The sequence below is a fragment of the Pantoea sp. MBD-2R genome, from assembly GCF_039134845.1.
In the GTDB taxonomy this organism is placed as follows: domain Bacteria; phylum Pseudomonadota; class Gammaproteobacteria; order Enterobacterales; family Enterobacteriaceae; genus Erwinia.
In genome coordinates, this window is the sequence record NZ_CP152417.1 from 2,869,239 (window position 1) to 2,984,581 (window position 115,343).

The 115,343-nt window shown below is 53.9% G+C and carries 105 protein-coding genes, 3 tRNA genes and 1 pseudogene (2 of these 109 cut by a window edge); 44 read left to right on the forward strand and 65 right to left on the reverse strand.

Annotated elements, in window-relative coordinates; all coding sequences use genetic code 11:
- The 5 genes from AAGQ96_RS13335 to AAGQ96_RS13355 all read right to left on the reverse strand — a co-directional run.
- A protein-coding gene (locus AAGQ96_RS13335; RefSeq protein ID WP_342753802.1) for an ABC transporter substrate-binding protein crosses the window boundary here: on the reverse strand, positions 1 to 898 show its 5' portion. Its footprint begins 707 nt before the window's first position; only the first 898 of its 1,605 coding nucleotides appear in the window; the start codon lies at positions 896 to 898; its stop codon lies beyond the left edge, outside the window.
- A 28-nt stretch (positions 899 to 926) separates the two neighbouring features.
- Positions 927 to 2,204 (reverse strand): FAD-binding oxidoreductase, encoded by a 1,278-nt coding sequence (locus AAGQ96_RS13340; protein WP_342753803.1) that lies wholly within the window; start codon positions 2,202 to 2,204, stop codon positions 927 to 929.
- 22 nt (positions 2,205 to 2,226) lie between these two features.
- Positions 2,227 to 2,895, reverse strand: coding sequence for a haloacid dehalogenase type II (locus tag AAGQ96_RS13345; RefSeq protein WP_147198688.1), 669 nt, complete (start codon positions 2,893 to 2,895; stop codon positions 2,227 to 2,229).
- A gap of 24 nt (positions 2,896 to 2,919) precedes the next feature.
- The gene (locus tag AAGQ96_RS13350) at positions 2,920 to 4,389 is read right to left on the reverse strand and encodes an aldehyde dehydrogenase family protein (protein ID WP_147198689.1); all 1,470 of its coding nucleotides are present in this window, start codon (positions 4,387 to 4,389) and stop codon (positions 2,920 to 2,922) included.
- A 370-nt stretch (positions 4,390 to 4,759) separates the two neighbouring features.
- On the reverse strand, positions 4,760 to 6,217 hold the full coding sequence (locus AAGQ96_RS13355) for an NAD-dependent succinate-semialdehyde dehydrogenase (protein WP_147198690.1): 1,458 nt from the start codon (positions 6,215 to 6,217) through the stop codon (positions 4,760 to 4,762).
- A gap of 291 nt (positions 6,218 to 6,508) precedes the next feature.
- Here AAGQ96_RS13355 and AAGQ96_RS13360 point away from each other — a divergent pair, with 291 nt between their 5' ends.
- Together AAGQ96_RS13360 and AAGQ96_RS13365 are read left to right on the forward strand one after the other, a co-directional pair.
- A complete protein-coding gene (locus AAGQ96_RS13360) occupies positions 6,509 to 6,781 on the forward strand; it encodes a type II toxin-antitoxin system prevent-host-death family antitoxin (protein ID WP_254446249.1) in 273 nt (90 codons plus the stop codon).
- Complete coding sequence (locus AAGQ96_RS13365) at positions 6,781 to 7,182, forward strand: type II toxin-antitoxin system VapC family toxin (RefSeq protein ID WP_147198691.1); 402 nt, start codon at positions 6,781 to 6,783, stop codon at positions 7,180 to 7,182. Before AAGQ96_RS13360 ends, AAGQ96_RS13365 begins: the two co-directional genes overlap by 1 nt.
- Before the next feature lie 73 nt (positions 7,183 to 7,255).
- Here AAGQ96_RS13365 and cbl read toward each other — a convergent pair whose 3' ends face one another.
- From cbl to AAGQ96_RS13390, 5 genes are all read right to left on the reverse strand, one after another.
- Complete coding sequence (gene cbl, locus AAGQ96_RS13370) at positions 7,256 to 8,215, reverse strand: HTH-type transcriptional regulator Cbl (RefSeq protein ID WP_147198692.1); 960 nt, start codon at positions 8,213 to 8,215, stop codon at positions 7,256 to 7,258.
- A gap of 136 nt (positions 8,216 to 8,351) precedes the next feature.
- A complete protein-coding gene (gene nac, locus AAGQ96_RS13375) occupies positions 8,352 to 9,269 on the reverse strand; it encodes a nitrogen assimilation transcriptional regulator NAC (protein WP_147198693.1) in 918 nt (305 codons plus the stop codon).
- A gap of 378 nt (positions 9,270 to 9,647) precedes the next feature.
- Positions 9,648 to 10,676, reverse strand: coding sequence for an ABC transporter permease (locus AAGQ96_RS13380; RefSeq protein WP_147198694.1), 1,029 nt, complete (start codon positions 10,674 to 10,676; stop codon positions 9,648 to 9,650).
- 16 nt (positions 10,677 to 10,692) lie between these two features.
- Positions 10,693 to 12,177, reverse strand: a complete 1,485-nt coding sequence (locus AAGQ96_RS13385; RefSeq protein ID WP_147198695.1) for a sugar ABC transporter ATP-binding protein — start codon at positions 12,175 to 12,177, stop codon at positions 10,693 to 10,695.
- 13 nt (positions 12,178 to 12,190) lie between these two features.
- Positions 12,191 to 13,114 carry a sugar ABC transporter substrate-binding protein gene (locus tag AAGQ96_RS13390; protein ID WP_342753805.1) on the reverse strand — a complete coding sequence of 308 codons (924 nt, stop codon included), beginning with the start codon at positions 13,112 to 13,114 and terminating at the stop codon, positions 12,191 to 12,193.
- A 504-nt stretch (positions 13,115 to 13,618) separates the two neighbouring features.
- On the opposite strand from AAGQ96_RS13390, the gene AAGQ96_RS13395 reads away from it, so the two are divergent.
- The 10 genes from AAGQ96_RS13395 to AAGQ96_RS13440 all read left to right on the forward strand — a co-directional run bounded on the left by AAGQ96_RS13395 (position 13,619) and on the right by AAGQ96_RS13440 (position 24,119).
- Positions 13,619 to 13,694, forward strand: a tRNA-Asn gene (locus tag AAGQ96_RS13395).
- 529 nt (positions 13,695 to 14,223) lie between these two features.
- Complete coding sequence (locus AAGQ96_RS13400) at positions 14,224 to 15,357, forward strand: LLM class flavin-dependent oxidoreductase (protein ID WP_147198697.1); 1,134 nt, start codon at positions 14,224 to 14,226, stop codon at positions 15,355 to 15,357.
- On the forward strand, positions 15,354 to 16,208 hold the full coding sequence (locus AAGQ96_RS13405) for an ABC transporter substrate-binding protein (protein WP_342753806.1): 855 nt from the start codon (positions 15,354 to 15,356) through the stop codon (positions 16,206 to 16,208). The genes AAGQ96_RS13400 and AAGQ96_RS13405 overlap by 4 nt, the downstream gene beginning before the upstream one ends.
- Positions 16,205 to 17,155: an aliphatic sulfonate ABC transporter substrate-binding protein gene (locus AAGQ96_RS13410; RefSeq protein ID WP_342753807.1), complete on the forward strand. Its 951-nt coding sequence runs from the start codon at positions 16,205 to 16,207 to the stop codon at positions 17,153 to 17,155. Before AAGQ96_RS13405 ends, AAGQ96_RS13410 begins: the two co-directional genes overlap by 4 nt.
- Before the next feature lie 23 nt (positions 17,156 to 17,178).
- Complete coding sequence (locus tag AAGQ96_RS13415) at positions 17,179 to 18,228, forward strand: LLM class flavin-dependent oxidoreductase (protein WP_147198700.1); 1,050 nt, start codon at positions 17,179 to 17,181, stop codon at positions 18,226 to 18,228.
- A 315-nt stretch (positions 18,229 to 18,543) separates the two neighbouring features.
- Positions 18,544 to 20,205, forward strand: coding sequence for an ABC transporter substrate-binding protein (locus AAGQ96_RS13420; protein WP_342753808.1), 1,662 nt, complete (start codon positions 18,544 to 18,546; stop codon positions 20,203 to 20,205).
- Between the two features lie 53 nt (positions 20,206 to 20,258).
- A complete protein-coding gene (locus AAGQ96_RS13425) occupies positions 20,259 to 21,218 on the forward strand; it encodes an ABC transporter permease (protein WP_033783607.1) in 960 nt (319 codons plus the stop codon).
- Positions 21,218 to 22,165 carry an oligopeptide ABC transporter permease gene (gene opp4C / locus AAGQ96_RS13430; RefSeq protein ID WP_168199679.1) on the forward strand — a complete coding sequence of 316 codons (948 nt, stop codon included), beginning with the start codon at positions 21,218 to 21,220 and terminating at the stop codon, positions 22,163 to 22,165. The genes AAGQ96_RS13425 and opp4C overlap by 1 nt, the downstream gene beginning before the upstream one ends.
- Positions 22,162 to 23,142 carry an ABC transporter ATP-binding protein gene (locus AAGQ96_RS13435; RefSeq protein WP_147198703.1) on the forward strand — a complete coding sequence of 327 codons (981 nt, stop codon included), beginning with the start codon at positions 22,162 to 22,164 and terminating at the stop codon, positions 23,140 to 23,142. Before opp4C ends, AAGQ96_RS13435 begins: the two co-directional genes overlap by 4 nt.
- Positions 23,139 to 24,119, forward strand: coding sequence for an oligopeptide/dipeptide ABC transporter ATP-binding protein (locus tag AAGQ96_RS13440; protein ID WP_147198704.1), 981 nt, complete (start codon positions 23,139 to 23,141; stop codon positions 24,117 to 24,119). The genes AAGQ96_RS13435 and AAGQ96_RS13440 overlap by 4 nt, the downstream gene beginning before the upstream one ends.
- Before the next feature lie 341 nt (positions 24,120 to 24,460).
- On the opposite strand, the gene AAGQ96_RS13445 is transcribed toward AAGQ96_RS13440, so the two are convergent.
- The 4 genes from AAGQ96_RS13445 to AAGQ96_RS13460 form a co-directional block, all read right to left on the reverse strand.
- A complete protein-coding gene (locus tag AAGQ96_RS13445) occupies positions 24,461 to 25,225 on the reverse strand; it encodes an ABC transporter permease (RefSeq protein WP_342753809.1) in 765 nt (254 codons plus the stop codon).
- A complete protein-coding gene (locus tag AAGQ96_RS13450; protein ID WP_217363412.1) occupies positions 25,218 to 25,868 on the reverse strand; it encodes an ABC transporter ATP-binding protein in 651 nt (216 codons plus the stop codon). Before AAGQ96_RS13450 ends, AAGQ96_RS13445 begins: the two co-directional genes overlap by 8 nt.
- Before the next feature lie 104 nt (positions 25,869 to 25,972).
- Positions 25,973 to 27,271, reverse strand: a complete 1,299-nt coding sequence (locus AAGQ96_RS13455; RefSeq protein ID WP_342753810.1) for an acyl-CoA thioester hydrolase/BAAT C-terminal domain-containing protein — start codon at positions 27,269 to 27,271, stop codon at positions 25,973 to 25,975.
- A complete protein-coding gene (locus tag AAGQ96_RS13460; protein ID WP_342753811.1) occupies positions 27,268 to 28,332 on the reverse strand; it encodes an ABC transporter substrate-binding protein in 1,065 nt (354 codons plus the stop codon). Before AAGQ96_RS13460 ends, AAGQ96_RS13455 begins: the two co-directional genes overlap by 4 nt.
- A gap of 305 nt (positions 28,333 to 28,637) precedes the next feature.
- Between AAGQ96_RS13460 and AAGQ96_RS13465 the strand changes: the two genes are divergently transcribed.
- Genes AAGQ96_RS13465 through ggt form a run of 9 tightly spaced genes read left to right on the forward strand, consistent with a single transcriptional unit; the run spans position 28,638 to position 37,183 of the window.
- Positions 28,638 to 29,336, forward strand: a complete 699-nt coding sequence (locus AAGQ96_RS13465; protein ID WP_342753813.1) for a GntR family transcriptional regulator — start codon at positions 28,638 to 28,640, stop codon at positions 29,334 to 29,336.
- Complete coding sequence (locus AAGQ96_RS13470; RefSeq protein WP_147198710.1) at positions 29,333 to 30,067, forward strand: ABC transporter ATP-binding protein; 735 nt, start codon at positions 29,333 to 29,335, stop codon at positions 30,065 to 30,067. Before AAGQ96_RS13465 ends, AAGQ96_RS13470 begins: the two co-directional genes overlap by 4 nt.
- 1 nt (position 30,068) lies before the next feature.
- Entirely contained in the window at positions 30,069 to 30,836 is a 768-nt protein-coding gene (locus tag AAGQ96_RS13475) for an ABC transporter permease (protein ID WP_342753814.1), read from the forward strand.
- Between the two features lie 26 nt (positions 30,837 to 30,862).
- Positions 30,863 to 31,840 carry an ABC transporter substrate-binding protein gene (locus AAGQ96_RS13480; protein WP_097096893.1) on the forward strand — a complete coding sequence of 326 codons (978 nt, stop codon included), beginning with the start codon at positions 30,863 to 30,865 and terminating at the stop codon, positions 31,838 to 31,840.
- Between the two features lie 15 nt (positions 31,841 to 31,855).
- Positions 31,856 to 32,878 carry a zinc-binding dehydrogenase gene (locus tag AAGQ96_RS13485; protein WP_147198713.1) on the forward strand — a complete coding sequence of 341 codons (1,023 nt, stop codon included), beginning with the start codon at positions 31,856 to 31,858 and terminating at the stop codon, positions 32,876 to 32,878.
- Complete coding sequence (locus tag AAGQ96_RS13490; RefSeq protein WP_097096891.1) at positions 32,875 to 33,285, forward strand: PaaI family thioesterase; 411 nt, start codon at positions 32,875 to 32,877, stop codon at positions 33,283 to 33,285. The genes AAGQ96_RS13485 and AAGQ96_RS13490 overlap by 4 nt, the downstream gene beginning before the upstream one ends.
- Positions 33,282 to 34,052, forward strand: coding sequence for a VOC family protein (locus tag AAGQ96_RS13495; RefSeq protein ID WP_342753815.1), 771 nt, complete (start codon positions 33,282 to 33,284; stop codon positions 34,050 to 34,052). Before AAGQ96_RS13490 ends, AAGQ96_RS13495 begins: the two co-directional genes overlap by 4 nt.
- Positions 34,045 to 35,571 carry a class I adenylate-forming enzyme family protein gene (locus AAGQ96_RS13500; protein WP_342753816.1) on the forward strand — a complete coding sequence of 509 codons (1,527 nt, stop codon included), beginning with the start codon at positions 34,045 to 34,047 and terminating at the stop codon, positions 35,569 to 35,571. Before AAGQ96_RS13495 ends, AAGQ96_RS13500 begins: the two co-directional genes overlap by 8 nt.
- Entirely contained in the window at positions 35,561 to 37,183 is a 1,623-nt protein-coding gene (ggt, locus tag AAGQ96_RS13505) for a gamma-glutamyltransferase (RefSeq protein ID WP_342753817.1), read from the forward strand. Before AAGQ96_RS13500 ends, ggt begins: the two co-directional genes overlap by 11 nt.
- A gap of 50 nt (positions 37,184 to 37,233) precedes the next feature.
- Here ggt and AAGQ96_RS13510 read toward each other — a convergent pair whose 3' ends face one another.
- The 11 genes from AAGQ96_RS13510 to AAGQ96_RS13560 form a co-directional block, all read right to left on the reverse strand.
- Complete coding sequence (locus AAGQ96_RS13510; RefSeq protein WP_342753818.1) at positions 37,234 to 38,532, reverse strand: NtaA/DmoA family FMN-dependent monooxygenase; 1,299 nt, start codon at positions 38,530 to 38,532, stop codon at positions 37,234 to 37,236.
- A gap of 2 nt (positions 38,533 to 38,534) precedes the next feature.
- On the reverse strand, positions 38,535 to 39,326 hold the full coding sequence (locus AAGQ96_RS13515) for an amino acid ABC transporter substrate-binding protein (RefSeq protein WP_342753819.1): 792 nt from the start codon (positions 39,324 to 39,326) through the stop codon (positions 38,535 to 38,537).
- A gap of 13 nt (positions 39,327 to 39,339) precedes the next feature.
- On the reverse strand, positions 39,340 to 40,008 hold the full coding sequence (locus tag AAGQ96_RS13520; protein ID WP_097096885.1) for an amino acid ABC transporter permease: 669 nt from the start codon (positions 40,006 to 40,008) through the stop codon (positions 39,340 to 39,342).
- Between the two features lie 16 nt (positions 40,009 to 40,024).
- Positions 40,025 to 40,777 carry an amino acid ABC transporter ATP-binding protein gene (locus tag AAGQ96_RS13525; RefSeq protein WP_342753820.1) on the reverse strand — a complete coding sequence of 251 codons (753 nt, stop codon included), beginning with the start codon at positions 40,775 to 40,777 and terminating at the stop codon, positions 40,025 to 40,027.
- Between the two features lie 105 nt (positions 40,778 to 40,882).
- Entirely contained in the window at positions 40,883 to 42,121 is a 1,239-nt protein-coding gene (locus AAGQ96_RS13530; RefSeq protein WP_342753821.1) for a Zn-dependent hydrolase, read from the reverse strand.
- Entirely contained in the window at positions 42,118 to 42,597 is a 480-nt protein-coding gene (locus AAGQ96_RS13535) for an L-2-amino-thiazoline-4-carboxylic acid hydrolase (RefSeq protein ID WP_147198719.1), read from the reverse strand. The genes AAGQ96_RS13530 and AAGQ96_RS13535 overlap by 4 nt, the downstream gene beginning before the upstream one ends.
- Positions 42,598 to 42,609: 12 nt before the next feature.
- The gene (locus AAGQ96_RS13540; RefSeq protein ID WP_342753822.1) at positions 42,610 to 43,761 is read right to left on the reverse strand and encodes a branched-chain amino acid ABC transporter substrate-binding protein; all 1,152 of its coding nucleotides are present in this window, start codon (positions 43,759 to 43,761) and stop codon (positions 42,610 to 42,612) included.
- Between the two features lie 23 nt (positions 43,762 to 43,784).
- A complete protein-coding gene (locus AAGQ96_RS13545; RefSeq protein WP_147198721.1) occupies positions 43,785 to 44,507 on the reverse strand; it encodes an ABC transporter ATP-binding protein in 723 nt (240 codons plus the stop codon).
- Positions 44,500 to 45,267, reverse strand: coding sequence for an ABC transporter ATP-binding protein (locus tag AAGQ96_RS13550; RefSeq protein ID WP_147198722.1), 768 nt, complete (start codon positions 45,265 to 45,267; stop codon positions 44,500 to 44,502). Before AAGQ96_RS13550 ends, AAGQ96_RS13545 begins: the two co-directional genes overlap by 8 nt.
- Positions 45,264 to 46,367 (reverse strand): ABC transporter ATP-binding protein, encoded by a 1,104-nt coding sequence (locus AAGQ96_RS13555; protein WP_147198723.1) that lies wholly within the window; start codon positions 46,365 to 46,367, stop codon positions 45,264 to 45,266. The genes AAGQ96_RS13550 and AAGQ96_RS13555 overlap by 4 nt, the downstream gene beginning before the upstream one ends.
- A gap of 10 nt (positions 46,368 to 46,377) precedes the next feature.
- Positions 46,378 to 47,328 (reverse strand): branched-chain amino acid ABC transporter permease, encoded by a 951-nt coding sequence (locus tag AAGQ96_RS13560; protein WP_147198724.1) that lies wholly within the window; start codon positions 47,326 to 47,328, stop codon positions 46,378 to 46,380.
- A gap of 169 nt (positions 47,329 to 47,497) precedes the next feature.
- On the opposite strand from AAGQ96_RS13560, the gene AAGQ96_RS13565 reads away from it, so the two are divergent.
- The 3 genes and pseudogenes from AAGQ96_RS13565 to AAGQ96_RS13575 all read left to right on the forward strand — a co-directional run bounded on the left by AAGQ96_RS13565 (position 47,498) and on the right by AAGQ96_RS13575 (position 49,589).
- Entirely contained in the window at positions 47,498 to 48,457 is a 960-nt protein-coding gene (locus tag AAGQ96_RS13565; protein ID WP_147198725.1) for a LysR substrate-binding domain-containing protein, read from the forward strand.
- A gap of 248 nt (positions 48,458 to 48,705) precedes the next feature.
- Positions 48,706 to 49,014, forward strand: a pseudogene (locus tag AAGQ96_RS13570) (IS3 family transposase); the annotation flags it as partial.
- Between the two features lie 92 nt (positions 49,015 to 49,106).
- Positions 49,107 to 49,589, forward strand: a complete 483-nt coding sequence (locus AAGQ96_RS13575) for a transposase (protein ID WP_342753823.1) — start codon at positions 49,107 to 49,109, stop codon at positions 49,587 to 49,589.
- 696 nt (positions 49,590 to 50,285) lie between these two features.
- On the opposite strand, the gene AAGQ96_RS13580 is transcribed toward AAGQ96_RS13575, so the two are convergent.
- Positions 50,286 to 50,768 (reverse strand): cold shock domain-containing protein, encoded by a 483-nt coding sequence (locus AAGQ96_RS13580; protein WP_147198727.1) that lies wholly within the window; start codon positions 50,766 to 50,768, stop codon positions 50,286 to 50,288.
- Positions 50,769 to 50,962: 194 nt separating this feature from the next.
- Here AAGQ96_RS13580 and AAGQ96_RS13585 point away from each other — a divergent pair, with 194 nt between their 5' ends.
- A complete protein-coding gene (locus AAGQ96_RS13585) occupies positions 50,963 to 51,661 on the forward strand; it encodes an RluA family pseudouridine synthase (RefSeq protein ID WP_147198728.1) in 699 nt (232 codons plus the stop codon).
- On the opposite strand, the gene AAGQ96_RS13590 is transcribed toward AAGQ96_RS13585, so the two are convergent.
- The 3 genes from AAGQ96_RS13590 to AAGQ96_RS13600 form a co-directional block, all read right to left on the reverse strand.
- A complete protein-coding gene (locus AAGQ96_RS13590; RefSeq protein WP_342753824.1) occupies positions 51,662 to 52,201 on the reverse strand; it encodes a DUF2058 domain-containing protein in 540 nt (179 codons plus the stop codon).
- Between the two features lie 60 nt (positions 52,202 to 52,261).
- The gene (locus AAGQ96_RS13595) at positions 52,262 to 52,834 is read right to left on the reverse strand and encodes an NlpC/P60 family protein (RefSeq protein ID WP_342753825.1); all 573 of its coding nucleotides are present in this window, start codon (positions 52,832 to 52,834) and stop codon (positions 52,262 to 52,264) included.
- A 112-nt stretch (positions 52,835 to 52,946) separates the two neighbouring features.
- Positions 52,947 to 54,746: a DNA/RNA non-specific endonuclease gene (locus tag AAGQ96_RS13600; protein WP_342753826.1), complete on the reverse strand. Its 1,800-nt coding sequence runs from the start codon at positions 54,744 to 54,746 to the stop codon at positions 52,947 to 52,949.
- Positions 54,747 to 55,217: 471 nt separating this feature from the next.
- Here AAGQ96_RS13600 and AAGQ96_RS13605 point away from each other — a divergent pair, with 471 nt between their 5' ends.
- The 3 genes from AAGQ96_RS13605 (at position 55,218) to AAGQ96_RS13615 (ending at position 58,207) form a co-directional block, all read left to right on the forward strand.
- Positions 55,218 to 56,195 carry a DUF1852 domain-containing protein gene (locus AAGQ96_RS13605; protein ID WP_147198734.1) on the forward strand — a complete coding sequence of 326 codons (978 nt, stop codon included), beginning with the start codon at positions 55,218 to 55,220 and terminating at the stop codon, positions 56,193 to 56,195.
- A gap of 30 nt (positions 56,196 to 56,225) precedes the next feature.
- Positions 56,226 to 57,257, forward strand: coding sequence for a methionine synthase (locus tag AAGQ96_RS13610; RefSeq protein WP_147198735.1), 1,032 nt, complete (start codon positions 56,226 to 56,228; stop codon positions 57,255 to 57,257).
- A 269-nt stretch (positions 57,258 to 57,526) separates the two neighbouring features.
- Positions 57,527 to 58,207 carry an SOS response-associated peptidase family protein gene (locus AAGQ96_RS13615; protein ID WP_342755566.1) on the forward strand — a complete coding sequence of 227 codons (681 nt, stop codon included), beginning with the start codon at positions 57,527 to 57,529 and terminating at the stop codon, positions 58,205 to 58,207.
- Between the two features lie 434 nt (positions 58,208 to 58,641).
- Here AAGQ96_RS13615 and AAGQ96_RS13620 read toward each other — a convergent pair whose 3' ends face one another.
- Positions 58,642 to 58,956: a hypothetical protein gene (locus tag AAGQ96_RS13620; protein ID WP_147198736.1), complete on the reverse strand. Its 315-nt coding sequence runs from the start codon at positions 58,954 to 58,956 to the stop codon at positions 58,642 to 58,644.
- A 575-nt stretch (positions 58,957 to 59,531) separates the two neighbouring features.
- The gene (locus AAGQ96_RS13625; RefSeq protein ID WP_342753827.1) at positions 59,532 to 60,425 is read right to left on the reverse strand and encodes an SDR family oxidoreductase; all 894 of its coding nucleotides are present in this window, start codon (positions 60,423 to 60,425) and stop codon (positions 59,532 to 59,534) included.
- 125 nt (positions 60,426 to 60,550) lie between these two features.
- Here AAGQ96_RS13625 and AAGQ96_RS13630 point away from each other — a divergent pair, with 125 nt between their 5' ends.
- Entirely contained in the window at positions 60,551 to 61,501 is a 951-nt protein-coding gene (locus AAGQ96_RS13630; RefSeq protein WP_342753828.1) for an AraC family transcriptional regulator, read from the forward strand.
- Here the strand turns inward: AAGQ96_RS13630 and AAGQ96_RS13635 are convergent.
- From AAGQ96_RS13635 to AAGQ96_RS13675, 9 genes are all read right to left on the reverse strand, one after another.
- The gene (locus tag AAGQ96_RS13635) at positions 61,452 to 62,537 is read right to left on the reverse strand and encodes an iron-containing alcohol dehydrogenase family protein (RefSeq protein ID WP_342753829.1); all 1,086 of its coding nucleotides are present in this window, start codon (positions 62,535 to 62,537) and stop codon (positions 61,452 to 61,454) included. The two genes, AAGQ96_RS13630 and AAGQ96_RS13635, sit on opposite strands and share 50 nt — an antisense overlap.
- A 17-nt stretch (positions 62,538 to 62,554) precedes the next feature.
- Entirely contained in the window at positions 62,555 to 63,223 is a 669-nt protein-coding gene (locus AAGQ96_RS13640; RefSeq protein ID WP_342753831.1) for a methionine ABC transporter permease, read from the reverse strand.
- On the reverse strand, positions 63,211 to 63,999 hold the full coding sequence (locus AAGQ96_RS13645) for an ATP-binding cassette domain-containing protein (RefSeq protein ID WP_342753832.1): 789 nt from the start codon (positions 63,997 to 63,999) through the stop codon (positions 63,211 to 63,213). Before AAGQ96_RS13645 ends, AAGQ96_RS13640 begins: the two co-directional genes overlap by 13 nt.
- Positions 63,992 to 64,798, reverse strand: a complete 807-nt coding sequence (locus tag AAGQ96_RS13650) for a MetQ/NlpA family ABC transporter substrate-binding protein (protein ID WP_147198742.1) — start codon at positions 64,796 to 64,798, stop codon at positions 63,992 to 63,994. Before AAGQ96_RS13650 ends, AAGQ96_RS13645 begins: the two co-directional genes overlap by 8 nt.
- A gap of 2 nt (positions 64,799 to 64,800) precedes the next feature.
- On the reverse strand, positions 64,801 to 65,826 hold the full coding sequence (locus tag AAGQ96_RS13655) for an isopenicillin N synthase family oxygenase (RefSeq protein WP_342753833.1): 1,026 nt from the start codon (positions 65,824 to 65,826) through the stop codon (positions 64,801 to 64,803).
- A 159-nt stretch (positions 65,827 to 65,985) separates the two neighbouring features.
- The gene (locus tag AAGQ96_RS13660) at positions 65,986 to 68,337 is read right to left on the reverse strand and encodes a molybdopterin-dependent oxidoreductase (RefSeq protein ID WP_342753834.1); all 2,352 of its coding nucleotides are present in this window, start codon (positions 68,335 to 68,337) and stop codon (positions 65,986 to 65,988) included.
- An 18-nt stretch (positions 68,338 to 68,355) separates the two neighbouring features.
- On the reverse strand, positions 68,356 to 69,024 hold the full coding sequence (locus tag AAGQ96_RS13665) for a methionine ABC transporter permease (RefSeq protein ID WP_147198745.1): 669 nt from the start codon (positions 69,022 to 69,024) through the stop codon (positions 68,356 to 68,358).
- On the reverse strand, positions 69,017 to 70,042 hold the full coding sequence (locus AAGQ96_RS13670) for an ATP-binding cassette domain-containing protein (RefSeq protein ID WP_147198746.1): 1,026 nt from the start codon (positions 70,040 to 70,042) through the stop codon (positions 69,017 to 69,019). Before AAGQ96_RS13670 ends, AAGQ96_RS13665 begins: the two co-directional genes overlap by 8 nt.
- The gene (locus tag AAGQ96_RS13675) at positions 70,039 to 70,851 is read right to left on the reverse strand and encodes a MetQ/NlpA family ABC transporter substrate-binding protein (RefSeq protein ID WP_254446252.1); all 813 of its coding nucleotides are present in this window, start codon (positions 70,849 to 70,851) and stop codon (positions 70,039 to 70,041) included. The genes AAGQ96_RS13670 and AAGQ96_RS13675 overlap by 4 nt, the downstream gene beginning before the upstream one ends.
- Before the next feature lie 234 nt (positions 70,852 to 71,085).
- Here AAGQ96_RS13675 and AAGQ96_RS13680 point away from each other — a divergent pair, with 234 nt between their 5' ends.
- On the forward strand, positions 71,086 to 72,264 hold the full coding sequence (locus AAGQ96_RS13680; RefSeq protein WP_342753835.1) for an aminotransferase class I/II-fold pyridoxal phosphate-dependent enzyme: 1,179 nt from the start codon (positions 71,086 to 71,088) through the stop codon (positions 72,262 to 72,264).
- Between the two features lie 361 nt (positions 72,265 to 72,625).
- Positions 72,626 to 72,701, forward strand: a tRNA-Asn gene (locus tag AAGQ96_RS13685).
- Between the two features lie 458 nt (positions 72,702 to 73,159).
- On the opposite strand, the gene AAGQ96_RS13690 is transcribed toward AAGQ96_RS13685, so the two are convergent.
- The 5 genes from AAGQ96_RS13690 to AAGQ96_RS13710 all read right to left on the reverse strand — a co-directional run bounded on the left by AAGQ96_RS13690 (position 73,160) and on the right by AAGQ96_RS13710 (position 76,168).
- Entirely contained in the window at positions 73,160 to 73,627 is a 468-nt protein-coding gene (locus tag AAGQ96_RS13690) for a hypothetical protein (protein WP_342753836.1), read from the reverse strand.
- The gene (locus AAGQ96_RS13695) at positions 73,624 to 73,986 is read right to left on the reverse strand and encodes a tlde1 domain-containing protein (RefSeq protein WP_342753837.1); all 363 of its coding nucleotides are present in this window, start codon (positions 73,984 to 73,986) and stop codon (positions 73,624 to 73,626) included. Before AAGQ96_RS13695 ends, AAGQ96_RS13690 begins: the two co-directional genes overlap by 4 nt.
- A gap of 12 nt (positions 73,987 to 73,998) precedes the next feature.
- Positions 73,999 to 74,490 carry a type VI secretion system tube protein TssD gene (gene tssD, locus AAGQ96_RS13700; RefSeq protein ID WP_342753838.1) on the reverse strand — a complete coding sequence of 164 codons (492 nt, stop codon included), beginning with the start codon at positions 74,488 to 74,490 and terminating at the stop codon, positions 73,999 to 74,001.
- Positions 74,491 to 74,624: 134 nt separating this feature from the next.
- Positions 74,625 to 74,843, reverse strand: coding sequence for a hypothetical protein (locus AAGQ96_RS13705; RefSeq protein ID WP_147198751.1), 219 nt, complete (start codon positions 74,841 to 74,843; stop codon positions 74,625 to 74,627).
- Between the two features lie 104 nt (positions 74,844 to 74,947).
- Positions 74,948 to 76,168 carry an MFS transporter gene (locus AAGQ96_RS13710; RefSeq protein WP_342753839.1) on the reverse strand — a complete coding sequence of 407 codons (1,221 nt, stop codon included), beginning with the start codon at positions 76,166 to 76,168 and terminating at the stop codon, positions 74,948 to 74,950.
- A 302-nt stretch (positions 76,169 to 76,470) separates the two neighbouring features.
- Between AAGQ96_RS13710 and AAGQ96_RS13715 the strand changes: the two genes are divergently transcribed.
- From AAGQ96_RS13715 to AAGQ96_RS13750, 8 genes are all read left to right on the forward strand, one after another.
- Positions 76,471 to 77,445 (forward strand): ABC transporter substrate-binding protein, encoded by a 975-nt coding sequence (locus tag AAGQ96_RS13715; protein WP_342755567.1) that lies wholly within the window; start codon positions 76,471 to 76,473, stop codon positions 77,443 to 77,445.
- A 3-nt stretch (positions 77,446 to 77,448) separates the two neighbouring features.
- Positions 77,449 to 78,303, forward strand: coding sequence for an ABC transporter ATP-binding protein (locus tag AAGQ96_RS13720; RefSeq protein ID WP_147198754.1), 855 nt, complete (start codon positions 77,449 to 77,451; stop codon positions 78,301 to 78,303).
- A complete protein-coding gene (locus AAGQ96_RS13725) occupies positions 78,300 to 79,181 on the forward strand; it encodes an ABC transporter permease subunit (RefSeq protein ID WP_147198755.1) in 882 nt (293 codons plus the stop codon). Before AAGQ96_RS13720 ends, AAGQ96_RS13725 begins: the two co-directional genes overlap by 4 nt.
- Before the next feature lie 43 nt (positions 79,182 to 79,224).
- Entirely contained in the window at positions 79,225 to 80,118 is an 894-nt protein-coding gene (locus AAGQ96_RS13730) for an alpha/beta hydrolase (protein WP_147198756.1), read from the forward strand.
- A gap of 168 nt (positions 80,119 to 80,286) precedes the next feature.
- Complete coding sequence (locus tag AAGQ96_RS13735) at positions 80,287 to 80,736, forward strand: type II toxin-antitoxin system RatA family toxin (protein WP_147198757.1); 450 nt, start codon at positions 80,287 to 80,289, stop codon at positions 80,734 to 80,736.
- Between the two features lie 285 nt (positions 80,737 to 81,021).
- Complete coding sequence (locus tag AAGQ96_RS13740) at positions 81,022 to 81,507, forward strand: (2Fe-2S)-binding protein (protein WP_147198758.1); 486 nt, start codon at positions 81,022 to 81,024, stop codon at positions 81,505 to 81,507.
- Complete coding sequence (locus tag AAGQ96_RS13745) at positions 81,504 to 82,502, forward strand: xanthine dehydrogenase family protein subunit M (protein ID WP_147198759.1); 999 nt, start codon at positions 81,504 to 81,506, stop codon at positions 82,500 to 82,502. The genes AAGQ96_RS13740 and AAGQ96_RS13745 overlap by 4 nt, the downstream gene beginning before the upstream one ends.
- Entirely contained in the window at positions 82,499 to 84,793 is a 2,295-nt protein-coding gene (locus AAGQ96_RS13750) for a xanthine dehydrogenase family protein molybdopterin-binding subunit (RefSeq protein ID WP_342753840.1), read from the forward strand. Before AAGQ96_RS13745 ends, AAGQ96_RS13750 begins: the two co-directional genes overlap by 4 nt.
- A gap of 62 nt (positions 84,794 to 84,855) precedes the next feature.
- Here AAGQ96_RS13750 and AAGQ96_RS13755 read toward each other — a convergent pair whose 3' ends face one another.
- Positions 84,856 to 85,518 (reverse strand): nucleotidyltransferase family protein, encoded by a 663-nt coding sequence (locus tag AAGQ96_RS13755; RefSeq protein WP_342753841.1) that lies wholly within the window; start codon positions 85,516 to 85,518, stop codon positions 84,856 to 84,858.
- Between the two features lie 91 nt (positions 85,519 to 85,609).
- Between AAGQ96_RS13755 and AAGQ96_RS13760 the strand changes: the two genes are divergently transcribed.
- Positions 85,610 to 87,058 (forward strand): AMP nucleosidase, encoded by a 1,449-nt coding sequence (locus AAGQ96_RS13760; protein ID WP_342753842.1) that lies wholly within the window; start codon positions 85,610 to 85,612, stop codon positions 87,056 to 87,058.
- Positions 87,059 to 87,232: 174 nt separating this feature from the next.
- On the opposite strand, the gene AAGQ96_RS13765 is transcribed toward AAGQ96_RS13760, so the two are convergent.
- The gene (locus tag AAGQ96_RS13765) at positions 87,233 to 88,354 is read right to left on the reverse strand and encodes a Gfo/Idh/MocA family oxidoreductase (protein WP_342753843.1); all 1,122 of its coding nucleotides are present in this window, start codon (positions 88,352 to 88,354) and stop codon (positions 87,233 to 87,235) included.
- A gap of 191 nt (positions 88,355 to 88,545) precedes the next feature.
- Positions 88,546 to 89,274 carry a LuxR family transcriptional regulator gene (locus AAGQ96_RS13770; protein ID WP_342753844.1) on the reverse strand — a complete coding sequence of 243 codons (729 nt, stop codon included), beginning with the start codon at positions 89,272 to 89,274 and terminating at the stop codon, positions 88,546 to 88,548.
- A gap of 230 nt (positions 89,275 to 89,504) precedes the next feature.
- On the opposite strand from AAGQ96_RS13770, the gene AAGQ96_RS13775 reads away from it, so the two are divergent.
- Complete coding sequence (locus AAGQ96_RS13775) at positions 89,505 to 89,696, forward strand: helix-turn-helix domain-containing protein (RefSeq protein ID WP_342753845.1); 192 nt, start codon at positions 89,505 to 89,507, stop codon at positions 89,694 to 89,696.
- A gap of 113 nt (positions 89,697 to 89,809) precedes the next feature.
- A tRNA-Asn gene (locus AAGQ96_RS13780) sits at positions 89,810 to 89,885 on the forward strand.
- 180 nt (positions 89,886 to 90,065) lie between these two features.
- On the opposite strand, the gene AAGQ96_RS13785 is transcribed toward AAGQ96_RS13780, so the two are convergent.
- The 14 genes from AAGQ96_RS13785 to AAGQ96_RS13850 form a co-directional block, all read right to left on the reverse strand.
- A complete protein-coding gene (locus tag AAGQ96_RS13785) occupies positions 90,066 to 91,382 on the reverse strand; it encodes a bifunctional diguanylate cyclase/phosphodiesterase (RefSeq protein ID WP_254446253.1) in 1,317 nt (438 codons plus the stop codon).
- Positions 91,383 to 92,088: 706 nt separating this feature from the next.
- Complete coding sequence (locus AAGQ96_RS13790) at positions 92,089 to 93,525, reverse strand: glycoside hydrolase family 1 protein (RefSeq protein WP_147198766.1); 1,437 nt, start codon at positions 93,523 to 93,525, stop codon at positions 92,089 to 92,091.
- Positions 93,526 to 93,731: 206 nt separating this feature from the next.
- Positions 93,732 to 94,781, reverse strand: coding sequence for a YncE family protein (locus tag AAGQ96_RS13795; RefSeq protein ID WP_342753846.1), 1,050 nt, complete (start codon positions 94,779 to 94,781; stop codon positions 93,732 to 93,734).
- A gap of 79 nt (positions 94,782 to 94,860) precedes the next feature.
- A complete protein-coding gene (locus tag AAGQ96_RS13800; RefSeq protein WP_147200642.1) occupies positions 94,861 to 95,286 on the reverse strand; it encodes a hotdog fold thioesterase in 426 nt (141 codons plus the stop codon).
- Between the two features lies 1 nt (position 95,287).
- The gene (dhbA, locus tag AAGQ96_RS13805; protein ID WP_342753847.1) at positions 95,288 to 96,043 is read right to left on the reverse strand and encodes a 2,3-dihydro-2,3-dihydroxybenzoate dehydrogenase; all 756 of its coding nucleotides are present in this window, start codon (positions 96,041 to 96,043) and stop codon (positions 95,288 to 95,290) included.
- Positions 96,040 to 96,894: an isochorismatase gene (locus AAGQ96_RS13810; RefSeq protein ID WP_147198769.1), complete on the reverse strand. Its 855-nt coding sequence runs from the start codon at positions 96,892 to 96,894 to the stop codon at positions 96,040 to 96,042. Before AAGQ96_RS13810 ends, dhbA begins: the two co-directional genes overlap by 4 nt.
- Before the next feature lie 14 nt (positions 96,895 to 96,908).
- Positions 96,909 to 98,525: a (2,3-dihydroxybenzoyl)adenylate synthase gene (locus tag AAGQ96_RS13815; protein WP_147198770.1), complete on the reverse strand. Its 1,617-nt coding sequence runs from the start codon at positions 98,523 to 98,525 to the stop codon at positions 96,909 to 96,911.
- 10 nt (positions 98,526 to 98,535) lie between these two features.
- Positions 98,536 to 99,717, reverse strand: coding sequence for an isochorismate synthase (locus tag AAGQ96_RS13820; RefSeq protein WP_342753848.1), 1,182 nt, complete (start codon positions 99,715 to 99,717; stop codon positions 98,536 to 98,538).
- A 199-nt stretch (positions 99,718 to 99,916) separates the two neighbouring features.
- Complete coding sequence (gene entS, locus AAGQ96_RS13825) at positions 99,917 to 101,176, reverse strand: enterobactin transporter EntS (protein ID WP_342753849.1); 1,260 nt, start codon at positions 101,174 to 101,176, stop codon at positions 99,917 to 99,919.
- Positions 101,176 to 105,099: an enterobactin synthase subunit F gene (locus AAGQ96_RS13830; RefSeq protein WP_342753850.1), complete on the reverse strand. Its 3,924-nt coding sequence runs from the start codon at positions 105,097 to 105,099 to the stop codon at positions 101,176 to 101,178. The genes entS and AAGQ96_RS13830 overlap by 1 nt, the downstream gene beginning before the upstream one ends.
- A 1-nt stretch (position 105,100) precedes the next feature.
- Positions 105,101 to 105,334: an MbtH family NRPS accessory protein gene (locus tag AAGQ96_RS13835; protein WP_147198774.1), complete on the reverse strand. Its 234-nt coding sequence runs from the start codon at positions 105,332 to 105,334 to the stop codon at positions 105,101 to 105,103.
- 24 nt (positions 105,335 to 105,358) lie between these two features.
- Entirely contained in the window at positions 105,359 to 106,582 is a 1,224-nt protein-coding gene (gene fes / locus AAGQ96_RS13840) for an enterochelin esterase (RefSeq protein WP_342753852.1), read from the reverse strand.
- 299 nt (positions 106,583 to 106,881) lie between these two features.
- Entirely contained in the window at positions 106,882 to 108,138 is a 1,257-nt protein-coding gene (locus AAGQ96_RS13845) for an MFS transporter (RefSeq protein WP_342753854.1), read from the reverse strand.
- A gap of 2 nt (positions 108,139 to 108,140) precedes the next feature.
- Complete coding sequence (locus AAGQ96_RS13850; RefSeq protein WP_147198777.1) at positions 108,141 to 109,628, reverse strand: EmmdR/YeeO family multidrug/toxin efflux MATE transporter; 1,488 nt, start codon at positions 109,626 to 109,628, stop codon at positions 108,141 to 108,143.
- A gap of 211 nt (positions 109,629 to 109,839) precedes the next feature.
- Between AAGQ96_RS13850 and AAGQ96_RS13855 the strand changes: the two genes are divergently transcribed.
- Positions 109,840 to 110,907, forward strand: a complete 1,068-nt coding sequence (locus AAGQ96_RS13855) for a LacI family DNA-binding transcriptional regulator (RefSeq protein WP_147198778.1) — start codon at positions 109,840 to 109,842, stop codon at positions 110,905 to 110,907.
- A 218-nt stretch (positions 110,908 to 111,125) separates the two neighbouring features.
- Here the strand turns inward: AAGQ96_RS13855 and AAGQ96_RS13860 are convergent, their stop codons facing one another.
- The 3 genes from AAGQ96_RS13860 to dacD all read right to left on the reverse strand — a co-directional run bounded on the left by AAGQ96_RS13860 (position 111,126) and on the right by dacD (position 114,024).
- The gene (locus AAGQ96_RS13860) at positions 111,126 to 111,446 is read right to left on the reverse strand and encodes a DUF496 family protein (protein ID WP_147198779.1); all 321 of its coding nucleotides are present in this window, start codon (positions 111,444 to 111,446) and stop codon (positions 111,126 to 111,128) included.
- Between the two features lie 150 nt (positions 111,447 to 111,596).
- Complete coding sequence (locus AAGQ96_RS13865; protein WP_147198780.1) at positions 111,597 to 112,655, reverse strand: FUSC family protein; 1,059 nt, start codon at positions 112,653 to 112,655, stop codon at positions 111,597 to 111,599.
- Positions 112,656 to 112,854: 199 nt separating this feature from the next.
- The gene (gene dacD, locus AAGQ96_RS13870) at positions 112,855 to 114,024 is read right to left on the reverse strand and encodes a serine-type D-Ala-D-Ala carboxypeptidase DacD (protein ID WP_342753855.1); all 1,170 of its coding nucleotides are present in this window, start codon (positions 114,022 to 114,024) and stop codon (positions 112,855 to 112,857) included.
- Between the two features lie 207 nt (positions 114,025 to 114,231).
- Here dacD and sbcB point away from each other — a divergent pair, with 207 nt between their 5' ends.
- A protein-coding gene (gene sbcB / locus AAGQ96_RS13875; protein WP_342753856.1) for an exodeoxyribonuclease I crosses the window boundary here: on the forward strand, positions 114,232 to 115,343 show its 5' portion. Its footprint extends 316 nt past the window's final position; only the first 1,112 of its 1,428 coding nucleotides appear in the window; it begins with the start codon at positions 114,232 to 114,234; its stop codon lies off the right edge, out of view.

A 115,343-nucleotide genomic window follows, 5' to 3' on the forward strand; every position in this document is an offset into this window, starting at 1 on the left:
CGATCAGGTTGGTGTACATGCCGGATTTGCTTTCCAGTACGCCAAACTGACCGGAGGCCCTGAGGCGTTTGACGTCATTGGAACTGAGCGTTGCCACCATGTGCAGATCGCCCGACATCAGGGCATTGATGCGGGCAGCCTGGTCGGTAACCCCCATCAGTTCCACCTCGTCCAGATGCGGCAGGCCCGGTTTCCAGTAGTGTGGATTTTTCACCCCAACCGTACTGACGCCTGGCGCAAAGCTCTTCAGCACAAACGGGCCGGTGCCGACGGCTTTGCTGAAGTCTTTCGTGTTTTCCCGCAGGATTAAAAACGGACTGGTGGCCAGCACCGTTGGCATATCAAAGTTCGACTGCGTGAGAACCAGCCTGATTTCTGAGGGACTGACGGCGGTGATGCTGGCGAACTGCTTCGCCTGGGTGATGGCCGTGGAGGCCACCGCCGGATCTTTATGACGATTCAACGACCAGATCACATCCTGCGCGGTCAGCGCTTTGCCATCGTGGAAGACGACGCCGGGACGCAGCTTGATCTGCCAGGTAATGCCGTCGCTGCTTTCAATCGATTCCGCCAGCGCGGGCGTAGCCGTCAGGTTTTTATCCAGCTCGGTCAGGCCGCTGTAGAACATAAACTGACGACAGTAATCCCCGCTGTTGCTGCCCTTAGCCGGGTCGAGCGTATCCGTCGCTGAGGCGTTGGCCACCGCGGCGCGTAATTTGCCGCCTTTCACCGGGGTTTCCGCAGCAAAGCTCATTTCCGGGAAGCCAACCAGTCCGGTGCTCATGATCGCGCCCGCTGACAGCAGCTTCATCATGCCTCGTCGCGTAAGAGACACCTCGGTAATGGCCTGGGTTAAAGATGGGTTTACCGGCTTAAATTCTTGACGAAATTTACTCATCTGCACACCCTCAATTCAAATTAATGGCTCAGGAGATCCGGTCCAGCGTTTTGTACCAGAGGCCGGCAACGGGTAAAAACCAGGGTTTGCCAAAGTAGCCAGGTACGGCAGGCCAGCTTTCGCGCTGCCAGGGATTTTCAGCGCTTTTTTCCGCTAGCAGATCGGCCATCACCCGGCCCATCCAGACCGACATCTGCGTGCCGTGGCCGCTGTAGCCCAGGGAGTAGAACACCCCTTCATGCTCGCCGGCGTGCGGCAGGCGATCCGCCGTCATATCCACCAGCCCGCCCCAGCAATAATCGATACGCGATTCAGCAAGGGTTGGGAAAATTTTGCTCATGCCTGCCTGCAAAATTTTGCCGCTGCGGGCATCGGAAGTGGGGCTGCTGATGGCGAATCGCGCCCGGCCGCCAAAGACCAGACGATGATCGGCAGTGGTGCGGAAATAGTTGCCGATATTCATCGAGGTGACGCAGGTGCGGTTATGGGGGATTAGCGCTTGTAGCTGCGCTGGCGGCAGCGGCTGCGTGACCACAATAAAACTGCCTACCGGAATAATGCGGCGCTGGAACCAGTCGAACGGCCCTGTGTTGGAGCAACCCGTCGCCATCAGCACTTTTTCAGCGAGGATCTCGCCTTTATCGGTGCCGACACGATGCTGGTAGCCGTTTACCCGCGTCAGGCGGGTGACTGGCGTGTGTTCATAGATTCCGGCACCGCTGCGCGCGGCGGCCTGCGCCAGCCCGATACCAAATTTGCCCATATGCATTTGACCGCCGCGCTTCTGGATCAGCCCACCGTGAAAAGCAGCAGAGTCGACTTCACTACGAACCTCATCCGCACCGACCAGCTCCACCTCGCGGTCCACATGGGTGCGTAAAGCCTCATACGTCGCCTTCAGTCCGGCAAAATGCGAGGCTTTACTGGCAAGCTTGATTTTGCCGCAGCGAATAAAATCGCAGTCAATCTGCTCATCGCTCACCAGACTTTGCACATAATCGACCGCGCTGGCGAAAGCGCGATAGTAGCGGCTGGCCAGCTCCACGCCCTGGCTTGCCACCAGCGCGGCAAAGTTCTGCGACACGCCGGTATTACAGTGGCCGCCGTTGCGTGCCGAAGCCTGGCTCATTACCGCTTCGGCTTCCAGCACCACCACTTTCAGCCCACTGCGCGCCAGATTCAGGGCCGCCGAGATACCGGTGAAGCCGCCGCCAATCACCACCACATCGGCGTGAGTAGGCAGATCGCCTGTTGCCGCACCGGTAAACGTGGGTGCCGTCGCCTGCCAGAAAGATTCGAGTTTCATCGCCCTGCTCCTGTGTGCCGGGTTACAAACCTACGACTGCCGCAAGGCCGCCAATGTCGTTGATTTCGGTGTAGCCGTAATACGGATTACCCGAATCGTGTCCACGGTTGACGAAGACCTTGTGCGTAATGCCCAGATCGTGTGCGGTCATCAGGTCGTAGCGCAGGCTGCTGGAAACATGGAGGATCTCTTCCGGCCCGCAGTTGAGCTTGCTGAGCATATATTCAAAGCCTTTCATCTGTGGCTTGTAGGCACCCACTTCTTCGGCAGTGATGGTCATGTGGATGGGCGCGCCAAGACGCGGCACATGGTTTTTGATCAGCTCGTCAGTGGAGTTGGTCAGCAGCACCAGCGGAAATTCCTTCGCCACTTTTGCCAGACCGGCAGGTACGTCAGGATGCGGCCCCCAGGTTGCGCAGGCGCTCATGATCGCCTCACAGTCTGCGGCAGTGCATTCCACGCCCCACTTATTGCAGGTGCGGTACAGCGCGTCGCCCACTACCTGAGGATAAAGTTTGAACGCGCCCAGCACTTCATCCATGCGATAGCGGGCAAAATCGGTGACAAACGCCGCCATTTTTTCCGGGCTGACCCGCCCGGCGAAGCGGCTGGCGGCCGCTCCGGCCATGTCGAAGTTGATCAAGGTGCCGTAACAGTCGAAGGTAATAAATTTCGGTTTAAACACAGCCATGACGCATCCTCTTCAGGTTGGTATTTAGAAGTCGATAAGTACGCTCTTATAACGCTGACAGGCTTCAAAAGCCTGACGGCCTAAGTCTTTGCCGATACCGGAACCCTGAAAGCCGCCGGTAGGAATGATGAAATCGCCCGAGCGGCCGTAACGGTTGATCCAGACGGTACCCGCTGCAATGCCGCGCATGGCACGTAAAGCGCGATCGATATTTTTGGTATGAACACCGGCGCACAGGCCGTAAGTAGGATGAGAAGCCAGCGCCAGCCCTTCTGCTTCGTCATCGAAGATTTGCACGGTCAGCACCGGTCCAAAAATTTCTTCCTGCACCGCAGGGCTGTCCGGCGAGACGTTCGCCAGCAGCGTAGGCTGCCAGAAGTGGCCGTCACCGGTATCGGCAAAGCGCTTGCCGCCCACCAGGATCTCGCCGCCCTGGCGAACGGCCGCAGCAATAACCTGCTCGACTTTGCTGGCCTGACGGCGGTCAATCAGCGGCGCATAGCGGCTGTTTTCATCCCAGGTCAGACCGGGACGAAAGCCCTGACAGCCGGCAATCAGCTCGCTGATTAACGCATCGGCGATGCCGCGCTGTACCACCAGTCTGGTGCCTGCCACGCACGCCTGACCGCCGTTGGCGGTGAAGCCCCGCAGGATACGCGCGGCAACATCAGCCGCATCGCCGGCATCATCAAATACCAGCTGCGGACTTTTACCGCCCAGCTCAAGCGTCACCGGCTTCATGCCGTTATGGGCCGCGTCGCTCATAATTCGGGCGCCGGTCTGTGTCGATCCGGTAAAAGAGACTTTGCGCACTAAAGGATGGGCAACGAGGGCGCTACCGGTCACCGCGCCGCTACCCTGCACGATGTTCAGCACGCCCGCCGGCAGTCCGGCCTGTACCGCCAGTTCAGCCAGACGCACGGTGGAATAAGGCGTCAGCTCCGAGGGTTTGAGCACCACGGCATTTCCTGCTGCCAGCGCCGGGCCACATTTCCATGAGGCCATCGACAGCGGGAAATTCCACGGCGTTATCGCGCCAATCACGCCGTAAGGTTCAGCCACCAGCATCCCTAAGCTGGCGTCACGAGTTGGTAACACATCGCCGCTATATTTATCTGCACATTCGGCATAAAAACGGATCGCTTCGGCAGTAAACGGGATTTCATGGGCAGTTACGTCATGAATCGGACGCGTGGATCCCAACGCTTCAAGCAGCGGAAGCTGGCTGTCGGTTGCAATAAGATCGGCCCAGCGTTTCAGGATTGCGCCACGCTGCCGTGGCGGGCAGCTGCTCCAGCCGCTCTCTCTGGCTGCCCGATCGGCTGTAGTTACCGCTTCGTCGACCAGCGCGGCACTGGCTTCCGCCAGCTCGCCCGCATGGCTGCCATCTGAAGGCCGCTTTACGCTAAACAGCGCGCCCGAATCGGTACGCAGTTCACCCAAAATGTAGTGACCAGCAGGTAAAGCAACTTTATCAGGATCGAAACTTAACATGGCTGAATCCTTATTTTTCGGCGAGACGAGGAAATAATTCACTGACGCCTTCAATGCAACATTTCTGCGGTACTTATTCACTTAATGCAGAAAGTATGCCAGCCAGTAAAAAAATTAAAATGCGTAAAAACGAGTGGAAAAAAATTTTATGCCGTAATCACCACTGAAAATCGCATGACGCCAGCCTCGATTTAAATTAATGATTTACAAGTTATTTACCGTCGCACCATTGCAGAGCGAAAAGAAAATAAATTGCACCAATAATGAGAAGCAGCATTGAAAATAAAAATGCTGGCGGATTATGTCAGCACAAAAAAAAGCCCACCTCAGATTAAGAGCGTGGGCTTTTTTAAATTTTAGCTTTCAGCGATTACAGACTGCCGAAGTGGAACGCTTTAATTTCCAGATATTCTTCAATACCGTGATGGGATCCTTCACGACCGATACCGGACATTTTAATCCCACCGAAGGGTGCAACCTCCAGCGAAATGGCGCCCGTATTATAGCCGACCATGCCAAACTCCAGCGCTTCACCCACACGCCACGCCCGGCGCATATCTTCCGTGAAGAAGTAGGCGCCGAGGCCATAAGGCGTTTCGTTTGCCATCGCAATGGCTTCTTCTTCGTGGTCGAAGACAAACAGCGGCGCGACCGGGCCAAAGGTTTCCTCATGGGCAATACGCATTTCAGCGGTCACGTCGCCCAGCACCGTCGGCGCAACAAACGTGCCCTCTGCGCGACTGATGCCGCCGGTCAGCACGCTTGCGCCAAGGCTGACAGCATCTTCGATATGCGCATTCACTTTACTGACTGCCGCCGCGTTGATTAATGGGCCCAGCGTGCTTCCTTCGCTAAAGCCGTCACCCACTCTCAGCTTCGCGACTTCCGCTAATAACCGTTCGACAAAGCGAGGATAGATGCCGCGCTGCACAAGAATGCGGTTGGCACAGACGCACGTTTGCCCGGCGTTGCGGAATTTACTGACCATGACACCGGCAATGGCGATATCCAGATCGGCGTCATCAAAGACGATCAGCGGCGCGTTACCGCCCAGCTCCAGACTGAGGCGTTTAATACTCCCGGCACTCTGCTGCATCAGCAGTTGGCCGACGCGGGTCGAACCGGTGAAGGAAATTTTACGCACTTTACGGCTGTCGGTTAGCGTAGCGCCAATTTCCTGCGGCAGCCCGGTGAGAACTTGCAGCACGCCAGCCGGGAAGCCCGCTTTTTCCGCCAGTGCCATCAGCGCCAGCGCCGACAGCGGCGTCAGTTCTGAAGGCTTGACGATGATGGGGCAGCCTGCCGCCAGCGCTGGCGCAACTTTTCGGGTGATCATCGCAATCGGAAAATTCCACGGCGTGATGGCTGCGGCAATCCCTACCGGCTGCTTGATGACCAGAATGCGGCGGTCGCTGGCGGGTGCCGGGATCGTTTCACCGTAAATGCGCCGGGCTTCTTCGGCAAACCATTTAACAAAGCTGGCACCGTACAGCACTTCCCCTTTTGCTTCGGCCAGCGGCTTGCCCTGTTCCGCAGTCATTATCGCGGCCAGATCGTCGCTGTTATCGAGGATCAGCTGATGCCATTTTTCCAGCAGCTGCGCGCGCGCGGCATTGGGCGTTTTTGCCCAGCCGTGTCGTACTGAATCAGCAAATTCAATGGCTCGCGCCGTTTCCTGTGCGCCCAGGGCCGGAATGGTTGCCAGGACTTCGCCGCTGGCAGGATTGATTACCGGCAGCGTTTCGCCGTTATCTGCCCCGAGCCAGCTGCCCGTAAAGCAGGCCTGCTGTTTCAGCAACTGCGGATCGTTCAAGCGTTGAGTCAACATATCATCCCCTCTGAGTAATCACTTTACTCTACCGGCATCGCTTCAGCGGATGCTGCGTTATGCGCAGAAGCCATGCCGCAGTCAGCAAGATTTGCGAGGCGAAACGAAATTTTATGCTGCAAGCATGTAAGACCAGATATTCAGCTGCGAGAAAGTTCACTAAAGATAAACGCAGCCGGAAAAAGGGTTTGTCGTTTCCCGGCACAATAAGGAAAACTCTCTCACGTCCATTATTTGTAAAGTTAGTCTAACCAACTTGACCAAACCATAAGTGAGGATTAAGGTGAAAAAATGTTCAATTCGCAGTGCGAGAGTATTATGGAAAAAATTAACATCTATGACGCCAAAACCCACCTCTCCAGGCTTGTGCAGGAGGTTGCCCGCACAGGTGAACCTGTCGTCATTGCAAAAAATGGCCAGGCGTTAGTAAAAATCGTTGCCTACAGGGAAGAGAAGCCTAAACGCCAGCTGGGTTTTCTTAAGGGCAAAGGCAGCATTCCGGACAATTTTGATGAGATGGATTGCCCAGAGATTCAGGATGCATTTGAGGGAAAATATTCGTAATGGAACTACTACTGGATACTAACATCTTGTTGTTTATGGCTTTTGCGCCTGAAAGGCTCAATGCGGATGTCACTGATTATCTGGAAGATACTGAAAACACTCTCTGTTTCAGCGCGGCCAGTATCTGGGAGATAGTGATTAAGCGTGCGCTAAACAAGCCCGATTTTTCAGTGAATCCTGCCGAGCTAAGAAACGGATTGTTTGCGGCTGGGCTGATAGAGATAGCGGTAAAAAGCGAACATGCCTTACTGGTCGCCGATCTGCCAGAAAAGCTGCATAAAGATCCCTTTGACCGATTGCTGGTCGCGACGGCAAAGCACGGCCGAATGCCGCTGGTCACTAACGACAGCAAACTTATTGCGTCCGCAGACGACTACATCACCCTTGTTTCAAACCGCTGAAGCATCCTTGCCGACAGGCTGCCGCACTGACGGACAGCCTTGTCGCTGTTGCTTTCAGGTGGAAATTTTCCGGTCAGATCTGGAAGTCGATAACCGGTTCAGGCACATCGTTTACTGACAGCGCCTGGCGTTTAATCTCTTCCAGCGAAAGATTAGCGTTACAGAGTTCAAGGAATTGCCAAACGTAGTTGCGTTGCAGCTGCCCGCGCTTCAGTCCCAGCCAGACGGTGTTGGATTCAAACAGGTGTTTGGCTTCCAGTCTGGTCAGGGAAGAGTGCTCATCCAGCTGGCAGGCCTGATCGGCCAGTACGCCCACGCCCAGCCCAAGCTCGACGTACGTTTTTACCACGTCAGAATCCTGAGCGCTCAGCACGATATCTGGCGTCAGTCCCGCCGCATGAAATGCCCGGTCAACACGCGAACGGCCGGTAATGCCCTGGCGGTAGGTAATCAACGGATAGCGGCTCAGTGCAGCCAGTGAAACAGGCTGTTCCTGCTCCAGTTCGTGTCCCTTTGGCACCAGCAGCGCATGATGCCAGCTGAACCAGGGGAAAGCAGCAAGAGAAGGGTTATTAACTACCTGCTCGCTGGCAATCCCGATATCGGCTTCCCCGGCCACCAGCATGGAGACGATTTCCTGCGGCGAACCCTGATTTAATTCAAGGCGAACGTTGGGATAGAGCGCGCGAAAAGCCTTGATCACTTTCGGCAGGCTGTAGCGTGCCTGAGTGTGCGTGGTGGCGATAGTCAGCACCCCACTGGATTCATTGGTGAACACGTCGGCCAGGCGACGGACCTTCCCTGCTTCATCGAGAATGCGTTCGGCAATATTCAACAGCGCTTTACCGGGTTCGGTCATACCGAGCAGACGCTTACCGCGGCGGATAAAGATCTCCACGCCCAGTTCATCTTCCAGATCGCGTATATGGCGACTGACCCCTGATTGGGAGGTGAACAGCGCATTCGCCACTTCGGTAAGATTAAACTCGCAGCGTGCCGCTTCCCTGATGATCTTAAGTTGCTGAAAATTCACGTGCGCTCCTCCCTCTGTTATCTGTTGGTTTAGGTCATGTTAATGACGCTTATTGATAGCAACAAATAATAAAAAGAGGTTTTATATGCTTTTTAGCGATAAAGAAGTGAGGCGCGCGGTGGCGCGCCCAACGAGATTAGCTCACTAACATCAGTTCGCGATCTTCAACCATCGGCTTGTTCAGCAGCGACAGCAGAATATTTTTTACGGCCTGGGCCGATGGAGAAAGAGGCAGGCGGGCGGAGACGTTTAGCGACAGCGGCAGATTCAGCGTCGGACTGTTAATGCGCGCCATCCAGGCGTTGGTAGAACTGACCAGCGCGCGGGCGGCTGACTCAGGCAGAACGGTCACGCCCATTCCGCTGGAGACGGCGGCGGTTAGCGTTGCGATAGACTCAATTTCACCGATGATTCGGGCGCTAAGGCGGCGCAAGGAAAATGCTTCGTCGACGCGCTTACGCACTGCGCTGTAGTCACGCGGCAGGAACAGGTTCATGGCAGCCACATCGGCCAGATCAACATTTTGTCCCGGGCAGTCGCTGGCACCAACCAGATAAAGTTCTTCTTTCATCAGCGGCGTGCTGGTGATCCCTGCCGTTGGCGCCCGGTCGTAAAGCACAGCCATATCAAGCTGGCCATTCATCACTTTTTCGTTTAGTGATGTGCCGCTGTTTTCGTGTAGATAAACCAGGATATCTGGAAACTGTTCACGTACGGTGTGCAGCAACGGCATGGTAAGCGATGAGGCTGCCGTGCCGGGAGCCAGCCCGATAGAGACCTGTCCATTCAGCGCCTGGCCTGCATTAATGACTGCCGTTTGTGCCTGTTCACACTGCCGTAAAATGGTACGGGCATGAGCATAAAGAATTTTGCCGGCTTCCGTTGGAGTCACGCCACGCTTGGTGCGGATCAGCAGCTGCTGGTCCAGTTCATTCTCCAGCGTCGCGACCTGCTGACTGAGTGCAGGCTGTGCAATATGCAGCACTTCTGCTGCCTGAGTCAGGCTGCCGATATCGACGATTTTTACAAAATACTTCAGTCGTCTTAAGTTCATTTTGCCTCCGTCACGGATCCCGAATGCCATTGCTATGGCGGTAAGAAATAAGTTTTCTCTCTGGTACGGGAATGTTATTGCAAGCGTCATGCCAGAAGTTGCCAAATAAGCACCCGGCAATGCGTAAGGTCGCTAACAGGCGGTTTAATAAGAGAATCTGATTATCACCGGGGGAGTAATCAATTTTATTCATAGTGTGGAGGAAAAGGCGCAACATGGGTCTGCACTGCGATGGTGCGAAAAATGCTATCAGGGTGTGCATGTTAACGTTTACACCTGCGCGTTTGTGTAACCTCTCTGCCCGGAAACCGACCTTTTGGCGTTGAAAAGCTCATGAAAGCCGGAGCACGCGCGTCTCCGGCAGACTTTCAGACAGGATCAGCGTTTTTTACGGTTGCGGTACATATCGATTGAAACGGCGCTGACAATGATGATGCCTTTGATAATGTCCTGCACGTAAGCGTCTACACCCACAAAGGTGAACCCGCTTTTGATCAGCCCTAAAATCGCTGCGCCGATCAGCGTTCCGGTAATCCGCCCTACGCCCCCCATTAAACTGCTGCCGCCGATCACCGTTGCGGCAATGGCATCCAGTTCGTACGACATACCCATGCTGGACTGTCCGCTACTGACGCGCGCTGCCAGCACCACACCGGCCAGCCCGGACAGGCCGCCTGCAATGGTATAGACGATCACCAGGTATTTATTGACGTTAATACCGGAGACTTTCGCCGAGGTCATGTTGCCGCCAATGGCGTAAACATATTTACCGTAGCGGGTATGTTTGAGCGCGATATGAAAGATCACCGCAACCACCAGGAAGATGATAACCGGCATCGCCCCCTGACCAATGGCCGTAAAGCTGTCGGAGAGAAAGCTGATGGGATTGCCCTGCGTATAGTACTGCGCCAGGCCGCGTGCCGAGACCATCATGCCCAGCGTAGCAATAAAGGGGGGAATACCGGTTTTAGTAATTAATACGCCGTTCACTACACCACAAAGGAAGCCAACCCCAATGCCCGCGACTATCGGTACAACGGCAGGCATATTGACCAGCGAGGGAAACATCGGCGACAGACTGTCGGAGGTCTGCGCCAGGCTGGCGGCCACTACCGCCGCTAAAGCAATCACCGAGCCTGAAGAAAGGTCGATGCCGGTGGTGATAATGACCTGCGTCACTCCAACGGCAATAATGCCGATAATGGCCACCTGTAAGATAATCAGTACCAGCCGATTAGGATTCATCAGGAACGACTGGTCGCGAACGTACCAGCCAAATCCTTCAAAAATCAGCGCGATGCCGATCATCACCAGAAAAATGCCGGTATCTTTTGGCAATTTACCTTTCAGACTGCTGATAAAAGAAGCCGAGGGCTGCCGCTCAGTATTCATTTTTACATCACTCATAACTTAACCTCACACCTTATTCGGATGCCAACGACAGTATGGTTTCCTGATCGGCTTCTTCTTTATTGAGGATGCCGGTGATGCGACCGCCGTGCATCACCATCACCCGGTCACTCATGCCCAGAATTTCAGGCAGCTCTGAAGAGACCATAATGATGGCGACACCGCGGTTCGCCAGTTCGCTAATCAGTCGGTAAATTTCCGCTTTGGCACCCACATCGATACCGCGCGTTGGCTCATCCAGAATCAGGACTTTTGGCTGAGCCAGCAGCCAGCGGGCAATCAACACTTTTTGCTGGTTGCCGCCGCTGAGGTTATTGATAATTTGATCCATCGTGGGCGTTTTAATATTCAGCCGGCGGATCTGCTCCATGCAATCTTTCGCCATCTGCATATGGCTGACGAAGCCCGCTTTGCTGCTGTATTCCGGCATGTTGACGATGCTCATGTTTTCCATTACCGACAGCACCAGAAACAGCCCGGACTTCTTGCGATCTTCGGTGAGAAACGCCAGCCCCTTTTCAATTGCCGTTGAAGGAGAATCGATGTTAACCGGCACGCCATCAATCAGGATTTCGCCGCCGTCCAGGCTGGTCATGCCAAACAGGCTTTCCATCACTTCACTGCGTCCCGCGCCAACCAGGCCGGCAACGCCGAGGATTTCGCCGCGCCGAACGCTGAAGTTGATGTCATGAAAAACATCTTTGCGATGCAGGTTGCGTACGGTCAGGACATCTTCACCGATATCATTATTGAATTTTGGGAACAGCTGGGTCAGCTCGCGTCCCACCATTTGGGTGATTAACGACTGGCGGGTATAGCTTTCGGTGGTATTGCTGGCCACCCATGCACCATCGCGAAAAACGCTTACTTCGTCGGTGATAGTAAAAATCTCATCCATTTTGTGGCTGATATAGATGATGGCTTTGCCCTGCTCACGTAAATCGCGAATGATGGCGAACAGATGCGAGACTTCTGTTTCGGTCAGCGCTGAAGTCGGTTCATCCATAATCACCACATCCGCATTCCACGAGACCGCTTTGGCGATTTCGACCATCTGCTGTGCCGCAATACTTAAATCCCCCACCTGCTGTTCGGGCTTCAGGCGGATATTCAGCTTGCTCAGCAAATCACGCGTTAGCTTGTTCAGCTTTCCGTGGTCGACGAAACCGTATTTCATCGGCTCGCGGCCCAGCCAGATATTTTCGGCCACGGTCATATAAGGCACCAGGTTGAGTTCCTGATGGATCATTGAGATCCCGGAACGTAGCGCATCCAGCGTGTCCTGAAACTGCACCGCCTCACCTTTAACCCGGATCTTGCCCTCATCGGGTCGATAAATCCCAATAAGGCATTTCATCAGCGTCGATTTACCCGCCCCATTCTCACCCATCAATGCGTGGACTGTGCCCGCCTTAACGCGCAGAGAGACATTATTTAAGGCTTTTACGCCCGGGAAAAACTTGCTGATCCCTTCGGCTTCCAGCGCATATGCGACCATATATCACCTCGGGTTATTTCTGATTCATGGTGGTGAACTTCGCCATATTTTCTTTGGTAATCAGCTGGAACGGGATATCGACAAGCTTCTGAGCATTTTCACCTTTCGCCAGTTTGACCGCCGTCTGCACCGCGCCTTCGCCCTGCCCTTTGGCATCCTGGAAAACGGTAGCGACCATTTTGCCGTTTTTGATCATCTGCAAGGCGTCAGGCGTACCATCCACACCGGCAACCAGGATGTGAGACGCATTTTTCCCCAATGCCTGAAGGGCACCGATGGCCATTTCATCATTGTTAGCCGCGATAGCCTGGATATCGTCACCGGCGGTCAGCCAGTTACTGACCACATCGACGGCATCGTTACGGGTGAATTTAGCGGTTTGCTGCTGGGTGATTTTCAGGCCGGGATAGTTAGCGATTACGGCTTTAACGCCTTTCGTACGCTCACGAGTAGATTCGTTCGCCAGATCGCCTAACAGAATGGCGACGTTGCCTTTGTAATTGAGGTTTTTCGCCAGCGCTTCCATTTGCAGACGACCGGCCAGCTCGGAATCCGAACCGACGTAGGCCATTTTGCCAGTCAGTTCTGCCGCGGGGCGACGGTTAACAAAGATGAGCGGAACCCCTGCCTTACTGGCCTGATCCATAATCGGCTTAACCGCGTTGGTATCGACCGGGTTAACGATAATGGCATCAACGCCCTGCCCGATAAAATTCTGTACCTGCTGTAACTGCTGAGCGACATCCCCTTTGGCATCTTCGATTTGGCCTTTAACCTGCTCTTTCTGCATCTCCTTTTGCATTGAGGTGCGAACTATCGTCAGAAAGTTGTCATCGAACAAGGCCATCGATACGCCAATCTGGAGATCTTTCGCCAGGCAGGCAACCGGTAACAGACACACTAACAGCGATGCTAAAATCTTGTGTTTCACGTTCATGGCAGGGCCCTTTTATCGTTAGCATGCGCGGCTGGCTGGACCTCGAATGAAAGATATCTTTTACATTCACTCAACTTCACCGGCGACTTTATGAGAATCCACAGGTTTTAAAACGTCTTGCAAGCGTCGCTACAGAGCGAGTGATCTTACATTTAATCTTTTTTAATCAATGAATTAAATTCAAAATGGCGTTTCACTTTTTGAGGCTTTTCTGAAGCTCACGGCAAGCCAGTTTGTTTGTTTCATAATTAACATGTTTGAAACATTTACTATGAAAGCACCGAAATGGCTGTTTTAAAAATGACAAATAACGAAAATTTGACAGACCTCTAACATCAGTGCGGCATTCGCATCAAAGTGGGATCTGGCGCATGAGATTGGATTTTGTTCATTCGGGCGGCAAAAACGGCAGATTGCTGGTTTTACAGGCGTTCAGACGGGAAAGTTGCAATCGCCCTTTGACATCCTGCGGGGCCATCGCTAATATTCGCCCCACTAACCGATTCCTCTGTAGTTCAGTCGGTAGAACGGCGGACTGTTAATCCGTATGTCACTGGTTCGAGTCCAGTCAGAGGAGCCAAATTCGAGAAGCCTGCTCAGGAAACTGAGCGGGCTTTTTTCTTTTCTGACATCTGTTCAAATGTTACACAACAAATGTTCAATGACAGTCAACACCACAGAGAATAACTCACAGGGAAAGCAAGCCGCGATGCGTCATCATTCTTTTATCAGGCGAAGCCTGTTCTCTCTTTAATAAACTCTGATTGTGATGATGCCAGCCTGAAATGGGCAAGCGGGTAACTGATACCCACCCCGGACAACATTGCCTGACAAAAAAGCGCAATCAGTATCTCCTGCCAATGATATCGACCTGCTGATGCCTTATTTAACGCCGTAAAGCGTCAAAATATGACGTTAAAGCGAATCACTGTTAATAACGAATAAACAACGCCCTTTAGGGTCGCGTTTATTTTAACAACATTCACAACCCGGGTTGATAAATAACCTTAAGCCTGGATATGGATAAACTTTGCCATAATTAGTATTTCCCCTCGCAATAACCCTTTGTTATTCCTTTGGTTCCTGTTTGTATTGCTTTGAGAACCACCGTGGAAATTTATTGGTATCTGACCGCGCCAGACGGTCATCAACCCTGGGCCGCCTCCGGCAGCCGGCAGGTCAACTACGCCTATTTCCAGCAGGTCGCCCGCGCGGTAGATCATCTGGGTTTTACCGGCGCGCTGCTGGCGACCGGTGCACATGATCCCTGGATTCTGGGGGCGTCACTTATTCCCTATACCGAACGCATGAAATTCCTGATTGCTATCCAGCCGGGTCTGATCTCACCCACCCTGCTTGCCAAAATGGCCGTGACGTTTAACCAGTTTTCGAAAGGCCGGGTGCTGCTCAACGTGGTCAGCGGTGATAAAAATACGCTGGGCGCTTACGGCATGCACCTGGATCATGATGCCCGATATGATCTCAGTGACGAATTTTTGCAGGTGTTACGTCCCCTGCTTAATGAAGAAAATGTCAGCTTCAAAGGGGAACACCTGGATATTGAGAACGCCAGGCTGGCATTGAGCAATGGCGGATATCCCCCGCCACCGCTGTGGTTTGGTGGCTCCTCTGAAGCGGCACAGGAAGTCGCGGCAAAGCACATCGACACCTATCTCTCCTGGGGGGAAACACCGCCGCAGGCCGCAGAGAAAATCGCCCAGGTGAGAGCCAGAGCCGATAAACACCATCGCCAGTTACGCTACGGCATTCGTCTTTATGTGATCGTGCGTGAAACCGATGAGCTTGCGTGGCAGGCGGTAGACGCGCTTTATGCCTCGATGGACGACAGCGCCATTGCCGCCCGGCAGCACCTGGCCCGCGGTTCAGACTCCGTAGGCCAGTCCCGTATGAGTGCTCTGCACAATGACCAGAAACCCGCCGATCCGCGCGAGCTGGAGATCTACCCCGGACTGTGGGCGGGCATTGGCCTGGTGCGTCCCGGACCTGGCACCGCTATCGTCGGCAGTCCGGAAACGGTAGAACGCACCCTGCGAGCCTATCAGCAGGCGGGGGTTGAGGTGTTTATCCTGTCCGGTTTCCCCTTACTGGAGGAAGCCTATCGCTTTAGCGAACTGGTGATGCCACGACTGTCACTCACCCCGCCGGATGACGCGGCAAAGAATACCTTTACCTGGGGAAATCTGTGGGATCGTCCGGTCGGAAGTGGAGATCCAGCGCAATGAAAATCCGTCTGGGAAGCCATCCCAGTAATCTCTCGCTGTTTATTCTGCGCCATCGCGGTGTCATCGAACCTGCCGCCAGAGACCGGGGCTGGCAGCTGGAATGGTTCGACTATACCCAGGGCGCACGCAGCGGCGAGTGGCTGGCTGATGAACAGGTCGATGTGGTTGGCACCGGATCAACCCCGCCGATAAGTGCGCAGGCCACCGGGCTGGACGTCGCTTATCTCGCCAGCTCGCCGCCTCGTAATAACAACTGCGCGTTGCTGACATTGCAAAGCAACGCTATCTCCTCGCTGCGTGGTAAGCGACTGACGGGCATGCCCGGTTCTTTCACCGATCATTTTCTGGCGCGTCTGCTGCAAAAACAGAACCTGCGCCGCACCGATGTCACCCTGCTGGACCTGCAGGGGCAGGATGCCATGACTGCGTTACTCAATGGCGACATTGACGGCTGGCTGGCAATCGATCCCTGGCTGACTCGTGCGTTACAGATAAAGGATGTCGTTGCGCGCTCCGCCGTCGGCGATGAAATCATTAACCGTTCACTGTTCTGGACGCGTGCCGCCTGGCAGCAACGCTACCCCGAAGTCGCCGCCTGGATCGTGAAACAGTTGCGCGTAAATGATGCCTGGATTGAGCAGCATCCGGTAGCCGCCGCGCAGATTCTTGCCGACAAGCTCAACCCGGCCATCCTGCCTGATGAGTGGCTGAAAACAATACGCGGGCGTCCCTGGGGTATCACCCCTGCCAGTGACGCTCTGTTAGCCGAACAGCAGCAGCAGGCTGACGATCTTTTTGCCGTGGGTTTCATCCCGATGGCTTTATCCCTGAACGCCAGGAGACAGATATGACCCGCTGGATACCCCGTACCGCTGTTGCTGCACTGATACTGTGTGCCGGGATGGCAATGGCGACTGAACCGCTCACGCTGCGCATTGGTTTTCTGCGTGGCCCCACGGACTTAGCGCTGGCTAAAGAGAAAGGAACGCTGGAAAAAGCGCTGGCCGCGCATCAGGTGAACGTCGTCTGGTCGGGCCCGTTTGCGGCTGCCGCCCCTGCTTATGAAGCGTTAAATGCCGGTTCAATTGACATGACCACCGGCAGCTCCACAGCGTTTGTTACCGCCATCGCTGCGGGTTTGCCGTTGCGTTTTTTTGCTTATCAGGCCATGCCCGCCGAAGGTGAAGGGATTGTGGTACGCAATAGCAGTGATATCCATTCATTGCAGGATCTGCGCGGCAAAAAGGTGGCGGTGAATAAAGGCGGGACCGGCGAGTATCTGCTCTCACGCGCGCTGGATCGTGCCGGGATTCCGGAGCAGGAGGTGACCAAAGTTTATCTCAGCCCTTCCGACACCGGTACGGCATTTGTGGGGGGACATGTCGATGCCTGGGCGACATGGGACCCCTTCCTCTCTCTGGCCAGACAGAGTTATGACGCCCGCCAGCTGAGTACGGGTCAGCAGATTGGTTCGGAAAATGCAGCAGGTTATTTCGTCAGCGAGGCGTTTTATCAGGCGCACCCCCAAGTGCTTAACTGGGTTTATGACGTATTGCAGCAAGAGAACCACTGGGCCAAAGCCCATCCGCTTGAGGCAGGTAAGATCTGGGCTTCACAAATGGGGCAGCAGGGAAGCACACTGGCGGCACTGCTGGGCAAGGTCAACACCGTTCCCATCACGCCGGTCGATGACGCCACGATAACCCATATCGGGCATATAGCCGACTGGTATAAGCAACAGGGTCTGATTGTCAGCCATCCAGATATTCGCCAGCATGTCGTCACGCTGACGCCTTAAAGCCCCGTTATGAGTAAAACAGAATGACGCAACCGGCTATCTCGCATATCTCGTTTCTGACACCCGGGAATTATCCTGATGATGCTCCGCTTCAGGGTCTTGAACAGACGTTGCAGCTGTTCGAACGCGGTGAACAGCTGGGTTTTAACGGTGCATGGGTACGACAGCGTCATCTGGAGCATGGCGTATCGTCAGCCAGCACCTTTCTCGCGGCCGCCACGCAACGCACCCGCCAGATAGAACTGGGCAGCGCCGTGATTCAGATGGGTTATGAGAGTCCATTTCGCCTGGCTGAAGATCTGGCGACAGTGGATATTCTCGCAAGGGGACGGTTGAATGTCGGCCTGAGCGCAGGCGCGCCCAATCATCTTGAGTTAATCGGTCATTCTGTCTGGGGTGATGCCTGGCAGCAGCAGGATTTTTCTTACCAGCGCGTCCTGACTCTGCGCGATAACCTGAGTGGCCGGTTCTTCGGCGATGATAATACGGTCATTCTCTCACCCGGTAATACGCAACGCCCGCGTGTTCAGCCCTTTGCCGCCGGTCTGGTCGACAGATTGTGGTACGGCGGAGGATCACTTCGCTCGGCGCGCTGGGCAGGCAGCCACGGGTTTAATCTGCTCGCAGGCAATCTCACCTCCGGTGAAGAAACGGACGATTTTTACCAGGCGCAGCGGGCACAAATCCAGCTGTATCGTGAAAACCTTGCGGCTTCCGGTCGGCGTGCGGCGCGCATCGCCCTGGGACGCGTCATCATTCCCACCGACAGTGCGGATGCCACCACCCGCAGACATTATCAGCAGTTTGCCGCCAGCCGCTATCCACGCACTCTGGCACCTCAGGGCTCCCGACGCACCTTGTTCTCTCAGGATATCGTGGGCAGTGCGGAGCAGATTATCGAACGGCTGTTCCACGATCCCGTCTTACGTCTGGTGAATGAGCTGAGAATCGAACTGCCTTATGAATTGCATTATGCGGAGTACAGCCAGATTATTAGCGATTTTGCGACGCTGATTGCGCCAGAGCTGGGCTGGACAGCACTGCCGCATGTCTCACACGTTGGGCCCGACTGAAATCCACAATGAAAGTCAGCGGCAAATGTCCTTTCCGCGGCATTCCGGCTTAACGCGTTAAAAATAGCACGGACGTCCGGATTCGTAACCGCTCTTTTTATTGTGCCGTAACGTTGATCTGAGTCGCATTCTTGTAATAAAGAAAATTATTTCCAAGCTTATCCATAAATAACATAAGGACATTTCGTTATTTGTTATAGCGTTTGATTGTTAGACACCGGATCCGGGGAAGATTAATTTTCAGTTTTTGTAAATGAACATTGCCATTATATTTTTGAGGGATCTCTTTTGGTCAGTTTAATAAGCAAACAAAGCATGCAGTTCAGACTTAAAATAGCACTCTTCAGCAGTCTGGCAGCTTTCAGCGCCATGACGTTTGCCGACGATGCCCTAAAAGAGGGTATCACCCCGGCCACCGATTCCAGCCAGATTCCGGCAGCGGCGAAATTGCGCAAAGACACGGTGGTCGCGGGTATTTCTGAACCTCAGGGGATTTTTAACCCTTACTTTTTTGTCAACGGCTGGGATGAAAATGTCACCAACGTCATTTTTTCACGCCTGATTGACTGGGACAGCCACGGCAATCTGGTGCCGGGTCTGGCGGAAAGCTGGTCGGTAAGCCCGGATAACAAAGTCTATACCATTAAGCTACGCCCCGATCTGACGTTCAGCGACGGCTCCCCACTCACCGCCAAAGACGTCGCCTTTACCCTTACCGTCCTGTACGACCCGAAATATGATGGTGACACCGACATCACCCTCGCGAATATTGCCGGGGGCGCGGAATATAAAGCAGGTAAAGCCGACAGCGTCAGTGGCCTGAAAGTCATCGATCCCCTCACGCTCCAGATCACCACCACACAACCTGGCGCAACCACACTGGCAAAAATTGGCGGGCCGGTGCTGTCGGAAGCTTATTACGGCAAAGGCTATCAGCGTGGCAATCTTGACTATCTGCGCACCCTGCATGGCAAACCGCTGGGCAATGGCCCCTATGTCTATGACAAATACATCCCCGGGCAGGAAATTCGTTTTCATGCCAATAGCCACTTTTATCGTGGCACACCGCCAACGCCTCGTTTTATTTATCGCGTCACTAACCCCTCAACCAATTTCCAGTTGTTCCAGACCGGTGAAACGGATTACGACGCCTTTACTTCACGACCGGATGATATTGAACAGCTGAAACTGCTCGGCTTTGCCAATATCAACCTCTACGGGTCCAGTGATTACAGTAAAGTCGAGTTCAACGTTCGCCGCCCGGCGTTGCAGGACTCGAAGGTGCGTCAGGCGCTGATTTATGGGCTGGATCGTCAGAAGCTAATCGATGTGGTGTACCAGGGGTATGGCAAGGTTGCCATCGAACCTATCGCGCCCATCTCCTGGGCATATAACCCGGATGGCGTGAATCCCTACAAATACGATCCGGCACAGGCGAAAAAATTGCTTGATGAGGCGGGCTGGAAACCCGGTTCCGATGGTATTCGCGTAAAGGACGGCAAACGTCTTGAACTGACCTTACTGGCAAGCAAAAAAGTGCTGAACGACGCGCTCATCCCGATCGCCAAAGAGGACTGGCAACAAATTGGCGTGCTGCTGAAACCCCAGGTGGTGGACTTCAATGCGCTGATGGCCCAGCGCAAAGCGGGCAATTACGACCTGGCGTCCTTTAGTACCAGCACGTTAAACGATCCGCATGACGGGGTATGGGATTACTACAGCACCGAGGCTAAGGAGTCCGGCTATAACAATCCTCAGGTGGATAAGCTGATTAATGAAGGCAATGCAGTGCTGGATGTGGCACAGCGCAAACCGATTTACCACCAGCTGTACAAAGTGCTGGCAGATGACCCACCGGTGATCCTGCTCGGCTATCGCCAGATTCTCTCCGCCAGCAGCGCCCGCGTGACCGGCTTTAAACCGGATATCTATAACGGCCTGACCGGCAGTCTGCCGGACGTCAAAATCGTTAAGTAACCTTGCCCACTGTTCAGCCGTCGGGACTTCCTGACGGCTGATATGAGAAGACCATGAGAAATTTTATCCTGAGGCGGCTGCTGAACACCCTGCCCATGCTGCTGTTTGCCTCTTTTATCATCTTTATGTTGTTTGCAAAGACACCCGGTGACTTTATTGATGGCAACGTGACGCTGACCGCCGCACGCGCGGCTGAGCTGAAGGCGATTTACGGCCTTGATCAGCCGCTGCTCACCCGCTATCTGCACTGGCTCGGCCAGCTGTTACGGGGTGATTTGGGTTTCTCACTGCAATACCAGATTCCTGTCACTCAGTTGCTCAACCAATACGTCTGGAATTCCTTCCTGCTCGCCAGTGTCGCGCTGGTGTTTTACTGGGGAATTGGCCTTGCCGCCGGTATTGCGTCGGCAATCAAACCCAACTCGTGGTTCGATCATCTGGTCAGCGTGCTGGTGTTTGCCGCAATGTCTTTTCCAACCTTTTTTCTCTGCCTGCTGTTAATCAAATGGTTCGCGGTAGATCTGCACTGGTTGCCGGTCGGCGGCATGACCAACACCGGCAGTGATGACAGCGGCTGGGCCTATATTGTGCAGGTGGCGGCCCACCTGATGCTGCCGGTGCTGGCACTGGTGATGTTGCAGGCGGGCAGCCTGACGCGCTATTTTCGCGCCAGCATGCTCGACGTCATCAAAATGGATTTTATCCGCACTGCCCGGGCAAAAGGTTTACGCGAACGCACGGTGATCATGAAACATGCGTTACGCAATGCGCTGCTGCCGATCATTACCCTACTCGGCTTTGAGCTGCCGGGATTGTTCTCGGGTGCCCTCATCACCGAAAAAGTCTTCAACTGGCCGGGTGCAGGACATATCCACATCGATTCGCTCGCTGCCCGTGACTATCCGGTGCTGATGGGTTTCACGCTGTTTCTGGCGGTATTAACTATCCTCGGCAATCTGCTGGCCGACGTGCTTTACGCGTGGGCTGACCCGCGTATTCGGGTGAGTTCATGATGATCAGTTCACTTTTTTCCACGCAACGCCGCCTGCGCAAAGCGGTAATACCGGCACTGGCCCAGGCCACGACCTCACCGTGGCGTCAGGCATGGCAGGCATTACGGCGCAATCCTCTGGCGATGGTGTGCCTGGTTTTACTGATTGTCATGGCGATCTGGTGCGTGCTGGGGCCGATCTGGTCGCCGTGGCAGAATGACGCCACGGATGCCCTGATGATCAACAAACCGCCAGGGGTGCAGCACTGGCTGGGAACCGATTTCCTGGGGCGGGACGTCTACACCCGTTTACTTCTTGCCGGGCGCATTTCGCTGACCATTGGCCTGCTGACGATGTTGCTGTCGGTGGCGCTGGGTTATCTGCTCGGTGCCGTATCGGGCTACGCGGGTGGCCTGACCGACAAGCTGATTATGCGTCTGGCCGATCTGGTCATGACTATTCCCAGCCTGCCGCTGCTGATTGTCGCCGGCGCCATGCTGTCGGAGCTCGATTTCTCTGCGGATGCGCGCATCTATATGGTGGTCATCATGCTGAGCCTGCTGGAGTGGCCTAAACTGGCGCGGCTGGTGCGTGGGCAAATCCTTTCGCTGCGCGAGCGTGATTTTATGCTGGCAACGCAGGTACTGGGGCTGTCATCACGTCGCCGCCTGTTTGGTCATCTGCTGCCCAATACCATCCCGATTCTGGTGGTCATGGCGACGATGGCTGTGGCGAACGCCATTCTGAGCGAGTCGGCGCTGAGCTATCTCGGTCTTGGCGTCGTCCCGCCGACCCCCTCCTGGGGCAATATGATGGATGCCGCCAATAGCCTGATCGACTTCCAGCGTCGCCCGTGGCTGTGGATGCCACCGGGCATCGCCATCTTTATCACCGTGGTTGCCATCAACGTACTGGGCGACGGCTTGCGTGATGCGCTCGATCCCCGCATGAAACGGAGCCAGAAATGAGCCAGCCACTGATCACCTTCGAACAGTTATCCGTCTCCTTTGCCGCCGAACAGGGGCGTGTGCAGGCCGTGCAGGAGGTCTCCTTTACTATTCATGCCGGACAGACCCTGGGTATTGTCGGCGAATCCGGCTGTGGCAAAAGCGTTACCGCCATGTCGCTGATGGGACTGTTGCCGCCGCAGGCCGCACGTATTGACGGCGGAGCCATCCGCTTCCAGGGGCAGGATCTGCTTACACTCAATCCCGCCAGGATGGCCGACCTGCGAGGCAACCAGCTGGCGATGATTTTTCAGGAACCAATGAGCGCCCTGAATCCGGTGCTGACCATTGGCGAGCAGCTATGTGAGCCATTGATTCGCCATCGGGGGGAATCACCTAAAGCCGCCTGGCAGCAGGCGATCGCGCTGATTAGCCGCGTCGGGCTGGCGCGCGCGGAGAGTCTGATGACCCGCTACCCGCACCAGCTTTCCGGCGGCATGCTGCAACGCATCATGATTGCGATGGCACTCAGCTGCCAGCCGAAACTGCTGATTGCCGACGAGCCAACCACCGCGCTGGACGTCACCGTTCAGGCCCAGATTCTGCGTCTGCTGCGCGATCAGGCCCGTGCCAGCCAGATGGCGCTGATGCTGATCACCCATGATCTGGGCGTCATTGCCCGGATGGCGGAGCAGGTAGTCGTGATGTATGCCGGGCGGGTTGTTGAATACGGCCCCACCGCAGAGGTACTGCGTAATCCGCTGCATCCCTATACCCAGGGCTTGATCGCCTCCCGACCGGTTCCCGGCGAGCGGCGACGTCGGCTCTACTCCATCCCCGGCCAGGTGCCGGACCTTGCCGCGCTGCCCGCATTCTGCGCTTTTTTTGACCGCTGCGATCGCGCCAGTGAAATCTGCCGGGCAGGCATACCGCCGCTGGTGGGTACAGCGCGGCAGGCCGCCTGTTTTCACCGTGAAAAAGTGGAATCTTTCGCATGAGTTCTGAATACATAATTGAAGTGGACGCGCTGAAGAAGCACTTCCCGATACGCGATGGCCTGTTTGGTCAGGAAACCGGGCAGCTTCGTGCCGTTGACGGTGTCAGCTTTCGCATCCGCCCGGGTACCATCTTCGGTCTTGTCGGCGAATCCGGCAGCGGCAAAACTACCGTAGGCCGCACAGTGCTGGGGTTACATGATAAAACCGCTGGCACGATTAAGTACCGGGGGCAGGACCTGTCGACGCTGACGGCGCGGGAAATGCAGTCACTGCGGCCCAAAATCCAGCTGGTGTTTCAGGATCCCTACAGCTCCCTCAATCCGCGTATGCGTATCGGCGATGCCATTGGTGAGGCGCTACTGGCGCATAAACTCTGCACCCGAGCGGAGTTGTACGACAGGGTGATCGCGGTGATGAAGATATGCGGGCTGGCTCCACAGCATTACCCGCGTTTCCCGCACGAATTCTCGGGGGGACAACGCCAGCGCATTGGCATTGCACGGGCACTGATTCTCAACCCGGACTTTATTATCGCCGATGAGCCAATTTCAGCGCTGGATGTCTCCATTCAGGCGCAGATCATCAACCTGTTTTCCGATCTGCGCGATGACCATGGCGTCACCTTCCTGTTTATTTCGCACGATCTCGGCGTGGTGGAACATCTTTGCGATGACGTGGCTGTGATGTATCTCGGGCAACTGGTGGAGACCGCCAGCCGCGACGCCCTGTTTAGTCAGCCGCTGCATCCCTACACACAGGCGCTACTGGCCGCCGTACCGACGCTCGACCCACAACATGAACCCATCGCGGTGATTAACGGGGAGATTCCGGATCCGTCACGGCCTCCCTCCGGCTGCCGCTTCTCGTCACGCTGCCCGCAGGCAGAAGCGCAGTGCCGTGAGACGGTGCCGGAATTACGTGAAGTGTCGCCAGGGCACCGGGTGGCGTGTCATTTTATTCAGTTTAACAAAGATTAAGCCTCACCAGACATCGCAAAGAGATGGCAATGGCGGTCACTTAATCTCAGTGATATCCGATCCCCAGCTTTGATCACGCTGTCACCCGGCAGGCGTCGCGTCAGCAGTTCTTTGATGCCGGGGATCTGATGATATGACAAGATTTCGTGGCCGGTTTTTTACACCAACACCGCATCAAAAATCAGGTAGTACAGCTTTTCATTGGTCAGAATGAGATGTTCAGGCCAAAACCTATTTCAGAAAATCGACAACCCAAATTAAATTTTAAATGAATTTTCATAATCTTCACCATGTAATTAAACACATTTGAATGCATCTTTTAAATACTCCCCAAGTTTAGATTAACGCTTTGTTAATACCTCCCAAAAAACAACCTTACGCTGCAGTATTTTTACAAAATGAGCACCACATATGCCTATTACCGCCAATAGCAACACACCAGAAAACATCGTTGACAGGCTCATATTGACGGAGCTGGAGGCAATTAAATATCCCAAACCCTGTTGAGCTGACAAAAACTCGGCAACAACGGCTCCAATTAACGCCAGTGAAACACCAATCTGTAATCCAGAAAATATTTCACTGGCAGCCGATGGAAGTTTCACATGAATCAATAAGTAAACTTTCGAAGCTGAAAATGCCCGGCAGGTATCTAACAATTCATTATCCGTGCGACGAATGCCATTTACGGTATTAACGAACAACGGGAAAAAACACACGAGAGTGACCAAGACTACTTTGGAGGCGATGCCAAAACCGCACCACACCAGAATAATGGGACCTAATGCGACTTTGGGCATCGCCTGCAAGGCGACCAGCAGCGGATAAACAAATCGTTCAAAGGTAGTGGATTCAGCCAGAACGATGCCGAGAGCGATAGCCAACAGACTTCCAAAGGTATAACCCAAGGCAATTTCACTTAATGTTGCAGCAATATGCGGCCAGATACTGGCATCCGCGAACCCCTGATAAAGGGCTAAGAACACCGCAGCTGGGCCGGGCAGAAGATAATCAGGAATAGCAAAAAGCCGTACCGAAAAGTCCCACAGCAGTAGCAGCACCGCCAAACTGATGGTCGGGCAAAGGAATGGCATAATCTTACGCATGAGTAAAATAGCTCCTCAAATGCTGGCATAACTGCATAAAGTCCCGGTCGGCAAGCGTTTCAAGCGTTCGCGGACGCGGCAACGGAATGGTTAAATCTTCAACCAGCGTGCCAGGCCGTGGCGACATCACCAGCACGCGGTCGGCAAGAAACACCGCTTCCTGAATACTGTGGGTGATGAACAGCACGGATTTGCGCTGCTGTTCCCAGATACGCTGTAACTCCAGCATTAACGTTTCTCTTGAGAGCGCATCCAGTGCCGCAAAGGGTTCATCCATCAGCAATAGCTGCGGGTCATGTAACAGCATTCGTGCAATACCCACTCGCTGTTGCATTCCGCCGGAGAGCTCAAAAGGATAGTTCGCTGCAAATTCCGCCAAGCCCACCAATTCCAGCATGTGGTAGGCCCGCAAGCGCGCTGGCACGATAGCCAGACCCAGTGTACGCGCCGGTAGCAGTACATTTTCTAGCACCGTTTTCCATGGCAACAGATTAGGCTTCTGGAAGACCACGCCGGTCTGTTTGCCTGGACCTGACAGGGGATGGCCGCCAAGGGTTATCTCCCCACCACTGGCGGGTAATAATCCCGCCGCAAGTTTGAGTAAGGTCGATTTGCCGCAGCCAGAAGGACCCAGAATGGCCACAAACTCCCCTTCCCGCACGGATAAATTCACGTTCGACAAGGCTTGGATCGTGCCGCGACGTGTCGGATATGTAAGTTCAATATCCCGAAGTTGCAGTGCCTCAATCATGACTGAGCCGATGTTGCAGCAGCTAAAAATACCAGTACCCGCTCCCAACTACGTTGGTTGGCTCGTGCATTTTCCAGCGCGGTGCCACCGCCATCAATGACAACGCCGGCCACCGGATGCACACGCGCGATGTCAGTCGTCGGAACACCAGGAAAGCCAATGGCGTGGCCCGCACCGTTATTCTCCACATGTTCCACAGGCCAGCGATGCCGATGAGCCCGCAGCGTTTCTTCAATGCGACGGCAATAGTCACGAGAAGGCCAAAACCCGTCATCGCTGCCAGAGATGAGCAGCACCGGTCCGGCAATACGCTCAACAGGGATGCGTGCAGCTGTCAGGCTGGCAGCGTGTTGCTCAACAGCCACGAATGCAGGCGCCTGGCGGATAGGTGCACCGGGCTGCGGTGGATGATCAAAAGCATGCCAATCCGCTGCGGGGTTGTCCTGCCAGATGTTGCGTAAAGGTTGCCCCTGATAGGTCCAGGCGATGGCATCTCTTGGCTCGTCTGGGCGTCCAGCACGTAATGTGCCGTGCACTACAGCACTCGGCACATAACCCATCACCGCTGAAACCAGATCGGGATAAGTTGCACCTAACAGCAGCGCCAGCTCACCGCCTCGTGAGTGCCCTGCCACCGCGATAAAGTCAGCTCGCGGCTGTAATGCTTGCCGAGCCCAAATTAGCGCCTGCTCAAAATACTCAAGCGGCGTTTCGGATATGTAATCAGGTCTGCCTGGCGCTTTGAAATATCCCAGTGCCAGTGATTGATAACCCTGCGCCGCAAACAGCGCCGCACGGGATTCAGGCATACCGCCGCCAGAACCATTAAGCACAATGACCAAGGGGAAAGGCCCGGTGCCTGACGGCGTGAACAGCGTGCCAGACAATCCTTGCTCGCGGATTTCGCGTCGGACAACGCCGTCCGCGAGAATACGCTGCGTAAGTGTTGCCGTAGCGACCTCACCTTTCGCATCATGCAGCTGCAATTTCAATTCGCGCGGCGCCAGACTTTCACTTGAACTGGGATCGTTAGGTCCAGATTGCTTTCGCAACGCCCAAATGAATGCTCCCGGTTCCGCTAGCGACCAGTCCCCTTCAATCGGTGCTGCCGTGTCGAGATTTAACACCCCCGATCCATCGATATCAAAGCGAGCAACACTTTGCCAGATGCTGCCATCAGCATGCACAAAGTCAGTGGTCAGCGTGGCGACGCCTTCAGCCAGACCCACTGCACGAATCTGGCGTGCTCGATCAATCAAATCGTCGGGATGGTCGATGAATAATTGAGCGCTCATTTTGCCTCCTCGGCGCGTTTTTTCAGGGCTTGCTTATCAAAGTCATTAAAAGCGGCGACAAACTGGTTCGAGAAGATGCGATCGACGGGTACGTCAGCGCTGGGGAACTCACCGGCCTGGGCCATGGCGGTGACAGAAGAACGGATCATTTTCAGATCGTATTCACCCGGTCTCCGGCGCGAGCCGTCTTCCCTATAAAGCGTGCGATGCAGACGGCGTGAAAGAAGCGTGGTTGCATCAGCAAGTGCTTTGGCATCGGCATTTGCCGGCTTGTTTTCCGGGTTCTGGCGCCAAAACGCCTGCACGCAATAGGTTGGATTGATTTCACACACATAGTGCGCTTCGGTATAGGCACGGCCGAAGCGGCGGATGAGATCCGGATTATCTTTAAAGGTATCCTCATGGGCGATAAAGCCATTGCCGGCACTTTCCTGAAACACGTCAGGGTAAGCGATACGTCGAATCGGTGTTCCCGACAATTCCAGAATATCGTCCCAGCTACTGTTAAAATTCAGTGCATCGACCCGCTTATTCCGTAAAGCAACAAATCCTGATCCCAGCGCTCCTACGGCGACGAACTGGACATTTTTACCGGGTTGCAATCCTGCCACCTTAAGCGCGGCTCTGCTGTTAGGAATCGTGCCCCACGTCAGTGCGCCTACACCAATATTTTTATCTTTGAGGTCAGATAGCGTTTTAATGGGTGAGTCGGCTAAAACCGCATATTCCATGGTTTGTGATGGCGTGCCGTTATAGAAAAAACGTAACGGAAGAGGATTTTTGCCGCTGAAATAGCTGGATATCACCGGCTCTGAAACAGGAAAACCAAAAGTCACGCGCTTGCTGGCAACTTGAGGTAATAAAGCGCCAGCACCCTGGAACACCACCAGATTTACCGCCAGATTCTGTTGCTTAAACAGTCCCAATTCCTGTGCTGCCGCGTAAGGTGCGCCATCATGTACGGCTAAGGGTATAGCCAGCGCAACCGTTACATTATCAACCGCTTTAGCCGGAACAACACCTGCACATAAAAGCGAAAATAAAACCCACTGCAGTCGCATATTTTATTTCCTGGGTAATGAGTATTGGTCACCAGGGTAAAGGAGTGATTTTGAATCAAGAACAAATAACTTTATCTATTTATGTGCATTTCCTGGATGAAGTGGGATGCTCAGAATAATTAAAGCGAATTTAATCAGTAAAATGCTAAGTGTCTGTGTGTGAGCAGCCCACACTATGCATTTTTATAGATTAGATTACTGATTTAATTATTAGGAAATGACGATATGTTTAATTAAGAATGCGCTAACTCATCTCTTCAACCTCGCCCTGTGAGCAGCTCACAAGGGCATACTGAGAGGCCAGCGTGACTGATTTTTTATCTCTAAGTGATAAGGCATACCATACGATTCGCCGCGATGTATTGACCTGCCGCTTGCTGCCGGGATCGCTGGTGACTGAATCTGAATTAATGGAGCGTTATAACACCGGTAAGAGCACGATTCGTCTGGCGTTGACCCGACTAAGCCATGAAAAACTTGTCGTTTCCCGACCGCGCAAGGGCTATCGCATTGCACCGGTTTCTGTGCAAGACGTAGAAGAGATCTTCACGGTGCGCGCCGCGCTCGAACCGCTTGCAGCACGCCTTGCTGTGGGGAAAGTGGATATTGAGTTGCTTAAATCGCTGGAAGCGCAGTGCCGCGTTGAAGTGGCTGCTCCGCTCTCTACGCGCATCGATGTTTTTATGAATGCTAATAAACGCTTTCACCTCACCATCGCGGAAGCAACGGGCAATCAACACCTGATTAATACCTTGTCAGGGCTGATGGATGAAATGTCGCGCCTGGTGGCACTGGGATTTAATGTTCAGCGAATTAAACCCGAAATTAAACATGACCATAATGCCATGATTGAGGCGTTTATAGAGGGTGATGCAAAACGCGTTGAAACTATTGCACGCCGACATATTGAGACTTTCCAGGCGATGACGCTGGAAAAAATATATGCCACCCTGAGCAAAAAAGGCACCTTATTACCTGTGTTGCCGCGGGAGATATTTGAATGAGCGCGGCCATAGAGTTAAAGGATGTCAGTAAATCCTTCGCCCACCAGCCTGTTCTGGAAAAAATTTCATTAAGCATTCAAAATGCAGAGATTGTCGCTCTGCTTGGTGCCTCTGGAGGTGGAAAAAGCACGTTGCTCAATCTCATTTCCGGTCTGCTTGATGCCGATGGTGGCGACATTCTTATTCAGGGAACAGCAGCGAAGCATTTTCAGCAATGGCAACAGGTAGCCTACTTGTTTCAGGAGGACAGACTGCTACCCTGGCGCTCAGTCCAACAAAACGTGCATTTTGGCCTGGAAAATAGCGCACTGAGCAAATCTGAGAAGCAGCAACGCGTCAGTGATGCTTTAAAGCTGGTGGGACTCGCAGATTATGCCCAGCACTGGCCTCATCAATTGTCTGGCGGCATGCGCAGCCGTGTTGCGCTGGCGCGCAGCCTGGTGGTGCAGCCGCAAATCATGCTGATGGATGAGCCTTTTTCACGTCTTGATCCTCAAACGCGCAGTACGCTACACAACGAACTCTTACGCATCCAGGCGCTAACGGCAATGACCATTATTATCGTGACGCATGATGTTGAAGAAGCCGTTGTATTAGCCGATCGGGTCGTTGTGCTGAAGCCGCACCCAGGTCGTATTCACTCGCAAACGGCATTGTCCTTACCGCGACCGCGCATTGCCACTCTCCCTGACGTCAATGAACAGATTCGTTTGCTCAGGCTGGAGGTGTGAAATGACATTACTTTCACGCACGCTCAGTCTGCTCATCCAACGTCTGGTCCTGATGGGTATTTTTCTGCTGGCATGGTGGCAAGGTTCGCAGCACCTGCCGACGTTTATTTTACCCAGCCCTGGTGCGACCTGGCAGGCTCTGCTTGGGTTGTGGCATACCGGCACCTTATTTCATGACATTGGCGTAACGTTGGGGCGTGTGGTGTCAGGTTTTGCGCTGGCCGCACTTATCGGCACGCTTTGCGGCTTGGTGCTCGGTGCCAATCCGCGTGTCGCACGATTCTGTGAACCGCTGCTGGCAGTCCTCAATACGGTCTCTTCAGCCATCTGGGCCATTTTTGCCATCATCTGGTTTGGCATATCAGACGCCACCACGGTGTTCGTGGTGTTTATGACAGCGATGCCGCTGATTTTAACCAACGTCTGGCAGGGCGCGCTGAATGTGGAAACCCAGTTTGTGGAGCTGGCACACAGTTTCCGCATGAGCCGCAGACAACTGCTGTCAAAAATTTATTTTCCTTCAATTTTGCCCTACTTCTTCTCCGGTGCGCGTCTGGCGTTTGGTTTCGGCTGGCGCGTGTCTCTGGTGGCTGAAACGCTCGGTTCATCGGATGGGATCGGTTACCGCCTGCGCCAGGCCGGCGACCTGGTGCAAACCAGCCAGGTTTTCGCCTGGACACTACTACTCGTCGCACTGATGTTGTTGCTGGAAGGTGGTCTGTTGAAGCCACTGGAGCGACACCTTTTCCGCTGGAAAAAACGCATATAACTCATTCTTTTCATCAGGGGTATGTCATGAAAAAGCTGCTTGTCTTGTTCACGCTGCTGGCCACGCTGTTGCCGCAGCTTAGCTTTGCCAACACAAAAATTCGTATCGGATACTGGACCTCGGGCGTCAGCCTCGGTTACGGCGCAGTGCTTGAAAACCAGGCGTTTCTTAAGAAGCGCGGGATCGATGCAGAGTTCGTGCATTTCCCGGATGTAAACGCACCGTTAAAGGCATTAGCTTCGGGATCGATTGATTTAGCATTCGGCGCACCGGTTGCTGGCGTATTTAGCATGGCTTCAGAAGGTGTGCCGGTCAAAATCATTGCCGCTACCCAGCCCGCCGACGTGGCCTTTGTTGTGCCGCAAGGTTCGCCCATTACCTCGCTAGCTCAGTTGAAAGGTAAAAAAATAGGCATGTCTCCGGCAGGCTCATCGGTGGCGGTAATTGGCACCACTCTGTTACAAGAAAATGCCGGCATCACGGCCAATGACTTTGCCTTGATTGGTGGCAACGAGTCCCGCCTCGCGCAGTTCTTGTCGCAAAAACAAATTGATGCCGCAGCCCTGCGTACGCTGACCGTTCAGCAACTTCCAGAGCTGAAATTGCGCGTCATCGCGACCTATGCCGACGAATGGAAAAAGCTTACCCATAGCGATGCGCTGCCGTATATCGGCGTCGGCACCGCACGCAGCGAGCTGATCGCACAGCACCCTGAAGCCGTTGCCCAGGTTATTGCCGCCTTGCGTGACACGCTGGCGTGGGGCCGCACCCATCCCGACCAGGTCGTGAAAATTCTTCAGACTCAAGCAAATCTGCCGGAAGACCAGGCCCGTGCCTATGTCGGCCTGTGGGATCGCATGAACCAGATGTCATTTGAAACAGCCGACATTGACACGCTGAAGCGTGAGCATGCGGTACTGCTCAGTAGCGGCGCAGTCAAAGGTGCATTGAACAATCAGCTGTTTGATAACCGCCCTTACCTTCAATCCAAAACCCTGAACTAAACCGGAGTACAACTCATGAAAGCGCTGGTATTAAACCAACACGGCGACCTTGACCAATTGCAGATTGATCCTGACAAGCCCCAGCCACTTGTCCAGGCGGGCCACGTGGTGGTGCAGGTTCACTCTTCCTCTTTCAACTATCACGATGTGTTCACCGTTCAGGGCATGCCGGGCATCAAGATTCCGTTGCCGGTTGTGCCAGGGCTGGATTTAGCCGGCACCATCGCCAGCGTGGGTGAGGATGTCGCTGACTGGGCCATCGGCGATCGCGTGTTGGTGAATCCACTGAAACCCGGCGTCGGTTTGATGGGCGAGATGATTGATGGCGGCATGGCCGAGTATGCGCTGGTTGAGGCCAGCCAGCTGATAGCCATCCCTGAAAAGGTGAGCTTCGAACATGCGGCGGCCCTGCCCGTGGCCTATGGCACGGCGCACCGTATGCTAATAACCCACAATACCGTGAAAGCGGGTGACAAGGTGCTGATCTTAGGCGCCAGCGGCGGTGTTGGCACGGCCTGTGTGGTGCTGGCGAAACACCTTGGTGCGGAAGTGATTGCCTGTGCGGGCAGTGATGAAAAAGCCACAGCGCTGAAAGCTTTAGGTGCCGACCATGTGGTGAATTATCGCGAGCAGGACTTCTCGCGCTGGGCGATCGAAAAATATGGAAAACCGCAGCGCCGCACGCATGAAGGGGGCGTTGATGTGGTGATTAACTTTACCGGTGGAGAAACCTGGCGCCCCTCGCTGAAGTGCCTGAAACGCGGCGGTACGCTACTGGTATGTGGTGCAACTGCGGGTTACGACCCAAAAGAAGATTTACGTTATGTCTGGAGTTTTGAGCTGAATATCAAAGGCTCAAACAGTTTCTATAAGGAAGATTTAACCGCGCTGCTGCACATGGTTGCCAACGGCCAGATTACACCATTAATCGATCGCGTTTTACCTCTTGAACAAGCCGCTGAAGGGTTACGTTTGATTCGCGACCGTGAAGTGCTCGGCAAAGTCATTGTTAATCCCTCATCAGGAGCTCAGTCATGAATGCACATGAAGTCGAACAAAAACTGCTGCAAGGCCCCTATCATCAATGGCTCGGATTGAAAGTATTCAACGTAGCGGAAGGGGAAATTACGCTACAGGTTCCGTTTCGCGCTGAGTTTGTGGTCAATCCTGCGGGTGGCTACATTCATGGTGGAATTCTGGCGACGCTGATTGACCTTGCAGCTGACTGGGCGTTGGTTGCCTGGACACAAAAAGGCGTGCCAACGCTGAATCTGCACGTGGATTACCATCGCCCTGCACGCGGTGATCTTACGGTAAGCGCCAAAGTCATCAAACACGGCAAACTCGCCTCCAGTGCGGAAGCCTGGATCCATGATGCGGAAGGTCGACTGGTCGCAAGCGGACGGGGTCTTTACGCCACGCCGGTCACACAGGGGGTAGCATGATCCTGCCATTGGATCATTTGGTGATTAATAGCCATTTTGCGCTGGATGACAGCGCAAAGCTGTTTGCAAACCTGGGCTTCCACTTAACCCCGCGCGGATATCACAGCCTGGGGTCGATTAATCATCTGATCATGTTTGAGCATCATTATCTGGAGCTGATTGGTCTGCCAGATCAGCGCGACCCCTTGCGACGCGAACTCCTGGAGAGCCCGGTCGGTATTGATGGATTAGTGTTTGCCACGACAGATGCCGCCCAAACTGAAAATACGCTACGTCAGTCAGGATTCGCCGTACAACCGGTACAACACTTCTCACGAGAGGTGGTCAGCGCTCAGGCCAGTGGCGAAGCACGCTTCAGCACGATGCGCCTGCAAGCCGGTAGCTTTAGCGCAGGTCGTGTTTACTTTTGTCAGCACCATACCCCTGAGTGGGTCTGGCGTGACGAATGGCTTCAGCCGGGCAGAATAAAGTCGCTGATTGTGGTCGCAAAAGAGGTTGTCGCCACCGCACAGCAATACGCGCGTCTTGGGCAAACCGATCTTTTACACGTCATCAGTCCAGTGGAATGGCACCAAGAATACGGTGTGCTGCTGCCGTTGGCGACTGAACGTGAAAGCTGGTTTGCTGCCATACAGATTTCGGGGCGAGACCTGACACTGGTATCACAAGTGGCAGCAGCGATTGGCCTTCCGCATGAGCAGCGTACAGGACAACTTCGTGTTGCGATTCCGGCTCTGCAAATGGTGCTGGAGTTTACCGATGACTAACAAGACATTTTTAGACTGGCCAGAAAACCTCGGCGTGTTTCACGCTAGCCTGCGTGAAAGCGATCGGATCGCGTTTCTGATGCCGCAGGATGAGCGACAAAATACCATCACATTCCGCACGTTAAATACCCGTGCAGATGCCATCGGACTTGGCTTGCAACAGTACGGGTGGCCAGCAGGGAGCCGCGTTGCGCTTCTGGCACGTAACTCGATTGAGTATATTGCTTGCCTGCTGGGCATCATGCGCGCGGGTTTGGTGGCGGTACCGATTAATTTTCGTTTTCCGGTTAGCACGATTGAACGCATTCTCACTGACAGCGGCAGCGAACTGCTGCTGGGTGACAGCGATCAACTTGCACGCGTCAGTACGGATTTGCCACAGGTAGCTTTTGGCAGCGCGCTGACTACGCTGGAACGTAACGGTGAATTCACCGCCTGGCTTCCCAAGGCCGATGATCTGGCTTTAATGCTCTATACCTCGGGTTCTACCGGCATGCCGAAAGGCGTTCGTTTAACCCACGCCAGTCACCGTTGGGTAGTACAAACCCGGTTGACCGCGCAGGAACTGACGGGCGAGAAAGTGCTGATTGCGGCGCCCTTCTATCATATGAATGCCCTTGCGCTGGCGTTATTAACGCTCGTCAGCCATGTCACCACCGTCCTGCTGCCGCAATTTGAAGCCCGAGCCTATTTACAAGCGGTTGATCGCTACCGATGCAGTTGGCTGACGGCCGTCCCCCCCATGCTGGCGATGATGTTGCAGGAAAAAGCATTGTTAGCCTCAGTCGATCTCTCCTGCGTAAGGGTGATTCGCATGGGTTCAGCACCCGTCAGCGATAGCCTCTACAAGGCACTGCGTCAGTGGTTACCACAAGCGCGCATTATCAATGCGTATGGCACCACCGAGGCTGGACCGGTGGTCTTCAGTTCGCATCCTGATGGTTTGCCAACACCGCCGGGATCACCGGGTTATCCTCATCCCGCCATTAGCGTGAGACTGCAGAGCAGAAAGGATAAACCCGCACAAGAAGGCGTATTAGAGATGAAAAGCCCAGCGCTGATGCTGGGATATCATCAACGGCCTGATGTCTCCCCTCCTTTTACATCTGACGGTTGGTACATCACAGGGGATGTTTTCCGCCGTGATGAGCAGGGGTTTTACTGGTTTGTCGGTCGCCATGATGACATGTTTGTCAGTGGTGGCGAAAACATCTGGCCTGGTGAGGTGGAAAAGTTGCTCGAAAGCCATCCGCAGGTACAACAAGCCTGTGTCGTACCGGTGACAGATGATATCAAAGGGCAAAAACCGGTTGCGTGGGTCATTCCACGCGCGGGTGAGCAACTGGATCCCCAAGCGCTTAAAGCATGGGCTTTAGCGCATGGACCCGCCTATCAGCATCCGCGTCATATCTGGCTGACCGACGGTTTCCCCCTTGCCGGAACCAATAAAGTGGACCGACGGGCATTGCAACTCACCGCTGAAGAGCGTGTGCAACAGAGGAAAGAGCATGGCGTTTAACTGGGAAAACCTTTATCTGACCGCACGTACGCCTGTTTTTGCGCGCAACGTGGTTTCGACTTCGCATCCGCTGGCTGCCCAGGCAGGCAACCGAGTCCTGCTGGAGGGCGGTAATGCGGTAGATGCTGCTATCGCGACAGCAGCTACCTTAACCATCGTCGAGCCTGTATCTAATGGATTGGGCAGCGATGCCTTTGCGCTTGTCTGGGCAGATGGGCAATTGCACGGTCTCAACGCGTCCGGCCCTGCCCCTGCCGCGTGGGATCTCAACTATTTCCGTCAACGTTATGGTGACAATGCCAGCGGACACGCAAATAGACCCGAACGCGGTTGGGACTCCGTTACTGTACCGGGAGCCATCGCCGGCTGGGATGCACTGCATCGCCGATTTGGCAAATTGCCCTTCTCCCGTTTAATGCAGAGCGCATTAGAGATCGCCGAGCGTGGCGTCACGGTCGCACCCATGGTGGCCAAGAAATGGCGGGCAGCCGTCCCGATTCTGGCGGAGCAGCCAGGTTTTGCAGACGCTTTTATGCCAAATGGCCGTGCGCCCCAAGTAGGGGAAGCGTTTCGTTTTTCTGCGGCGGCAAAAACGTTGGGCATTCTTGCTGACCAAGGCGCACGAGCCTTCTATGAGGGAGAATTAGCCGAAAAAATTGTGAAGTGGGCACAAAAAACCGGCGGCAACCTGACATTAGAAGATTTACGTCGCTATCAGCCAGAATGGGTAACACCGGTCAGCCAGTCTTATCGTGGCTATGAGGTGCATGAAATCCCACCCAATGGACAGGGTATTGCCGCACTGATTGCGCTGGGCATTTTGGAAAACTTTGACCTTGCCAGCCTGCCGCTGGACAGCGTTGATAGCCAGCACTTACAAATCGAGGCCATGAAGCTGGCCTTTGCAGATGTCTACCGTTATGTGGCTGACCCAACATCAATGGAAGTCACGCCGGAGCAGATGCTGGATCCCACCTATCTTAAACAGAGGGCTGCCCAGATTGATATTTCTCGCGCCAGCTTACCCGTGGCGGGGATCCCGCGCAGCGGTGGTACCGTTTATCTGACCACCGCAGATGAGAGCGGCATGATGGTGTCCTTTATTCAGTCTAACTATATGGGCTTTGGTTCAGGCGTGGTGGTGCCGGAATATGGCATCAGCTTACAAAACCGGGGGGCAGGTTTTTCTGGCGATCCTAAATCAGCCAATGTGCTAGCGCCGGGTAAACGCCCTTTCCATACCATCATTCCGGCGTTCCTCACGCAAAATGGTCAGCCACAGATGAGTTTCGGCGTAATGGGCGGGGATATGCAGCCACAGGGGCATGTGCAAACGGTGGTTCGCATGCTGGATTATCAGCAACAACCGCAAGCTGCCTGCGATGCTCCACGCTGGAAAGTGAATCGCGATTTCACACTGGACCTGGAAAACCGTTTTGACACTGATGTGACACAGCAACTAAAGGATCGCGGACATCAGTTGAAATCCATTTACGATCCCTACATGGATTTCGGTGCCGGGCAGTTTATCTGGCGACTTTCAGAGAGTCCTGACCACGGCTATGTCGCGGCCAGCGACAGCCGACGTGATGGGCAAGCGCTAGGATTTTAAGATCAGCGCGGCACACATTTTGGCCTGCAGTACCCAGCTTTCAGAACGGTTCACTGCAGACCCAAATGGCCGCGTAAAGTGTCGTGTTCATAGACTTCCCTGAAAATTCCTCTTTCCTGTAAAAGTGGAATAACGTGATTAAAAAAGGCCTCTGCCGCCCCGGGCCAGGGTGGCATGATCACAAATCCATCCACTGCACGCTGCTGGTACCAAAGCGCCATGCGCTCTGCGAGGCTTTCAGCCGTGCCTGCCACAATAAAGCCACTTCTCGCTATCCATTTCGTGAACTGACGCAGCGTCATGCCCTGCTCTCTTGCGTGATCCAGCATCGGAGCAAAACGTTCACGCCGACTTAGATGGGGGAGAATATCCGGCATGGCTTCATCCAGTGAGTGTTGTGACCAGTCATAATCCATGGTGTTTGAAAGGTGCGTCAGCGTCGCCAGGGGATGATGCAATTGACTGAGTTCAGCCAGTAACTCGTCTGCTTCCTTTTGTGTCGCCCCGATAATCGGCTGCAACCCCGGCAATACTTTTAGGCTATTGGCGGAGCGTCCATACTGCACAACTTTGGCTTTGATTGCTGCGTAGTAGGCTTGCGCTGCAGCAAGACTGGGCTTTTCCGAAGCAAAAATGGCGTCCGCGCGCTGGGCCGCCAGCTCGGTAAAGGCCCCTGACCCACCAGCCTGAATCGTTACCGGGCGGCCCTGTGGAGCGCGCGAGAGGTTTAACGGTCCTTGCACGTTGAACCATTTGTTGCTGATGTCAGCGTAATGAATTTTACGGGCATCGGCATAAATTCCCTTTTCTCGATCGCCCACTATGGCACCATCCTCCCAGCTGTCCCATAAGCGGAACACCGCTTCAATAAAGGAATCGGCCTTATGGTAGCGTTGATCATGGCTCAGCAACGGCACCCCAAAGTTCCTGGCTTCACCTCCGCTGGTTGAAGTCACCACATTCCACCCTGCTCGGCCTTGAGAGAGATGGTCAAGCGTCGCCAGCGTGCGTGCCGCCGCAAACGGGCTAGCGAAGGAACTTGAGATCGTTCCCGCGAGGCCGATCTTTTCCGTGACCGCACTCAATGCAGAGAGCACCGAAAAAGGATCGGGCCGTTCGGTGACACGGTGGGTGACGGCTTCGGCAAAATGATTGCCATAGATATCATCGACCGACAATTTATCGGCCATAAACACCAGATCAAACTTTGCCTGCTCGGCTTGCATCGCCAACGCTTTGAGCTGTTTGAAATCAGCGGGATGCGGTACAGGTTGAGATGAGGGCATACGCCAACCCGCATAATGGCAACCGGTGGTTTCGAGAAACAAGGCGAGGTGTAAAGAGGACATGATTAATTCTGCCCTCCTGCTGGCGCGTGACTGAGGTCCTGATCAAACCATTTTTCCGAAATGGATTTTAGCGTACCGTCATTACGCAATTGGTCGAGCGCAGCATCCACGTTTTTCCGTAACTTGTCTCCTTGCGCATCTTTGCGGAACGGCAATGCCACCTGACGCACGCCAAAAGGCTCGCCTACGACTTTAAGTGGCAGTCCTTTTTGTTTGATTTGTCCCAGCAGGATGACCTGGCCTGAAATAAATGCATCGGCTTTACCTTGCGCGACCGCATTCACCACCACGTCCCTGCCTTCATAGGTCACCAGATTGATTTTATGCTCAGGATCTGACTCCTTTAATACGTTGGCGTAGTTAGAACCCAGTTCCGCTGCCACGGTTTTACCGTTCAAATCGCTCAGGCCATGCACCCAGTTATTGTTTTTACTGACTGCAAGCTGTGCCGCTGAATAGTAATAAGGTGTGGAAAAATTATAGGCTTTACGACGTTCTGGTGTGTCGGCGAAGTTACCCACGGTATCCACTTTTCCGGTCTGGAGAGAGCCCAGCACACCGACCCAATCTGAAGTAACCCACTCAACTTTGAGTCCCGCTTTCTTCGCGACCGCATTCAGCACATCGACGCTGAAGCCCTTAAGCTCACCGCCTTCCTTAAAGTAGTGTGGGTAACCATCTGGTGTCGCACCCACACGCAATACATCCTGAGCATCGCTCGTCTGCTTACTTTGATCGCATGCGCTCAACAACACTGCTGCACACAGGCACATCACCAATCCGCCTAACTTCATACCGACTCCTGAATTATTGTTGATAGGGTTTGCCCAGATGGGTTTCCAGTTGCCGCTGCAGTAATGAGAGCAGGAAGGTCACTCCCCAATAGACCAATGCAACAGCGGTATAAGCTTCGAAGAATTTAAGCGAGGCAGTGGCTTCAAGTTTTCCTGCCGACAGCAACTCGGTGACACCGAGTGTAAAAGCCAGTGAGGAGTTTTTAATCAGCCCGATATACATGTTGCCTGTTGCCGGGATCGCATTGCGACAAATTTGCGGAAACAAAATGCGCCAGCAAGCAACGGGTAGGCTTAAGCCGCTAGCCAGTGCAGCTTCAATTTGCCCGCGGTCCACTGAATCAATCCCCGCGCGGAATATCTCAGCCAAATATGCAGCAGTGTTAAAACTCAATCCGGCGATAACCGCGTAAACGGGCCCAACGGAATTCAATACTGGAAATAGTTGTGGCAAACCAAAATAGATAATCAGTAATTGAACCAGTACTGGAGTGCCTCTGAAAAAGGAAATATACAGCCGAGCGACACCACGCAGTAGCTTTCCGCCACGCAGCATGAGCGCGAGTAGCAAACCCAGTAAGGTGGCTACAATGATTGAAGCTCCCGAGATCAGCAAAGTGATTGGCAGATAGCCCAGAATGGCGGGAATCAATTTGAACATATAGATCAGGTCAAAATTCATGGTCTAGTTTCCTGACTTATATTTCGTAGTCGTTTACAAAGGCGTCAATTCGGCTTCCCACATCACCTTGAATGATCTCATCGGGTGCACCCTGAGCGATGATTCTGCCTTGCTCCATAAAAAAGAGCCGATCTGAAATTTCTCGGGCAAAATTCATTTCATGAGTCACGATAGCCAGGGTGATATTCTGCGTCGCAATTTCGGCAATCAGTTTTAATATGCCGCGGCGCATTTCAGGATCGAGTGAGGAAGTGGGCTCATCCATCAGAATGACTTCAGGTTCCAGACTGAGCGCACGTGCAATTCCCACCCGCTGCTGTTGCCCTCCCGATAACATCGCCGGATATGATGACGCTTTATCATGCAGCCCGACAAGATGGAGATATTCCAGGGCTTTTTCATCCGCTTCCTTACGACCTAGTTTTTTAGCGAAACGCAGGACCTCAGTAATATTTTCCTGTGCGGTTTTATTTCGAAAAAGATTGTAATGCTGGAATACCATTGAGCTTTTACTGCGCAGCGTATTGATCTGTTTTCGCTGGACATGCTGTGCATCTATAGATGCGTTACCGATTGAAATCTTCCCCGAATCGGGCAGGACCAGAAGATTCAACGTACGTAAAAGCGTGGACTTTCCCGAACCTGACGGGCCAATGATGGATACCACCTCTCGTGGCTGCACATGGAAACTGATATTGTCGAGTGCCTGGAAGCCGCGAAACGATTTACTTATCCCTGAGACATTTATCATTGATTTATCGGCATACATTAAGAGTCAGCAGCCGATTATCAACAGGTCATTAAATCAGACAAAATGCTTAATAATGCGAAGCATATGTTTTAATTTGCTAACGCATATTAAGTTAACGAGAATTTACTCGCTTTCATTCGCCGCAATGATAATCGTTCGAAAGAGTGTATTAGCCCCTTTCTCTGACCATTCTGGCAAAATAGCTTCTGCCTCGTTGTGGCTAATGCCTTTTACACAAGGAATAAAAATAATAGCCGTGGGTGCTACATGTTGAATATAACAAGCATCATGGCCGGCCCCGGAGACCATATTGCTATGACTGAACCCCAAATGTTCCACCGCCTTTTCAATGCGAGCCACACAACACTGATCAAACTTAATCGGTGCATAATCAAAAATTTTCTCAACGTGAACTGTCAGATGACGATGGGATAATGTGTTCAGTGCATCATGCAAACCTGATTCCATGACTTCCAGACTCTTTGATTCAGGATGACGAAACTCAACGGTGAAGAAAACTTCACCCGGTACAACGTTACGGGAATTAGGCACCACCCGAGACATGCCAATTGTACCCCGACCATCCTTGCCGCTTTGTTGTGCAATCTTCTCGACAGCCAGCACAATTTCCGCAAAACCGCACATCGCATCCTGACGTAAATCCATTGGTGTGGTGCCCGCATGCGCGGCAAAACCCTGAAGGGTGACTTCAAACCATCGCTGCCCCATGGCGGCATGAACAATACCAATATCCGTGCGAGTTTCTTCGAGGATCGGGCCTTGTTCAATATGCAATTCATAGCAGGCATGAAGGTCAATTGGTTGTACTTTGTGACGACCTTGATAGCCGATCGTTTCCAACGCCTCAGCAACGGAGATACCCGCACTATCCAGGCGGCTCAGTGCAAAGGCCTTAGAGAAGACACCGGCCCAAACTCCCGAGGCCAACATGGCTGGCGCAAATCGCGCGCCCTCTTCATTGGTCCAGTTAACCAGCAGAATATCGCGCTCGGTTTGGATTTCGTGATCATTGAGGGTGCGCAACACCTCCAACCCGGCCAGTACGCCATAGACACCATCATAATTGCCTCCCTGCGGTTGTGAATCAGCATGAGAGCAGATCATGACGGGCGCCAGCCCGGCATTTTTACCGGGGCGTCTGATGAACATGCTACCCAACTCATCAATCTCGCAGGAAAAACCCGCTTCAGCGGCCCAGCGCTTCAGGGTATCTCGCCCCTGACGGTCTTCTTCACTTAGCGTAAGACGCGTCACACCGCCAGCAGGGGTCGCACCAAAAGTGGCAAAGGTTTCGAGGGATTGCCACAGTCGTTGCGCGTTGATACGGGCTGTGATACTCATGATTTTACCCGATAGCGAAAGTCACAACGCGGCGCACCAGACATCACTGTGGTGGTGCGCGTTAGCTCAACTTCAGGTGCATAACCGACAATAAACTTGTCATCCCGCGCACAAGAAAGGAGATGCCCAATCTCGCCTAAGCCCATCTCGTGATACATCTCGGCATAGCGACAGCGGGTGACGTCATAGTTATAGCGTTGCCCGTCGTCATCGAGCACTTTAACGTCTAATGCATTGTCTTTTTCCCAGAGATATTGCAGATTGACGAAACTTCGCAGATCTGCCTTTTTGGGCTCTTTTTTGGCAAACTCTTGCCCCGCCTGGATAGCCGCGCTTTCAATGGCTTCTCCAATCAGCGCTTGCGCCTGAGCCTTCCCGAGCTCTCGCACCAGGACGTCATAAATCGGTTTGATAATTTCGGCTTCAATCTTACGCCGGGCAAGAATGCCCAGCTCTTCGTTTTGATGACAACTCATTATGTTCTCCCGTTACTTCGCAGCACCACCCACGACGGTCTGTGGCTGCCATTTACCGTTCACGACTTTGTAAACAGTGAAGGATGGATTTTTGAGGTTGCCTTGCGCATCAAAGGCTATTTGTCCGCTCACGCCGGAATAATTGATGTTACGCAGTACCGGCAGGTATTGGCTTGCATCCGCAGAATTGGCCTTTTCAATCGCAGCAATCAACACGCGTGTAGCGTCGTAGGCAAATGGCGCATGCAGTTCAATGTGAGTGTGATAGCGAGACTGGTAAGCTTGCTCAAAGGCTTTACCACCCGGCATTTGATCTACCGGTAAGCCTGGTTCCAGCGCAACAACACCGTCCCCTTCTTTTTGCGCCAGTGTCAGGAAGGTCTGACTAACAAACCCACCCGCACCCATTAATGTTGCGTTCATGCCAAGCTGTTTAATGCGGCGCGCCAGCGGTGCGGCTTGGCTGTCAACGCCTCCGAAAAACACCAGGTCAGCATTTTTGCTACGAATAGCTGTAAGTACTGCACTGAAGTCTACAGTTTTATCGTCCACATACTGGCGGTCAACGATTTTGACGCCCTGCGATTCCAGCGATTTGATGAACTCATCCGCCAGCCCTTGGCCAAAAGCAGTGCGATCGTCGATGACTGCAATACGCTTCGCTTTTAGCGTTTTAACTGCATACTGACCTGCATAGTTACCGCCATCATCATCATGACCCATGACGCGGAAGCTGGTATCAAAGCCTTGCTGCGTGTAGGCGTGCCCTGTGGCGACCGGAGCCACCTGCGCGATGCCAGCATCATGATAAATCCGCGCGGCAGGGATACTGGTTCCTGTATTCCAGTGTCCCACCACCCCGGCCACACCGCTGTCAACTAAGCGCTGTGCAACGGCAACCGCAACACGTGGATCAGACTGATCATCTTCCGACTGCAATTTGAAGGTCACAGCTTTGCCACCCACGGTCGGGTGCGCTTTATTGGCATCATCGATCGCCAGTTGAGCACCGTTCTCCAAATCCTTGCCGATACGCGCTGAAGGTCCCGTGAGTGGGCCCGCCAGACCGATCAGGATGGTTTCGTCAGCATGTACAGGCACTGAAGCAGCCATACCCGCCAGAAGCAGTGCAGTGCTGATGGTACTCATTTTGATTTTTTTCATAGTGTTCCCTGATGTTGGTGAAGTTAAATGGGCAATTCGCCCAGGTAAATTTGTTGAATACGATCGTCGTTCAGCAACGCATCCGAGCGCCCCTGATAGGGTATGGTTCCACTGTCCATCACCCAAGCGTGGTCGGTGGCTTGCAGCGCCAGCCGCGCGTTTTGCTCGATCAGCAGTAATGTGATGCCAGTGGTACGCAGAGAGTGGATAACCTCGAAGATGCGCTCCACCATGATGGGCGCCAGCCCCATGGAGGGTTCGTCCAGGATGAGTAATTTCGGATTGCTGAGCAGTGCTCGGGCAATCGCTAAAAGCTGCTGTTCCCCACCGGAAAGCAGCCCAGCCAGCTGCTGTTTTCGTTCAGCAAGGCGAGGAAACTGTTCCATTAGCTGCGCAATGTGGTGGCGAACATGGGTGCGGTCACGGCGGTGCCAGGCTCCCATTTGCAGATTCTCCAGCACTGTCATGCGCGTAAAAATTCCGCGTCCTTCCGGTACCAGCACAATGCCTTTTTGGACCAACTCATTGGGATGCAAACCTTTGATGGATTGCCCCTGCCAGAAAATCTCGCCGGAGTAAGGCTGCAAACCGCAGATAGCGCGTACGGTGGAGCTTTTACCTGCGCCGTTCGCGCCGATAAGCGTGCCCCGCTCTCCCGGCTGCAAACTTATATTGATGCTTCGTACGGCCTGTATGCCGCCGTAATGCACGCTAAGATCCTTGATCTGTAACGCAGGCTCAGACATGTGCATGGCCTCCCAGATAAGCTTTGATCACCGCAGGATGGCGACGCACCGTCTCTGGATGGCCAGATGCAATCACTTTGCCGTAGTCCAGTACCGAGATGTGATCGCACAATCCCATCATCAATTTCACATCGTGCTCAATAATCAGCAGCGTTTTACCATCGTCCCGAATGCGGCGCAGCAAACCACCTAGCGCGACTTTTTCTGCCGCATTCATGCCCGCTGCGGGTTCATCCAGCGCCAGCAGTTTGGGATCCGATGCCAACGCCCTGGCGATTTCCAACCGGCGCTGATGGCCGTAAGCCAGGTCGCAAGCGCGATAGTGGGCAAACTGAGCAATACCGGTGTATTCAAGCCACTGCCATGCCAGTGTTTCGGTCTCACGCTCTTCAGCACGCGCGCGGCGATGGCGGGAGAGAGCGGCCCACAAACCGTTACGTGTCCGGACATGCCTGCCGATCATCACGTTTTCCAGCACACTCATCTCGTTGAATAAACGCAGATTCTGAAAAGTACGCGCGATACCCGCTTGCGTGACTTTTTCTATTCTTTGCGGGGTATAGGGTTTTCCCGCAAGGTCAAATTCGCCACTGTCAGCTCGGTATAACCCGGTGATGAGATTAAAACAGGTGGTTTTGCCAGCACCATTCGGCCCAATTAGCCCATAAATGTCGCCCGCCTTAACGTTCAGGCTGACATCATCAACCGCTTTAATACCGCCAAAGTTTTTATGCAAATGACGCACGCTCAGCAGATTCATGATGCCACCCCCGGATGACGCACCGGCCAAAGGCCATGAGGCCTGAACAGCATCACCAGTACCAGCGCCAGGCCATAAAACAGCTGACGTAAAATTTCCGGTTCAATGATCACGCTACCAAACAGTGCCTGCTGCAATGGAATCGCCTGGCTTCTCAGTACTTCGGGCAATGCAGAGAGCAACACTGCACCAAGAATGACGCCCGGCACATGCCCAATTCCGCCCAAGACCACCATGGCGAGAACCACGATTGACTCGTTCAACGTAAACGACTCCGGTGAGACAAACCCCTGGAAAGACGCGAACATCACCCCGGCTACGCCACCGAATGACGCCCCAAGCGCAAATGCCAGCAGCTTGAAGTTACGGACGTTGATACCCATGGCACGCGCCACATCCTCATCTTCACGAATTGCGTGCCAGGCGCGGCCAATGCGCGAATGTTGCAACCGTAAACAGATAAAGATGATGACCGCGATGAGCAGCGCGAAAAGGTAATACCATAAATAGAGTGCCGGAATTTTTTGGCCCAGCAGGTGGTAAGTGCCACTGAATTTCAGGCCAAACAGATTCAGGGAATCAATACCTGAAATGCCTTTTGCACCATTCGTGATATTGACCGGACGATCGAGGTTACGCATCAAAATACGGATGATTTCACCAAACCCCAGTGTGACGATCGCCAGATAGTCACCACGTAATCCCAGCGTGGGTGCGCCCAGCAGAATGCCGCAGATACCCGCAACAAAAGCGCCTAACGGCACCAGCCACAAATAGGAGGTATGCATGCCATGGGAGAACATGGGCTGCAAGGCGGGAAAGGCATCCAGAAGATGCGGTGACGCCAGAAGCGCCGCGAGATAGGCACCCACGGCATAAAAGGCAATAAACCCCATATCCAGCAGGCCCGTAAAGCCCACAACAATATTCAACCCTAATGCCAACATGATGTAGAGCAGAGTAAAATCAATCACCCTGACCCAGTAATTACCACCCGTGGCAGATGCAAGCCAAGGCGCAATGAGCATGCCCACGATCAGTAATAACAGGCCTGAATTGAGGCGGCGTTTGGGTACATTTTCAAATGAAATAGCGCTCATAGTCTTATCCTCAGGCACGCTGTGCCACGCGTTCGCCTAACAACCCTGCTGGTCGGAACACCAACACCAGAATTAAGACAATGAAAGCAAAAACATCCTGATAATTACTGCCAAAGACGCCATGCGTTAGCTCTCCCAGATAGCCCGCGCCCAGCGATTCAATAATACCCAGCAGTACTCCGCCCACCATGGCACCACGAATATTGCCAATCCCGCCCAGAACCGCAGCAGTAAAGGCTTTGATTCCCGGTAAGAATCCCATCGAGAATCCGGCATTGCCGTAGTTACTTGCCATCATGACTCCTGCCAGAGCGGCGAAAACACCCCCGATGGCAAAGGTCAACGTGATGATGCGGTTTGGGTTGACGCCCATCAGGCTGGCTACGCGAGGGTTTTCAGCAACGGCACGCATACCGCGCCCCAGCCGAGTAAACTCCACCAGCAACCACAACCCTGCCATGGCGCTCAAGGCCAGCAGGAAGGTGACAATACCGGTAACAGTAATAATGGCAGGGGGATGCTGTGCATCACCGGCGGTGATCGCTATCGGATCCATCGATAAAACTTGCGGGAACATCAGCGGATTGCGGCTCCAGATGATCATCGCGCAGGTCTGGAGCAGGACAGAAAGGCCAATACCACTGATCAACGGTGCCAGGCGCGGAGCATTGCGCAAGCGGCGGTAAGCAAAGCGCTCAATGCCCATTGCTAGTAGCGCGCAAACACCCATTGACAGCAGAGTGGCAATCGTTAGTACGACCAGTGCATTTAAGTGTGGGAAATGTTGAGTAAGCAACTGCATCCCAGACAGGGTAGTCAGTGCCCCAGTCATCAAAATGTCGCCGTGTGCAAAATTAATGATGCGCAAAATTCCGTACACCATGGTGTATCCGAGCGCTATCAGGCCATAAATGCTGCCAAGCATCAGGCCATTAATCAGTTGTTGTATAAATGTATCCACAGTAGTTATCCGGAATTAGCGGTTGCGCGCTTAACATCCGATAATTGAGCAAAATTGTAAAATACGTATATATTCTTACTTATGGCAAAATGAATTACCTATAACCATATGATTTAAGTTAACTTATTTTCAACCAGAGAGTTTCCACCGCTGAGAAATAGTGGTTTATATGAGAAAAACAGAACAATCAATCGATGATGATTTCGCATCACATACAGAGTTTTCGGATGATCCACCTTTACGCGCTGTACGCGTGTTCGAAGCCATCGCGCGTTTAGGTAGCTTGAGTGCAGCGGCGCAAGAGCTAAATATCTCGCCTTCTGCGGTGAGCCATCAGCTTCGTGTGTTGGAAAACTTTTTGCAGCTGCCGCTAACCGATCGCCAAGGCCGCCGGCTGGTTCTTAGTTCGTCGGGCAGGGAATATTACCGCTCCATTCGTTCTGCATTTTCGGTACTCCGACAAGCGACAGGGCATATCATGGAGCAAAATCCCTCACGCAAAGTGACTATCAGCCTGATTCCCCTTTTTGGCATGAGTTGGTTTATTCCCAGGCTGCCTAAATTCTCGAATATCCATTCGCAAATTGAAATTAACGTGGTGTATGCCAATCACCGTAATTATCACAGCGATGCCTCTGACCTTTCTATTCGCTTCGGTACCGGACAATGGGCGGGATACAATGCAGAAAAGCTGATCTCCGGGAAAATGGTGCCAGTTGCCAGCAAGGATTTTTTACGCACACATGGCTATATCGATACTCCTGAAATCCTGGCACAAACAAAAAAAGTGCATGATGAGGAGAGGAATGCATGGCAGCAGTGGTTCAACAGTCTCGATATCACGCATTTCAGGAAAGAGGGTCCCATCTTTGAAGATGGGTTGCTGACGTTGGCTGCGGTGCGCGCCGGTCTGGGATGTGGCCTGTTGAGGGAGCCGATGATCGCCCCTTTTCTTGCATCAGGCGAACTGGTGAAGCTTTTCGACCACGAAATCGATGATGGCAGGGACTATTATTTATGTACTCGACAGAATATGGATCTGTCTGAAGACAGTCGATTGCTGCAGAGATGGTTGTACGGTGAAGCAAAGGGCTCAGAGATGAATCAAATCATAATAAACGCTAAATAACTCACAGGTTGTCAGCGCAGCTGACAAGATTATACCTACATACACGATGCATTATATGATGATCAACCTAGGTGTGACATGGATTCTATAAGCCTCGAAACGTTGGTGAAATCAAGTCAACCGCGCCATCGGTAATGGCAGCCTCTCTTGACCGGCTTCCCATTGATTAACACACCGCAAGGTTAGCAATATCTTCATCCGTCACATGAGTACATCCTCATGAAGAATCCTTTTCCGACGATAATGTCATCAATATTGTCCGCGAGGCCGAACCCGGGGTTACGGCCCTGAAACTCTGCCGCAAGCATGCTATTTCAGCTGGCTCTGGGCCGAAAGTTCTGACGACTGACCAGTAGCGGGAAGCCGTGGAGGTTACGGGTCTGTCGCAATGTCGTGCCTGCAGACTGGCAGGTCTGTCCCTTTAAACCTGCCATTATTCTGCTCTGCGTCCGGTTGCTGACGCGCAGCTGTCTCTAAGCATCACCGAGTTTGCACCTGAAGGCCGCCGCTTTGGTTACCGGCTCATCTGGCAGTTATTGCGTCGGAAGGGCCTTCATGGGTTGTTCTTCCACCTGGAAAAAATAGTGTTTTTGAACGTGCAGTTCTCGAGTCATCCCCTTCACTGGAAACAGTCAAAGCTGCAGTTATTATGTTACTTGATACCTGGGAACATCTTTCCGGGCAAAGAAGAAAGTTTAACTACATCTTGGAAAAACTAGCCCGAAAAGATCCAGTTTGCCAAATATTGCAATCTGTTCCGGGAGTGGGTGTTCTGACAGCATTAAGTTTTAAAACGTCAATTGACGACCCTTTTCGCTTCAGACGTGTAAGCGATGCCGGAGCCTTCCTCGAATTAACACCCAAAAAGTACCAATCCGGCGAGGTTGACAGAAATGGGGGGATCTCAAAGCAGGGAAACCGAATGACACGCACGCTTCTCTACGAAGCAGCATCATGCCTTTTAACCCGTTACGGCACTGATACAAGCCTGGCAATATGGGCAAATGAGCTCCGACACAGAATGGGCTATAAGAAGGTTATTGTTGCATTGGCAAGGAAACTGGCAACATTGATGTTGAGTATGTGGAAGTCAGAAACTTTTTATAATGAACGCCTTAACGCGGTAAATTAATAAGCGAAAAGTCATGATCAATCAGAGTGAGCTCGTCTTTAAATTCAATTCCGGGACACGCTTTGCAGGGTAAAAGCCTTGCGAGAATCACATAGGAATGAAGACGATGTCTTGCAACATGTTGTAGCATCAACAGATGACTACGAAGACGACAAAGACCCCATCTGACCCTGATATTGACTGATTAGACAACAAGCGGGTATACCGCATTTATAACCTTAACGGCTGGGGTGTAAAACGCAGGCGACGCCGTAAGGGTCTGCCGACTGATTGCAGCTGACATGAAGCCGGTTATGCCTGGATCATATTCGGGGGCAGGGTCAACAACCCGATATTACAAACTGACGTTGTTATCTACTACTTGGGGCGTCAGTGACAATAGTAGCGATCACCAAATGCACGAGGCCGCACACATCAGTTTGTAGAACCTGCTTCGATTGGTGGTCATTCTGGTGGTCTTGACAGGGAGAGCTTTCAGCATTAGCTTACTTATTAGCCAGTTACTGGCAAAGGCGATCCCAGTCAGAGGAGCCAAATTAGAAAAGCCCGCTTAAGGAAACTTAAGCGGGCTTTTTGCTTTTACTAAAATCAGTACCAGCAGCAGCTGTGGTGCGGTAGAAGTCCCCCGCAAGCTACTCAGTACCGAAATCCTGCTTAATATCACAGGATTTCGGCACGGGTTCAGCCTGACTGATTTCAGACCTTGAGCAGTTTTACCGTGGCATCCACGTCTATCTCATCTTCCGAAAAGATGAGCGTCCCGCCCTGGAAGGTGGTGATCGCCAGTTTTTTTAGCGTGCGCATTTCATCTGGCTTCGCGGCTGTTTTCGGCTTGATGCTGTTCATCAGTACGCCAACAGAGAGCACCGTATTTTCTTTATCAATACGGGTATTGGCAGGGACTTCTTCGCTGTAAACCAGGTAAGATTTGATCGCCGTGAGCTTAAGGCGCTCGCCCGCGATATAGATATATTTGCTTTCCGGCAGGACTTTTACCGCATAGGCCGACAAACCCTTGTTGTTGGTCGTGGGTTCGAACGTCACCGCCGCATCTTTTTTAATCAGATCAGGGTTGGCGACCTTAATCACATGAAAATAACGGTTGTCACCGTTCTCATCTTTGATAAATCCAAAACCTTTTTCTTTAAACCAGGTTGTGATCGTTCCGTTCATCGCCATTACCGCCTACTTAATCGTTTATCTACTGAGTTTTTTGCAGCGCGCAGTGTAAATCACAATGCCTGCGCAGACTACGTCTTTGCTTTAAGTCTGGACGATAAATTTCAGCTCTGCGAGAGAGTCACGGCCAGCCGGATTCGTCAGTCGGCTGAAAATCCGTTATCATCCGCTCCCCTTCTTCATCCGGTAGCCTGATGTCTGCGATTTTCGATAGCTTTATTGCCCCGCCGTGCCATGACCAGATAGAGATGCTCTGGCAGGATGAGCACCTGGCTTTGATCAATAAACCGGCCGGGTTGCTCAGCCTTTCGGGAAAAAATCCGCAAAACCTTGATTCGGTACATCATCGGCTGGTGCAGCTGTTTCCCGGCTGCACCCTCGTTCACCGCCTGGATTTTGGCACTTCCGGACTGATGGTAATCGCACGAAATAAAGCGGTTAATGCCGCGCTCTGCCAGCAGTTTAGCCAGCGCGCCGTCACCAAAAGGTACAGCGCATTGCTCTGCGGACATCTCGAAGACAACGAAGGCGTGATCGAGGCGGCGATTGCCAAAGATCCGGCGCTGTTCCCGCTGATGTCGATTTGCGCAATCAACGGCAAGCCCGCGCGTTCGTGCTATCGGGTCATTGAGCGGTTTTATAAGGAGCTGGAGGATGGGACGTTACTGCCGTTGACGCGGGTACAGCTCACCCCGGAGACCGGGCGCACCCATCAGCTACGCATTCACTGCCAGCTGCTGGGCCACCCTATTTTGGGCTGTGACCTGTATGGCGGTCTTCTGTTGCCAGGCACTGCACAGACGCCACGGCTGATGCTGCACGCCAGCGAGCTGGATTTTGTTCATCCCGTTAGCGGAGAGCAAATCAACGGCCGCAGCGTGAGCCCGTTCTGATTACCACATCAAATCATCAGGCACTTTAAAGTCAGCATAGGGATCTTCTTCATCCTGCTCTTCCTGACTCAGCGTGCTGTTTAATACGATGCTGCTTGCGTCACGCTGCGCGATTTTATCGGCCACGCTCGCTGGGATAATCGCGTATTGTTTCTCGCCGCTGTTTTCAGCAACCAAACAGGCAATGGCGAGACGACCGCTAATCAGCTGTGCCTGCGTCGCCTTATCCACAACGATTCTTTTAATTAAATTATTATCGGTGAAGTTAAAATCAATATTGCCTTTTGAAATGACAATTTTGTTCATTTCAATCAGCTGTTTCACCTGAGCTTTGTATTCTTTCGACAAGGCAGCTTGTTTTTGCTGTTCACTCAGCTGCTTATCACGCTCCAGCTGCGCTTTTTTATTCTCTTCCACCGCTTCTCTGGCTTCACGAGCCTGAACCCGTGATTTTTTAGCCGTCCTTTGAATTTTGTCCATTTTTTTGCTGGTCACTAATCCAGCTTTTAGCATCTGCTCTTGTAAGGTGAGTTTTGTCATTTTCGTATCTAAGCCTGTTGAAGAATGCGTGGGATTATACCTGTAAATGGTGAGCAGCCCTTAGTTTTTAGCCAGCACGCGTTTATGTTCTTCATCATAATTGAATGATATCTGTGCGCCATGTTCGTTTGGCAACCTGCGCGCTTCAAGAAAAACAGATTTCCAGTACACGTTATCCAGTGAGGATCGCATCACGCCCTGGCTGGCGGAAGCGTGCAGGAAATAACGTTCGGTATCGTAAAAACCGACGTGCATCTGTCGATTAATACGGAAAAAAACCAGGTCGCCGGGCTGCAAACGATCGGGATCGATACGTTTGCCCATCTGAATTAACTGACTGGTGGTCACGCGTTTCATCGGCAGGTTGAAGCGATCTTTAAGAGTGCGCCAGACAAAGCCAGAGCAGTCCACGCCCGAAAGCTTTGTGCCTCCCCATTCATAGGGCGTGCCTTCCCACGCGTACATTTGGTCATGTAATGCTGCGATGACCGGGATAAGATCCGGCTCGCTGGCCCGATGGGCCGTTTTATCTTTTGCGCGGCTGTCCGCTTCTTCAGGAGTATGGGAGGAACAACCCGCCACAATCATAAGGGCCAACGCCGTTATCGTACGAAAGAGGGTTAAATGATGCATCTTTTGCTTGTTGACTCCTGAATATTAGCCCTGAATAACAGGGAAATAGCGACAAATTTTGGGAAACATCATCGGTTTGTCATTGTTATAAAGCATTCATTTTTACTTAAATTTACAGCAGATCCTGCCACGTCATAATCAGCTTCGCGGGTAGCGGTTGCGCCAGCAGTGCGGCATCCGGCTGCCAGCTGTCCCAGTCACGGAAAGCACTAAAATTAAGGCCGGTCAGGGTTTCCAGCGCGCTGACGGAGACACGGTATTCATCCACATTGGGCACCGTTTCGGGCTGCGCCCGCGGTAACACGCGGCGCGGCTCATCCAGTAGTTTGTCCTGACTGACCAGCAGCGCAGTGGCCTGAGGCTTCCCTTGTGGCCCGGTACGCAGAACGACTTTCCAGAACATCAGCGGCACCTGTAAATCTGCATACTGCCGGCTCCGATCGTTAAGCACCGGGCCGGTAAGAACGCTGATCCGTTTTTTTGACTGCAATACGCCGAATTCAAGAATATAGCGCTCAACGCCCTGCCAGTACTGCACACTTTGATTGAAGCGGAAATGCTGCGGAGAGCAATTGGTAAAGTGAAAGGTGTCTTTGTTGGCGCGAACGGCTTCGGCGGCGCTGCCCCAGGTCGGATCGCTACGACGGGTAAGATGACCGCGATCGAACCAGCGGCTGAACTCGCTGTAAAAAGCCTGTCCGGTCACGTAGCGGCTGTCGATGCGGCTGTCTTCATACCAGCGGTCTCCCTCCGGTAACAACGAAGGCTGCCCGCTGTCGCGATCGATGTTGATGTAGCTGGCCCCATCAATGTTGGTTGCGGTAAAAAAGGCCAGTTTTCGTTCGGCGCTCATTAACAGCGAAAAATGCTGATAGTCGAGCCTGGCTTCAGCGCCTTTGCTACCGTCGCGCAAGGGTGCCACTTCCGCCACACGCGGTGCGATGATAGCGGCAATATCAACAGATGTACCAAGAAAATCGGCCTGAAAGCCATCGCGATTGCGGTAATTTTCATCCGGTGGCGCAGCACTGGCAACAGACCGCAGCGGCGTGGCATCAGAGGTTAACGCCTGCATCAGCTGCGTCTGCATTTCAACAGAAAGCTGCGGCAGTTCGCCTTTCAGCCAGTCGGTTAACGCGCTGAGACGAATGCCTTCGTTAACCCACTTGCCGTTGTCTTCAACGCCACCGTGATGTAGCGCCACCAGCTGCCAGCCGTCATTAAATACGGGTGCGCCGGACGATCCGCCCTCGCTGTCGGCCTCATAATGCAGAAACTGCTCGTGCCGTGCCAGCAACGCGTTGTTGCGCAGCGTGATCTGCTGTGGCGCGCCGCCCGGATGATGAATCAGATTCAGGTTGATACCCAGCGCATGCTTATCGTTGCGATCGTTAAGCGGCAGCGGCAAAGGCGCCTCGCCGCTGCCGTTAACGGCTTCGCCCAGCGCGATCAGCGTGCAGTCATACTCTTCTGTCGGGCTGGTAAGCCAGAAGCGGTCCGCGTCCACCGTATAAAGTCGGCCATCAATGATTTCGCCCGTTTCGCTTTGACGATAGCCGAACTGCACGGTTATGACACCCTGCGCAGGCGGTTCAGGTAATAAATGGTGATTAGTGATAAAGAGGTTGCCATGCGTCAGAAATCCACTGCCCTTCGGCACGCCATCTTCCCTGATCAGCGCCACCGCTCGCGCCGAAGTTATCCCCTGCTGCAAAAAAGAAACCGGCAGCAGATCGTTAGTATCCCCCACGATCACGCTTTGCCGGGTCCGTTGCTGAAAAGCGTAGCGCTGCGCGCGTCGCCGATCCGGTTCTGCCTGCTTTCCCTGTGCAAGCGCTGCGCGCGTCTGTTGTCGTTGCTCTGCGGTTAGCGCCAGTCGTGAAGCGATCAGCGCTGCATTGTGGTTAGTCATTTGCCTCTCCATGATAAAGGTGTGAGGTTCCGTTACGGATTTTTTGTCACTATCTGTTCCCGTTCCAGTACATCATTTCGCTTCGATAAAACCACGTATCGCATCCATAATATGCTCATCAAGTAGCCGTATGGATAAGTGTAGACGCCTCATTCTGTTTGCTCCTTTGTTGGCGTCTGCACAAAGATTCGTCTTTCTTTTTCGGCGAGTCAGGACCGGTGGTAGATTTGCTTTGTATGGAGGGCCGTTTGAAAAGAGCGTGGAAAAAGGGCAACAGCCATACTCCTTGATCCCGATCATGAAAATGGCTCATGTTCGTTGAATTTATATCACTTTCACTTAATCAATGACTTAGGTATAAAATAGACAATATTATTAACCATAAACAACATTAAAAACTCTGAATAAAACCAGAAACTCCGGAAATAAATAAATTCAGTTTTATCTCAGAAATTAGGGTAGCGGATGACGATGAATAAAGACTTTGCATTTACCATTAAGCGTACTTCTCTCGATGAGAATTATAACCCTTCTAAAAACACGCGCATCACGACCAACTTCGCTAACCTGGCCCGGGGCGAGAACCGCCAGGGGAACTTGCGCAACGCCTTAATGATGATTGACAATCGTTTCAATTCCCTGGCGCATTGGGATAATCCCAAAGGCGATCGTTACTCTGTTGAGCTTGAAATCATTTCCGCAGAAATTGATGTTGAAGGCAACGGTAAGACCTTCCCGGTGATTGAAATCTTAAAAACGAATATCGTTGATAAAAAAACCAACGAACGTCTTGAAGGCATTGTCGGCAACAATTTCTCCTCTTACGTACGGGATTATGATTTTAGCGTGTTGCTGCCTGAGCATAATAAAAACAGAGCCGAATTCGTTATTCCTGACAGCTTTGGCGATTTGCACGGTAACATCTTTAAATGCTTCGTAAATTCAAATAACTACAAAGAACAGTTCAGTAAACAGCCGGTTATTTGTCTGAGTGTATCAAGTAAAAATACCTATTACCGTACGGGTAACGAGCATCCGGTGTTGGGCATCGAATATGCGCAGGATGAACCTTCCCTGACCGATCACTATTTCTCTAAAATGGGATTGCAGGCTCGCTATTTTATGCCCGCAAACAGCGTCGCGCCTTTGGCCTTCTATTTTAGCGGCGATTTACTCGGCGATTACACTAATCTTGAGCTTATCAGTACCATCAGCACGATGGAGACATTCCAAAAGATTTACCGGCCTGAGATTTACAATGCTAACTCTGCAGCAGCAAAACACTATCAACCAAAGTTGAACCACCAGGATTATTCTTTAACTCGCATCGTTTATGATCGAGAAGAACGTAGCCAGCTGGCAATCGAACAGGGAAAGTTTACCGAAGAGCAGTTCATCAAACCTTATCACGCTATTCTTGCGCAATGGTCTGCTGATTCCGTTCTTTGATTAACCCAATATACAAGGTCATCTATTATTATGAAAAAGTTATTACCTACGTCGACTGCTGGCAGTTTACCTAAACCTTCCTGGCTTGCTCAACCTGAGACACTCTGGTCTCCCTGGAAACTCCAGGATCAGGAATTAATTGATGGCAAACAAGATGCTCTGCGTTTGTGTCTTGAGGACCAGCTGCGGGCAGGTATTGATATCGTCAGTGATGGCGAGCAAACGCGCCAGCATTTTGTTACGACCTTCATTGAACACCTTGACGGGGTTGATTTCCAGAAGCGTGAAATCGTTAAAATTCGTAACCGCTATGAGGCGAGTGTGCCATCAGTCGTCGGTCCGGTATCACGTCAGAAGCCTGTCTTTGTTGAAGATGCCAAACTCCTGCGTCAGCAGACCGATCGGCCAATTAAATGGGCGCTGCCTGGTCCGATGACGATGATTGATACGCTCTATGACGGCCACTATAAAAGTCGTGAAAAGCTTGCCTGGGAATTCGCTAAAATTCTTAATCAGGAAGCCAAAGAATTAGAAGCTGTGGGCGTTGATATTATCCAGTTCGACGAGCCTGCATTTAATGTGTTCTTTGATGAGGTAAACGACTGGGGCATTGCCGCCTTAGAAAGAGCCATTGAAGGACTGAAGTGTGAAACCGCCGTGCACATTTGTTACGGCTATGGCATTAAAGCCAATACGGACTGGAAAAAGACGTTGGGCTCAGAGTGGCGCCAATATGAAGAAATTTTCCCGAAATTGCAGACATCTAATATCGACATCATCTCACTGGAGTGTCAAAACTCTCATGTTCCCATGGAGCTTATTGAGCTACTCCGTGGCAAGAAAGTGATGGTTGGCGCGATTGACGTGGCAACCAATACCATTGAAACGCCAGAAGAAGTCGCGGCGACTTTACGTAAAGCACTACAGTTTGTCGATGCCGACAAGCTCTATCCTTGCACCAACTGTGGCATGATTCCCCTGTCTCGTCAGGTCGCAACAGGTAAGTTAAATGCCTTGAGTGCAGGCGCAGAAATCGTCAGAAAAGAACTGCTGGCTAAATAACTTCGCCAAATCAGTTCCCTTAATGAAAACTCAGTCCGGGTTGAGCGATATGGATAATCGTCAACTATCTCAGGAATTTCCCGGACTGAGTAATATTTTTTTATATTCAATACGTTACTTCCATCCTGAGTGATTTTCCTGCCCCTTTCGACGCTATTCCACTTCACTATTGCCCGTTGTGCCGGTTACGCGGATCGTGATCAACATACTCTGGACTGCTCATGCGTGGTATTCAGCTGAAGCTATGCTTAACGGAGGAGGGAAATACTATGTGTGGACGTTTTGCGCAATACCGCAGTCGTGATGAATACTTTGATCTCCTCGGCCTTGGCGACGGTGAAATCATTCATGACCCTGAACCTGTCGGGCGGTACAACGTCGCGCCGGGTACGAAGGTGCTCTTGCTGAATGAACGCGACCATGATTTGCATCTGGATCCTGTGCTGTGGGGATATGCGCCGGAATGGTGGGACAAGCAGCCACTGATCAACGCCCGTGGCGAAACGGCGGCTACCGGCAGAATGTTTAAACCTTTATGGAATCATGGTCGGGCTGTCGTCCCAGCCGATGGCTGGTTTGAATGGAAAAAAGACGGTAAAAATAAGCAACCTTACTTCATTCATCATAAAAATGATGAACCCCTCTTTTTTGCTGCCATCGGTAAGGCACCTTACGATAAGGAACGTGCCGCAGAGGGATTCGTGATTGTGACCGCGGCCAGCGCTGGGGGCATGGTAGATATACACGATCGAAGACCACTGGTACTCACTGCTGATGCAGTCAAAGAGTGGTTGAGTCAGGAGACCTCATCCTCTCGCGCCCAGAAAATTGCAGCAGAGGCAGCGCTTCCGGAAAGTACTTTCCGCTGGCATCCGGTGACCAGCAAGGTTGGCAATATTCACAACCAGGGCAAAGAGCTTATTGAAGAGATTGAAGAGCCACTGGTTTGAGGTAAAAACTGAGATGCGAATTTATGAGCGTCGCAATCTGACATTGTTATTATTTACGACTAAAACGCCCGCAAATTCAGGCCTTCTAAATCTTTCATCTTGATCTCTCAACTGAAATTTGATCATTGAGCTTCATGCTTTCACTTAAAAATATTAAACTGCTCATAAACTAAATCTGACATGGAGAATTACAATGGATGCGGCGCTACTCACAATGATGCAGTCCGGAGGAAGAAATAAGTACTGGGCTGAAACGATGGTGAACCTGGAAGCCCGTAAGCTGATAAACGTTGCCAATACGATTTCTTCATTTCATCTGCGTGACATAGAAAAATAGATTCTTTAACTCGTCCTAAACTGACGATGAAAATCGTAGGTTATGGAGTCAAAGCAAAAGTGATCTTTGACCTGTTAACGGTTGATGGCGACAAAAATTAACAGCGGTTATTTCTCCAGTAACGCCATGACTTGTAGGAGAGTATCGGGGGTTGTGCAAACATCATAATGGCAATGCCAAAAACGAAGGCCACGCCCCCAGCGATAATTTTCACAGGCGAGCTAAAAACCACCAAAAGTATGAATATCACTGCACAAACAGCAGTAATCCAGGTCAAAAGCCTGAAGCGGCAGGCCAGATCCTGGATAGCCACATCAAGCGTTCCACCGAATCTTTCCACGTTAATCTTAATTTTTCGCAGTTCTTTTTGCGTGAAACCTGACTGCAAAAGTTTCTCCTGGCTAATGTTCACTCTCTTCTTCCTTAAAAAGGATAATTATCAAAAGCCTGAATGGCGAGCAGCTCAAGTGTAACATTTTTATCCTGGCCCACAATGGTGAATATATCTCACTACACAATCGGCTGGTCGAGACGCATGCGCAATACTGCCCCACCAATGCAAAACATGGACGTAACCAGTTATATATATGAATCACATTACAAATGAATATCGCGCCAGAAGGCATTCATTATGGTTACCTTAACGCGTTGTTCCCCCGTCTGTGAGGGATATATTCACAACATGGCTGCCTGAAAATTCCACTCACGTAACAACGCTTCTTTATGAACCTTGCTCGCCGGGGACGTCAAGTATGTTCTGGACAATGAATTGCCCTTTAGCCGGGAACTGATAAAAGTTGGGTGAAATGCAAAGTTCTCCATTTTTAACGGTCAGATTGAGCAAGTCTGTTACCGACAGCTTCTGTGGCGGCGTACCTCGGGGGTTTATAGCAATCAGGGAAGGCTGATAACTTTTGGCATTTAAAACCTGGAAACGGACATCCTCTCCAGCCTTACTGACTGATGTTGTTTCGTCAGTATTGGCTGTCACCGGGTATGGATACGCACTTGCTTAAGATCGCCGATCAAATCGGGTCCCTGCGGCTGCCATTTTAGTTGCTGCTGCGTGATTGCACTTGAAGCCGACATGTCCTGAGCGACAAATTTACTCATCCAGCCGAAATGCTCTGCTGCTTTGGCTGCGTCAATGCTTATGGCCGGCACATTAAGAATATAGCCAATGGTTTCAGCAATCTTGCGCATCGTAATACCCTCTTCTGCCACGGCATGATATCGACTTCCCGGACTATTTTTTTCCAGCGCCAGAACATACAGCAGAGCCGCGTCGCTGAGATGGACTGCCGACCAGCAATTCTGGCCATCTTCGATAAAGGCGGAAAATCCTTTTTGCCGGGCAATCTCAATCAGTGGCGTAATTAAACCTTGCTTTAAGGGATTATGAACCTGCGAAAGCCGGATCACCGAGACATTAACGCCCTCTTTTAATGCATTGATACCTGCCAGCTCTGACGCCTTACGCGGGTTCTGATGTTCAGCATTAAAATGGTTTTCAACAGCCAGCACGTTCTGCCCTGATGACCCCAGCCCGACGGCAGAAGTAATAATCAACGGCCGCTGCGTTCCCTTCAGCGCACCGGCCATGGCTTCAATAACCCGGCGGTCCGTTTCACAGTTCGCAAGAAAGGTGGAAAAATCGTGATTAAATGCGGTATGTATTACGCCATCGCTTAACGCAGCGCCGCTTCGCAGACTGTCAGGATCCGCAAGGTCGCCGAAATGAGCCTCAACGCCTGCGGCAGATAGCGCTGCTGCCCCCTGCTGGCTTCGGGCAAGCCCGATGACCTGATAGCCGGCAGCAATCAGCTGAGCGGCAACAGCCGTGCCAATAAAACCGGTCGCACCCGTGAGAAAAATACGCATCTTCAGCCCGCCCTTATGTCAGTAATGGATTGCTGTTACAACCCGGTACGGCTACTTTAGGGGTAAGCTGTAATACGATCTATGTTACAGAGTCGCTGTTTTATGTCTAATCGTCCGGAGCAGGTATGGATCCGCTTTCTCAGCTGCTATCGCTACTTAAACCTGAAAGCTATGTTTCAGGCGGAGTCGTCCTGAACCCTCAACGGGCGGTGCAATGGCCGTCACATGACGGGGTGAAATGTTATGCCGTGGTGTCAGGCGCGTGTTGGCTGTCAGTGGAGGGTCTTGCCGAGCCTGTACGGCTTACTGCCGGTGATTGCTATCTGTTGCCCCCTGGCCCGCCTTTCCAACTGGCGACCGATTTATCGTTGCAACCGATCGACTTTCAGGCTGTTCGTACCGAAATGGTTTCAGATATAGCCGCAAAAGCTGACGAAAAGTCGGCCTGTTTTCTTGTCGGCGGTCATTTTCTGCTGGCTGGCCGCCCTGCGCAGATGCTTTTACGTTCACTGCCACCCGTTGTGCATATTCAGAAAAGCTCAGACCGGGCAGCAATGTACTGGGCGCTTGAAAGGATGGCGGAGGAGGTGCGGGATCCTCAGCCTGGCAGCGGGCTGATCGTGCAACAGCTGGCGTTTATGCTGTTAATCCAGGCGCTGCGTCTACACGTGAATGACAGATCTGAGACCAAGAGCGGCTGGCTTATTGCGTTGAAGGATAAACAACTGAGCGTCGCAATTGCCTGTATGCACGATAACCCCGGGCATAACTGGACGCTGGAAAAGCTTGCAAAACAGGCTGGTATGTCCCGTTCAGCCTTTGCAAAACACTTTAAGGAAACGGTAGGTACTGCACCGATTGAATACCTGACGCAATGGAAAATGATGCTGGCCTGCGACCGGTTACAGAATTCAGAGGATTCCATCCTGCGCATTTCAACATCATTAGGCTATGAATCAGTAAGCGCTTTTGGAAAAGCGTTTAAACGCGTTATTGGCTGCTCTCCGGGAAGGTTGTCCAACAAGATTACCGATCGCCAAAATCTCTCACGTCAGTCATCAACAACGCCTCTTTAAGCGCCGGTTGCGTGAGGGTAAACGGCAAATCGCCCAGACTGGCTGTGGGAAAGTGAATGGCGGCGGCAATCTGCTCAATACGGTCAGCGCGATCGCCCTGCAAAGCAGGCAAACGTAGCGGACTGCCAAAATGACGCAGCCGTGCCAGTAATTCAGCATCGGGTTGATCGTTGCGGTTCGCCACCAGCGACTGGATTAGCAGGCTGAACCCCACCTTTTCACCGTGCAGCCAACCGTGTAATTCGGGCTGATGCGTTAGCGCATCGTGGATGACATGCGCAAAGCCCGGCGTATCCAGGGAGCCGCGCACGCTGTTTGCCAGCCCGGCCAGCACGATATTCGCTTCAATGACCTTTTCCAGCGCCTGCGTAACCTGCTGCTGTTGATTATCCCGCACCGCCTCCTCGCCCCAGCGTTGGAAAATCTCAACGGCCTGCCATGCCGCCGACACCTTTACATCCAGCGCCAGCTGATGCGGGTTGTGCCGCTGATAAGGTTCAAACTCAACCCATTTTGCCAGTGCATCAACGATCCCTGCGCGCAGATAGCGCACATCGCTTTGCGCAATCACCTCGCTGTCGACCAGGATCAGTGCCGGCATCGCGTCCAGCGGCTGGCTTCTGAGATGGCCGCCCGCCGCGTTATACACGATCGCCAGCGGCGACCAGGCTGCACAGGTTGCTGCCAGCGTCGGCAACGCAATCAGTACACGATCGCCCAGCGCGTTATTAACCGCTTTTGCCGTATCCAGCACGCGACCGCCGCCAATGGCCAGAATGCCTTCTGCGCCCTGTTCGAGCAGCTTTTGCTGAAACCGCGCGATATTGTCGTCTGTGCATTCCCCGGACAAATAGTCGAGCTGCCAGCGGATCCCGGCGCGATCCAGGCTTTCACTCAGCGACGGGTTCACCGCCCGCCAGGCACGCGGTGAAGTCAGAATGCGTAAGTGAGCGGCCAGCGGACGGATCAGTTCACCCGCCTGATGACGTAGCCCGGACTGCTGTTCATAGCGAGCTGGGGATTTAATGGTAAACATGCCGACATCCTTATAATTTAGCGACGATAAGCTAATGAACGAACCAGACGATCGCCTGATTTCTGCACGAGAAGTACCAGCAGCAGCAGTACGATTACCGTCGCCGCCATCAGCGTGTTATCGAAGCGTTGATAACCATAGCGAATAGCCAGATCGCCTAATCCGCCGCCACCCACCACACCGGCCATGGCAGAAAAGCCAATCAGCATCACCGTCGTCAGGGTGATGCCGGCAACCAATGCAGGAAGCGCCTCCGGCAGCAGCACGCGGCTCACAATATGCCAGTGGCTGCCGCCCATCGAAATCACGGCCTCAATACGACCGCGATCGACCTCATCCAGCGCGTTTTCCACGATGCGGGAAAAAAAAGGGAATGCGCCAAGCGTAATCGGCACCACGGCGGCGGTGCTGCCCAGCGCCGTGCCGACAATCAGCCGCGTTACCGGGATCATGGCAATCAGCAGAATCACAAAGGGTAGCGCACGACCAATATTCACCACGCAATTCAGCACGACGGACAGAGTACGGTTTGGAATAATGCCTTCTTTGCGGGTCAAAAACAGCAACACGCCCACGGGCAACCCGATGGCCACGGTAAAGATCGCTGCCAGCGCCACCATGTAAAGCGTTTCCAGCGTGGCATTGATCATCAAATCCTGAAAACGATCCCAATTTACGCTACGCATCGCGTCTCCACCTCCACCCGATGTTTTGCCAGAAACGCCCGGTCGGTCTCGCCATCCTGCAACAGCATCTCCCGCAGCCGCCCATTTTTGTGCGCCATAATCTGATCCAGCGTGCCGCTTTCAATCAGTCTGCCCTGCTCCAGCAGCGCGGCACCGTGGCAAATACGTTTTACCACGGTCATTTCATGGGTAATCAGAACGACCGTGATGTTGAGCTGCTGCTGAATGTCCGCCAGCAGGTCGAGAATGGAGCGCGTTGTTTCGGGGTCGAGCGCGCTGGTGGCCTCATCGCACAGCAGATAGTCCGGCTCGGCCGCCAGCGCCCGGGCAATGCCGACGCGCTGTTTTTGGCCGCCAGAGAGTTGCGAAGGCCAGGCATCGCCAAACTTTTCCAGCCCGACCAGCTTCAGCAAGGCGGCCACTCGCGCCTGCCGCGCTTTTACCGGCACGCCCGCGATTTCCAGCGGCAAATCAATGTTGTCATTAACGGTACGGGAGTGCAGCAGATTGAAATGCTGGAATATCATGCCAGTCTGCTGACGCTGTTGGCGCAGCTGCTTTACGCTGAGCTGGCTGATATCCTTCCCGTCAACGATCACGCGCCCGGAGGTCGGCTGTTCCAGCCGGTTCAGGCAGCGTAACAGGGTGCTTTTTCCCGCGCCGCTGCGGCCCACAATGCCAAAAATGGTGCCTGCTTCTATGGTCAGCGAGATATCCACTAACGCCGGCGCTGCTGCGCCGGGATACCTTTTACTGATGTTCTCGAGTTTAATCATGTTTAAGGCCTTCAACCGGGATCACCGATCCGTTGTAATTTTTACGGATAAACTCGGCCACCTGCGGCGAAGTCAGATCTTTCGCTAACTCCGCGATGCGGGGATCTTTCAGTCGTTCAGGCGTTGTCACCAGCAGGTTGGCATACGGATTATGATCGGCCGATTCCAACGCTAACGCGTCTTTCGCCGGAACCAGACCCGCTTCCAGCGCATAGTTACCGTTGATGATCGCCGCATCAACATCATCCAGCGCACGCGGGATCTGCGGCGATTCGATCTGGATTATTTTAAGTTTTTTCGGGTTATCGCTGATATCCGCTGGCGTCACCAGCGTCGAAGCGGCATCGCCGACAGACTTCAGTTTCAGCAATCCGTTTTTCTGTAGCAGCCACAATGAACGGCTCAGGTTTGGCGCATTATTGGGTACCGCAATGCTGGCCCCTTCAGGCAATGCTGCCAACGACTTCACCTTATGTGAATAAAGGCCCAAAGGTTCGATGTGCACCGCTGCGGCAACGCTAAAGGTTTTGCCCAACGCTTTTTCCTGATCTTTTAAATAAGGCAGGTGCTGAAAATAGTTAGCATCAACTTCACCTGAAGCTAATAATTCATTCGGATTGATACCGCCGCTGCTCATTTCAATAATTTTCAAATCCAGTTTCGGATCGATCGTTTTTACGTATTCCAGAATTTCCGCATGGGGAACCGGATCGGCGGCCACGCGCAAGGGTGCAGCATGAAGCGTTTGTGCAACAAATAAAGCGGTCCCGGCTAATGTATAAAAAGCAGCTTTCATCATTTTTATTTTCTCAGTGTGTTATTTAAATATTCCGCATAAAAGCGGTTGGCGACGTCAGGATGGGAACGTAAACGGCCTTTTAAATAATTCCAGCCGACCTCACGTAATAACGGATTTAACGGATCGCTGGTTGGCCCCTGCGCCAGTTTCGCCAGCGATTCAGACAGCTGATAAACCGGCACCACGGCATTCAGCTGCGCGCCAAGGAAAAAGGCCACTGACAGTCGTTCGCGATTGCCCTGCGGCGATACCACACGGTGCACGGTGGCCCGCAGATAGCCGTTGGTGGCCAGTTCCAGAAGCTCGCCAATGTTCACCACAAAAGATCCCGGCAACGGCGCGGCATCCACCCAGTTTTCCGGCGTCACCTCAACCTGTAAGCCAGCCTGGTCATCCTGCAACAGCAGCGTTAAAAAACCGGAATCTTTATGCGCGCCGACGCCCTGACGAGATTCGCCATCGGCACGGCCGGGATAGCGGATCAGTTTGATATGTTCATTGGGAAACTCACCGTACAGGTCGTCGAAGGCATTGCGCGGCAGCGACAGCGCCTCGGCAAAGGCACGCAGCAGTTCCAGCGCCACGCTGGTCATCTCCTGCTGCCAGCGGGTCAGTAAGCTGCGCAGTTCGGGCAAGGTTTCAGGCCACTGATTGGGGCCTTGCAGGCGCTCCCACGGCGCGTCAGGATTGTCGATGGCCGGGCGTTCCGCACCGATATCAAACTGTTCCCGATAGTCCGGCTGGCTGCGGGTAATTTCGGAACCCGCCCGGTTATAGCCGCGGAAATGCGGCGAGTTGGCCATTTGTACCCTGAGCTTTTCCTGCTCTGGCAGCGCAAAGAACTGGCGGGAGACACGTTGCACATCATCTAATAACCGCTGAGAAATACCGTGGCCGGTCAGATAAAAGAATCCAACGTCACGAGCGGCGTTATTTAATTTTTCCAGGAAAGCTTTACGTTGTCCGCAATCGCCATTTAGTTGAGTAAGATCAATCACCGGCAAGGATAATGTCTGCGCTGTGCTCATCTTGTTTCGCCCTGCTTATTTAGAAGGTTTTACCTTGCCATTTCGTCATGGGCTGTACTACGAAGTTATCGTTCTTTCGATATGCAAAAGCTTTATGAGTCTGATGCGGCTAATGATTCAGCCAGACCCATTTTAGGGAAATGGCATGCACGTTAAAATTTATGGCGACCATTTCACAAATTGCGGCGGCTGCCAGGCGGTAATTTCCGGCAGCGGTAAATCAAAGCGCTCAATATCAACGAAGCAGGTTTGTGCGCTGCATCCCTGACCTAAGCGCGAGCTGCCAGTATCCGTTGTTAATACGTTGGGATTCCCATGTTTATCCAGCGAACGCGCCTGCTGAGGATCTAACGGATCGTACCAGGCTCCGGTAGATATCTGTACTACACCCGGTAAAATGTCAGGCGTTAAAATAACGCCCGCCAGCAACTCGCCGCGATCGTTAAAAACTTTGACGATCTCGCCATCGCGAATGTCCCGTGCCGCGGCATCCTGCGGGTGCATCCATAGCGGTTCTCGCCCGTGGATTTTGCTCTGCTGACTAACCAGGCCGTGATCGTACTGGCTGTGCAAGCGCGTACGCGGCTGGCTGGAGAGCAGATGCAGCGGCCAGCGCCGTTTTTGTTTCTGCTGCGCCGCCTGTTCCGGTGCATGCCAGTAAGCGTGTCCAGGTGCTTCCTCGTAGCCCCAGGCCGCGACCGTAGCGGAAAACAGCTCGATTTTACCTGACGGCGTGCTGAGTGGCGCGGCATCGGGATTGTCGCGAAAAGCCTTGAGCAGGATTTGCGGTTCCGACGGGCGTGCGTACTCCAGCTTGCCCTGCGCCCAAAACGTCGCGAAATCGGGCAGGGCAATGCCTTCCGCTTCTGCGCGTGGACGGGACGCCTGATAAATATTTTCCAGCCAGCCACGGACGTCGCGCCCTTCGGTAAAGCGGCTGCCGAAGCCCAGCTTGTCGGCCAGCAAAGAGAAAATGGCATAGTCATCACGCGCTTCGGCGAACGGCGGCAGGTGCTGGCGCATGGCGATCATAAAGCCGTCGTTGCTGGCGCTGCCTATATCCTCACGCTCCAGCGAAGTGGTGGCTGGCAGTACGATATCGGCGAATTTAGCCTGTGCCGTCCAGTACTGCTCATGCACCACGACCGTTTCCGGCCGCCGCCATCCCTCGATCAGGCGGTTAAGATCCTGATGATGATGAAAGGTGTTGCCGCCGGCCCAATAGACCAGGCGAATATCAGGGTAAGTTCGCGTCTTCCCGTCAAACTCATAGGCGTCACCGGGATGCAGCAACATATCGGCGATACGCGCCACGGGAATAGGCGTATCGACCGCGTTGTCGCCTGCGGGCATGCGCGGGCCGGAAAATCGTCGCCGATCCGCCCCCGCCAGATTGGTGGAGGCATAGCCAAAACCGATGCCGCCGCCGGGCGTGCCTATCTGCCCCAGCAGCGCCGTCACGGCAACCAGCGCCCAATAAGCCTGTTCGCCCTGCCGTGCACGCTGTACCGACCATGCCATGTTAATCAGGGTCTTTTTCTTCGCCATTTGCCTCGCCAGCTGGCGTATGGCCGTCGCCTCCAGTCCGGTGATTGGCGCGGCCCATTCCGGCGTTTTGGCTTCGCCTTGTTGATCGCCACGCAGATAAGCCGCATAGCGCTCAAACCCTACCGTATAGCGTGCGACAAAATCGTGCTGAAAGAGATCTTCTTCAATCAGCACCTGGCAAATCGCCAGCAGCAGCGCGGTATCACTGCCAGGCCGGATCGCCAGCCACTTTGCATCCGGCACGCCGGCCAGATCGTTGCGCACCGGGCTGACGTTAATGAACTGACAGCCGTTGTCGCTCAGCCTTTGCAACCAGTAGCCAAGCGCGTGATCGTTGGCCCCTCCGCCATTGACCTGAGCATTGCGCAGCGGCAGTCCGCCTATGGCGACGAACAGCTCACAGTGCTGCGCCAGCTCCGCCCAATGCGTGTGCTGGCGCTGAAGCTCGTCGAGATCGCCCAGGATATGCGGTAACACGCGTTCTCCGGCGGCAATGCTGTAGGTGTTGGTGCTGGCCGTGTAACCGCCAAACTGGTTTAAGAACCGGTGCAGCTGGCTCTGGGCATGATGGAAACGGCCCGCGCTTGACCAGCCGTAAGAGCCGCCATAGATCGCCTGATTGCCGTGCTCGGTTTTCACTCGTTCAAGTTCGCTTGCTACCAGCGTCAGCGCCTGTTCCCAGCTCACTTCCACAAACGGCTCTTTACCGCGTCCTTCACGATTGTCGGGCTTGCCCTGAAGATAGCCAAGCCGCACTGCCGGGAGCCGTACGCGACTGTTACCCTGTACGGCCCCCGGCAGCGACAGACCGATTTTTGACGGCTGCCTGTCCCATGCAACCGGCTCAACGGCGGTCAGCAAGCCATTATCGGTGGTGACGCGATACGTTCCCCAGTGGGTGACGGTGAGCTGATGTTCAGCCGCTGCCCGATCGTCGTCAGAGGGATGGCTTACCGTTGACATAATTGGCTCTCCTGAAGGTTATTCACGACGTATTCGACGCGCCAGACGCGTGCCGAGCGTCTGTAGTAGCTGCACGATGACAATGAGCACCAGCGCGGTGGTGAGCGTGGTAAAGGCATCAAATCGCTGATAGCCATAGGTAATGGCTAAATCGCCAATGCCGCCGCCGCCCACGGTGCCCGCCATTGCCGTTGCGCCCAGCAGGCCGATGGTGGCCGTGGTTAGCGCCAGGATGAGCGAGGAGGCGGCTTCGGGCAGCATAAAATGCCAGAGGGTTTGCCAGGTACTCGCGCCCATGGCATTGGCCGATTCCAGAATGCCTTCGTCAACCTCCAGCAGCGAACTTTCTACCAGTCTTGCAATGTAAGGCGCGATAAACACCACCAGCGGCACAATCGCGCCCGCCGTGCCGATAGTGGTGCCGACCAGCCAGCGCGTCAGCGGCAAGATGGTGATTAATAAAATAATAAAAGGCAGCGAACGCAGAACGTTAACCAGCGGATTTAACAGTTGATGAAGCACCCGATTGGGTAAAATACCGCCGGGCCGACAGACCACCACTACCATTCCCAGCGGGATGCCAAGCAGCGATCCAAACCCCAGCGAAATGCCGATCATGACCAGCGTGTCGTGCAGCGCCAGCAGAAACTGCTCGCCGGTAACGGCGGTATCAAAGAATTCAAACATCGCTGATTTTCACTCCTGCCTGATGGAGATAGCGAATGGCCGCCTCGGTATCTGCCGTTTTGCCGCCAATCTGCACAATCATAAAACCCAGGATTGTGCTCTGTACTTCAGACATATTGGCAAACAGGATATTCACCTCAACCGGAAACTTGCGCATCAACTGACTGATGATCGGCTGCTGAGCCGTCTGGCCGATAAACTCCAGCCGCAGTGCGCGACTGTGGCCCTGCTGCCTAATCCGCGCCAGAGTTTGCTCCGGCAAGCGATCGTGGATCACCGATCGCACAAAGCTGGCGGTGACGGCGTCCTGGGGCTGACCGAAAAGCGACAGCACGCTGCCCTGCTCAACTATTCGCCCGTGCGCCATCACGGCAACTTTGTGACAAATTTTCTGCACCACCGACATTTCGTGGGTAATCAGCACTATGGTGATGCCGTAGCGCTTGTTAATCTCCTGTAACAACAGCAGAATTTGTACCGTCGTGTGCGGATCGAGTGCCGATGTTGCCTCGTCACACAGCAGAATAGACGGGTTGGTCGCCAGCGCGCGGGCAATGCCGACCCGCTGCTTCTGCCCACCCGACAGTTCGTTGGGATAGCGCTGCGCTTTGTCGCTGAGATTGACGAAAGCCAGCAGTTCATTCACCCGCTGCCGAATAAAGTGTTTATCACGCCCCTGTAAAATCAGCGGGATCGCCACGTTATGAAACACCGTGCGGGAATTCAACAAATTGAAGTGTTGAAAGATCATGCCAATATCTTTCTTTACCGCATTGAGCTGTTTTTTAGTAATGTGCTGTAGCGAGACATCATTAATCCGCACCTCGCCACGATCGGGCACTTCCAGATGGTTAATTAAGCGCAGCAGCGTGCTTTTCCCCGCGCCGCTCGCACCAATAACGCCAAAGATATCACCCTGATGGATAGTCAGGCTGACCTCTTCTAACGCCAGCAAATTTTCTCCCTTGCGCGAGAAGGTTTTGCTGACTGAGTTAAATGTAATAACAGGCTGGCTCATTTGAAATAGTCAGGCAGCAGATAACCATCATATTGATGGTGCGAACGAATATAGTTTTTAAAATCATCGGAGCGGTACCCTGCCACAATATCTTTGGCAAACGCCGCCTGCTGGTTTTTCCCGGCTACGGTGACAACGTTAATAAACTGGCTGGTGGGGGCTTCCAGCTTTAGCGCAGAATCCAGTTTCATCCCGCTGGAAACGGCAAAATTTCCCTGAATCAGGCCAAAATCGACATCCGGCAGCGCGCGCACCTGCTGGGCATTGTCCATCTCTTTCAGTACGATTTTGTAGGGATTTTCACTGATGAATTTTTGAGAGAAGGTGGCCGGGTCGCTGTCCGGGCGGATTTTCAGCCAGCCTAAACTTTGCAAGACCAGCGCCGCACGATATTCATTAGGCGCCTGATTGGGAACAGAAATAACGGTGCCGGGCTTAGGTGTCTCCAGCGTGGTTATTTTGCCGCCATAAAGGCCCATTGGTGGCGTAGGCACCTGCACGATCCCCACGTTATCAATACCCAGACGCTCATTTACCGACTTCAGATAGACCGGATGCTGCATGATATTGGCTTCGATATTGCCACGGCTGACCGCATCGTTAACCTGAATGCCGTCGCTAAAGTCTTTATATTCTATTTTATAGCCTTTCTTTACCAGCCAGGGCGCAACGCCCTGCTGAAACTGGTCTTTATACGGCCCTGGATTAAAACCAATACGAATTAATTTATCATCCGCCTGCGCCGCTGAAAAAAGCGCAGCAGAAGAAAGTAAAGCCACAACTAATTTACTCATCAATGTCATGCGCATAAAAATCTCTCTACGTGAATAATCAAGGCGATTAAATCACAGAGTGACAGACTGTAAGAAGCCCAAACCGGGCTGTGCTTATGGCTTTATTGCGCTAAGGATATTCAGATTACGTTATTGCATTTGCTGAATAACATTATCTCATTTATTGCTTCCCGATGCGCTGCAATTCGGTTTTCTGCCGCAATGCGCTATGCGATAGTGACGTCCTGTTTTTATTTAATCGGAATGAGAATGCCGGTATTTTCTGCCTCTGCGCTGGTAAATCAATTAGAAGAAAACCTGTTTAGCGTGCTTGAGAAAATGGCCGCGCAAATAGATACCTCGCGACGTCCGCTGATCGATCTCTCTTCCGGCAGCCCGCGTCAGCCGACACCGGCTGCGGTGGTCACCCGTCTGCAAGCCGCTGCGGCGCTCTCTGAAAATCACGACTATCCCTCTTTTTGGGGAAAACCCGCGCTGCGTCAGGCGATTGCTCGCTTTTATCAGCGCCAGTATGGCGTGGAGCTGGATCCTGAACATGAGATCGCCGTGTTCCAGGGCGCGCACATTGGCGTTACCGGTCTGCCCCGGGCCTTACTCAATCCGGGGCAGTATCTGATTTCAACCGATCCCTGTTATCCCATTTACCGTTCTGCCGCCGTTCAGGCGCAGGCGGAGTTTTATGGTATTCCGCTGCATGCTGCACGCCAGTTTCTGCCCGATTTTGGCCAGGTGCCTGAAAACGTTGCGCGGCAGGCCGGACTGCTGATGCTGAACTATCCGCATAACCCTACCGGTGCCATCGCGACTCCCACTCTGTTTGCCGAGGCACTGGAATTTGTTCAGCAGTGGCAGATCCCGCTGCTGCACGATTTCGCCTATGCGGCGACAGGCGTTCATGCACAGGATAAGCCGCTGAGTTTACTGGCTCAGCCAGAAGGAAAGCATTGGGGCGTGGAAATTTATACGCTGTCGAAAACCTTTCTGATGGCGGGCTGGCGTTTCGGTTTTGCCGTGGGCAACGCCTCGATTATCAGCGCATTCAAAAAACTGCATACGCACAGCTACAGTACGGTATTCGGCGCGGTGCAGGACGCTGCCGTGACCGCGCTGGATCTGCCGGAAAGCACGGTTTCTCATTTCGCCGCGATTTACCACCATCGTCGCGAAAAGGTGGTTCAGGCACTTCATGCTATGCGCTGGCGGTTCGATGCGCGTCAGGGCACCTTTTTCCTGTGGTTGCCCGTACCCGCACGCTTTACCGCCCAACAGTTTACCGAGAAGCTGCTGCGTGATGCCCAGGTGCTGGTCGCGCCGGGACACGGCTTTGGTGCGGGCGGTGAAGGTTTTGTACGCCTGAGCCTGACGGCCGATGACGATGCCTTAGCCGAAGCACTGAAGCGAATAGCGGCGCTGAAGCTGTTTGTATAAGGTTGGGGATGATTCTTTCGCTCCCTCCGAACAAGGTGGACAACTGCCAAACCGCCTTAAGAATATAAGGTCTCCAGCTTGCACATGCGTTAATTCTGCACTGAGCAAAAACAAGCCGTTTTTTTATTCTCTGCGTTGAGTGACGGAGCAATAGTTGTCTGTCTGCGATAACAGCGAATATTGCTAACCTGGACAGCATTCAAATCTGACATTATTTAACCGCGCAATTAACGCACTGAATGAGTAATTTCCCGCCTTATCACTGCGGCTGTGTTCGTTATTTAAGCTTTTGCACTTTTAAAGCAAAAACTTCTTTGACAACACCTCAGCCCATCGCTAATATTCGCCCCGTTCAAACGATTCCTCTGTAGTTCAGTCGGTAGAACGGCGGACTGTTAATCCGTATGTCACTGGTTCGAGTCCAGTCAGAGGAGCCATATTCCTGTTTTCATGCATCTTCACGAATCTTTATACGATTTAGATTCAACAAGTTAGCGTGAAATTTCTTCCCGATGCATTTTCATTTCCCCCTCCGCATCCGGCGAAATTGGTGGTCTGATTTATGGTCATTTCGGTTCGATAATGGCGCGACCACCCTATGTCCCTGTCCGACGCGAAAACTCGCAGCATTAAGCCTTCTCTGGCTATCGATTCTGAAAATATAAAAGCCTGAACCTTAACCAGGACAGATGCAGTCAGCAGATAGCGGGATTTAAGTTTCAGAGGTATAAAAACTACGTAGCTGACATAATTCCTTGTTAATATTGAAATTTAAAGGTCTCAGACTTGGCGACCGGAATATTCTTTCGTCGTGGATTAGGGTTAATGCCCACGTTTTAGCATGCTTTAAGAAGGCCCGGCATAGTGGGATCATCATAAGTCGGGCATTCCTGGGTTATTTCGTGGCACTTTGCGCTATCTCTTGCCTGATCTCGGCAAGGGTATCCCGCATCGTCCCGAGACATTCCGCTGCCACTGAGCCAGCCATTTTTAGCGCCGGTTCAGCCTTCGCAAAATAAGCTTCAATCTGGGCCTGTGTAAATTGGGTCATGCCGGGTATGCTGCATATAAATGACGTACCGAAACGCTGTTGTAAGCGGTCTGTACTCTTTTCCAGCGGTTTGGTTGCGTTAATGACAGATACAGGGTCTTTAATCAGCGCCATGCTGATAGCGGTCGTCAGTTCCACCGAGTGCTCAGCGTCAAGGGTATCGCCAATACTGCCAATCTTCTCCGGCAGTGCCTGGAGCGTTTTATGGTCCGCCTGTTCTACCTGTCGAATATAAGCGCTCCATTCGCCCGACGATGCTACGCACGCCATTGATAAAATACAGGCGACCAGAACAACGGCACGCCCGATCATCTGACCACCTCCAGCGTGTTATCCGTTGACTGGATGATTTTTGAGCGAATGCGCGGTCCCATTATTATGCAGCCCTCAGAAGCAAAACCGGGAACCGCTGGTGGCCTCTTCTCGCCGTGAATACGAAACAGGAAACGCCCGAATCCATCACCTGAAACCTGAGTCAGGGTGATAGTCATAGGCCCCTTCGAATTCGTATAACCGCCAATACGCCACGTTCCGCGTGGAATTGGCCCCATCCCTTTAACGTGCTGGCGGTCAGGGTTATTTTTGTTTGTCAAACTTCCCGAATAACCTGTACCCATTAATTTACCGTTGTGCCAAAGCTCGCCGGTACTTTGAGAGTATGTCCATGTCATGTGCCGTGCTCCTTATGCCGCGCTGCGTTCTTTCCAGGAATCAGAGTGGATAATATTGCCGTCCAGATATTTCCAGGTGATTTTCTCATACGTTATTTCGAATACTTCCAGATGATCGTGGCGTTCGTAGTTCGGGTCTTTAACATCTTCCATAAAGGGTACAACACAGGTAATCTGGGCATTCTCAAGAAGTACGTTAAAATATTCTTCTTCCTGGCCGGCGTAATTAATTCGATAGAATTTCAGCTCTGCGGATTTTAAGCGTTTTCCTGAGCTGACGAATTGATAAAGATACGGGCTGGAAGAGTCCAGTGCTTTGGTGAGAATAAAGGGGACATGTTCGCGAGTTGCGGTTATCTTGCCTGACAGGTCATCCGTGGGGAGTGACACGCTGTGAGCCAGCGCGGTGATCTCTATGCTTCCCTCACGTTGATGTACGTCTACAGAGCCTTTGAGGGGGTTTCCGCCATCGTCCTTTAACCATAAATAAACAGGTATAGCCATTCAGCGAACTCCTTTTCCGTGACAGAGAGGATAATTATTACCTTCCTATATGAATGAATCATCATTTGCAGTTTATTGATATACATCAAAAAAATACAAGCCCGCTTAAGGAAACTTAAGCGGGCTTTTGCTTTTCAGGAAATTCGTTTTACCACCGGATGTTTTTCCGTCGCCATTTCATGAAAAATATCGTCCAGCCACTGAGCTAAACCTTCTGTTTCCACATCCGCAGGGATCACATAGTCACGCAGGCGAGAACTTTTGTTTTCATTGAGATCAACCCGATACAGTTCCCATCCAGAACTCACTGCTTTCACACCCAGCGTACGGCCAAAAACATTAAATATAAGCATGGTTAGATCCTCTGTTTGAGACCCGGTTACGTATCCGGCGGCGTTTTTAACCTCAGGTCAGATCATGAAGAATCAGAGCGAGGTCAGGCTCTCTGCTTCGCACTTTATTCCCGTATTGCCTGGCGCTGTTCCAGTCGCCTTATCGATGGTACCAGGCTTGCGGCTACAGAGGCCACGATTATTGCTATCGCGCAGGCCAGCAGCACGTGGGCGTTACCATAGCGCAGCGCCAAAGGGCCGGCGGCAAGCTCGCCCACCGGGATGGCGATAAAAGATCCCATCGCATCCCACGCATAAACGCGTGCGAGCTTATCGGCAGGAATGTGGGTTTGCAGATGATGTGCCCAGATCACGCCAAACTGCCCAAACCCGACGCCGGCCAGGAAGAAAGCCACCATCAGAGCCGGTGTAGCGGCCATTTTACTGAGTAAGAAAAGGGGGACGGCGCTAAGCGCCACCAGCATGACGCCAATCAACATGTCGCGGTTTGGACGCCAGCGAAGCGCCATAAAAGAGCCAACAATCAGGCCCACGCTTTCCGCTGCGATACTGATCCCCCAGCCGGTTCGTCCTACTGATGCATCCGCCACGACAGGACCCAGCACCATCATCACCCCGCTAAAAGCCGCATTTACAATGGTGAACTGGATAACAACCGTCCAGACCCAGCTGCGGGCGATAAACGCCTGCCAGCCCTCTCGCAGATCGTGCAGAAAATGGCTGCTCACTTCCCGCTGGCTTGCGCTGATTCGGATGCAGTAATAAAGAGGAGCGGAAACAGCGAATCCCAGCGCGTCGATAGCAAGTCCCCAGCCCGGCCCCACAGCACCCACCAGTACGCCGCCCAGTGAAGCCCCTGCGATAGTACCGGCATAAACGCCCAGCTGTATAAAAGCGTTAGCCTGCCTGAGTTTCGTCGTGGGAATGGTTTGTGGCACCAGCGCGGACGACGCGGGAAGCGCAATCCCCGCAGCGGCGCCATTCAGGCTTCCCAGCAACATTAACGCGGGAATATTGGCAGTGCCGGCCAGCACCAGCCAGGCGACCATCCCCTGCGACAGCGCCGCGATCGCCGACGATGAGAGCAGCACTTTGTTGCGGGAATAGCTATCGGCCAGCACGCCGCCCAGTAATAAAAAAGCGACGTTAAACACGGAGCGCGAGGCCACCACCAGACCTAAATCGCCCGCTGAACCGCCTGTGTCCAGCACGGCAAAAGCCAGAGCGATAGGCGCAATAGCATTGCCCGAAACGGTGAAAATACGCGCACAGAACAGGTTTCTGAAGGCGGTAAAGGACAAGACATGTCGGTTTGCTGTACTCATTTGACTCAGGCTTCCTTACCGGCAGCCACGCGGGCAACAGGTTGATGACTGAAAAAGTCCGTACGTTTAAAAAGGCAATAAAGCTGAATTTATTCTAACGTTATTTATTTTTCGCAATTACATTTCACATTAACCTATATCGATTATTTAATATAGCTAAAAAGAATTTAACAAGCCCTGCTTCTCGCCTTAGTCTGCCTTTCACGATGCCAGCTAATTATCTAAAAAATATATAATACCTGCCGGGAGAAATAATGAAAAAATTTTTTAGCCAACGCCGACTGCCCGCTGTCGCCGCTACGATGTTATTAACGTCATTAGGCGGCATTGCTCAATCGGCTTATGCGGAAGGAAATATTAGCATTGTGCAGCAGTTTGGCATTGGTTATTTGATTCTTGATGTGGTGCGTGACCAGCATTTAATAGAAAAACAAGGCAAAGAAGAAGGGCTGGATATCAAAGTTGAATGGCGAACGCTTTCAGGGGCAACGGCGATTAACGAAGCGTTGCTCTCGGGCGCGCTGGATGTAGCCTCCGCTGGCGTACCCCCGATGTTGACCGTTTGGGATCGCACCCGTGGCCGACAGAATGTGAAAGCGATTGCCTCGCTAGGCTCAATGCCTAATTACCTGCTCAGCAATAACCCTGCGGTCAAAAACATTAAGGATTTGAGCCAGAAAGACCGTATTGCGGTGCCTGCCGCAGGGGTAGGTTTTCAGTCACGCACGCTGCAAATCGAAACCGCTAAGCGGTATGGCGCAGGCGATTTTAAACGCTTTGACGCCCTTAGCGTCAGCCTTCCTCATCCTGATGCTAACGCCGCGCTGATTGCTGGCGGCACGGAGATTACCAGCCACTTTTCCAGTCCACCTTTCCAGTATCAGGCGCTGGAACATCCTGCGGTGCATAAAATTCTCAGCTCCTATGACGTGCTGGGCGGCCCCGGTACTTTTAATGTGCTTTACACCACGCAGAAATATCACGATGAGAATCCTAAAACGTACAGGGCGTTTTATGCTGCGCTGGCTGAAGCCTCACGCATTATTCAGGCCGATAAAGCCGCAGCGGCACGGACCTATATCCGCACAGAGAACTCAAAATTACCGTTAGCGCTGATTGAAAAGATTGTTAAGGACCCGGAAATTGATTTTACCATTTCGCCCGAACGCACCTTCATTTATGCCGAAAAATTGCATGAGCTCGGCGTACTGAAAAACAAGGCGGATTCGTGGAAAGATTATTTCTTTCCGGAAGCCTGGACCCATCCGGGGAGTTAACCGATGACCACCACACTCATTCAGGAGGCGCTTGTGACATCCTCAAATCCGCTGTTGCAGGTTCGTGGTCTCGGGCTGGAATATCGTACGCGACGTCAGCAGATTCGGGCGACGCATGACGTCAGCTTTGACGTCTGGCCTGGCGACCGGTTTATCCTGCTCGGTCCTTCCGGCTGCGGAAAATCAAGCCTGTTGAAATCGATAGGCGGTTTTCTTCCTCCGGTTAACGGCGAGATCCGCCTTGAGGGGCAGCCGGTTATTAAACCGGGGCCGGATCGCATGATGGTTTTTCAGGAATTCGACCAGCTGCCACCGTGGAAAACCGTGCTGGAAAATACGCTTTTTCCTCTGCTGGCAAGCCGTAAAGCGACGCGTGCAGAAGCACGAGATCGGGCGCTGCATTTTCTCGATAAGGTCGGCCTGGCAGACTTTGCCGATGCCTGGCCGCATACGCTTTCGGGCGGCATGAAACAACGCGTAGCGATTGCGCGAGCGCTAACGATGCAGCCCAAAATGCTGTTGATGGATGAGCCGTTTGCCGCGCTTGATGCGTTGACCCGGCGCAAAATGCAGGAAGAGCTGATCGGCCTTTGGGAAGATGAGCGCTTTACCCTGCTGTTTGTCACACATTCCATTGAAGAAGCACTGATTGTTGGCAACCGCATATTGCTGCTTTCGCCACATCCGGGCCGGGTTCGGGCCGAGATGAACAGTCACCAGTTCGCGTTTGCAGACAGTGGCAGCGACGCTTTTCAACAAACCGCCAGCCGGATACACGATCTGCTGTTTACGCCTGAATCTTCAGCGTCGCAGCCCACCTCCGCCCACCTGTCACCTCTGATGAGCGTATTGTCATGACTCTCCCTCTGCACAAACTGGCTCCACCGGTTCGCCCTGAATACCTGCGCGAGCTTGCGCCTCTGCCACAGCAAAAAATCGAACAGCCGCTGCCGTTGCGCGTTCGACTGTGGAACAGCGCCGGATTGCGTAAAAGCGGCCTGCTGGTGATTTTATTGCTGCTATGGCAGGCGGCGGCATTATGGCAGCAAAACGATCTGCTGCTGCCCAGCTTTACGCAGACATTACGGGCTTTTATTGAAGATACGGTGAGTGGCGAGCTTCCCAATAAAATTGCCATTTCTCTGGGCACCTTAATCAAAGGCTATGCGCTGGGAAGCCTGCTGGCACTGGCGCTAAGCGCGCTGGCCGTCTCCAGCCGCCTCTTTCGCGATCTGCTCGGCATGTTGACTTCGATGCTCAATCCTCTCCCCGCCATCGCCCTGCTGCCGCTGGCGCTGTTATGGTTTGGGTTGGGTGAAAACAGCCTGATTTTCGTCCTGACCCATTCCGTGCTCTGGCCCATGGCGTTGACGACCTGGAGCGGCTTTATGTCAGTTTCCGAAACCCTGCGCATGGCTGGGCGAAACTACGGCCTCAGCGGGTTTCGCTATGTCTGGCATATTCTGATCCCGGCCGCGCTGCCTGCCATTCTTTCCGGCCTGAAAATCGGCTGGGCCTTTGCCTGGCGTACGCTGATTGCTGCCGAGCTGGTCTTTGGTGCATCCAGCGGTGCTGGCGGTCTGGGCTGGTATATCTTTCAGAACCGTAATGAGCTGTTTACCGATCGCGTGTTCGCGGGTCTGGCTTCGGTCATTGTGATTGGACTGCTGGTAGAAAGCCTGATTTTTGCCACGCTGGAAAGATTGACGGTAAAACGCTGGGGGATGCAGCGCTAGCGTAACGTATGCTCATTCTTTACCGCTTTTAAAGGAGAACCGTATGAAAAAAGACCGGCATCTTTCCTGGCTGCTTGCCGGGGCGCTGCTCTGTTCCGCCGCAGCGCCTGTTACTGCACTGGCGGAGGCGGTCAACTGGGGCAATCGCTGGCAGCATTTGCCATCAACGCCTGCGCCCGTTGCGGGTTTAAAAACCGGTTACGCCAAAGTGAACGGCATCGATTTGTGGTACGGCACGCTGGGCAGCGGTTCGCCAGTGATCTTTATCCACGGCGGGCTGGCTAACGCCGATTACTGGGGTAATCAGCTGCCGGTTATCGCAAAGCATCATCAGGTGATTGTGCTCGACAGTCGCGGTCACGGCCGCAGCTCGCGAAATACCCAGCCTTATGGCTACGACTTAATGACCGACGACGTTGTAGCGCTGATGGATCATCTGCATCTGCCAAAAGCCGATATTGTCGGCTGGAGCGATGGTGCCATTATCGGTATTGATTTGGCTCTGCGCCACGCTGACAGAGTTGATAAGATCTTTGCCTATGCGCCGAATACCGACACCCGTGGGGTTCGGGCCGACGTGGCGGAAAATCCGCTGTTCGCGTCCTATATTACCCGCGCCGGAGAGGAGTACAGGCGGCTGTCGAAAACGCCGCAGGAATATGATGCCTTCGTCAGGCAGATTGGTGAGATGTGGCAATCCCAGCCCAACTGGCAGGATGCCGATTTGAAAAAAATCCATACGCCGGTGCTGATTGCCGATGGCGATCGCGATGAGGGGATTTTGCGTCCGCATCTTGAACACATTGCCGCAACCATTCCTCAGGCTGGCTTACTGATCCTGCCGAACACCAGTCATTTTGCTTTTTTGCAGGCACCGGAAGAGTTTAACGACGCGATCCTTAATTTCCTCGACACCCCTTCCGAACGCGCGCGCTAATCCGCAGCCACGAGACGAGTAAAAAAAGCGTGTTTGTCGCCTCAGACACGCCTTTTGTTTTGCGGTCGATCAATAAGCGCGCCAACAGTTACAGTCAACCGGTCGTTACTCTGGCATGATAATCCCCTTTCGCCGCTTCAGGCTTAGCGCGACCGATAAGGCCCCCCTATGATTACCTTCGAAAAAACCATGCTGGTTAATTTCAGTCAGGGTCAGATGTATGACCTTGTCGCCGATGTCGCTGCTTACCCGGAATTTTTGCCCTGGTGCCAGGAAGTAGAAATTGTGGAAGACCAGCCCGAACGCAAGCTGGTACGCATTGGCGTGCGCCACTCGCGGTTGCCCCAGCTTAATCTCACCACGCGTGCGACGTTTCATCCGCACAGCTCGCTTCATCTGAAACAGGTATCTGGCTCGTTTCTGGCAGCTTTCGAAGGTGACTGGCGATTTGCGCCCGACCCGGACCATCCCGGCCAGTGCACGGTCACTTTTATCGTACACTACCGCTTTTCTAACGCGCTGCTGAAGCTGGCGCTGGCACCCTTTTTTGCCCTGCTGGTGCGAATGTTGCCAGAACTGTTTGTTCAGCGAGCCGAACAAATTTATGGATCGCGCTGAAGACGCACGCTACCAGGCCTTTATTGCGCGACCCCTGTTTCAGAAGAGATGAGTCAGATAGTGCCCGCGCATCAGTAATAACGATGCTTTTCTCCCGCCCCATCAATCCTGGCTATCCTTGAAGATGGATACGCTCGTCTAAATGCGCGATCCCGACGGCGGGTTTGCTAAACGCTCGCCCTTCATTTTCAGGTCTTAATTTTTTGAAGCGATGAGGCAGTGTTAACGGCGCACGCGCGCGTGCGCCTTTCCCGCTGTCAGCGACCTCCCCACCTGGAGACCACGATGACGCAATCCCTGCAATTAACCGTAAACGGTCAGCACTATGAAGTGGCGTCCGATCCCCGCGCCACCCTGCTGGATGTTCTGCGTGAACACCTCCTTTTAACCGGCTCGAAAAAAGGCTGCGACCAGGGTCAGTGTGGCGCCTGCACGGTGCATATTGACGGCGAGCGTGTGCTTAGCTGTCTGACGCTGGCGGCGCAGGCTGAAGGCCGCTCTGTCACCACGATCGAAGGACTGGCAGCAGCCGATGGCACCCTGCATGCGGTGCAGGCCGCTTTTCTGGAGCACGATGCCTTTCAGTGCGGCTACTGTACCTCGGGACAGATTATGTCTGCCGTCGCCTGTATTAAAGAAGGCCACGCGCGTTCCGACGATGAGATCCGCGAATATATGAGCGGCAATCTCTGCCGCTGCGGCGCCTATCCTAATATCGTTAAGGCCGTAAAAGAGGCGGCGACGCATCTCTCGCAGGAGGTGACATCGTGAGAGAATTTAGCTATCACCGCGCGTCCAGTGTGGCAAACGCGCTGGCTCAACATCATCAGCCTGAAAGCCGCTTTCTGGCAGGCGGCACTACGCAGCTCGATTTGATGAAGTGCGGCGTTGAGCGTCCTGCCCAGCTGGTTGATATCAGTCATCTTAGCGAACTGCGCGATATCGCTTTACTGAACGGCCGGCTGAAGCTGGGCGCGCTGGTTAAAATGAGCCAGGCCGCCGACAGCGAGCTGGTACAGACTCACGCCCCGGCAGTAAGCGAAAGTCTGTCGCTGGCCGCCTCGGCTCAGCTGCGCAATATGGCTTCGCTGGGCGGCAATATTTTACAACGCACCCGTTGTAGCTATTTCCGCGATCCGCAGGCCTATCCGAACTGTAATAAGCGCCAGCCCGGCTCGGGCTGTGCAGCGCTTGAGGGGCAGAACCATAATCATGCGGTATTGGGCATCAGCGACAGCTGCATTGCGCTTTATCCGGGCGATTTTGCCGTCGCACTGACCGCTTTTGATGCCGTATTGCATTTACACTCCGCAGACGGTAAGCAGCGTACCGTCGCCGCTACCGATTTTTTCTGTCTGCCTGGCGATCGCCCGGATATTGAAAATCAGCTGGCAGCGGGTGAGATGATCGTTGCCATTGAGGTGCCTCTTAGCCCTGCGCTGGCGCGCTCTCACTATCTCAAAGTGCGCGACCGCAGTTCCTATGAGTTCGCCGCAGCCAGCGCGGCGGTTGGGCTTGAACTGGAAAGCGATGACGTGACGATTAAAGATGTTCGCATCGCCCTGGGCGGCGTGGCCACGCTTCCGTGGCGAGCTTATCAGGTTGAGCAGGCATTGAAAGGCCAGCCACTGAACGAAGAAACGCTGCGTAAAGCGGCAGAAAAAGCCACCGAGGGCGCCATCGCCCACCAGCACAACGCACATAAAATTGTGCTCGCGCCGCGTGTTATCGCCCGGGCCTTAATGCAGGCAGGAGGTCTGGTATGAGTACTTTTGAGACTCGCGACGATGTGCCGCTAAAAGAATCTTATCAGTCACTGGGCCGCCCGCTTAACCGTGCCGACGGCAGCCTGAAAGTTCAGGGTCTGGCCGCTTATGCAATAGAAAAGTCGCTGGAAAATATGGCTTATGCCGTGGTGGTGCAGTCCACTATTCCGGCGGGCCGTATCAGCCGTATGGATATTGACCGCGCCCGACAAGCGCCCGGCGTGCTGGCCGTTTACAACTCTCAAAGCGGGCTAAAAATTCATCCGGCAAAAACCTTCAGCCAGGGCGGTGCCGCCGCGCAGACGTTTATCCCGCTACAGGACGACAGGGTTTTGTGGAACGGTCAGCATATTGCGCTGGTGGTGGCGGAATCGCTTGAAGAAGCGACCGAAGCCGCTGCGCTTATCGTGACGGAATATGAGCCGCAGGCCGCCGTGATCCATCCCGACGATCCTCAGGCGAAGCCTGAAGCGTCGGAAGCGTTGACCATCAGCTGGGGCAACGCGCTGCCTGCGCTTGCCGCGGCAGACGTGCAGGCTGGCGGCGTTTATACCACGCCACGCGAATACAACTCTCCCATTGAACCCCACGGCTGTATTGCCCACTGGCAGAATGGCAGCATAACGCTGTGGGAACCCAGCCAGTGGGTGGGCGGCGCGCGTCAGGTGGTATCTGAATGGATGAACATTCCCCATGAAAACGTCAGGATTGTTTCGCCCTACGTGGGTGGTGGATTTGGCTGCAAAGGCGGTATTCAGCCGCACAGCGCGCTGGCCTGTGCCGCTTCACGCGAGCTTCACCGCCCGGTCAAACTGGCACTGACCCGACCGCAAACCTTTACCTCTTTTGGTGGCCGGCCACGAACGCATCAGCAGCTGGTGCTGGGCGCATCAAAGGAGGGCAAGCTGCAATCAATCGTGCATGAGAGCTGGAACGAAACCGCGCTGGAAGATGTGCACAAGGAGCCGTGTAACTCGGTGACGTCGCTGATGTACGCTTCGCCAAACTTTCTCTCCCATCACCAGCTCATTCATCTGAATACGGTTAATCCAGGCTGGATGCGCGCGCCGGGAGAAAACCCCAGCACCTTTGCGCTGGAAGTGGCAATGGATGAACTGGCTTACGCCCTGAAAATGGATCCCGTTACGCTCAGGCAGATCAACTATGCCGAAGAAGATCCTAAGGCAAAAATCCCCTGGAGTTCACGCCAGCTGCGTGAGGCGTACCAGCGGGGAGCCGAAGCTTTCGGCTGGAGTAAACGCCCCGTTGAACCGCGCAGCCTGCGCGAAGGCCGCCAGCTGATTGGCTGGGGGATGGCGTCCGGCACCTATCCGGTTAACCGTACGCCTGGCGAAGCGCAGATTGTGGTGCATGGCGACGGACAAATTGAAGTGCAAAGCAGCGGCGCGGATATCGGCACCGGCACCTATACCATTCTGGCGCAGACGGCCGCGGACGTGCTGCAAGTTCCGCCTGAGGCCATTACCGTCTCTTTAGGCGATACGCAGCTGCCGCGCGCGCCTGTCGCGGGCGGCTCACAGCTGGCGAATGTCCTGACCGGCGCGGTACATAAAACGGCACTGGCGCTGCGGGACAAGCTGATCGCGCTTGCCATCAGCACCGAGCAGTCGCCTCTGTGGCAGGCCTCGCCCGCCGACGTGTCGCTGGCGGATGGGCACGTATGGTTAAACAGCGCCACGGAACGCCGCATCACTTTCAGCGAGCTGCTGGCACTCAGCGGTCATGAAACGCTGGTCGCGCACCAGGACACCTTTGCTAAAGATGCCAGTGAGGATGACCGTAACGCCGCCGATCGCACCTCTTCCATGATGCTGCCGTCCACCGCAGGCGGCGTTTCTGCCCACAGCTGGAGCGCCATCTTTGTTGAAGTCGCCGTTGATGAGGATTTTGGTACGGTAAGAGTGAGAAGAATGGTGGGCGCGTTCGATTCAGGTCGCGTTTATAACCCCAAACTGGCAGAAAGCCAGTGGATCGGCGGCATGGTGATGGGCATTGGTCAGGCGCTGCTGGAACAGGGCGTGATTGACGATCGCGATGGCCGTATAGCCAACGCCAGCCTCGCTGATTATCTGATTGCCGTTAATGCAGATATCCCTGAACTGACGGCGATTGATGTCGGCCAGCCGGACTATCTGGCGACGGCGCTGGGCGGTAAAGCCGTGGGCGAACTGGGTATTGTTGGCGTTGCAGCCGCCATTTTGAACGCGGTCTGGCATGCCACCGGGAAACGCATCCGCGATCTCCCCATCACGCAGGACAAGCTGCTTTAGGCGCTGATTTCTCCCTCACCCCTTACCGTTGGTGCCTTCCCGGCTGGTGGTAAGGGGCACCGCTATTTTTTGTCCGGCAGCTGTGACGGTAAATCAATATCCCGCAGGATCGCTTCATCATCCAGTTCAACGGTATGGAGAGGAAACTGGGTCAGTAAATCACGTGCGCCGTGCTCAGCAGTCAGCTGAGAAAGCGCGGCCTGCGTACTACGACCAAATCCCACCGGATGACCCGGCTGGCCGCCAAACGTTGGTCTGACAATCCCCTCATCCGTTATTTCTTTGGCCATTCGCTGTAAAACAGCGGCAGAAATAAACGGCATATCGGCAAGATGGATCAGCCAGCCACGCCAGCCCGACATTCTGCGAACGCCCGCCGCAATCGACTCCCCCATCCGATCGTTCTCCACCAGCACCACGGGAATGCCCTGCTGCTGGCAGTAGCGCTGGATAGCGTGCTGCGCTGGCCGGGTCACGACACAAACCGGAAGCTGGCTTTGCAGGGCGGCGCGACAGCTGTGTTCAAATACCCTGCCTGCCCGGCCGGACGCATCGCTAAATTCAGCCAGCAGCTTATCCATTTCACCGCCTGCTGCGGTAAAACGACGCCCATGTCCGGCGGCAATCACTAAGATGCCAACCGGGTTGTCCTGAAGCTGCCGATCGTCCATTTGTGGTTCACCATTATTCACGTTCAGGTTATCAGTCTGCCACAAATTAACCACGCGTGCGGTTAATTCCTGCAACCTTCATGCGCGTCTGCGCGATATCGGTTAACATGCTGTTTTGCTATCGATAATCGCCTGAGGAGAGACCATGACACAGACGCCGTTAACCGTCGCTGAAGCGTTGGATAAGCTGGACTCATTGTATGAAGAGGCGGTCAGCGCTTTGCGGCTAGCCATCACCGCTTATATCGATAACGGCACGTTGCCGGACGAGGCCAAACGGGCTGCGGGCCTGTTTGTCTACCCTGAACTGCGTGTCAGCTGGCAGGGCGATGCGGAGAGCCATAAAATGTCACGCGCCTTTGGCCGTTTCACCCGTCCCGGTAGCTACGCCACCACCATTACCCGTCCGTCACTGTTTCGCCACTATTTGAGCGAACAGCTGGAAATGCTGTGCAGCGAATATCCTGTGACGCTGGAGGTAAAGCCCTCACAGCAGGAAATTCCTTTCCCGTACGTGATTGATGGCTCGAACCTGGGGCTGGATCGCAGTATGAGCGCCGGTCTGGCTCAGCACTTCCCAACTACCGAGCTGGCGCAAATCGGCGATGAAAATGCTGATGGCCTTTATCAGCCGACGGAAGCTTATCCGCTGTCGCACTTCGATGCGCTGCGCACCGATTTTTCTCTGGCCAGGCTGCGCCACTATACCGGCACGCCGGTTGAGCATTTTCAGTCTTATGTCCTGTTCACCAACTACACGCGCTACGTGGATGAGTTTGTGCGCTGGGGCTGTGAGCAGATCGCCGATCCCGATTCACCTTACGAAGCGCTTTCCTGCGCGGGCGGCATTTTAGTTAATGCTGAAACTCCAAACCTCCAGGAAACGCTGTCCGGCCTGGCCTGGAAAAATCACCAGATGCCCGCCTGGCACCTGCTGGCGAAGGATGGCAAAGGCATTACGCTGATCAATATCGGCGTTGGCCCTTCTAATGCCAAAACGATTTGCGATCATCTGGCCGTGCTGCGCCCGCATACCTGGCTGATGATTGGCCACTGCGGCGGCCTGCGCGAAAGCCAGACTATCGGCGATTACGTGCTGGCGCATGCCTATTTACGTGACGATCACGTGCTGGATGCCGTGCTGCCGCCGGATATTCCCGTTCCCAGCATTGCTGAAGTCCAGCGCGCCCTGTTTGACGCCACCAAGCAGGTCAGCGGCATGCCGGGCGAAGCGGTGAAACAGCGTCTGCGCACGGGTACGGTAGTGACGACCGATGACCGCAACTGGGAGCTGCGTTATTCCGCCTCCGCGTTGCGCTTCAACCTGAGCCGCGCCGTTGCCGTGGATATGGAAAGCGCCACTATCGCCGCTCAGGGTTATCGCTTCCGCGTTCCCTACGGTACGCTGCTGTGCGTTTCAGACAAGCCAATCCACGGCGAAATCAAACTGCCAGGCCAGGCGAATCGTTTCTATGAAGGCGCAATTTCGGAGCATTTGCAGATTGGCATTTGCGCCATCGATCTGCTGCGGGCAGAAGGCGATAAGCTGCATTCCCGTAAGCTGCGTACCTTTAATGAACCGCCGTTCAGATAAGGCGAGATCGCGGGGGAAATAGCGTTTACTGCCAGCATAATTGAGTCAGGCATGTTGTTTAACATGCCTGACCTCCCTGCTTACGGCTATTTCCAAACTGAAATCAGTGAGGTACCCGTTTTTATTTGCATGCTGAACAGAAGCTATTGTCTTTGCCCCTGCCACACAGACGAATCAGAGAGTCATCCAGCGCCGTTCCTGTGCGGATACAGCAATCGCTTCCAATACTTTTGACACCTGTAACCCTTCGGCAAAGTCTGGCCACATGCGATCGCCTGCGGCAATCCCGTTTATCAAATCACGGATCTCAACGGTTTTCTGATCGTTAAAACCAATGCCGTGACCTGCCGAGATACAGAATGCAGCATAGTCAGGATGAGCCGGCCCGGTCAGGATGGTTTTGAAGCCCTGCCGCCCTGCCGGATCGTCATGCAGATAAAGCGCCAGCTCGGCCATTCTTTCCTGGGTATAGCGGATCGTGCCTTTGGTGCCGGTGACCACATAGGTCAGACCCATCTTGCTGCCGCAGGCGATACGGGACGTTTCAATCACGCCATGCGCACCGTTAGCGAAACGCAGGAGCGCGCTGGCCTGATCTTCGTTTTCCACTTCACGCATCACCAATGGATCTTTCGCATCCGGCCGCTGTTTGATTACCGTCAGCATATCGCCGGATACCTCACTGATGTCGCCGACAAGATAATGCGCCATATTAACAATATGCGCCGCCAGATCGCCCAATGCCCCCAGGCCAGCCAGCGCTTTCTGGCAGTGCCAGTCGAGCGGCGTCAGCGGATTAGCCAGGTAATCTTCATTGTGGGTGCCGTAAAAGTGCACCACCTCACCGATTTCGCCTCGGGCGATAATCTCTTTAGCCAGCTGGCTGGTCGGGTTTTTCATATAGTTAAAGCCCACCAGGGTTTTCACCCCCGCAGCTTCAGCCGCCCGCGTCATCTCTTCGGCATCGGCTACATCCAGCGCCAGCGGCTTTTCCGAATAGACATGTTTGCCGTGGCGTATCGCCTCTAACGCCATTTCCTTATGCAAAAAGTTAGGCGCGCAGATATCGACGACATCAATATTGGGATCGGCGACCAGCTCACGCCAGTTGCCGGTTGAGCGGTGAAACCCCAGCGCGGCTGCCTGCGTTTTAGCGATTTCCGGATCCACCTCTGCAACCATCTCACGTACAATTTCACCTTTAAGCCGGAACACAGTTGAAGCCTGCGCGTAGGCAATAGCGTGGCAGCGGCCGATATAACCGGTACCAATCAACCCAATTCTGACCTTTTCCATATAAGTTCCTTGCAGGTGAGCGATGCGAATTCATGAAATGTATATTTCAAAAAGTGGCAAAACAACACAAAAATGAAATAAACGTGATCATCCTGACAAAAAACACTGTATGGCGATTCTGGATGCAGAGGTAAACTGCGAGATGGCTTTGATTTTTCTTATGAAGAAGAAAATTCAGCTGACGTCGAGTGCTAAAAAGGAGGGATTATTAACTTTAATTCTACGCCTGTTCGGATTGCCTGTCGGGCGTTACCTGCCCCCAGCTTGCGAACAACATTTCCCATGTGGAATTTCACAGTGCGTAATGTAATACCGATTATGATTGCAATTTCCCCATATGTTTTCCCCCTGCTCGACCAGTACAGCACTTCATTTTCCCTCACGGACAAAATACTTTTCTGAGGGAGAAATATCTTTTCATCGTTGATATATAAAGCATGATCGGCTTTGTACATCTGCTCGTGAATATCAATAAGCAGCATTTGCAGCGCATTTCGTTCAGTGATGATGCTTTTCTCCAGCTCCGGGTCGCTTACGCTGGTAATCATTGATAAAAGTGCCATCTTATTATTGTGATCGTGCAAGACGAATGTAAAACCACCAGCCAGCGGGTAGTTCGTAGACGTGGTGAATTTCTTAATAAAATTCAAATCACAAAAATCAGTAGATTTATTGCCCCACGAAAATGGAGAAAATCGCGTCAAAGCGGAATGGATAACGGGGTCGACACACTGGAAGTTTTTTTCCCGATAAATATCCACCCACCCCTGAGGATAAGTTGAAATAATCAATGTATTCAGGATATTAGACTTATCAACTATAGTGTAAGCATATTGTGGGCTATCCCACACTAAAAGTTTCTGGTCGATATATCTGGCTATTTTACGTGACAGCAATAACTGCTTATTTATTTTTGACAAAACAAAAATCCCTTTTCAATTATTCCATTCTGTACAGTGATCATTCAAATAAAAATTCATTGCACTTCTATCGACTAACCTGGAACTTCATGTAAATTCCGAAAACAGCCTGCAACTCAGGTAAACTATTTTCAAGGAGATATTATATGTATAGCTATACGCAATAGCCACCTGATGAGGATTGGCACAGCTCAGATATTATTGCTTCAATCAAAAAAACAGGCACATCCATGGCCGCTCTTTCGCGGCGTTCGGGACTCTCCTCATCAACGCTGTCGAATGTTTTGTACCGAAAATGGCCTCGTGGTGAAAAAATTGTTGCATCTCATCTTAACATTCCGCCCTGGGTGATCTGGCCCTCACGCTACAAGCGCGATGCAGAGGCCGCAGACTGCGCAAAAACGCATCAGCCTATCCCCTGAACGGGCTTGCTGCTGTGTAAAACGACGATTAATTCAGCATTCAGTCAAAAAGGTTCAAAACAGGCTTTGACAACCTGCAGAGCACTGGATATCATGCGCCCCGTTCCAACAATTCCTCTGTAGTTCAGTCGGTAGAACGGCGGACTGTTAATCCGTATGTCACTGGTTCGAGTCCAGTCAGAGGAGCCATACATAGAAAAGCCCGCTTAAGGAAACTTAAGCGGGCTTTTTGCTTTTCTGGCCGATTATCGCAGGTTCGGCACGGGCCGATGCCGTCTAAGCAGTTATAACAGCCCCCTCACTGCCAGTGTCGCGGCCGACACGTACTCCCTGCACGGGAGAATGACTGAACGGAAGCCCTGTGAGGCACTAAAAGAAAGTCTGTGGCACTGCCATGTAGCCGGGCGCCTCCGGCAGCATGGCGTTATTCTGCGACATCAGCATATAAAAGTTGGACGATAAAATGTCGTTCACTTTGCTGAGCGGCATCGCTTTCTGGAACAGATAGCCCTGGCCATAATCGCATCCCTGTTTTTTCAGCCACAGCAGCGTCGGGAAATCTTCAATACCCTCTGCCGTCACCTCGACTTTCAGCTCACGGCATAATGCCAGCAGCGTTTCCACCACCCTCCTCTGTTCCCGATTAGCTGGCCCGGAAGAGATAAAGGAACGGTCGATTTTTATCTTATTGATGCCCAGCCCCAGCAAAATGGAGAGGTTAGAATAGCCGGTGCCGAAATCATCAAGCGACACCTTAAAGCCCCGATTCTTAAGATGTTGAATGGAATGTCGCGCCTCTTCAGAATTGCTCATCACATCGTTTTCAGTGATTTCCAGCTCCAGGCGGAACGGACCTGAACTTTGCATGATGTCATAAAGGCGGTTGGTCAAATCAGATTTAATCAACTGTCTCGGCGCAATATTCAGGGAAAGGGTAATCTCTTCCGGCCAGTCCTTTGCGATGTGACAAACCTGCTGTAACAGCTGTTCGGTCAACCGATCGATCAGGCCCAGCTTTTCAATCACAGGAATGAAGACCTCTGGCGAGACCACTTCACCAGAAGGCAGTGTCCAGCGCGAAAGGATCTCAAACCCCACCAGTCTTCCCGTATTCAGGCTGAGAATAGGCTGGAGGAAAGGCTCAATAGCATTATTTTCCACGGCATCCGCCACGCTAAGCTCCAGCATCTCTTTTTGCCGGAACTGCTGTGCCATAACCGGGGTAAAAAAGCTCAGGCGCTGCATTTTCCCGCTCTTAGCCTGATACATGGCCAGATCCGCAGCCTGCACCACATTGTAACTACTGCAATCGTCAGAACGCGCAATACCGATCGACAGGCTCAGATACCCTGACTGCCCGGTGGTGATTTTAGCGGCCCGCAGACGTATATTGTCTGCCAGTCCCATCAGCGCGTCGGTTTCACAACTATCAGTAATCAGGGCAAATTCGTCGCCACCAATGCGGAAAACCAGCGTATTGGCGCTAATAAAGTCATCCAGCACGCCTGCCAGCGCAACCAGCGTGGCATCTCCCTGATGATGACCGTTAAGATCGTTAATAATTTTAAAATCATTCACGTCTATCATGATGATAGCGTACGGCACGGTACTGCTGTCACAGAGCGCAATATGGCTGTTAAATGCCCTGCGGTTTCCCGCTCCGGTCAGCGCATCGGTATGCGCCATACGGATAGCCTTCTGCTCAGTGAGCGCAAATTTTCGCACAAGGTTTGCGATTATCAGTCCTGGTATAATCATGGCAGGCAAAGAGAATAACGTGGAAGTGACAATAAACCTGAGTCGTTCGCTCACTTCGAAGTTATCATCATAGCTTAAGCCAAATAAAGAAGAGACATATTCCTCAGCACCAAACTCCCATAGCGTGGAAAGCAAAAGGATTGTCAAAAAGTTTATTGCTGCGACCAAAATGAGTTTCAAACGCATTTAGCAGCCCCGGGTTCTTTAGTTGAGTTAAGCATCATTCACGGGTTATTCAGGCAGCAGCTTACAAAAAAGCGCTCCGCTATTAATTTTTTAAAAACAAAGAGTTAATCGCATCCGCTTGCGCCGGTGCGCTTCACTGATAAAGGACGGAAGCAGCCTTGCTTTAGCTGTACACGCAGGCCGGACAAAGGGCCAACCCTGCCCGACGGGCAGAGTCGTATAGCACCGCGCAATTAAATCACACAACGTTCAACCAGACTATATTTTTTTTAGCCTGGCGATGTTTCAGGTCACATTTAGCTAAAAAAGAGAATTTGAGTTAAATTTAAATTGCACATAAGAACCGAAAATAAAATATATTTCGCGGGTAAGTTTAATTTTATTAATTTAATTAGTATTGATAAAAAAAAGAGCAGAAAATAATTCTGCTCCTGAAGGTTTTGCAAAATCAGCTTATATCGCTGCCATTACTGGCAATGACTTTTTGGTACCAGTAAAAAGAGTTCTTTTTATAGCGGTTGCCGGTGCCGGAGAGCGTGTCATCCAGATCGACATAGATAAAGCCATAACGTTTGCTCATTTCACCGGTAGACATGCTCACCAGGTCGATGCAGCCCCATGGGGTGTAGCCCATCAGCTCCACCCCATCTTCAATTGCATCCGCCATTGCCGCTATATGCTGACGCAGATAGTTGATGCGATAGTCATCGGCAACATTAAATTGCGCGTCCGGCTTGTCGATAGCACCCAGACCATTTTCAACGATAAACAATGGTTTACGATAGCGGTCATAGAGCTGGTTCAGGCCAATTCGCAGGCCAACCGGATCGATCTCCCATCCCCAGTCGCTGGCTTCGAGGAACGGATTACGTGCCCCGCCCAGCAGATTGCCAGCGGCAGCCGTGGCTTCCGGGTTCGTTTTATAGATGGTTGATGACATGTAATAGCTAAAACCAATGTAATCGACCGTGTGCGCTTTTATCAGCGCCAGATCGCCCGGCTGGATGTCCAGCTGCACATTGCGCGACTGCCACAGCCGTTTAGCATAATAAGGATATTCACCGCCCGCCTGCACATCCGCACAGTAAAAGTTAAACAGCTGCATCTCCTGAAGCGTGGCCAGCTGATTCAGCGGATCGCAATCGTAAGCATAAGCGGTGGCATAGATAATCATGCAGCCGATCTGAATTTTTGGATTGGTTTCATGCGCGATTTTCACTGCCAGGCTGCTGGCAACAAACTGGTTATGCCATGCCTGAAATTTAGCCTGGTCGTCCAGTGCGCCGGTTTTCACCGTCAGGCTCTGGCTCATCATTGGGAAATGTACCGCGCTGTTGATCTCGTTAAAGGTCATCCAGTAAATAACTTTATGACCGTAACGCTCGAGCACCGTACGGGCAAAACGCTCGAAGTGACCAATCACTTCCCGGTTCTTCCAGCCGCCATATTCCGTGGCCAGATGCAGCGGCATTTCGTAATGTGAAAGCGTAATAACCGGCTCAATGCCGTGCTGAATACAGGTATCAATCACCTCATCATAATGGCGCAGGCCCGCCTCGTTAGGCTGCTGCTCTACGCCGTTTGGATAGATACGCGTCCAGGCAATGGAAAAGCGATAACATTTGAAACCCATTTCGGCAAACAGCGCAATATCTTCGCGGAAGCGATGATAGTGATCGATGCCCTTGTGATTAGGGTAGGTGTAGCGGTCGGGATAGAGCGTGAAATCAAATTCGGGAGAGGAAACAATCTTTAAGCGTTCTTTGCCGCCGGGAATGGCATCAACAATCGACAGTCCTTTCCCCTCTTCATCAAATGCGCCTTCAACCTGGTTTGCGGCGGTGGCACCACCCCACAAAAAGCCCTGCGGAAACCTTTCTTTCATAACGTTCATCCTTTTATAAGCCGTTTTTTTCACCTCGCCGGGCCTGCGGCCAGCGAGATTCAGCACTGCCTGAACGACTACGGATTCTAAAACAAAAGCAGGATGAGGCACAGGAAAGAGTGCTGCCGGAGCAGGCTGAAAACAGGAGGTGGATCAGGAGATCCTGTTAAAAATACCCCGAAAGCCCGCAGGCTTCCGGGACAGGATTACAGGGCGACGCGCAGAACGTCGTCGGGTGAAGTCGCTTCCTGCTTACGGCTGGAGGTCTGCTTGACGCTGATATAAAGCGTCTGGCCATCCGGCGAAAGCGCCAGGCTGTTTGGATGAGTCGGTGCCTTAATGGTTCTCAGCACTTTCCAGGTTTTCGCATCGATTACGCTAACCTCTCCCGCTTCGCGATGGGTAACGTAAACTTCATTGCGCTGCGGATTAAACAGCACAGCCAGCGATTTTGGCACCTCGACTTTTTGCAGCACTTTGCCGGTCTGGGTATCCACCACCAGCAGCTGCGGCTGTTTGGAGTCGGTAATAAACGCACGATGCGTGGCCGCATCCAGGCTGATATTCAGGAAGAAGTGTTCTCCTTCCTCAACCAGTTTCGTGCGCGACAGCAGCGTGTTGCTGGCGGTATCGAAAGTCAGCAGCTCGTTGTTGCCGCTAACGGTGTAGAGGCGATGCGCGGCCGCATCCACCGCCAGCGCGGTCGCACGTTTACCGATATCGGTGAAGGTGTGGCGCACTGCCAGGGTGTCGCCATCCACGGCCCAAATCTGGCTGTCCTCACCTACGCCAATGACGTAGAGCGTATTGGTATTTTCATCCACGGCCAGCTCACGCGGTGCCAGCGGACGCACATTCTCCCTGCGCTGACGTTTATCCAGCACCACGCGTCCTTTTACATCGCCACTTTTCACATCAATGGCCGTCACCGCACTGTTGAGGGTATTGCCCACAAAGAGCGTGTCGGTTTTATTGTTGATCGCGGTGCCGAAAGGCTTCAGATCGTTATGGATCGCCTGTGTTATCGCCAGGGTTTGCGGATCAAGACGATAAACCACACCGCCCTTGTCGCTCTGACGGCTTTGCGAAGTTGCCACATACAGCGCTTTTTGCGACGGGCTAAAGGCCAGTTCGTAAACGCCCTTCGCGACAGGTGCACGCAGCGGCGCGGCTGTTTCACTGTGAGCAGGTAACGCAGCGGCAAACAAGGCCAAAGCCAGAAGGGAAATGCCTTTTCCACGGCTAACTAAATTCATACTCTCTCCATGTAACTGAATTAAAGGTATGGCTAAAAAGGCGCGCTGGCTTTATCGGGCACCGCGCGCCGGTATTTTTCTATCCCAGCAGTGCCGTACTCAATCGGGCAGTGCAGCAGCGTCGCTCCCGCGCATCGTAAATGGCGATTTCCCAAACCTGCTGGTTCTTTCCAAGATGCAGCGGCTGGCAAACGCCTTTGACCAGGCCGCTGGTCACTGCCCGGTGATGGCTGGCGCTGATCTCGGTGCCAACCACGCATTGCCCTTCCCGGCTGGCCAGATAACCCGCCATCGATCCTAACGTTTCTGCCAGCGCCGCCGAGGCGCCGCCATGCAGCAGGCCAAACGGCTGCCGCGTGCGTTCATCAACCGGCATGGTCGCTTCCAGACTGCGATCGCCAATATGGCTAAACCGCATGCCAAGATGGCTAATCATCGACTCGCCGACCATGGCGTTCAGCTCATCAAGCGTGAGCTGGCGTTTCCAGATAGTGTCATCCTGCATGTTAAGCACCCAGCGTTGTGCCACCGTCCACGACGATGTCCTGAAGCGTAATATGGCTGGCCAGATCGGATGCCAGGAACAGGATAGTGTTGGCGATTTCCTGTGGCCGGGCGATTTTTCCCAACGGGATACCCAGCTTGAACTGCTCGGCAAAACCGCGAATGCGCTGCTGCTCCGCGTCCGGGCTGGTCCACAGCGTGCGCTGCATGTCGGTATCGGTCGAGCCTGGCGACACCATGTTACAGCGCACGCCATACTGCGCCAGCTCAAGCCCAACCGTCTGGTTCAGGCTGCGCAATGCCGCTTTTGATGCGCCGTAAGCTGACATCCCGATCCGCGGACAGTGTGCCGCATCGGAGCCGATAGTGACTATTGCTCCGCTGCGCTGCTCGCGGAAAACCGGCATGGTTTGCTGAAACAGGTTGAACGCGCCGCCGACGTTGATATTCATCACCGCCTGCCAGTCGGCGAGCGCCAGCTGGTCAGTTGGCCCCATCCGCAGGATCCCGGCACCATTGACCAGCACGTCCAGCCGTGGCGTCTCCTGCAACAGCTGCTGGCACACGGCTTGCACCTGTGCAGCATCGGCTACGTCCAGCTGTTGCGTGCGGAAAGGATATTCATGCTGAAACGCAAGATCCAGCCCCGTCACCTTCGCGCCGGCCTCGTGAAACGCCAGCGCGGTGGCATAACCAATGCCTTTACCGGCACCGGTTACCCAAACAGTTTTGCCGCTGAAGTCCTGGCTCAAACTCATGCCTGACGCTCCCGCGAAAGCAACGTCCACCATGCCGCCAGCGTGGGGTTTTTGGCTAACATGACAAAATCGATATCGCTGTAGACTTTGCGCCAGCGTGCCGCCAGCGCCATCATGCGGACTGAATCCAGACCGTAATCGATCAGGTTTTCGTCATCTTCAGGCGTTTCGTCCTCGTCCAGCATGGGCTGAACCAGCGCGCGCAGATGTGCCAGGCTCTGAGGCACCGGCAGCAGCTCGTCGGTAGTGACCACTTTACCGGCACGACCTGCGGTATATTTCAGCGCCATCAGATGCTCCTCACGGCTGAAGTCAGCCAGCGCGTCCGCCACCATAAACGGCTGCACGTCACGCATAAACGCGTCAATTGCCGTGGTCAGACAGCCAATGTGAGCATAAACGCCACAGATGATCAGCTGATCGCGACCGGTTTCTTTCAGGTGCTGCTCCAGCGGAGAACGGTGGAAGGCGCTGTAACGCCATTTCACCAGCACTTCATCGTGCTCATCCGGTGCCAGCTCAGCAACCACTTTCTGCTGCTCAGGATGCTTGTTAAGGCCCGGCCCCCACATGTCGTTCAACAGCGCGCGATCTTTATCGCTCTGGTGATTCGGCTGCGCGGTGTAATAAACCGGAATGCCGTTCTGCTTGCAGTATTCACGCAGCGCCGCAATGTTGCTGATGACCTGCTTGATCATCGGGCAATCTTCACCCCAGAAATTAATGAAGTAGTTCTGCATATCGTGGATCAGCAGCGCGCCGCGTGACGGTTCAAACGTCCAGCTCACTTTGTTTTCCGGTAAATCGGCGGCGGCAGGCAGTGCATAGGCTTTCAGTGCAGGAATAGACATAATTTCTCCAGTCATCAATGAGTCAGCTGACGCGCGGCCAGCTGCTCACGCAGTAATTTTTTATCGACTTTGCCAACCGGCGTTAGCGGCAGCTTTTCAACGGTTTCAATGCGATCCGGCAGTTTGTAGTCCGCCACGCCAAGTTCGCGCAGGTAGCGACGGATCTCTACGGCCCGCACCGGGCGTTTGCCCACCACAAAGGCACAGCTTTTCTCACCCAGCAGGCTGTCTTCCATCGAGACCAGCGCCACATGCAAAATCGCTTCATGGCGCAGCAGCAGGTTTTCAATCTCTTCCGCTGCGATTTTTTCGCCGCCACGGTTGATCTGATCTTTTTCACGGCCCTGCACGCAGATATAGCCATCTTCGGTGATGGAAATCAGGTCGCCCGAGCAGTAGAAGCCGTTGGCATCAAAGGATTTTGCATTGTGTTCCGGGCTGCGATAGTAGCCCCGGAAGGTGTACGGCCCCCGCGTCATCAGACGGCCGGTTTCGCCACGCGGCAGCGGATTGCCCTGCTCATCGGCTACCCAGACTTCATCGTCCGGGCTCATTGGCTTGCCCTGGGTGGAAAACATGTGCCATTCGTCATCGTCCAGCTGGGTATAGTTCACCAGCCCCTCCGCCATGCCAAACACCTGCTGCAACTGGCAGCCGATTTCCGCCGGAATACGTGCCGCCAGCGCTTCGCTTAACCGTGCGCCGCCAACCTGAAGTAATTGCAGAGAACTCAGCGCGCGGTTGCTGCCCCATTCGGCAATCGCCTGTAGCCACAGGCTAACCGCCGGCGGCACCAGCGCCGTCGCCGTTATCTGGTGTTTTTCGATCAGCGGGAAACAGAGATTGGCGCTCGGATCGCTCGCCAGCACTACGCAGCCGCCAGCATAGAAGACGCCGAAAGCGCCAGGCGAGCTGAGCGGATAGTTATGTGCAGCAGGCAGCGCGCAAAGGTAGCGGGTCTGACGGTCGAAACCACACACTTCCACGCTACGGCGAATGCTGTAGTAATAGTCGTTGTGGGTGCGCGGGATCAGCTTAGGCGTCCCGGTGCTGCCGCCGGAAAGCTGGAAGAAGGCCACTTCTTCGCTGGCCGAAGGCACGGCGATAAAGTTATCTTCCGGTTCCGCAATCAGCTCCTGCAACGAAACGTCGCCTTCGCGGGCGTTATTCAATACCACTTCGCGCAGTGACGGGCAGTTCTGACGCATCTGCTGTAAATAGTCGTCGCCAGCAAATAGCGCGTGCTGGCGATCGGCAATCAGCAGCGCGGGTTCGATCTGGCTGGCGTAGGCGTCCAGTTCCTGGCGCTGATGGCTGAACAGCGCGTTAACCGGCGCCACGCCGATTTTTAATAAGGCAAACAGCGTGATATAGAATTCAGCCACGTTGCCCAGCTGCACCAGGGCGGTATCGCCGCAGCGCAGGCCACGGCGCTGCAAGGCGGCGGCCAGGCGGGTAGCGTCTGCTTCCAGCTGCTGATAGCTGAACTGACGATCGCCATCGATCAGCGCGATCTGTTCGCTAACTACGTGGCGGCTGAGGATGTCCGTCAGCGGCAGATCGATCCAGTAACCTTTTTCGCGATAGCGGGCGGCCAGATCGGCCGGCCAGCGTGAATATGAAATTGTCATGTCAATGTCCTTATTTCAGCCCAAAAGCTTGCAGCATGGTGCTGAGTTTAACGCCGGTTTCCTGCCATTCTGATTCTGGCGAAGAAGCCGGAACGATGCCGGCCCCCGCAAACAGGCGAATACGTTTTCCGGCAAGCGTGCCGCAGCGAATAGTGACCACCCATTCGCCGTTGCCTTCTTCATCGCACCAGCCGACCATGCCACCAAACAGCTCGCGATCGAAAGGTTCCAGTTCCTCGATCCACTGCCTTGACAGCGCGTTCGGGAAGCCGCTTAACGCAGGCGTTGGATGCAGCAGGCATGCCAGCGACAGCGCCGTTTCGCGCTCGTTGCTCACCTTGCCTTCAATCGGCGTAGCCAGGTGCCACAGGGTTGAGGTGGTGATCAGCTCCGGCTTATCCGGTACGGCCAGATATTTGCTGCGAGGCTTGAGTACATCGTGCATGGCGCTGGTCACCAGACGATGCTCATAGCGATCTTTCTGGGAATACATCAGCCGCTCGCCGATAGCCTGATCCAGACCGACATTACTGCGATCGCGACGGGCCGAACCGGCCAGCGGCAGCGAGGAGAAGGTGTCGCCAGACTTACGCAGCAGCAGCTCCGGGCTTGCGCCCAGTAGCGTACTGCCATCCGCCAGCGGCACGTGGAAGTGGTAGCTGGTTGGATTCATGGCGATCAGCCGATCCATCAGCGCTGGCGCATCCACGGGCTCTTCGGTAGTGATGTCAATCAGGCGTGACAGCACCACTTTGTCGAGATCGGGCTGCGAGGTCGCTTCGGCCGCACGCGCCACCATCGCCATAAACTGTTCTTTTTCCGGGATGGCCTGCCGGGAGCTAATGACCGGATCGATGCCGACCGCGGCCTGCCCGGCTGCCTGCAAGCGTTGCTGGCGGGAAAACTCTTCGCAACGCTCAGGAATAAACAGCGCGGAAGGTTTACGCGTATCGAACGGAATCGCGCCTACCAGTACCGGGCGCTGAATGCCCTTCTCTTTTGCCGCGGCAAAAGCGCGGCACACCTGCTGCTGAAAATTACCGTTGATATCACCGCCGTCTGCGGCCGGACACGCCAGCGTGGCAAAGCGGCCATGGGTAATCAGGCTTTTCCACGGCGATGCGAAGAAAAAGCTCTCCTGAGAGAGAGGTACTGATGAGGTCTTGCGTTCATCAGCGCTAAGCGTCTCCATAACGATCTCCAGCCATAATGATAAAAGGGATAATAATGATTATCATTTTCATTATCAGGTCGTAACTTTAAGTAAATTTTTTGTAATGTCAAGACATGACAAAATGTTTAAAAGCGCTTCTGTATCCACGCCGCAACGCCGCGCATTAACCGCACGTTTATGTTGCAGACGGGAAATTTCAGCAGCCGGTCAGCGCTGGCTATTTTCCGGTAACGGGTTCTGCCTGTTGCACCGCGTCCGGCTTACGGTAATGCCGGAGCGAGCGAAGCGAAACAGCCAGGCCCAGCGCAATTAAGGCTAATCCCAGGCCGCCGCCGCTGGCCGCAGTGGCAGGCATCATCACGGCGGTCATTGTGCCCAGCATTAATGCGCCCAGCGAATCGCCCATCACATTCTGCGCGGTCCACAGGCCGTTCACTCGTCCCAGCATGTTGTCCGGGGTCAGCGTCTGGATCAGCGTGTATTGCAACAGCGCACTCAGCGCGCTCAGGTAGCCAAACAACGCAAGGCAAAGCGCCCCAGCAGCCCAGTGAGGCATCAGCCCTGCCAGCCCAACCGCGAGCAGCGATCCCACCGCAGTTAACAACATCACCAGGCCCGGACGGGAATGGCTGGCCAGGTTGCCGCTGGTCAGCGCACCGGCCGTCGCGCCGAGCGGTACGGCGGCGTAAAGCAGGCCAATTTGCTGTGCGCTCATCTCCCAGCGGATCGCCAGTGCCGGATAGAGCACGCGGATTGCCGTTGCCATCGTGACCAGCGCGCCAGTCAGCGCTACGCCGCCAATTAACCGGTGGCTGAGCAGAAATTTGAATCCTTCTGTCAGTGCGGCGAACGGCCTGGCCTTCGCCTGGGGAGGTGGCGGAAGTGACGGCAGACGCAGTAACGGAATGAGCGTAATAAACGTTCCTGCTGCGGCCAGGCCAAAATTCCAGACCACCCCGCCGGAAGCCAGCAGCACACCGCCCAGCATCGGTGAAATGACCGCGCCCAGCCTCACCGTCAGCATCGTTATCGCGCCCGCCTGCATCAGGTTTTCGCGCCCCACCAGTGCTGGCGTGGCAGAGAGCAGCGCGGTAACGCCTATCGCGCCGAAGAACCCATCCCACACCCCGAGCAGATAAATTGCCGACAGCGAAGGATGCGGCAGCGCAGCATTGATGCACAGACCAATAAAGCCGAGGCCACAGGTTGAACGGGCAAACAGGATCAGCCTGCGGCGCTCATAACGGTCGGCCAGCACGCCGCCCATCATCAGGCCGGTAAACAGCGCTATCCCGGTCAGCGTCACCGCGAGACTCACTTGTAAAGATGAACCGGTCATAAACTGAATCTGTACCGGTACGGCAACGCCCAACAAGCCCAGAGATAAAATGGAGATAAACCGGGCGATAAAAACCGCCCGAAATGCCGGATGTGTCTTCAGCAAGCTGAGACTGAGCATAAAAGATTGTTGTTTCATTAAATTTTCTTGTTAAGCAGTTCGTTAAGGCGCGGACCAATATGGGTAAATGCCTCGGCGGTAATGATGTCCACATGCGCGCAGTCGACGGTCCATGTCTGTAGATTGCCGATCCAGGGCGCCCAGGCCTGCTGGGGATCCAGCCCCGGCTTCAGCGTTTGTTGTGCCACAAACAGCGTGGCTTCACCGTTAAAGCGGCGGCTTTTCGCCGTCGACAGCAGCCTGACCGCATCGGCATAGTTGCCTTCGATAGTGCTGAACAAATCGCCGCTGCGATCGGCCTCCAGTGACGCTCTCAGCCCCTGCTGTGCGGCCATAAACGCCTCGCGTTCACGGTTGATCTCCTCCAGCACCTCCTCATCAAGTTCATTTTCCTGCGACCAGTTTTGCGTTTCCGGCGGCCAGGTATCCAGCAGTCCAAGGAAAGCCACTTTCTCGCCTGCGGCCTGCAAACGCGCGGCAATCGCATGCGCCAGCGTGCCGCCCAGGGAGTAGCCCATCAGATAGTAAGGGCCATGCGGCTGCTGCTCGCGCAGCGTGGCAAGGTGGCGTTCGCACATATCATCCAGGTCGTTTGCCTGCTGCATCGGGCCTGAAGGACGCGGTGACTGAATGCCCATCAACGACCAGCGAGCGTCCAGATAGCGCTGTAAAATGCTGAACTGCCAGGCAAAACCGGAGGCGGGATGGAAGCAGAACAGCGTGGGCCCGGTCCCCGTGCGCAATGGCAACAGCGTATCCATACCGGCGCGGTTCACCTCTTCTTCACTCTGATTGCGGCTTAGCTGTTCCGCCAGCGCACCCACGGTGGAAGCCACCATCACCTGCCCGACGGTGACAGGCCTGTCGAGACGGCGACGGAGATCGACCGCCAGGCGCATCGCCAGCAGAGAATGGCCGCCAAGCGCAAAGAAATCATCGTTTATCGAATTGATCTCACACGCCAGCAGGCGGGCAAAGGCTTCGGCCACGGTGGTTTCGATGCCTGGCTCTGGCGCACGTCCGGCGGCAGCTGAAGCAAGCTGTGGCAACGGCAGCGCCTTGCGATCCAGCTTGCCGTTGGCACTGAGTGGGAAAGCGTCAATCTGCATCACGATCGCCGGCACCATATGTGCAGGAAGCAGCCCGCCAAGCGTTTCGCGCAGCGCAGCGGTATTCAGCGTTTCCCCTTTCGACATGACATAGCCTACCAGCTGTCGCTGATCGCCGTCGCCGCTGCTTTTGCCCAGCACACAGGCGTGCGTGACCGCCTGCTCCACACCATCCAGCGAGCTCATTACCCGATCGATTTCACCCAGCTCAATACGCTGGCCGCGGATCTTCAGCTGATCGTCGCTGCGCCCGAGATATTCTACCGCACCGTCGTCCAACCAACGGGCAACGTCGCCGGTGCGGTACATGCGTTCGCCCGCACACTGAGGATCGGCGATAAAGCGGCTGGCGGTCAGATCGGCTCGCGCCAGATACCCTTGCGCAAGCTGCACGCCGGTCAGATAAAGGTCTCCGGCAATGCCCGGCGGCACGGGCTGCATATTACTGTCCAGAATGCGCAGCCCGGTATTCCAGACCGGATAACCAATCGGCACGCTGGTGCCGGTCACTTTGCGCAGCGCGTCGCCATAAGCGGGATACCAGCTGACATCCACGGCAGCTTCAGTGGGGCCGTAGAGGTTATGTAAAGGCACCGCGGTTTTGTTCTCCCACTGGCGGCACAGCCCGGCCGGCAGCGCTTCACCGCTACAGAAAACTCTGCGTAACGAGGCGCACTGCGCCACCGCATCGTCGTCACTTAGCGCGGCGACAAATGCCGCCAGCATGGAAGGCACAAAGTGCGTGGTGGTGACGCGATAACGGCTGAACAGCTGCTGGAGCGCTTCAGGGTCGCGGTGCGCTTCTGGCGGAGCCATCACCAGTTTTGCGCCAACCAGCAGCGGCCAGAAGAATTCCCACACCGACACGTCAAAGCTACAGGGTGTTTTTTGCAGCACGACATCGCGTTCAGTCAGGGGGTAATGATCCTGCATCCATAACAGTCGGTTGACGATCGCTTGCTGTCCAACCATCACCCCTTTCGGCCTGCCGGTTGAGCCGGAAGTGTAAATCACATAGGCCGTATGCTGCGGTCGGGAACGATCTTCCAGAGGGGCTGAGGTCACCGGCAGCGTTTGGTGATAGCAGAAACGTGGCAGGTTATTAAGATGGCTGAAGCGGCCCAGCTGCGATTCGGTGGTGATCAATAAGCGTGGGCTGGCATCTTCCAGCATCATGGTCAGACGGTCATCGGGATAGCCCGTATCCAGCGGCAGCCAGGCTGCGCCCAGCTCCACGATGGCCTGCAACGCCAGCGACAGAAATACCGAACGCGGTAAGGCTACGGCAACAATATCACCCGGCTGCACGCCTCTCGCGGTTAACTCTGCGGCCAGCGCAGTTACCTGCTGACGCATCTGCTGGTAGCTGAACTGATGATGCTCATCCGCCAGCGCGGCAGCATGCGGCGTGCGCTGTGCCTGCAGGCGGATCAGACTACTGAGCGTGGTTTGCGGGACCGGCATCGCCGTCGCGTTAACCTGTTGCAGCAGCCGGTTTTCATGCGGATGCAGCAGCTGCGCTTCGGCACATTTCAGCCCGGCATCGGCGGCAAACTGACGTAACAGCAGCGGCAGGCGGTTCAGGTGCTGTTGCAGCGTTTGTGCATCATAGCGTTCGGCATTCGCCAGCATCTCCAGCGAGACATTGCCTTCTTCGTCCAGATAGAGCGCGATTTCCAGATCCCGCACCGGCCCCGAGGCCAGCTGATGAGTGATCCCTTCGATTCCGGCAAAATTCAACTGGTAGTCGAACATTTTCAGATTGATCACCGGGCCGAACAGCGGCTCGCTGAGCTGCCCGATATCACGCTGGATCTGTTCGGCATCGTAACGCTGGTGGCGACGCACCTTTTTCAGCTGCTTCGACAGCGCTGAAGCCAGCTGCGGCAGCGTGGCGTCCGCAGCAATTCTGACGCCAACAGGTAACACATTCAGCACCGGTCCGGTGGTGCTTAAGGCTGCCGATCCCAGGCGACGCATAAAGATGAAACCGGCGCTGTAATCGGTGCGCCCACAAAGACGTCCCAGCCAGAGCGCGATCAGCGCCAGCGCCATATCCGCTTCGGTCTGCTCGCTTTGGGTCATCAGTTTGCGGAAATCGTCCCGGTCAAACTGTAAGCTCTGCCGGACAAGCCTGGTGGTCGCGACAGAACCGCTTAGCGGCAGCGGCGAAAGCGTGGCAGGCATGGGCAGCGCACGCGCCTGCTCCTGCCAGAAAGCGGCGTCACGCTGCCAGGTCGGCGAAGAAGAGTAGCGGTCGTACTCTTCCACCACTTCGCTAAACGGCACGAAGGGCGTGGGAGCTGGCTGACGATTAGCGACGAGCGCGGTATAAATTTCGGCGATGCGGCGGGTGATCGCGGTGAAACTGAAGCCATCAACAACCAGGTGGTGAAAACGCTGATACCAGAACCAGCGCGTGTCGCTCAGCCGGAAAATAGCGTGATGATAAAGCGCGCTGCCGCTGTTGATGCGTAAATCGCCTGCCAGATCCTGCTGCATCAACGCCAGCGCGGCAGCAGCGGGATCGCTCTCCGCGCGCAGATCGTAGCGCTGGGGCGAGGCAAAGGTACAGTCCGCATCAACCCACTGCATGGGCACGCCGTCTTCAAAATCAAAACGCATCCGCAGCGTATCGGCTTCCGTCATTCCGCTGACCACCGCCCGGCAAAGCAGCGACGCATCCAGCGCGCCGTTAAGTTCCACATAGTGAGCCACGCTCCACGCATTCGCCACGGGCGACAGCTGTTCAGCCATCCAGATCCCTGGCTGCGCCGCCACCAGCGGCATACGGGTTTTCACTTCTGCTTTTTTCACAACTAATTCGCTCATTCTACTCACCCCAGGATGGGTTCTCAGAGGCCGTGGTACTCACTTCAGCCGGGGTTAAACTGCGCCAGTTTGTTTCCAGCCAGTGCTGGCAGGCCTGCTGGCTTTCAGGCCCGCGTATCACCTGCCAGCCAGGCGGCAGTGCGCAATGCGCGGGCCAGAGGCTGTATTGTTCACGCGAGTTTTGCAGGATGATAAAAAGTCCCTCAGGATGATCAAAGGGATTGCTGTACTCCATATCAGGCTCCTCTCGATGCCGGTTTTATCGCCTGACGGGCTGCCAGAGTTCGGTCAGGCCGTCGATCAGGCCGCCTCGCCAGCACAGGGCATCATGCCCGCCGTCAAACAGACGATAACGGGTAGTCAGACCGGCTTTTTGCAACAGCGGATAAAGACGCTGATTGGCTTGCAGGATCAGCGGCTCGCGCAGGCCCGCTTCCAGCCAGATACGTAATCGGCTGCCGTCGCCCAGCCCATCGGTAATTTGTTGAATTAACCAGCCTGCCTTATCGGCCTGCTGGCGGTTAGGCCACCAGAAGGATCCCGACTGGCTCAGTACGCAGCCAAAGCGCTCAGGCCAGTGCAGGCCCGCGTATAATGAAGAAAGTCCACCGAAGCTCTGCCCGGCGACGACGGTGGTGGCCGCCTCATTGCGCCAGGCGACCTGCGATGTCAGCAGCGGCAGCAGCTCTTCCTGCACCGCCAGCCAGAAATCCGGGTTACAGGTCAGCTCCTGCCCGCGATTTTCCGTACTGATAGCGTCGATCAGTAAATACACCGCCGGCGGCAGATGACCGTTATTGGTTTCACGCTGCAAGGCAGGCCATACCGGCTGCTGTTCAGCCCAGAATTTACCATCCAGCAAAATCGCTAACGGACGCTGTTCGGGCTGGCCTTCGCCGGTAGTGAAAATCCAGACGCGGCGTTGATTACCCAATCGCTGGCTGTTCCATTGCACGCAGCGAGGCGCGTCAAAATCGACCGTTTCCTGCGTGTCCCAGCCGTTTTGCAGCGGTGCCAGCGGCAAATGCAGTGCCGAAGCGGCATGGCCCCGCCCCCCTCGCCAGCTGCTATTCACGTTATGCGGATCGGCAATTGCCTGAGGCAGAAGCTTGCGCCAGCCTTCGCGCAGCGCCTGGCGGTCAGGCGGGTTTTGCAGCGCGGCGGCGGTAAAGTCCTGCACCTCACTGGAAGGGATCAGGCAATAGCTGCCGCGCCAGCTGGCGTTGAGGCGAACCTGCCATTGCCAGATATCGGTGCCGGCAATACGCTGCAAGCTCTGCGGCGCGCGCTGCTGGTGATGATCGGTAACGCCAGTGATATAGATCCAGACATGACGGATTGACGACGTGCGTTCAGTACCAGCCGGGTCTCGCCAGTAAAATGTGACGGTGCAAATATTGCCTTCCCTGACGACGAACGGCAGCCCCTGCTCTATTTTTTGCTGCCACCAGGCATCACCCTCTTTTTCCCAATCGCCAGCCATACCTATAACCCTATGTAAATAATGGTAAAACAGTGATTCTGAAATTGCATGACGCTCAGTTTATTGATAATGGTTTTCATTTGCAATCAGAAATAGTTATCATTTTTACCGTTTTGTGGCAGGCAGGTCGGCATCAGATTTTTCCGGTGTTTTCCCGGATAAACAGTGAGAGATGAGCGGCACTCATTTTCATCAACAGGCGGGTTGTGGGGAGCAAAGGCGTTGGGAGAGAGTAAACCGGCAGGCGTGGTTAAAAAGGCTTCAGAACAGAATTGCTCTGCCCTGAAGCCCGCAGGAATTTACCCTGCTTTAATATCTTCGATAACGGGTTCGTTATGCAGACGCTGACGACGTCGCAGGCTGGGGAACCACGCCATCCATAAGCCCACCACAATCAGCGTGCCAATGCCACCGAGCGCCGCTGCGGGTGCCGCGCCCATCCATGCTGCCAGCATGCCGGATTCAAATTCACCGAGCTGATTGGAGGTGTTGATGAAGATGGAGTTTACCGCACTGACGCGCCCACGCATCTCATCTGGCGTATCCAGCTGTACCAGCGATCCACGGATTACCATGCTGACCATATCGAAACCGCCCAGCGCAAAGAGTGCCAGGATCGACAGCCACAGCTCTTTTGACAGCGCAAAGATTAGCGTTGCCATGCCGAATCCGGCGACGGAAGCAAACATGATCATTCCCACGTTGCGCTCCAGCGAGCGCCGGCTGAGCCAGAACCCAACCAGCAATCCGCCCACGGCCGGTGCGCCACGCAGTAACCCCAGGCCCCAGGGACCGGTGTGCAGAATATCTTTGGCGAAAATCGGCAGCAGCGCCGTTGCGCCGCCCAGCAAAACGGCAAAAAGGTCTAAAGAGATCACGCCTAATACATCGGGACGGTTGCGAATAAACCGTACGCCGGCAAAGACGCTGGCGAACGTTGCCGGCGTGCGGGCCGGCGGTGCCTGCTCATAGCGCAGCAGGCTGACCATCACCACGGAGATCAGATAAAGCAGTCCGGTGACGATATAAACCGCACCCGGTCCCGCCACGTAGAGGAAACCGCCCAGCGCCGGGCCGAGCATTGAGGCAGTCTGCATGGACGCCGCGTTAGCTGCCGTGGCGCGCGCCAGCATGCGTGGAGGGACTAACGCGGGCAGCATCGACTGAAGCGCGGGCGCTTCCAGCGTACGGGCAATGGAGAGGATAAAGATCAGGCCGAGGATGACCAACTCGTCGGTTCTGTGCATCAGCGTCAGGGCTGCCAGCACCACAATCGCCAGCCATTCGGTTAACTGACCGAACAGCACCACACGGCGACGATCGAACTGGTCAGCGACGTGTCCAGCGGGCAGCGCGAGCAGCACGGCGGGGAGGAACTGCGCCAGGCCAATCAGCCCCAGATCAAACGCCCGGCCGGTTATGGCGTAAATTTGCCAGCCCACCGCAATCGACAACATCTGAAAACCAAAACTGGAGCTGGTGCGCGCCAGCCAGAACGTCACAAAAGAGCGGTGCTGAAACAGGGATTCCGTATCCCTGGATGAAGAAGAGTGCATAGCTATTCCCGGATCTTATTTTTTGATAACGCCAGATTGCTCGCGGGTTGTTCAGTTTTGGGGGCGTATTTCCACAGCCAGCGGCCGCTGTCCATGCGGCGGTAGAAGAAAATACCACGCACAATCCAGTCCAAAAACATGCCCAGCCAGATCCCCACCACGCCAAATCCTAACAGCACGCCGAGCGTATAACCCGCAACGATACGACATCCCCACATTCCGAGTAGCGAAACCCACATCGTAAATCTTGCGTCGCGCGCGCCTTTCAGCCCAGCAGGCAGCACCCATGAAGCGGCCCAGAACGGCATAAACGCCGCGTTCAGCCAGACCAGCACTTTGACCACGTGAATAACTTCTGCATCGCGAGTATAAAACGACGCCAGCAGCCCGGCGAACGGCACGGTCAGCGCCGCCAGCGCGCAAAGCCCAATGCTTGAGAGCCAGAAAATATGCCGCAGCTGTCTCTCTGGCTGCCCCAGCTGCCCTTTACCCAATCGCGTGCCGACGATGATGGTAGAAGCGGAACCGAGCGAGTTACCCGGCAGGTTAATCAGAGAAACTATCGAGAAGGCGATAAAGTTACCGGCAATCACATCGGTTCCCATACCCGCGACAAAAACCTGTGTGAGCAGTTTGCCGCCGTTAAACAGCACGGATTCAATGCTGGCAGGCACGCCAATGCCCAGCACTTCCATTAAAATGCCGGTATTGAGCTTGCTGAAATAGCTTTTGAGGGTAATTTTTAGCTTCGGGTTAAAGCCAATCGCCAGCACGTATATTACCGCCGCCGCGCCAATATAGCGGGCAATGGTCAGGCCAAGCCCGGCGCCGACGAACCCCATGCCTTTCCAGGAAAAGCAGCCATAAATCAGTACGGTACTGATAATGATGTTCAGGATGTTCATCCCGCCGTTAATCAGCATCGGGATTTTCGTATTGCCCGCGCCGCGTAAAGCGCCGCAGCCAATCAGCGCAATCGCCGCTGCCGGATAGCTCCAGGCGGTAATATTCAGATAGCTCAGAGCCAGCGCCTTCACCGTCGGTTCGGCGTTGCCGGCTATGACATCAATAATCTGTTCGCCGAAGAACTCAATGCCAATTGCCAGCAGCACGGCAAATATCGTCATCAATACCAGCGACTGTCGGGCCGCAGCCTGAGCGCGTTCCCGGTTTAGCTTACCCAGGCTGAACGCCACCACCACCGTGGTGCCTAAGTCGATGGCGGCAAAGAAGGAGATGATCACCATATTGAAGCTGTCGGCCAGCCCAACGCCCGCCATCGCTTCCTTGCCCAGCCAGCTGACCAGAAAGGTGCTCAATACGCCCATTAACAGGACGCAGAGGTTCTCAAAAAAAATCGGTACCGCCAGCGGCGTGATTTCGCGCCAGAACAGCACGCGGTAAGAACGTCTTTTGGGATACCACGCGGAACGTTTAACAGCCTGCAGCAGAGAGACTCTGAAGTTTTGCAAGATAATTCCAGCTAAAATGAGGTAAATAGACTTACCTGATGATGGTTAAAGCACGGCCGTTATGCAAAGTCTTTTTATTGACGAAAAGTGTGGTTCTGCCGCTGGTGGCGCTCCGGCGGCAAAAATTAATTTTTTTGCCGCGCGCTTTCAGATTTTATTAGCCAGCAGAGGGTTGCGCATTCGGTTCGCGTTTATTGTTACACTGCAACGGCTACCCTCAGGAGAAACCATGAAACCCCGGACTCATACCCTGGCCGATGTCGCTGCCGCCGCGGGCGTCTCTTATCAGACCGTTTCGCGCGTCATTAATCATTCAGCAAGCGTGGCGGAGCGCACCCGCCTTAAAATCGAAGCGGCGATGGCCGAGCTGAACTATGTGCCAAACAGTCTGGCCCAGCAGCTGGCGGGAAAACGCTCACGCACGCTCGGGCTGGCCACCAGCGATCTGGCATTATCAGCGCCCGCGCAGATTGCCTCTGCCATTCAGCAACGTGCCAGCGCCCTGAACTACCGTTTGGTGGTGGCGATGGCCGGAGACAAAGGGGCTGAGGGCGCGGTGCAGGAGCTGATGGCACAGCGTGTGGATGCGCTACTGATTAATCTGCCGCTGGAGAGCGCCACGGCCAGTCGCATCGAGGCTACGGCCGCCCTTCCCTGCCTGTTTCTTGATGTCCCTGAAGATGCCCCGGTAGCTTTCTGCCAGTTCAGCGCGCAGGCCGGAACGCGCCAGGGCGTTGAGCATCTGCTGTCGCTGGGCCATCGCCAGATCGCCCTGCTGAATGGGCCAGAAGAGTCTGTCGCCGCGCAGGCCCGCCATCAGGGCTGGCTGAAGGTCTTGCAGGCGCATCAGCTCGCCCCCCATTCGGTAATGAACGGTGACTGGAGCGCGCAGTCGGGCTTTCAGGCTGTGACGAATTTAATTGAACGGGGTTTACCGGAGGCATTACTGGTGGCGAACGATCAGATGGCGCTGGGCGCGTTGCGGGCGCTACATCAGGCCGGCCTGCGTATTCCTGACGATATCTCTATTATTGGCTATGACGATACGGCTGAAAGCGCCTGGTATCAGCCGCCGCTAACGACTGTCCGCCAGGATTTTGCACAACTCGGAGAACGAAGCGTGGACTGGCTGGTAGAGAAGCTGACGCAGCAGAAAGAAGTAGCGCTGTTGCAGCCGTTCGCCACCAGGCTGGTGGTTCGCGAGACGACAGCGCCGCGAAGAGAGCCTCAGGCCAGAGCCAGCGATCTTGCTGGCGAGTTACGCCGTCTGGCGCAGCGAGTGGAAGGGCTTAAATAACCAGGGGCGATCGTTGTTCGCCCTCCGACTGCTGGCAACTCAAAGCATGAGGTACACAGGTCTGGAACAAAGCGTCCTGGGCCATGGACGGCCCAGGTCGAGCTGGCAAGGATGCCGTTTTTTGCGTCTTTGTGGACGGCCTGTGTTCCTCGTGCCTGCACAATGCCCGTCGTTATCGGGCGAGCTTTGTTCGCCCTTCAGTATTGCCCGGCCGCAGATTATTGCGCTTTGGTTTCGCCCAGCGCCTTCAGTTTTTTCGACAGCTCGCGACGCTCTTTGGAGAGGTCGGCGTTTTTGATGATGTAATCATCCACGCGATCTTCGTAGTCGCTACGCATGCTGGCGATGATTTCCTGGATGGCTTCAACGCTCATGCCAGGCTTGATGTATTCACTGAGGTTATCCAGCAGCAGAACACGTTTCTGGTTATCACGAATCTTTTTCTCGATATCATGGATCTCACGCTGCAATTTGTTCTTGCGGCGGAACATCCGTACAAACTCCAGTACGTCCTGAAATGACTGCTTTGCATTTTCCATGGAGACACCTTTCGTTTAGGCCTGCCTGCGCAGGCGTTATTATCGTAGCGCTCGGCTTACATGGCCGATCGCAATTTTCAAATTGTAGAGTCGGACTGAGAATATCTTACCGCGAACCGCCCTTTTTCGCGATAAGTTGTTGCAAATCGCTTATTTACGCAGCACCAGCCGCATCAGATCCGACAGCCTTTCGAGCTGACCGACCATTTCCAGACTCAGCCAGACATAGCCATGAATCGGCGTTTCAACCCGCTCATCGCTGTCAGACTCTCGGATCAACTGACGCAGTTCCCGGGTGATTTCGGCCAGTTCGGCACTGTTGGCGGAGATTTTTTCCGTACTGCCTTCAACCACAGCCGACGACAGCGCCCGCAGCGTATTTTCCGTCATTTGCTGGGTGCGTTTCAGCGCAGGCGCATTAAGCATAATCAGCAGGCTTTCACGGGATGACCACCAGGCATTGAGCTGAAGTTCAAGGGTACAAACCATATTGCGGTTAATAGTCTGGATCCCTTCAAATACCGAGCGCGGTATCCGTGTTTCCTTACTGGAAGGCTCAATAAGCGAGCGCATTTTCACTACGCCAGTGAGCAACCGTTGCAGAGGTTGCGTCAGACGGGGTTTCTCAACCAGATTAGGGGAAAAGCCAGCATGATAAATTTTTGCTGTTTCAAGCAACGAGTCCGACAGTTTGATGCGCCAGTGAATATAGGCTTTTTGCGGATAAATGCTGGTAAACAGCAGCGCCAGAATCGAACCAAGAATAACGTCGCCGCCGCGCCACAGCGCCGTGGTCATGTCGCCCGGCGGCGCGCCGCAAATTACCGCCAACGTAATGCCGATCAGCAATGCCATATAAGGATGTTTTCCCATGGTCAGAAAACCACAGAGAAACATCACCAGCGTGCACCAGCCCAGCATAATCGGCAGGGAGTAAAGCTCCAGCTTCAGGGCAATCAGCCCGGAGACAGAGCCGAAGAGGGTTCCGCCAATGCGCTGTACGGCGCGGGGAAAAACGTTTCCCCATGATGAAATCGGCCCCATCACCACGACCAGCGTAATCAGCGGCCAGCTTCCTTCCGGGATAGCGAGCAGGCGGACCAGCAGAAAGGTCAGTACAAATGCCAGCGCAATGCGAATGCCGTGGACCGTACGGTAGTTACGATAGAGGGTGAATTCAAAGGCCGATAACGGCTTGTCGGGACGCACAGAGATCTCCAGAAGGCGGTTAAGGATCGCCGGGCATCATACCCTATGTCAGGCCCGCTGTACGGGGCATAGCGCATTTTTTCCGCCACTATTTTTTACTGCTAACAGTGGAATAACACCCTCAACATAAAACCAACAGAAAGGAGCCGAAAAATGCCGAATGGCGAGGGGCGGCTTTCTGAGAAGCCGCCCGGGAGAGTTACAGCTTCTGTTTGATAAAATCGCTGATGCGGGTAATGACACCGGCTTCGTCAACGGCCTGAAGCGTTACCAGCGGATATGAAGCGAGCTGCTTATCCCCGTCAACCAGTTGGATAGTTCCCACCTGCTCGTGCGCTTTCAGCGGCGCGGCCAGATCCTTGCGTTCAATCACGTACTTCGCTTTGATTCTCTTTACATCTTCGCGCGGTAACGACAGATAGACATCTTTATCACTGCCCACGGAAACCCGATGGGGATTACCGTACCAGACATTTTCATGTCCGATTTCCTTGCCCGCATGGAACAGCTGCACGGTATCAAAATTGTTTTGTCCCCAGAGCAACAGTTTGCGAGCCTGTTCTTCACGCCCTTTGGAACTTTTCCCGCCCATTACGACGGCAATCAGACGACGCTGCCCATCCACGCTGGAGGCGATAATGTTATAGCCCGCGCTTTCCGTATGGCCAGTTTTCAGGCCGTCCACGTGCAACGTTTTATCCCATAACAAACCGTTACGATTTTGCTGAGTGATGCCGTTCCACGACAGCGATTTCTCGCTATACATCTGATAGAAATCCGGTTCGCCAAAAATGATCGCGCGCGAAAGCTTCGCCAGATCGCCTGCCGTGGTGTATTGTCCTGGCGCATCCAGACCGTGAACCGTTTCGAAATGGGTATTGGTCAGGCCCAGCTTCTGTACATACTGGTTCATCTGATCGACGAACGCCGCCTGGCTTCCTGCTACGTAATCCGCCAGCGCCACGCAGGCGTCGTTACCGGAATCGATAATCACTCCGCGGCTGAGATCGCGTACCGAGACTTTTTCACCCGGCTTGAGGAACATCAGTGAGGAGCCTTTAAACACCGGATTCCCCGCAGCCCAGGCATCCTTTCCTACCGTCACCATGTCATCGCGCGTAATGTGCTTAGCGTCAATCGCCCGGTCGACCACATAGCCGGTCATCAGTTTAGTCAGGCTGGCCGGATTGCGGCGCTCATCAGCGTTGCCCTGCGTCAGCACCTGCCCCGTCGTGGCGTCCATCAATACCCAGGAAGCCGCATCAATCGCCGGTGGCGTCAGCGGGAAAGCGAGTGGGTTATCCTCGGCGTGCGCCACAGAGGCAAAAGCCAGAACCAGAGTGAAACTTACGAGCCGACGCTTCTTCAACGGAAAATCCTCAATAAACAGATAAAAAAACCAGCCTGTTGTACGGGATTCGATGCCATAAATCGCTAAAAAAGTGCAAGAAAATATTAATTTTCAGAGAATTAATTTGTGCCCTCTCTCCAGGAACACGTCGACGGCAAAAGCTTCAGGCCGATAGCTAAATGCTTTACCATACAGAGATATTTTCTTTTATCCGGATGTCAGCCAGTGAAACGCGAAACTTCCCCCCCTACGTTCCTTTTCCACGACTATGAAACCTTCGGCAAAAGCCCGTCGTTGGACCGACCCGCGCAGTTTGCCGGGATCCGCACGGATATGGATTTCAACATCATCGGCGAACCGGAAGTGTTTTACTGCCAGCCTGCCGACGATTACCTTCCGCAGCCGGAAGCGGTGATGATCACCGGCATTACGCCGCAGCTGGCACAGGCAAAAGGCATCAGCGAGGCGGCTTTTACCCAGCGTATTCACCAGCTTTTTAGCGAACCCAATACCTGCATCGTGGGTTATAACAACGTCCGCTTTGATGATGAAGTGACGCGAAACCTGCTGTATCGCAACTTTTACGATCCCTATGGCTGGAGCTGGCAAAACGGCAACAGCCGCTGGGATCTGCTGGACGTTATGCGCGCCTGCTACGCGTTGCGCCCGGAAGGCATTGAGTGGCCGGAAAACGATGACGGCTTTCCGAGCTTTCGTCTGGAGCATCTGACCAAAGCCAACGGCGTCGCGCATGAAAATGCGCATGATGCGATGTCAGATGTTTATGCCACTATCGCTATGGCGAAACGGGTGAAGGAAAAGCAGCCGCGCCTGTACGATTTCCTGTTCAGCCATCGCAACAAGCAAAAAATCATGACCCTGATCGATATCCCACAGATGAAACCGCTGGTGCATATCTCTGGCATGTTCGGCGCATTTCGCGGTAATACCAGCTGGATTGCCCCGCTGGCCTGGCATCCCGATAATAAAAACGCATTGATTACCTGCGATCTGGCTCAGGACATCTCACCGCTGCTGGAGCTGGATGCCGATGCGCTGCGCGAGCGGTTATACACTCGCCGGGAAGATTTGGGTGACGCGTTACCCGTCCCCATCAAGCTGATGCATATCAATAAGTGTCCGGTGGTCGCACCGGCAAATACCCTGCGCCCGGAAGATGCTGAGCGTTTAGGCATCGATCGTCAGCGCTGTCTGGATAATCTGGCACTGCTGCGCCAGCATCCGGAAATTCGGGAGAAAGTGGTGACGCTGTTTGCCGAAGCCGAACCGTTTGTTGCGTCAGAGGATGTGGATGCGCAGCTCTACGATGGCTTCTT

Bases quoted from the DNA above. Each gene is read 5' to 3' on its own strand.
- AAGQ96_RS13575 (WP_342753823.1), top strand. From the start codon at position 49,107: ATGTTACTTGATACCTGGGAACATCTTTCCGGGCAAAGAAGAAAGTTT.
- AAGQ96_RS13345 (WP_147198688.1), bottom strand. From the start codon at position 2,895: ATGGCTGTGTTTAAACCGAAATTTATTACCTTCGACTGTTACGGCACC.
- AAGQ96_RS13540 (WP_342753822.1), bottom strand. From the start codon at position 43,761: ATGAAAAAAATCAAAATGAGTACCATCAGCACTGCACTGCTTCTGGCG.
- AAGQ96_RS13390 (WP_342753805.1), bottom strand. From the start codon at position 13,114: ATGAACGTGAAACACAAGATTTTAGCATCGCTGTTAGTGTGTCTGTTA.
- AAGQ96_RS13630 (WP_342753828.1), top strand. From the start codon at position 60,551: ATGGATCCGCTTTCTCAGCTGCTATCGCTACTTAAACCTGAAAGCTAT.
- AAGQ96_RS13835 (WP_147198774.1), bottom strand. From the start codon at position 105,334: ATGGAGTACAGCAATCCCTTTGATCATCCTGAGGGACTTTTTATCATC.
- AAGQ96_RS13530 (WP_342753821.1), bottom strand. From the start codon at position 42,121: ATGAGTATCACAGCCCGTATCAACGCGCAACGACTGTGGCAATCCCTC.
- AAGQ96_RS13495 (WP_342753815.1), top strand. From the start codon at position 33,282: ATGATCCTGCCATTGGATCATTTGGTGATTAATAGCCATTTTGCGCTG.
- AAGQ96_RS13385 (WP_147198695.1), bottom strand. From the start codon at position 12,177: ATGGTCGCATATGCGCTGGAAGCCGAAGGGATCAGCAAGTTTTTCCCG.
- AAGQ96_RS13445 (WP_342753809.1), bottom strand. From the start codon at position 25,225: ATGCGTAAGATTATGCCATTCCTTTGCCCGACCATCAGTTTGGCGGTG.
- AAGQ96_RS13480 (WP_097096893.1), top strand. From the start codon at position 30,863: ATGAAAAAGCTGCTTGTCTTGTTCACGCTGCTGGCCACGCTGTTGCCG.
- AAGQ96_RS13855 (WP_147198778.1), top strand. From the start codon at position 109,840: ATGAAACCCCGGACTCATACCCTGGCCGATGTCGCTGCCGCCGCGGGC.
- AAGQ96_RS13645 (WP_342753832.1), bottom strand. From the start codon at position 63,999: ATGATTAAACTCGAGAACATCAGTAAAAGGTATCCCGGCGCAGCAGCG.
- AAGQ96_RS13355 (WP_147198690.1), bottom strand. From the start codon at position 6,217: ATGTTGACTCAACGCTTGAACGATCCGCAGTTGCTGAAACAGCAGGCC.
- AAGQ96_RS13420 (WP_342753808.1), top strand. From the start codon at position 18,544: ATGCAGTTCAGACTTAAAATAGCACTCTTCAGCAGTCTGGCAGCTTTC.
- AAGQ96_RS13485 (WP_147198713.1), top strand. From the start codon at position 31,856: ATGAAAGCGCTGGTATTAAACCAACACGGCGACCTTGACCAATTGCAG.
- AAGQ96_RS13715 (WP_342755567.1), top strand. From the start codon at position 76,471: ATGTTATTAACGTCATTAGGCGGCATTGCTCAATCGGCTTATGCGGAA.
- AAGQ96_RS13750 (WP_342753840.1), top strand. From the start codon at position 82,499: ATGAGTACTTTTGAGACTCGCGACGATGTGCCGCTAAAAGAATCTTAT.
- AAGQ96_RS13710 (WP_342753839.1), bottom strand. From the start codon at position 76,168: ATGAGTACAGCAAACCGACATGTCTTGTCCTTTACCGCCTTCAGAAAC.
- AAGQ96_RS13455 (WP_342753810.1), bottom strand. From the start codon at position 27,271: ATGAGCGCTCAATTATTCATCGACCATCCCGACGATTTGATTGATCGA.
- entS (WP_342753849.1), bottom strand. From the start codon at position 101,176: ATGAAACAACAATCTTTTATGCTCAGTCTCAGCTTGCTGAAGACACAT.
- AAGQ96_RS13845 (WP_342753854.1), bottom strand. From the start codon at position 108,138: ATGCACTCTTCTTCATCCAGGGATACGGAATCCCTGTTTCAGCACCGC.
- AAGQ96_RS13590 (WP_342753824.1), bottom strand. From the start codon at position 52,201: ATGACAAAACTCACCTTACAAGAGCAGATGCTAAAAGCTGGATTAGTG.
- AAGQ96_RS13720 (WP_147198754.1), top strand. From the start codon at position 77,449: ATGACCACCACACTCATTCAGGAGGCGCTTGTGACATCCTCAAATCCG.
- AAGQ96_RS13675 (WP_254446252.1), bottom strand. From the start codon at position 70,851: ATGCGCATGACATTGATGAGTAAATTAGTTGTGGCTTTACTTTCTTCT.
- AAGQ96_RS13610 (WP_147198735.1), top strand. From the start codon at position 56,226: ATGAAAAAGTTATTACCTACGTCGACTGCTGGCAGTTTACCTAAACCT.
- AAGQ96_RS13555 (WP_147198723.1), bottom strand. From the start codon at position 46,367: ATGAGCGCTATTTCATTTGAAAATGTACCCAAACGCCGCCTCAATTCA.
- tssD (WP_342753838.1), bottom strand. From the start codon at position 74,490: ATGGCTATACCTGTTTATTTATGGTTAAAGGACGATGGCGGAAACCCC.
- AAGQ96_RS13735 (WP_147198757.1), top strand. From the start codon at position 80,287: ATGATTACCTTCGAAAAAACCATGCTGGTTAATTTCAGTCAGGGTCAG.
- AAGQ96_RS13795 (WP_342753846.1), bottom strand. From the start codon at position 94,781: ATGAATTTAGTTAGCCGTGGAAAAGGCATTTCCCTTCTGGCTTTGGCC.
- AAGQ96_RS13860 (WP_147198779.1), bottom strand. From the start codon at position 111,446: ATGGAAAATGCAAAGCAGTCATTTCAGGACGTACTGGAGTTTGTACGG.
- AAGQ96_RS13655 (WP_342753833.1), bottom strand. From the start codon at position 65,826: ATGAGCACAGCGCAGACATTATCCTTGCCGGTGATTGATCTTACTCAA.
- AAGQ96_RS13580 (WP_147198727.1), bottom strand. From the start codon at position 50,768: ATGGCGATGAACGGAACGATCACAACCTGGTTTAAAGAAAAAGGTTTT.
- AAGQ96_RS13690 (WP_342753836.1), bottom strand. From the start codon at position 73,627: ATGATCGGGCGTGCCGTTGTTCTGGTCGCCTGTATTTTATCAATGGCG.
- AAGQ96_RS13350 (WP_147198689.1), bottom strand. From the start codon at position 4,389: ATGTTAAGTTTCGATCCTGATAAAGTTGCTTTACCTGCTGGTCACTAC.
- AAGQ96_RS13615 (WP_342755566.1), top strand. From the start codon at position 57,527: ATGTGTGGACGTTTTGCGCAATACCGCAGTCGTGATGAATACTTTGAT.
- AAGQ96_RS13410 (WP_342753807.1), top strand. From the start codon at position 16,205: ATGACCCGCTGGATACCCCGTACCGCTGTTGCTGCACTGATACTGTGT.
- AAGQ96_RS13695 (WP_342753837.1), bottom strand. From the start codon at position 73,986: ATGACATGGACATACTCTCAAAGTACCGGCGAGCTTTGGCACAACGGT.
- AAGQ96_RS13790 (WP_147198766.1), bottom strand. From the start codon at position 93,525: ATGAAAGAAAGGTTTCCGCAGGGCTTTTTGTGGGGTGGTGCCACCGCC.
- AAGQ96_RS13595 (WP_342753825.1), bottom strand. From the start codon at position 52,834: ATGCATCATTTAACCCTCTTTCGTACGATAACGGCGTTGGCCCTTATG.
- AAGQ96_RS13440 (WP_147198704.1), top strand. From the start codon at position 23,139: ATGAGTTCTGAATACATAATTGAAGTGGACGCGCTGAAGAAGCACTTC.
- AAGQ96_RS13775 (WP_342753845.1), top strand. From the start codon at position 89,505: ATGGCCGCTCTTTCGCGGCGTTCGGGACTCTCCTCATCAACGCTGTCG.
- AAGQ96_RS13785 (WP_254446253.1), bottom strand. From the start codon at position 91,382: ATGGCGCATACCGATGCGCTGACCGGAGCGGGAAACCGCAGGGCATTT.
- AAGQ96_RS13725 (WP_147198755.1), top strand. From the start codon at position 78,300: ATGACTCTCCCTCTGCACAAACTGGCTCCACCGGTTCGCCCTGAATAC.
- AAGQ96_RS13705 (WP_147198751.1), bottom strand. From the start codon at position 74,843: ATGCTTATATTTAATGTTTTTGGCCGTACGCTGGGTGTGAAAGCAGTG.
- AAGQ96_RS13475 (WP_342753814.1), top strand. From the start codon at position 30,069: ATGACATTACTTTCACGCACGCTCAGTCTGCTCATCCAACGTCTGGTC.
- AAGQ96_RS13435 (WP_147198703.1), top strand. From the start codon at position 22,162: ATGAGCCAGCCACTGATCACCTTCGAACAGTTATCCGTCTCCTTTGCC.
- AAGQ96_RS13635 (WP_342753829.1), bottom strand. From the start codon at position 62,537: ATGTTTACCATTAAATCCCCAGCTCGCTATGAACAGCAGTCCGGGCTA.
- AAGQ96_RS13680 (WP_342753835.1), top strand. From the start codon at position 71,086: ATGCCGGTATTTTCTGCCTCTGCGCTGGTAAATCAATTAGAAGAAAAC.
- AAGQ96_RS13405 (WP_342753806.1), top strand. From the start codon at position 15,354: ATGAAAATCCGTCTGGGAAGCCATCCCAGTAATCTCTCGCTGTTTATT.
- AAGQ96_RS13360 (WP_254446249.1), top strand. From the start codon at position 6,509: ATGTTCAATTCGCAGTGCGAGAGTATTATGGAAAAAATTAACATCTAT.
- AAGQ96_RS13830 (WP_342753850.1), bottom strand. From the start codon at position 105,099: ATGAGCGAATTAGTTGTGAAAAAAGCAGAAGTGAAAACCCGTATGCCG.
- AAGQ96_RS13730 (WP_147198756.1), top strand. From the start codon at position 79,225: ATGAAAAAAGACCGGCATCTTTCCTGGCTGCTTGCCGGGGCGCTGCTC.
- AAGQ96_RS13800 (WP_147200642.1), bottom strand. From the start codon at position 95,286: ATGCAGGATGACACTATCTGGAAACGCCAGCTCACGCTTGATGAGCTG.
- AAGQ96_RS13550 (WP_147198722.1), bottom strand. From the start codon at position 45,267: ATGAATCTGCTGAGCGTGCGTCATTTGCATAAAAACTTTGGCGGTATT.
- AAGQ96_RS13500 (WP_342753816.1), top strand. From the start codon at position 34,045: ATGACTAACAAGACATTTTTAGACTGGCCAGAAAACCTCGGCGTGTTT.
- AAGQ96_RS13545 (WP_147198721.1), bottom strand. From the start codon at position 44,507: ATGTCTGAGCCTGCGTTACAGATCAAGGATCTTAGCGTGCATTACGGC.
- AAGQ96_RS13600 (WP_342753826.1), bottom strand. From the start codon at position 54,746: ATGACTAACCACAATGCAGCGCTGATCGCTTCACGACTGGCGCTAACC.
- AAGQ96_RS13510 (WP_342753818.1), bottom strand. From the start codon at position 38,532: ATGTCCTCTTTACACCTCGCCTTGTTTCTCGAAACCACCGGTTGCCAT.
- AAGQ96_RS13765 (WP_342753843.1), bottom strand. From the start codon at position 88,354: ATGGAAAAGGTCAGAATTGGGTTGATTGGTACCGGTTATATCGGCCGC.
- AAGQ96_RS13810 (WP_147198769.1), bottom strand. From the start codon at position 96,894: ATGTCTATTCCTGCACTGAAAGCCTATGCACTGCCTGCCGCCGCCGAT.
- AAGQ96_RS13665 (WP_147198745.1), bottom strand. From the start codon at position 69,024: ATGTTTGAATTCTTTGATACCGCCGTTACCGGCGAGCAGTTTCTGCTG.
- AAGQ96_RS13650 (WP_147198742.1), bottom strand. From the start codon at position 64,798: ATGATGAAAGCTGCTTTTTATACATTAGCCGGGACCGCTTTATTTGTT.
- AAGQ96_RS13520 (WP_097096885.1), bottom strand. From the start codon at position 40,008: ATGAATTTTGACCTGATCTATATGTTCAAATTGATTCCCGCCATTCTG.
- AAGQ96_RS13585 (WP_147198728.1), top strand. From the start codon at position 50,963: ATGTCTGCGATTTTCGATAGCTTTATTGCCCCGCCGTGCCATGACCAG.
- AAGQ96_RS13760 (WP_342753842.1), top strand. From the start codon at position 85,610: ATGACACAGACGCCGTTAACCGTCGCTGAAGCGTTGGATAAGCTGGAC.
- AAGQ96_RS13490 (WP_097096891.1), top strand. From the start codon at position 32,875: ATGAATGCACATGAAGTCGAACAAAAACTGCTGCAAGGCCCCTATCAT.
- AAGQ96_RS13565 (WP_147198725.1), top strand. From the start codon at position 47,498: ATGAGAAAAACAGAACAATCAATCGATGATGATTTCGCATCACATACA.
- AAGQ96_RS13470 (WP_147198710.1), top strand. From the start codon at position 29,333: ATGAGCGCGGCCATAGAGTTAAAGGATGTCAGTAAATCCTTCGCCCAC.
- AAGQ96_RS13515 (WP_342753819.1), bottom strand. From the start codon at position 39,326: ATGAAGTTAGGCGGATTGGTGATGTGCCTGTGTGCAGCAGTGTTGTTG.
- AAGQ96_RS13365 (WP_147198691.1), top strand. From the start codon at position 6,781: ATGGAACTACTACTGGATACTAACATCTTGTTGTTTATGGCTTTTGCG.
- AAGQ96_RS13535 (WP_147198719.1), bottom strand. From the start codon at position 42,597: ATGAGTTGTCATCAAAACGAAGAGCTGGGCATTCTTGCCCGGCGTAAG.
- ggt (WP_342753817.1), top strand. From the start codon at position 35,561: ATGGCGTTTAACTGGGAAAACCTTTATCTGACCGCACGTACGCCTGTT.
- AAGQ96_RS13815 (WP_147198770.1), bottom strand. From the start codon at position 98,525: ATGACAATTTCATATTCACGCTGGCCGGCCGATCTGGCCGCCCGCTAT.
- opp4C (WP_168199679.1), top strand. From the start codon at position 21,218: ATGATCAGTTCACTTTTTTCCACGCAACGCCGCCTGCGCAAAGCGGTA.
- AAGQ96_RS13380 (WP_147198694.1), bottom strand. From the start codon at position 10,676: ATGAGTGATGTAAAAATGAATACTGAGCGGCAGCCCTCGGCTTCTTTT.
- AAGQ96_RS13625 (WP_342753827.1), bottom strand. From the start codon at position 60,425: ATGCGTATTTTTCTCACGGGTGCGACCGGTTTTATTGGCACGGCTGTT.
- AAGQ96_RS13415 (WP_147198700.1), top strand. From the start codon at position 17,179: ATGACGCAACCGGCTATCTCGCATATCTCGTTTCTGACACCCGGGAAT.
- AAGQ96_RS13425 (WP_033783607.1), top strand. From the start codon at position 20,259: ATGAGAAATTTTATCCTGAGGCGGCTGCTGAACACCCTGCCCATGCTG.
- nac (WP_147198693.1), bottom strand. From the start codon at position 9,269: ATGAACTTAAGACGACTGAAGTATTTTGTAAAAATCGTCGATATCGGC.
- AAGQ96_RS13820 (WP_342753848.1), bottom strand. From the start codon at position 99,717: ATGGAGACGCTTAGCGCTGATGAACGCAAGACCTCATCAGTACCTCTC.
- fes (WP_342753852.1), bottom strand. From the start codon at position 106,582: ATGGCTGGCGATTGGGAAAAAGAGGGTGATGCCTGGTGGCAGCAAAAA.
- AAGQ96_RS13740 (WP_147198758.1), top strand. From the start codon at position 81,022: ATGACGCAATCCCTGCAATTAACCGTAAACGGTCAGCACTATGAAGTG.
- AAGQ96_RS13640 (WP_342753831.1), bottom strand. From the start codon at position 63,223: ATGCGTAGCGTAAATTGGGATCGTTTTCAGGATTTGATGATCAATGCC.
- AAGQ96_RS13460 (WP_342753811.1), bottom strand. From the start codon at position 28,332: ATGCGACTGCAGTGGGTTTTATTTTCGCTTTTATGTGCAGGTGTTGTT.
- AAGQ96_RS13670 (WP_147198746.1), bottom strand. From the start codon at position 70,042: ATGAGCCAGCCTGTTATTACATTTAACTCAGTCAGCAAAACCTTCTCG.
- AAGQ96_RS13525 (WP_342753820.1), bottom strand. From the start codon at position 40,777: ATGTATGCCGATAAATCAATGATAAATGTCTCAGGGATAAGTAAATCG.
- AAGQ96_RS13340 (WP_342753803.1), bottom strand. From the start codon at position 2,204: ATGAAACTCGAATCTTTCTGGCAGGCGACGGCACCCACGTTTACCGGT.
- AAGQ96_RS13660 (WP_342753834.1), bottom strand. From the start codon at position 68,337: ATGTCAACGGTAAGCCATCCCTCTGACGACGATCGGGCAGCGGCTGAA.
- AAGQ96_RS13605 (WP_147198734.1), top strand. From the start codon at position 55,218: ATGAATAAAGACTTTGCATTTACCATTAAGCGTACTTCTCTCGATGAG.
- dhbA (WP_342753847.1), bottom strand. From the start codon at position 96,043: ATGAGTTTGAGCCAGGACTTCAGCGGCAAAACTGTTTGGGTAACCGGT.